101 protein-coding genes, 2 tRNA genes and 3 pseudogenes (2 of these 106 cut by a window edge) are annotated in these 111,950 nt (G+C 60.3%); 53 read left to right on the forward strand and 53 right to left on the reverse strand.

The features are described 5' to 3' along the window. From feaR to ACVI9W_RS21720, 4 genes are all read left to right on the forward strand, one after another. Positions 1–699: the 3' portion of a transcriptional regulator FeaR gene (gene feaR, locus ACVI9W_RS21705; protein WP_157192009.1), read on the forward strand. 219 nt of this gene lie to the left of the window's left edge; only the last 699 of its 918 coding nucleotides appear in the window; the start codon falls outside the window, past its left edge; it ends in the stop codon at positions 697–699. Between the two features lie 258 nt (positions 700–957). Beyond that, positions 958–1,356, forward strand: coding sequence for a c-type cytochrome (locus ACVI9W_RS21710; protein WP_461531148.1), 399 nt, complete (start codon positions 958–960; stop codon positions 1,354–1,356). A 35-nt stretch (positions 1,357–1,391) separates the two neighbouring features. Beyond that, positions 1,392–2,879, forward strand: coding sequence for an aldehyde dehydrogenase family protein (locus tag ACVI9W_RS21715; protein ID WP_461531149.1), 1,488 nt, complete (start codon positions 1,392–1,394; stop codon positions 2,877–2,879). Between the two features lie 338 nt (positions 2,880–3,217). Continuing rightward, complete coding sequence (locus ACVI9W_RS21720) at positions 3,218–3,403, forward strand: hypothetical protein (protein WP_461531150.1); 186 nt, start codon at positions 3,218–3,220, stop codon at positions 3,401–3,403. A 242-nt stretch (positions 3,404–3,645) separates the two neighbouring features. Here ACVI9W_RS21720 and ACVI9W_RS21725 read toward each other — a convergent pair whose 3' ends face one another. The 7 genes from ACVI9W_RS21725 to ACVI9W_RS21755 form a co-directional block, all read right to left on the reverse strand. Further along, positions 3,646–4,167, reverse strand: coding sequence for a cytochrome C (locus ACVI9W_RS21725; RefSeq protein WP_461531151.1), 522 nt, complete (start codon positions 4,165–4,167; stop codon positions 3,646–3,648). Positions 4,168–4,180: 13 nt separating this feature from the next. Then, a complete protein-coding gene (locus ACVI9W_RS21730; RefSeq protein WP_157192014.1) occupies positions 4,181–4,702 on the reverse strand; it encodes a methylamine dehydrogenase light chain in 522 nt (173 codons plus the stop codon). Between the two features lie 21 nt (positions 4,703–4,723). Beyond that, on the reverse strand, positions 4,724–5,359 hold the full coding sequence (mauD, locus tag ACVI9W_RS21735; protein WP_461531152.1) for a methylamine dehydrogenase accessory protein MauD: 636 nt from the start codon (positions 5,357–5,359) through the stop codon (positions 4,724–4,726). A 3-nt stretch (positions 5,360–5,362) separates the two neighbouring features. Beyond that, on the reverse strand, positions 5,363–5,902 hold the full coding sequence (locus ACVI9W_RS21740) for a MauE/DoxX family redox-associated membrane protein (protein ID WP_157192016.1): 540 nt from the start codon (positions 5,900–5,902) through the stop codon (positions 5,363–5,365). 13 nt (positions 5,903–5,915) lie between these two features. Further along, the gene (locus ACVI9W_RS21745) at positions 5,916–7,070 is read right to left on the reverse strand and encodes an amine dehydrogenase large subunit (protein WP_461531153.1); all 1,155 of its coding nucleotides are present in this window, start codon (positions 7,068–7,070) and stop codon (positions 5,916–5,918) included. A gap of 150 nt (positions 7,071–7,220) precedes the next feature. Then, positions 7,221–9,365, reverse strand: a complete 2,145-nt coding sequence (locus ACVI9W_RS21750; RefSeq protein WP_461531154.1) for a methyl-accepting chemotaxis protein — start codon at positions 9,363–9,365, stop codon at positions 7,221–7,223. Positions 9,366–9,428: 63 nt separating this feature from the next. Then, positions 9,429–10,754, reverse strand: coding sequence for an alginate export family protein (locus ACVI9W_RS21755; protein ID WP_461531155.1), 1,326 nt, complete (start codon positions 10,752–10,754; stop codon positions 9,429–9,431). A 262-nt stretch (positions 10,755–11,016) separates the two neighbouring features. Here ACVI9W_RS21755 and ACVI9W_RS21760 point away from each other — a divergent pair. Continuing rightward, positions 11,017–11,093, forward strand: a tRNA-Val gene (locus tag ACVI9W_RS21760). Between the two features lie 60 nt (positions 11,094–11,153). Here ACVI9W_RS21760 and ACVI9W_RS21765 read toward each other — a convergent pair. Next, positions 11,154–11,615, reverse strand: a complete 462-nt coding sequence (locus tag ACVI9W_RS21765) for a cysteine hydrolase family protein (protein WP_157192020.1) — start codon at positions 11,613–11,615, stop codon at positions 11,154–11,156. Between the two features lie 158 nt (positions 11,616–11,773). On the opposite strand from ACVI9W_RS21765, the gene ACVI9W_RS21770 reads away from it, so the two are divergent. The 3 genes and pseudogenes from ACVI9W_RS21770 (at position 11,774) to ACVI9W_RS21780 (ending at position 13,054) form a co-directional block, all read left to right on the forward strand. Further along, the gene (locus ACVI9W_RS21770; protein WP_038609573.1) at positions 11,774–12,343 is read left to right on the forward strand and encodes an SPOR domain-containing protein; all 570 of its coding nucleotides are present in this window, start codon (positions 11,774–11,776) and stop codon (positions 12,341–12,343) included. A 155-nt stretch (positions 12,344–12,498) separates the two neighbouring features. Beyond that, a pseudogene (locus tag ACVI9W_RS21775) lies at positions 12,499–12,615 on the forward strand (GNAT family N-acetyltransferase); the annotation flags it as partial. Positions 12,616–12,628: 13 nt separating this feature from the next. After that, positions 12,629–13,054 (forward strand): GTP pyrophosphokinase, encoded by a 426-nt coding sequence (locus ACVI9W_RS21780; RefSeq protein ID WP_461531156.1) that lies wholly within the window; start codon positions 12,629–12,631, stop codon positions 13,052–13,054. 3 nt (positions 13,055–13,057) lie between these two features. Here the strand turns inward: ACVI9W_RS21780 and ACVI9W_RS21785 are convergent, their stop codons facing one another. From ACVI9W_RS21785 to ACVI9W_RS21795, 3 genes are all read right to left on the reverse strand, one after another. Continuing rightward, positions 13,058–13,750, reverse strand: coding sequence for an endonuclease (locus ACVI9W_RS21785; protein ID WP_461531157.1), 693 nt, complete (start codon positions 13,748–13,750; stop codon positions 13,058–13,060). 6 nt (positions 13,751–13,756) lie between these two features. Then, positions 13,757–14,026 carry a DUF1654 domain-containing protein gene (locus ACVI9W_RS21790; RefSeq protein WP_461531158.1) on the reverse strand — a complete coding sequence of 90 codons (270 nt, stop codon included), beginning with the start codon at positions 14,024–14,026 and terminating at the stop codon, positions 13,757–13,759. 166 nt (positions 14,027–14,192) lie between these two features. Beyond that, positions 14,193–15,281 (reverse strand): asparaginase, encoded by a 1,089-nt coding sequence (locus tag ACVI9W_RS21795; RefSeq protein ID WP_461531159.1) that lies wholly within the window; start codon positions 15,279–15,281, stop codon positions 14,193–14,195. Positions 15,282–15,615: 334 nt separating this feature from the next. Here ACVI9W_RS21795 and ACVI9W_RS21800 point away from each other — a divergent pair, with 334 nt between their 5' ends. From ACVI9W_RS21800 to ACVI9W_RS21830, 7 genes are all read left to right on the forward strand, one after another. Then, positions 15,616–16,572, forward strand: coding sequence for a substrate-binding domain-containing protein (locus tag ACVI9W_RS21800; protein WP_461531160.1), 957 nt, complete (start codon positions 15,616–15,618; stop codon positions 16,570–16,572). 47 nt (positions 16,573–16,619) lie between these two features. Continuing rightward, positions 16,620–18,170 (forward strand): sugar ABC transporter ATP-binding protein, encoded by a 1,551-nt coding sequence (locus ACVI9W_RS21805; RefSeq protein WP_461531161.1) that lies wholly within the window; start codon positions 16,620–16,622, stop codon positions 18,168–18,170. Next, positions 18,167–19,159 (forward strand): ABC transporter permease, encoded by a 993-nt coding sequence (locus tag ACVI9W_RS21810; protein ID WP_342624995.1) that lies wholly within the window; start codon positions 18,167–18,169, stop codon positions 19,157–19,159. Before ACVI9W_RS21805 ends, ACVI9W_RS21810 begins: the two co-directional genes overlap by 4 nt. 3 nt (positions 19,160–19,162) lie before the next feature. Further along, a complete protein-coding gene (locus tag ACVI9W_RS21815; protein ID WP_038609599.1) occupies positions 19,163–20,185 on the forward strand; it encodes a LacI family DNA-binding transcriptional regulator in 1,023 nt (340 codons plus the stop codon). 13 nt (positions 20,186–20,198) lie between these two features. Then, complete coding sequence (gene rbsK / locus ACVI9W_RS21820) at positions 20,199–21,107, forward strand: ribokinase (protein WP_461531162.1); 909 nt, start codon at positions 20,199–20,201, stop codon at positions 21,105–21,107. Further along, a complete protein-coding gene (rbsD, locus tag ACVI9W_RS21825) occupies positions 21,104–21,508 on the forward strand; it encodes a D-ribose pyranase (RefSeq protein WP_038609605.1) in 405 nt (134 codons plus the stop codon). Before rbsK ends, rbsD begins: the two co-directional genes overlap by 4 nt. A gap of 77 nt (positions 21,509–21,585) precedes the next feature. Further along, positions 21,586–22,560 (forward strand): nucleoside hydrolase, encoded by a 975-nt coding sequence (locus ACVI9W_RS21830; RefSeq protein ID WP_461531163.1) that lies wholly within the window; start codon positions 21,586–21,588, stop codon positions 22,558–22,560. Here ACVI9W_RS21830 and ACVI9W_RS21835 read toward each other — a convergent pair. Beyond that, positions 22,532–22,738 carry a hypothetical protein gene (locus ACVI9W_RS21835; RefSeq protein ID WP_157192032.1) on the reverse strand — a complete coding sequence of 69 codons (207 nt, stop codon included), beginning with the start codon at positions 22,736–22,738 and terminating at the stop codon, positions 22,532–22,534. The genes ACVI9W_RS21830 and ACVI9W_RS21835 overlap by 29 nt on opposite strands. 190 nt (positions 22,739–22,928) lie before the next feature. On the opposite strand from ACVI9W_RS21835, the gene ACVI9W_RS21840 reads away from it, so the two are divergent. Then, entirely contained in the window at positions 22,929–23,231 is a 303-nt protein-coding gene (locus ACVI9W_RS21840; RefSeq protein WP_461531164.1) for a hypothetical protein, read from the forward strand. A 145-nt stretch (positions 23,232–23,376) separates the two neighbouring features. Next, complete coding sequence (locus ACVI9W_RS21845; RefSeq protein ID WP_461531165.1) at positions 23,377–23,688, forward strand: I78 family peptidase inhibitor; 312 nt, start codon at positions 23,377–23,379, stop codon at positions 23,686–23,688. Between the two features lie 184 nt (positions 23,689–23,872). On the opposite strand, the gene ACVI9W_RS21850 is transcribed toward ACVI9W_RS21845, so the two are convergent. Continuing rightward, a complete protein-coding gene (locus ACVI9W_RS21850) occupies positions 23,873–24,085 on the reverse strand; it encodes a cold-shock protein (protein WP_003179963.1) in 213 nt (70 codons plus the stop codon). 159 nt (positions 24,086–24,244) lie between these two features. Then, positions 24,245–24,541, reverse strand: a complete 297-nt coding sequence (locus ACVI9W_RS21855) for a hypothetical protein (protein WP_461531166.1) — start codon at positions 24,539–24,541, stop codon at positions 24,245–24,247. Positions 24,542–24,859: 318 nt separating this feature from the next. On the opposite strand from ACVI9W_RS21855, the gene thrS reads away from it, so the two are divergent. The 9 genes from thrS (at position 24,860) to ACVI9W_RS21900 (ending at position 32,331) form a co-directional block, all read left to right on the forward strand. Beyond that, complete coding sequence (gene thrS, locus ACVI9W_RS21860; protein ID WP_461531167.1) at positions 24,860–26,782, forward strand: threonine--tRNA ligase; 1,923 nt, start codon at positions 24,860–24,862, stop codon at positions 26,780–26,782. Beyond that, positions 26,782–27,333, forward strand: a complete 552-nt coding sequence (infC, locus tag ACVI9W_RS21865) for a translation initiation factor IF-3 (protein ID WP_274293471.1) — start codon at positions 26,782–26,784, stop codon at positions 27,331–27,333. The genes thrS and infC overlap by 1 nt, the downstream gene beginning before the upstream one ends. 60 nt (positions 27,334–27,393) lie before the next feature. Continuing rightward, a complete protein-coding gene (gene rpmI, locus ACVI9W_RS21870) occupies positions 27,394–27,588 on the forward strand; it encodes a 50S ribosomal protein L35 (protein WP_027620572.1) in 195 nt (64 codons plus the stop codon). 29 nt (positions 27,589–27,617) lie between these two features. Then, positions 27,618–27,974, forward strand: a complete 357-nt coding sequence (gene rplT, locus ACVI9W_RS21875) for a 50S ribosomal protein L20 (RefSeq protein WP_010222414.1) — start codon at positions 27,618–27,620, stop codon at positions 27,972–27,974. Between the two features lie 102 nt (positions 27,975–28,076). Then, a complete protein-coding gene (gene pheS / locus ACVI9W_RS21880; RefSeq protein ID WP_038609632.1) occupies positions 28,077–29,093 on the forward strand; it encodes a phenylalanine--tRNA ligase subunit alpha in 1,017 nt (338 codons plus the stop codon). A gap of 36 nt (positions 29,094–29,129) precedes the next feature. Further along, entirely contained in the window at positions 29,130–31,505 is a 2,376-nt protein-coding gene (gene pheT / locus ACVI9W_RS21885; RefSeq protein ID WP_461531168.1) for a phenylalanine--tRNA ligase subunit beta, read from the forward strand. A gap of 3 nt (positions 31,506–31,508) precedes the next feature. Further along, positions 31,509–31,811, forward strand: a complete 303-nt coding sequence (gene ihfA, locus ACVI9W_RS21890; protein ID WP_002553164.1) for an integration host factor subunit alpha — start codon at positions 31,509–31,511, stop codon at positions 31,809–31,811. Then, entirely contained in the window at positions 31,792–32,148 is a 357-nt protein-coding gene (locus ACVI9W_RS21895; RefSeq protein WP_010222411.1) for a MerR family transcriptional regulator, read from the forward strand. Before ihfA ends, ACVI9W_RS21895 begins: the two co-directional genes overlap by 20 nt. Before the next feature lie 106 nt (positions 32,149–32,254). Continuing rightward, positions 32,255–32,331 (forward strand) — tRNA-Pro (locus ACVI9W_RS21900). Between the two features lie 90 nt (positions 32,332–32,421). Here the strand turns inward: ACVI9W_RS21900 and ACVI9W_RS21905 are convergent. The 3 genes from ACVI9W_RS21905 to ACVI9W_RS21915 are packed head-to-tail and all read right to left on the reverse strand — an operon-like array spanning position 32,422 to position 34,106. Next, positions 32,422–33,528, reverse strand: a complete 1,107-nt coding sequence (locus tag ACVI9W_RS21905; RefSeq protein WP_461531169.1) for a phage integrase Arm DNA-binding domain-containing protein — start codon at positions 33,526–33,528, stop codon at positions 32,422–32,424. Next, positions 33,528–33,740, reverse strand: a complete 213-nt coding sequence (locus ACVI9W_RS21910; protein ID WP_330079499.1) for a hypothetical protein — start codon at positions 33,738–33,740, stop codon at positions 33,528–33,530. Before ACVI9W_RS21910 ends, ACVI9W_RS21905 begins: the two co-directional genes overlap by 1 nt. 42 nt (positions 33,741–33,782) lie before the next feature. After that, positions 33,783–34,106: a hypothetical protein gene (locus ACVI9W_RS21915; protein WP_461531170.1), complete on the reverse strand. Its 324-nt coding sequence runs from the start codon at positions 34,104–34,106 to the stop codon at positions 33,783–33,785. A gap of 116 nt (positions 34,107–34,222) precedes the next feature. Here ACVI9W_RS21915 and ACVI9W_RS21920 point away from each other — a divergent pair, with 116 nt between their 5' ends. Continuing rightward, a complete protein-coding gene (locus ACVI9W_RS21920; RefSeq protein WP_461531171.1) occupies positions 34,223–34,504 on the forward strand; it encodes a hypothetical protein in 282 nt (93 codons plus the stop codon). On the opposite strand, the gene ACVI9W_RS21925 is transcribed toward ACVI9W_RS21920, so the two are convergent. After that, the gene (locus ACVI9W_RS21925) at positions 34,501–34,713 is read right to left on the reverse strand and encodes a hypothetical protein (RefSeq protein ID WP_461531172.1); all 213 of its coding nucleotides are present in this window, start codon (positions 34,711–34,713) and stop codon (positions 34,501–34,503) included. The genes ACVI9W_RS21920 and ACVI9W_RS21925 overlap by 4 nt on opposite strands. 279 nt (positions 34,714–34,992) lie before the next feature. On the opposite strand from ACVI9W_RS21925, the gene ACVI9W_RS21930 reads away from it, so the two are divergent. After that, positions 34,993–35,265 (forward strand): hypothetical protein, encoded by a 273-nt coding sequence (locus ACVI9W_RS21930; protein WP_461531173.1) that lies wholly within the window; start codon positions 34,993–34,995, stop codon positions 35,263–35,265. An 18-nt stretch (positions 35,266–35,283) separates the two neighbouring features. Here the strand turns inward: ACVI9W_RS21930 and yejK are convergent, their stop codons facing one another. From yejK to ACVI9W_RS21955, 5 genes are all read right to left on the reverse strand, one after another. Continuing rightward, the gene (gene yejK, locus ACVI9W_RS21935; RefSeq protein WP_461531174.1) at positions 35,284–36,291 is read right to left on the reverse strand and encodes a nucleoid-associated protein YejK; all 1,008 of its coding nucleotides are present in this window, start codon (positions 36,289–36,291) and stop codon (positions 35,284–35,286) included. 367 nt (positions 36,292–36,658) lie between these two features. Beyond that, positions 36,659–37,015: a hypothetical protein gene (locus tag ACVI9W_RS21940; RefSeq protein ID WP_461531175.1), complete on the reverse strand. Its 357-nt coding sequence runs from the start codon at positions 37,013–37,015 to the stop codon at positions 36,659–36,661. A gap of 81 nt (positions 37,016–37,096) precedes the next feature. Beyond that, complete coding sequence (locus ACVI9W_RS21945) at positions 37,097–37,621, reverse strand: hypothetical protein (protein ID WP_461531176.1); 525 nt, start codon at positions 37,619–37,621, stop codon at positions 37,097–37,099. Further along, complete coding sequence (locus ACVI9W_RS21950) at positions 37,618–37,887, reverse strand: hypothetical protein (RefSeq protein WP_461531177.1); 270 nt, start codon at positions 37,885–37,887, stop codon at positions 37,618–37,620. The genes ACVI9W_RS21945 and ACVI9W_RS21950 overlap by 4 nt, the downstream gene beginning before the upstream one ends. 20 nt (positions 37,888–37,907) lie before the next feature. Beyond that, positions 37,908–38,291, reverse strand: a complete 384-nt coding sequence (locus tag ACVI9W_RS21955; RefSeq protein ID WP_342622662.1) for a response regulator transcription factor — start codon at positions 38,289–38,291, stop codon at positions 37,908–37,910. A gap of 398 nt (positions 38,292–38,689) precedes the next feature. Here ACVI9W_RS21955 and ACVI9W_RS21960 point away from each other — a divergent pair. The 3 genes and pseudogenes from ACVI9W_RS21960 to ACVI9W_RS21970 form a co-directional block, all read left to right on the forward strand. Further along, positions 38,690–39,052: pseudogene (locus tag ACVI9W_RS21960) on the forward strand (DUF2514 family protein); the annotation flags it as partial. Between the two features lie 175 nt (positions 39,053–39,227). Beyond that, entirely contained in the window at positions 39,228–40,391 is a 1,164-nt protein-coding gene (locus tag ACVI9W_RS21965) for an AAA family ATPase (RefSeq protein ID WP_461531178.1), read from the forward strand. 632 nt (positions 40,392–41,023) lie between these two features. After that, complete coding sequence (locus tag ACVI9W_RS21970) at positions 41,024–41,233, forward strand: hypothetical protein (RefSeq protein ID WP_461531179.1); 210 nt, start codon at positions 41,024–41,026, stop codon at positions 41,231–41,233. Positions 41,234–41,482: 249 nt separating this feature from the next. On the opposite strand, the gene ACVI9W_RS21975 is transcribed toward ACVI9W_RS21970, so the two are convergent. The 3 genes from ACVI9W_RS21975 to ACVI9W_RS21985 all read right to left on the reverse strand — a co-directional run bounded on the left by ACVI9W_RS21975 (position 41,483) and on the right by ACVI9W_RS21985 (position 44,928). Continuing rightward, complete coding sequence (locus tag ACVI9W_RS21975) at positions 41,483–41,782, reverse strand: hypothetical protein (protein WP_461531180.1); 300 nt, start codon at positions 41,780–41,782, stop codon at positions 41,483–41,485. Positions 41,783–42,928: 1,146 nt separating this feature from the next. After that, on the reverse strand, positions 42,929–43,921 hold the full coding sequence (locus ACVI9W_RS21980) for a restriction endonuclease (protein WP_461531181.1): 993 nt from the start codon (positions 43,919–43,921) through the stop codon (positions 42,929–42,931). Between the two features lie 104 nt (positions 43,922–44,025). Continuing rightward, on the reverse strand, positions 44,026–44,928 hold the full coding sequence (locus ACVI9W_RS21985; RefSeq protein ID WP_461531182.1) for an HNH endonuclease: 903 nt from the start codon (positions 44,926–44,928) through the stop codon (positions 44,026–44,028). Between the two features lie 1,725 nt (positions 44,929–46,653). Here ACVI9W_RS21985 and ACVI9W_RS21990 point away from each other — a divergent pair. Further along, positions 46,654–46,881: a hypothetical protein gene (locus ACVI9W_RS21990; RefSeq protein WP_461531183.1), complete on the forward strand. Its 228-nt coding sequence runs from the start codon at positions 46,654–46,656 to the stop codon at positions 46,879–46,881. Positions 46,882–47,034: 153 nt separating this feature from the next. Then, positions 47,035–47,337 carry a DUF3077 domain-containing protein gene (locus tag ACVI9W_RS21995; protein ID WP_461531184.1) on the forward strand — a complete coding sequence of 101 codons (303 nt, stop codon included), beginning with the start codon at positions 47,035–47,037 and terminating at the stop codon, positions 47,335–47,337. Positions 47,338–47,451: 114 nt separating this feature from the next. Here the strand turns inward: ACVI9W_RS21995 and ACVI9W_RS22000 are convergent, their stop codons facing one another. Beyond that, the gene (locus ACVI9W_RS22000) at positions 47,452–48,414 is read right to left on the reverse strand and encodes a bifunctional GNAT family N-acetyltransferase/nucleoside diphosphate kinase regulator (protein ID WP_461531185.1); all 963 of its coding nucleotides are present in this window, start codon (positions 48,412–48,414) and stop codon (positions 47,452–47,454) included. Between the two features lie 59 nt (positions 48,415–48,473). After that, a complete protein-coding gene (locus ACVI9W_RS22005; RefSeq protein WP_191833586.1) occupies positions 48,474–48,677 on the reverse strand; it encodes a hypothetical protein in 204 nt (67 codons plus the stop codon). A gap of 277 nt (positions 48,678–48,954) precedes the next feature. Here ACVI9W_RS22005 and ACVI9W_RS22010 point away from each other — a divergent pair, with 277 nt between their 5' ends. Both ACVI9W_RS22010 and ACVI9W_RS22015 read left to right on the forward strand, forming a co-directional pair. Next, on the forward strand, positions 48,955–49,518 hold the full coding sequence (locus ACVI9W_RS22010) for an antibiotic biosynthesis monooxygenase (protein WP_051939259.1): 564 nt from the start codon (positions 48,955–48,957) through the stop codon (positions 49,516–49,518). Positions 49,519–49,561: 43 nt separating this feature from the next. Further along, positions 49,562–51,400 carry an amidohydrolase gene (locus ACVI9W_RS22015; RefSeq protein WP_461531186.1) on the forward strand — a complete coding sequence of 613 codons (1,839 nt, stop codon included), beginning with the start codon at positions 49,562–49,564 and terminating at the stop codon, positions 51,398–51,400. A 120-nt stretch (positions 51,401–51,520) separates the two neighbouring features. Here the strand turns inward: ACVI9W_RS22015 and ACVI9W_RS22020 are convergent, their stop codons facing one another. The 11 genes from ACVI9W_RS22020 to ACVI9W_RS22070 form a co-directional block, all read right to left on the reverse strand. Further along, positions 51,521–53,728, reverse strand: a complete 2,208-nt coding sequence (locus tag ACVI9W_RS22020) for a TonB-dependent receptor domain-containing protein (RefSeq protein WP_461531187.1) — start codon at positions 53,726–53,728, stop codon at positions 51,521–51,523. An 85-nt stretch (positions 53,729–53,813) separates the two neighbouring features. After that, entirely contained in the window at positions 53,814–54,752 is a 939-nt protein-coding gene (locus tag ACVI9W_RS22025) for a FecR family protein (RefSeq protein WP_461531188.1), read from the reverse strand. Then, the gene (locus tag ACVI9W_RS22030) at positions 54,749–55,264 is read right to left on the reverse strand and encodes a sigma-70 family RNA polymerase sigma factor (RefSeq protein ID WP_461531189.1); all 516 of its coding nucleotides are present in this window, start codon (positions 55,262–55,264) and stop codon (positions 54,749–54,751) included. Before ACVI9W_RS22030 ends, ACVI9W_RS22025 begins: the two co-directional genes overlap by 4 nt. Before the next feature lie 111 nt (positions 55,265–55,375). Beyond that, the gene (locus tag ACVI9W_RS22035) at positions 55,376–56,056 is read right to left on the reverse strand and encodes a tetratricopeptide repeat protein (RefSeq protein WP_461531190.1); all 681 of its coding nucleotides are present in this window, start codon (positions 56,054–56,056) and stop codon (positions 55,376–55,378) included. Between the two features lie 217 nt (positions 56,057–56,273). After that, a complete protein-coding gene (gene hpaI, locus ACVI9W_RS22040) occupies positions 56,274–57,077 on the reverse strand; it encodes a 4-hydroxy-2-oxoheptanedioate aldolase (protein ID WP_461531191.1) in 804 nt (267 codons plus the stop codon). 23 nt (positions 57,078–57,100) lie between these two features. Beyond that, entirely contained in the window at positions 57,101–57,904 is an 804-nt protein-coding gene (hpaH, locus tag ACVI9W_RS22045; protein ID WP_461531192.1) for a 2-oxo-hept-4-ene-1,7-dioate hydratase, read from the reverse strand. An 8-nt stretch (positions 57,905–57,912) separates the two neighbouring features. Next, on the reverse strand, positions 57,913–58,323 hold the full coding sequence (locus ACVI9W_RS22050; protein ID WP_461531193.1) for a 5-carboxymethyl-2-hydroxymuconate isomerase: 411 nt from the start codon (positions 58,321–58,323) through the stop codon (positions 57,913–57,915). Between the two features lie 72 nt (positions 58,324–58,395). Beyond that, the gene (gene hpaD / locus ACVI9W_RS22055; RefSeq protein WP_461531194.1) at positions 58,396–59,319 is read right to left on the reverse strand and encodes a 3,4-dihydroxyphenylacetate 2,3-dioxygenase; all 924 of its coding nucleotides are present in this window, start codon (positions 59,317–59,319) and stop codon (positions 58,396–58,398) included. A 117-nt stretch (positions 59,320–59,436) separates the two neighbouring features. Then, entirely contained in the window at positions 59,437–60,897 is a 1,461-nt protein-coding gene (gene hpaE / locus ACVI9W_RS22060) for a 5-carboxymethyl-2-hydroxymuconate semialdehyde dehydrogenase (protein WP_422420518.1), read from the reverse strand. Between the two features lie 24 nt (positions 60,898–60,921). Then, complete coding sequence (locus ACVI9W_RS22065) at positions 60,922–61,686, reverse strand: fumarylacetoacetate hydrolase family protein (protein ID WP_461531195.1); 765 nt, start codon at positions 61,684–61,686, stop codon at positions 60,922–60,924. Between the two features lie 10 nt (positions 61,687–61,696). Continuing rightward, positions 61,697–62,353, reverse strand: a complete 657-nt coding sequence (locus ACVI9W_RS22070) for a fumarylacetoacetate hydrolase family protein (protein ID WP_461531196.1) — start codon at positions 62,351–62,353, stop codon at positions 61,697–61,699. A gap of 232 nt (positions 62,354–62,585) precedes the next feature. Between ACVI9W_RS22070 and hpaR the strand changes: the two genes are divergently transcribed. Then, entirely contained in the window at positions 62,586–63,008 is a 423-nt protein-coding gene (hpaR, locus tag ACVI9W_RS22075; RefSeq protein WP_157192057.1) for a homoprotocatechuate degradation operon regulator HpaR, read from the forward strand. 26 nt (positions 63,009–63,034) lie between these two features. Continuing rightward, positions 63,035–63,934, forward strand: a complete 900-nt coding sequence (gene hpaA, locus ACVI9W_RS22080; RefSeq protein ID WP_422420534.1) for a 4-hydroxyphenylacetate catabolism regulatory protein HpaA — start codon at positions 63,035–63,037, stop codon at positions 63,932–63,934. Between the two features lie 411 nt (positions 63,935–64,345). Here the strand turns inward: hpaA and ACVI9W_RS22085 are convergent, their stop codons facing one another. Further along, positions 64,346–65,611, reverse strand: coding sequence for an OprD family porin (locus ACVI9W_RS22085; protein WP_461531197.1), 1,266 nt, complete (start codon positions 65,609–65,611; stop codon positions 64,346–64,348). Positions 65,612–65,945: 334 nt separating this feature from the next. On the opposite strand from ACVI9W_RS22085, the gene ACVI9W_RS22090 reads away from it, so the two are divergent. From ACVI9W_RS22090 to ACVI9W_RS22100, 3 genes are read left to right on the forward strand one after another with little or no spacing between them, the layout of a single operon-like run. Further along, complete coding sequence (locus ACVI9W_RS22090) at positions 65,946–66,968, forward strand: TRAP transporter substrate-binding protein (protein ID WP_461531198.1); 1,023 nt, start codon at positions 65,946–65,948, stop codon at positions 66,966–66,968. 5 nt (positions 66,969–66,973) lie between these two features. Further along, positions 66,974–67,507 carry a TRAP transporter small permease gene (locus ACVI9W_RS22095; RefSeq protein WP_461531199.1) on the forward strand — a complete coding sequence of 178 codons (534 nt, stop codon included), beginning with the start codon at positions 66,974–66,976 and terminating at the stop codon, positions 67,505–67,507. Then, positions 67,504–68,826, forward strand: coding sequence for a TRAP transporter large permease (locus ACVI9W_RS22100; protein ID WP_157192062.1), 1,323 nt, complete (start codon positions 67,504–67,506; stop codon positions 68,824–68,826). Before ACVI9W_RS22095 ends, ACVI9W_RS22100 begins: the two co-directional genes overlap by 4 nt. Positions 68,827–69,594: 768 nt before the next feature. Here the strand turns inward: ACVI9W_RS22100 and ACVI9W_RS22105 are convergent. Beyond that, the gene (locus tag ACVI9W_RS22105) at positions 69,595–70,803 is read right to left on the reverse strand and encodes an MFS transporter (RefSeq protein ID WP_461531200.1); all 1,209 of its coding nucleotides are present in this window, start codon (positions 70,801–70,803) and stop codon (positions 69,595–69,597) included. A gap of 240 nt (positions 70,804–71,043) precedes the next feature. Between ACVI9W_RS22105 and ACVI9W_RS22110 the strand changes: the two genes are divergently transcribed. From ACVI9W_RS22110 to ACVI9W_RS22120, 3 genes are all read left to right on the forward strand, one after another. After that, positions 71,044–72,213 (forward strand): p-hydroxyphenylacetate 3-hydroxylase oxygenase component, encoded by a 1,170-nt coding sequence (locus ACVI9W_RS22110; RefSeq protein ID WP_461531201.1) that lies wholly within the window; start codon positions 71,044–71,046, stop codon positions 72,211–72,213. A 57-nt stretch (positions 72,214–72,270) separates the two neighbouring features. After that, entirely contained in the window at positions 72,271–73,209 is a 939-nt protein-coding gene (locus tag ACVI9W_RS22115; protein ID WP_461531202.1) for a p-hydroxyphenylacetate 3-hydroxylase reductase component, read from the forward strand. Between the two features lie 209 nt (positions 73,210–73,418). Further along, entirely contained in the window at positions 73,419–79,238 is a 5,820-nt protein-coding gene (locus ACVI9W_RS22120) for a CHAT domain-containing protein (protein WP_461531203.1), read from the forward strand. Positions 79,239–79,258: 20 nt separating this feature from the next. Here ACVI9W_RS22120 and ACVI9W_RS22125 read toward each other — a convergent pair whose 3' ends face one another. The 3 genes and pseudogenes from ACVI9W_RS22125 to ACVI9W_RS22135 all read right to left on the reverse strand — a co-directional run bounded on the left by ACVI9W_RS22125 (position 79,259) and on the right by ACVI9W_RS22135 (position 82,816). Beyond that, positions 79,259–80,014 (reverse strand): methyl-accepting chemotaxis protein, encoded by a 756-nt coding sequence (locus ACVI9W_RS22125; RefSeq protein WP_371261999.1) that lies wholly within the window; start codon positions 80,012–80,014, stop codon positions 79,259–79,261. Between the two features lie 102 nt (positions 80,015–80,116). After that, positions 80,117–81,385, reverse strand: a pseudogene (locus ACVI9W_RS22130) (cache domain-containing protein); the annotation flags it as partial. Positions 81,386–81,463: 78 nt separating this feature from the next. Then, positions 81,464–82,816: an APC family permease gene (locus ACVI9W_RS22135; protein ID WP_461531204.1), complete on the reverse strand. Its 1,353-nt coding sequence runs from the start codon at positions 82,814–82,816 to the stop codon at positions 81,464–81,466. Between the two features lie 770 nt (positions 82,817–83,586). On the opposite strand from ACVI9W_RS22135, the gene ACVI9W_RS22140 reads away from it, so the two are divergent. From ACVI9W_RS22140 to ACVI9W_RS22150, 3 genes are all read left to right on the forward strand, one after another. Next, positions 83,587–84,375 (forward strand): toll/interleukin-1 receptor domain-containing protein, encoded by a 789-nt coding sequence (locus tag ACVI9W_RS22140; RefSeq protein WP_461531205.1) that lies wholly within the window; start codon positions 83,587–83,589, stop codon positions 84,373–84,375. A gap of 83 nt (positions 84,376–84,458) precedes the next feature. Continuing rightward, positions 84,459–90,059, forward strand: coding sequence for a DUF7379 domain-containing protein (locus tag ACVI9W_RS22145; RefSeq protein WP_461531206.1), 5,601 nt, complete (start codon positions 84,459–84,461; stop codon positions 90,057–90,059). A gap of 30 nt (positions 90,060–90,089) precedes the next feature. Continuing rightward, positions 90,090–91,151, forward strand: coding sequence for a TIR domain-containing protein (locus tag ACVI9W_RS22150; RefSeq protein ID WP_461531207.1), 1,062 nt, complete (start codon positions 90,090–90,092; stop codon positions 91,149–91,151). Positions 91,152–91,153: 2 nt separating this feature from the next. On the opposite strand, the gene ACVI9W_RS22155 is transcribed toward ACVI9W_RS22150, so the two are convergent. Beyond that, positions 91,154–92,068, reverse strand: a complete 915-nt coding sequence (locus ACVI9W_RS22155; protein WP_461531208.1) for a LysR family transcriptional regulator — start codon at positions 92,066–92,068, stop codon at positions 91,154–91,156. 169 nt (positions 92,069–92,237) lie between these two features. On the opposite strand from ACVI9W_RS22155, the gene ACVI9W_RS22160 reads away from it, so the two are divergent. The 3 genes from ACVI9W_RS22160 to ACVI9W_RS22170 are packed head-to-tail and all read left to right on the forward strand — an operon-like array spanning position 92,238 to position 95,839. Continuing rightward, positions 92,238–93,542, forward strand: a complete 1,305-nt coding sequence (locus ACVI9W_RS22160; protein WP_461531209.1) for an MFS transporter — start codon at positions 92,238–92,240, stop codon at positions 93,540–93,542. A 28-nt stretch (positions 93,543–93,570) separates the two neighbouring features. After that, positions 93,571–94,800 carry a Zn-dependent hydrolase gene (locus ACVI9W_RS22165; protein ID WP_461531210.1) on the forward strand — a complete coding sequence of 410 codons (1,230 nt, stop codon included), beginning with the start codon at positions 93,571–93,573 and terminating at the stop codon, positions 94,798–94,800. Positions 94,801–94,810: 10 nt separating this feature from the next. Next, the gene (locus ACVI9W_RS22170) at positions 94,811–95,839 is read left to right on the forward strand and encodes a histone deacetylase family protein (protein ID WP_461531211.1); all 1,029 of its coding nucleotides are present in this window, start codon (positions 94,811–94,813) and stop codon (positions 95,837–95,839) included. On the opposite strand, the gene ACVI9W_RS22175 is transcribed toward ACVI9W_RS22170, so the two are convergent. Continuing rightward, positions 95,815–96,834: an AraC family transcriptional regulator gene (locus ACVI9W_RS22175; protein ID WP_461531212.1), complete on the reverse strand. Its 1,020-nt coding sequence runs from the start codon at positions 96,832–96,834 to the stop codon at positions 95,815–95,817. The genes ACVI9W_RS22170 and ACVI9W_RS22175 overlap by 25 nt on opposite strands. After that, positions 96,831–97,751: a LysR family transcriptional regulator gene (locus ACVI9W_RS22180; protein WP_461531857.1), complete on the reverse strand. Its 921-nt coding sequence runs from the start codon at positions 97,749–97,751 to the stop codon at positions 96,831–96,833. The genes ACVI9W_RS22175 and ACVI9W_RS22180 overlap by 4 nt, the downstream gene beginning before the upstream one ends. Before the next feature lie 97 nt (positions 97,752–97,848). On the opposite strand from ACVI9W_RS22180, the gene ACVI9W_RS22185 reads away from it, so the two are divergent. The 3 genes from ACVI9W_RS22185 to ACVI9W_RS22195 all read left to right on the forward strand — a co-directional run bounded on the left by ACVI9W_RS22185 (position 97,849) and on the right by ACVI9W_RS22195 (position 101,959). Further along, a complete protein-coding gene (locus ACVI9W_RS22185) occupies positions 97,849–98,697 on the forward strand; it encodes an AraC family transcriptional regulator (RefSeq protein WP_461531213.1) in 849 nt (282 codons plus the stop codon). 110 nt (positions 98,698–98,807) lie between these two features. Then, the gene (locus ACVI9W_RS22190) at positions 98,808–100,607 is read left to right on the forward strand and encodes a DUF1302 domain-containing protein (protein ID WP_461531214.1); all 1,800 of its coding nucleotides are present in this window, start codon (positions 98,808–98,810) and stop codon (positions 100,605–100,607) included. A 14-nt stretch (positions 100,608–100,621) separates the two neighbouring features. Next, a complete protein-coding gene (locus ACVI9W_RS22195; RefSeq protein ID WP_461531215.1) occupies positions 100,622–101,959 on the forward strand; it encodes a DUF1329 domain-containing protein in 1,338 nt (445 codons plus the stop codon). A 53-nt stretch (positions 101,960–102,012) separates the two neighbouring features. Here ACVI9W_RS22195 and ACVI9W_RS22200 read toward each other — a convergent pair whose 3' ends face one another. The 5 genes from ACVI9W_RS22200 to ACVI9W_RS22220 form a co-directional block, all read right to left on the reverse strand. Continuing rightward, positions 102,013–103,977, reverse strand: coding sequence for an alkyl/aryl-sulfatase (locus ACVI9W_RS22200; protein ID WP_461531216.1), 1,965 nt, complete (start codon positions 103,975–103,977; stop codon positions 102,013–102,015). 104 nt (positions 103,978–104,081) lie between these two features. Beyond that, positions 104,082–105,794 carry a diguanylate cyclase gene (locus ACVI9W_RS22205; protein ID WP_461531217.1) on the reverse strand — a complete coding sequence of 571 codons (1,713 nt, stop codon included), beginning with the start codon at positions 105,792–105,794 and terminating at the stop codon, positions 104,082–104,084. A gap of 85 nt (positions 105,795–105,879) precedes the next feature. Further along, complete coding sequence (locus ACVI9W_RS22210) at positions 105,880–107,316, reverse strand: coniferyl aldehyde dehydrogenase (RefSeq protein ID WP_461531218.1); 1,437 nt, start codon at positions 107,314–107,316, stop codon at positions 105,880–105,882. Positions 107,317–107,319: 3 nt separating this feature from the next. Further along, positions 107,320–108,939, reverse strand: coding sequence for a GMC family oxidoreductase (locus tag ACVI9W_RS22215; RefSeq protein ID WP_461531219.1), 1,620 nt, complete (start codon positions 108,937–108,939; stop codon positions 107,320–107,322). A gap of 43 nt (positions 108,940–108,982) precedes the next feature. Further along, positions 108,983–109,636 carry an OmpW/AlkL family protein gene (locus ACVI9W_RS22220; RefSeq protein WP_461531220.1) on the reverse strand — a complete coding sequence of 218 codons (654 nt, stop codon included), beginning with the start codon at positions 109,634–109,636 and terminating at the stop codon, positions 108,983–108,985. 170 nt (positions 109,637–109,806) lie between these two features. On the opposite strand from ACVI9W_RS22220, the gene ACVI9W_RS22225 reads away from it, so the two are divergent. After that, positions 109,807–110,856 (forward strand): AraC family transcriptional regulator, encoded by a 1,050-nt coding sequence (locus tag ACVI9W_RS22225; protein WP_461531221.1) that lies wholly within the window; start codon positions 109,807–109,809, stop codon positions 110,854–110,856. A 50-nt stretch (positions 110,857–110,906) separates the two neighbouring features. On the opposite strand, the gene ACVI9W_RS22230 is transcribed toward ACVI9W_RS22225, so the two are convergent. Continuing rightward, on the reverse strand, positions 110,907–111,950 hold the 3' portion of the coding sequence (locus ACVI9W_RS22230) for an FAD-binding oxidoreductase (RefSeq protein WP_461531222.1). The gene runs 525 nt beyond the window's last position; only the last 1,044 of its 1,569 coding nucleotides appear in the window; its start codon lies beyond the right edge, outside the window; it ends in the stop codon at positions 110,907–110,909.

Genomic DNA, 111,950 nt, shown 5'->3' on the forward strand with positions numbered 1-111,950 from the left:
TTCTTCGCCGCGTTCCAGCTGCAGGGCCATGCGGCAATGGAGCAGGATGGCCAGCGCGTGACGTTGCGTCCTGGCGATATCACGCTGATCGATGCGACCTTGCCAAGCGATTTCACCTACAGCGACAACTCGCGCCAGCTGTCGTTGATTCTGCCCCGGCATCTGGTCGAGCACAGCCAGCGTTTCAGTAACATTCGCTGTGCTCAACGGATCGATGCCAGCTCGCCGATTGCGCTGCTGGCCAATCGACTGGTGTTGGAGGCGAGCCGTCTGGACACGCTCAGCCTGCACGAGAGCGAAGCCACGCTGGATGCCATCGTCAGCTTGTTGCGCCCGGTCATTGGCAGTACCGAGGCTGACCCGGATGTGCACGAGCGGATGTTCCGCAAGACCCTGGCGTTCATCGATGAAAACATTCGCAGCGAAGAATTGTGCCCCGAGCTTCTGGCGCGCGAAGTAGGGGTGTCGGTGCGCGGTTTGTACCGCATGTTCTCGAAGAAAGGCCTGGTGGTTGCCCAGTACATCAAGAACCGTCGCCTGGATTTCTGCGCCGAGTCCTTGCGCCACAGTGGGGCGGAGCAGAAGCTTTCCGCCTTGGGTTATTCCTGGGGGTTCTCCGACGCCAGCTATTTCTCCACCGCCTTCAAAGCCCGTTTTGGTGTAGCGCCCGGCGAGTACCGCAAGCGTTACCAGCACTGATTTCCCGCCCACCGCAACCCTGATCAGACGTGAAGGGTTGTGTCCCCTGAGCCGCCAATAGCGCGCTTCGCTCATCAATGCCCGGTCATGTTGGCAGTGCAGCCAATACGACTGGCATGCAGAAAAAAACCTTGTTTGGCCACTGCGGTTTAAATCGACAGGTCAAAGACCATCGTCCGTCCTGCGCAGCCGATGGTTTCTCCCATGGCAGGAGTTGTAGTGGGCAAAGCGGATGCTCAGGTCAGAGGTTTCAGTTCCATGCATAACAACAAGATTCGCCAGTGCCTGGCCGGCCTCACCGTGCTGGCGCTGTTCCAGGTTTCTCAGGTGCAGGCAGCCGCCTGCGCGCCAGCATCGGTGGACAAGGGCAGCAAGCTGTTCGCTCAGGAGTGCTCGGTGTGTCATGCCGTCCAGAAAGGCGTGACGGGCATGATGGGGGTCAACCTCAATGGGGTGGCGGGCCGCACCTCGGGCACCTTCCCGGGCTTCAGCTATTCCCAGGCGATGAAGGACAAGGCCGTGGACTGGAAAGCCGAAAGCCTGCAGGCCTTCATCACTCAGCCGCAGGCTTACGTGCCTGGAACCTACATGCTCTACGCGGGAATGGCCGCTGGAGAAGATAGTGCAGCGGTTGCCTGTTTCCTGACCCGGCAGTGAGCCTGGGTCGACCCAATGAATGATGAGGAATGACAATGAGCAAGGTTGATGTACTGCCACAGGTCGCCGCTTTTTTGCAGCGTCGGCACGGTTGCTTCATCGATGGCCAGTGGGTTGTGCCTGAAGGCGCCACCTCGCCGGTATTGAACCCGGCGACCGGTGAAACCATCGCCCAGGTGGCCGACGCCAGCGTCGAGCTGGTCGAGCGCGCTGTGCTGTCGGCGCGCAAGGCGCACGAAGCACGGGTCTGGTCTGGCCTGCGCCCGGCTGATCGCGAGCGCATCCTGCTGCGTTTCACTGCCCTGGTGGAAGCGCATGGTGAGGAGTTGGCGCAGCTGGAAACCCTGTGCCAGGGCAAATCGATCAACATGGCGCGAATGCTTGATGTCGGGGCCACCGTTGAATTCATGCGCTACATGTCCGGTTGGGCGACCAAGATTGAAGGGCAGGCCCTCGATGTCTCCATCCCGTTGCCGGAGGGCGCGCGCTACACGGCGTTTGCCCGCCGCGAGCCGGTGGGGGTAGTGGCCGGTATCGTGCCATGGAACTTCCCGCTGATGATCACCACCTGGAAGTTGATGCCAGCATTGGCCACCGGCTGCACGGTGGTGATCAAACCGTCGCCGGAAACCCCGCTGACCGCTCTGCGCCTGGCCGAGCTGGCCATCGAAGCGGGCATTCCTGCTGGTGTGTTCAACCTGGTGACCGGGGCAGGCAACGTCGGGCAGGCGCTTGCCTCGCACCAGAAGATCGACAAGGTGTCGTTCACCGGTTCCACCGCCGTGGGCAAGATCGTCGGCGGCGTCGCGGTGCAGAACATGACCCGCTTCGCGCTCGAGCTGGGTGGCAAGAATCCGATGATCATTCTTGCTGACGCCGATATCGACAAAGCCGTGCAGGGCGCGCTTTTGGGTGGCCTGCTCAACAACGGCCAGGTGTGTGCTGCCGCTTCGCGTTTCTATGTGCACCGCTCGCGCTACGATGATTTCGTCGCCGGTCTGGCTGCAGCGGTTTCGACCATGTCGATCGGAGCGGGCATGGATACCGCCGCGGCGGTCAACCCGCTGGTGTCGCGCAAGCAGCAGCAGAGTGTGCTCAAGCATATCGAGACGGCCAAGCAGGAAGGCGCCCGTGTGGTTACCGGTGGCGAGCTGGTGGAGAGTGCCGGTTTCTACGTGCAGCCGACGGTGCTCGCTGACGTCAACCATGACATGGCGGTGGCTCGTGCTGAAGTGTTCGGCCCGGTGCTGTCGGTCATTCCGTTCGATGACGAGGATCAGGCCATCGCCATGGCCAACGACAGCGTATACGGCCTGGCTGCCAGTCTGTGGACCAATGACCTGACCAAGGCGATGAACCTGGTGCCGCGTATCGAGGCGGGGACTGTTTGGGTCAATGCCCATGTGTTGCTTGATCCGAACATGCCGTTCGGTGGGGTCAAGCAATCAGGCATGGGGCGTGAGTTTGGTCGGTCGGTGGTTGAGGCTTATACCGAGGTCAAATCGGTGTGTATTGCGCACTGATCGCTTTTTGCTCTTTAGGGCAGGCCGTGGGTCTGCCATTTTTTTGCTGCGAGCTTATCCATTTTGTGTGGCGAAGCTGGCGGCCCCTTCCGCCTTTACGGCGGGTCCCTTTTGTCTTGGCAAAAGGAACCAAAACCGCTGGCTCCTGCATCCGGCCCTACGCTGCGCTCCGGGTTCCTTCGCTACGGCACCTTCCGGGGCCACGCGGCCTACGACTTGCTTCGCCAAGTCTACGGCTCGCGCTCTTCGGCTACGCCGAAGGTGCTACGCACTGGCCCCTACAGGCACCTCCACTCAGCCTCCTGAAGTCGCAGTCCGCGGCGCCTGAACTTGCGTGCATGAAGATCAAGATCAAGATCAAGATCAAGATCAAGATCAGCTTGGCTGCGCCAATATTTGATTTCGAAGATACGCCAGTGCAGGCGCCACCCGTAACTTTGCGACTTCAGGAGGCTGAGCGTAGGTGTCTGGAGGGGGCTGGTGCGCAGCACCCTTCGGCCAGAGCCGAAGTTCGCGAGCCGTAGACTTGGCGAAGCAAGTCGTAGGCCGCGATGCCCCTGGAAGACACCGTAGCGAAGGGACCCGAAGCGCAGCGTAGGGCCGGATGCAGGAGCCAGCGGTTTTGGTTCCTTTTGCCAAGACAAAAGGGACCCGCCGTAAAGGCGGAAGGGGCCGGCAGCTTCGCCACAAAAAATGGATAAGCCCGCAGCCGCAACACCCCCCAACAAAAAGCCCGCCAATAGGCGGGCTCAATCTCAGCACACCCTCAATAACTCATACCATCTTCTATCGCGATCCCCTTGGCACGCATCTGGCTGATCAGCCCGGCACGGGCATTCGGCACATTGAGCACCGACCTGTGCCTCACCGCCGCCACTTCCTCGCCGGTGTACGGCTGGTAGCGCTCAGGCAGACTCGTACCGGCAATACCGTCTTTACGCATCAGCCAGTTGATCAGCACCGCCAGTTGCTCATCGTTGAGTGCCGACTGGGCCATACCCGGCACCCGCACAAGGAACTCGCGTCCACCGTCGACCTTGAGGAAATTCCCGACGAAGTCTTTCATGCGCGGCACATCATTGGCCCTGGAGCCGCTGCCGTCGCCGAGATGACAACCCGCGCACTGCAACTGATAGTTCACCGCCGCGCTGTAGCCCGCCTGGGCGATAGGGGTTTGCACCGCTTCGTTGCCGGGCGCGTGTTTCTGGTTCGGGTCGGGAATAGCCCGCGCCATGGCCTGCGGAGCTGCCAGGGCGCAGGTCAGACCGATGATCAGCAAAGAGCGCATGATCGTCGCCACCTCAGACCGCGATGCCGCGGATGATCGACACGGTGCAATGGTAGATGTGCGACTTGGCGGCCAGGCACCAGTTCACATCGTTGTTGTTGAACGGCCGATAGGCCGGTTCCTCGCTGTCGTTGCGGGTACAGGCGCACTGGTTGCAGCTGTGCTTACCGCAGCAGTCGTTGTAGGAAATGATGTAGTCCTTGCCGTCCGCAGGGTTGCGGCAGGTGCCAATCCAGGTCACCTGGGAGGCCTCTGTGCCGGGTGGGCACGAATTCACGCTACCGCCGCAGCAGGAGCACAGAAAGCCGTCGATCGAGCAGTAACGCCAGTAGTCGCAGCTGTTCGGGTCACCCGGATCGCCAGCCATTGGCTTGTCGGCGGCCAGCGCCTTGCTGGTGCGGTCGATCGGCAACAGTACAGGCAGGGCCGCGCCGGCAATCATCAGCGAACCGATGCGGCCGAGGAGTTTGCGCCGCGAGGTGGTGTCGGCGACGTGGCGGGCAGAGCGCTCGAACAGGAGGTCGAGGAGTTTCATGGGCCTGTCCTTTCGTTATCGTTATGCGTGGGAGTGTGGAGTGCTGTGGGCATGGGCATGACCATGCGTGTCGCTGTTACCGTGCAGGTACTGCTGCAGGGTGGCGCTGCCCAGGTGCTCGGCTTCGAACAGGCTGTCGAGGTGTTCGCGCGAGTTGACCAGGCCCTTGGCGCGCAACACGCCGCTCTGGTCGATCAGCGCCGCGTAGGGCAGCTTGCCGATCTGGTAGGTCATGCCGACTTGCGGGCCGACCACGTAGGTGGCGTCTTCGAGCTTGTGTTCCTGGATCAGCTTCTGCTGGGCGTCCATGTCGCCGTCGCTGACGAACACCACGTCGAGGCGGTTGGCCTGCTCCTTGGCGATCGACTTGATCGCCGGCAGCAGTGATTTGCAGATCGGGCAGGTCGGCGAGAGGAAGAACAGCAACTGGGCTTTTTCACCGGCGTAGCCGAAGTTGACCGGGCGGCCGTTGCGATCGGCGGCAGTGACTTGTGGCGCCGGCTCGTTGACCGCAACGCCCTTGTCGACCATCAGTGCACCGGCCGGGGCCAGGCGTGAGTGCAGTACGCCGATCTGGCGGACCAGACCCATCACGGCGAAGGCGAGGGCGATCAGCAGTGCCCAGAGCAGGATGTTGGAGACGATCAAGCCTTCCATAATTTACCTTCCAATAAGTTTGAACAGACGAGGACCGTTGGCCAGCAGGCCTTCGGCGGCGGCGTAGATGAGCAGCGCAACGGCGCTCGCGGCGATTACCACGAAGCCGTCGAACAAGCCGAGGTCGCGCGCCTGCGGGGCGATGCCGGCGGCCAGCGCCAACATCACCAGTACGCTATTGCGCACCAGCAGCACAGGGCGCAGCGGTTGCGCCTGGTCGGGGCCCGAGCAGCCGCAGTCGATGTCGGCGCGACCGCGCCACAGGTTGATGCCGATGGCGGCTGCGTACAGCGCCAGTAGCGCTGCGGCCAGCAGGGCGGCGGTCGGCCGGCTGGCCGGAACCAGCAGGGCGAAGGCCACGCCGATTTCCACCAGCGGCAGGCCACGGGCGACCAGCTTGAGCAGCGCTTGCGGCAGCAGCTGATAATCCTCCAGTTGTTTGCGAAAGCGTGCCGGCGCCCGGAGCTTGTGGGTTGCGGCGCTGGCCAGGATCACCGCAACGGTGATCGCGCTGGCGATGATCAGGATCGGATCGATGTGCATGAATTCACCTCGCTCAGTGGCTGAGAATCTGCGTGGCGGTTTTATGCAGCTTTTCCATCGTGCCGGTGTGCTTGCCGCTCTTGAGGTCGAAGATGTCCATGCCGCCACCGACGTTGATGCCGAGCAGCAGCGGGTTGTCGTCGCTGGTGGCCTGCAGGCTCCAGATCGGCGCACCTTCGGTGCTCAGGGTGGCGATCTTCTTCTGGCTCTTGAGGTCGAAGGCCCAGATGGTGTTGCTCGGGTCTTCCCACTTCATCGCCTCGTGGGCGTCGTGCATCAGCACGTACAGGCGGTTGAGCTTTGGTGCGACAGCTATCAGCTGCCAGCCGCCCGGCGCCCAGCCAGCTTTCTTCTCTTCGTCGTTGACCAGCGACCAGGTCGGCAGGATTTTCGCTTCCTTCCCAGACAGGTCCAGGGTGTACACGGTGCCGGTGGTGGTGGTGAAGTAGAAGGTGTCGCCGACGTTCACGCCGCGCTCCACCAGCTTCTCCGCATTCGGGTCGAAGAACTTGGTCTGGGTACGCGCGGTTTCCTTGCCGCTGTCGTCGAGGGTCAGCAGCTGGATGCTGCCGTCGCCGCACAGCGAGGCGATGCGGCGCTTGCCCACCGGATAGCTGAGCACGCAGCCGGGAATGGCGATTTCGCCGGCCACGGCCCTGGACTGGGTGTCGACCACGGTGATCGAAGTCGACGGAGTGAAGTTGTAGACGTAGACGAAGTGGTCGTCGGCGCTGGTGGAAAGGCCGAAACGCTGGGTCAGCGACTCGGCGCGCTTGGCCGGAATGACCACTTCCCACTCCGGTGCCAGCTTGGAGGTATCCCAGGCGGTCAACACGTCGGTGCGGGTGCCGCGGGTGCCGCGCGAATAGAACAGGTCGGCGCTGTACAGCAGCTTGCCGTCCCGGCTCAGGGTCGAAGGGGCGGCGAAGCCGGTGCTGATCATGCCGAGGAAACGCTTCTGGTCCGGGTCGACCACGACCACACGGCCGGTGACAAAATTGTCGAACTCGACATCGACCATATAGGCGCGGTGCGGCGATGGCGGGAACGGCAACACGGTCTGGCCGATGCCGCTGTCAGCGGGCAGCTCGGCGAGGGCGGGGTACGCGCCGGCTAGCGACACGCCAAGAGCCAGGGTGGTTTGAGCAAGGATCCTGGTTATTCGCATCAGGGGGGCTCCCTTAATTATTGGATTTAGCGGATCGCGAAGGCATTGGCAGGGTTGTGCAGGCCTAGTCTGCCCTGAGGGCGTACAGGCGACATTGCTGTGCCTGCCAACCCGTTGTTTGCCTGTGCCAGTCCGTGTTTGCGGTGCAAATCAGATACGGAAACTGTCCACCAGGTGCTTCAGGCGGGCAGCCTGCTGTTCCAGATCGCCACAGGCGCGCAGGGTGGCGTTGAGGTTTTCCACGCCTTGCTGGTTGAGGGTGTTGATCTCGCTGATGTCCATGTTCAGGGCTTCGATCACCGAGGTTTGCTCTTCGGTTGCGGTGGCCACTGACTGGTTCATGCCGTCGATCTCACCGATACGCAGAGTCATGCTGCCCAGGCGTTCGCCGGCCTGATTGGCGATGGTCACGCTTTCTGCACTGTGGCTTTGGCTTTCGGTCATGGTGGTGACCGAGTCGCGGGCGTCCACCTGCAGGCCCTCGATCATGCTCTGGATTTGCTGCGCCGAGGCCTGGGTGCGGTGGGCCAGGTTGCGCACCTCGTCGGCGACCACGGCAAAGCCGCGCCCGGCTTCCCCGGCGCGCGCCGCTTCGATGGCGGCGTTAAGGGCCAGCAGATTGGTCTGCTCGGAGATGCTTTTGATCACTTCGAGGATCTGGCCGATATCCACGGTTTTGCTGTTGAGCATTTCGATATTGCTGCTGGAGGCGCTGATTTTGCTCGACAGCTGGTGCATCGCCGAGATGGTCTTTTTCAGTACCTGGCTGCCTTCTTCGGCCAGTTGCCGGACGTCCGAGGCCTGATGGGAAGCGTGCGCGGCGTTGCGTGCAATTTCCTGGGCGGCGGCGCCCAACTGGTTGATCGCGGCAGCTACGCTGTTGGTGCGGCTGGCCTGTTCGTCGGAGTTGCTCATGGACGAGTTGGAGGCGTTGACCACCCGGGTGGCGACCTCGTTGAGTTGGCGAGTGGTCGACGACACTTCACCGATCGAGGTGTGGATACGTTCGACGAAGCGGTTGAAGGCTTTGGCCAACTGGCCGATCTCGTCGCGCGACTGCACGGCCAGGCGGCGGGTCAGGTCGCCTTCACCCTCGGCGATGTCTTCGAGCATGTGGGTCAGGCTCTGCAGCGGGCGGGTGATGCGCAGGGCCGCCAGCCAGATCAGCAGCACGCCGAGCAAGGCCGCGCCGCCACCGAGCAGCAGTTCCAGAGTAGTGGCCTGCTCGCGCTGGCGGTCGAGCTCTTGTTGCAGACGCTCAGCTGGCGCCAGCAGGATGTTCTGCGGCACGCCTACGAGGATGCCCCAGGGCGCGGCGTCGGTGATGGGTGCAAGCGGCTCGAGTACGTTGATCTGTTGCTGGTCGACGAACACCTTGGCCTGGTTTTTTTGCAGTGCGCCCGGCACCCTGTCGGCCTCGCTGCCCAGGACCTGGCTCAGGCGCTGGCCGAGTCGCCTGGCATCCTGGCTGTACGCTGCTATCACACCGCTCGGGCTGATGATGCTGATCCTGCCGTTGCCGTCGAACAAGCCACGACTGCTGGCCTCGCTGCTCTGTTGCAGGGCGGCGAGGTTGATGTCGAGGCCGATGACAGCGATGACTTTGCCGTTTTCCATAAGCGGGAAGGCGATGCTGGTGACCAGCTTGCGCGTACCGGAAGCCTCGTCGAAGTAGGGTTCGAGTACACAGGCCGCCTGACGGTCGCGGGCGCAGGTATAAAACGCGTTGTACGGGCTGCCGCTGGGGCCGGGCTGGGTATTAGCCAGCAGGCCCTCGTCGCCGATGACCGGTTGCAGTTCGCCTGGTGTGCTTTGCACCCAGTACAGGGCGTAACGTCCGGCCTCGTTGCTGCCCAGCTCGGTCTGACCGGCGAAACGGCTATCGGCGCCGTCCAGGGCGTTGGCTTCGAAAATCACGTAAAGGCCGAGCAGATCGGGCTTGTCGATCAAGGCCTGACGCAGTTGCCGGGTCAGCTCCTGGCGTAATTGCTGCGGCGCCAGCTCGCCGTGTTGTGCGCGTTGACGCAGATAGAGCAGGTAGCGTGACAGCCCTTGGCCGTACTCATGGGTTTGCATGAAGGTGCGTTGCACCTGCAAGGCCTGCACCTTGGCCAGTGCCTGCATATGGCTTTCGGCGGCGCTGGCGAGCATGGCGCTGCTGGAATGCTTGACCTGTTCGCTGCTGTTCCCGGCCTGATACAGCGACAGCCCTACCAACAGGGCGACGATCAGCAACAGGCAGAGGCTGGCGAGCAGGGTGATCTTGCTTTGGATAGTCAGGAGACTGGAGCGCATGGGAGGGACCCGGATCGAGGCGAATGCTCAGCGGGTGACGGCGCTGCCGCCACCCGCGAGGCTTCAGAAGGAGGTAGCAAATATCAGCTGGCTGTACAGGTTGTTGCTGTTGCTGCCCAGTTGGGTGCCGCCTTGTTCTGCGCTCTTGTCCGGTTGGTACAGGCCAACGAGCGGCATCACCATCAGGTGCTCGTTGACGGCCCATTCGGCATACAGGTTGAATTCCTGGCCGTCGGTATTGCCAAGGTTACGGTCGATGGTGTCGAAGTTGAACGCCAGCAGGCCGATGTTCAGGTTTTCCAGCGGCGATACCTTGAGCTCGACTTTCTGGACGCGCGTGTTGCTGTTGAACGGGCCGGCATAGTTGCCGGCGACCTCACCCTGGAACCAGGTGCCGTAGCCACGGCTAAAACCATTGAACAGTGGGTCGTAGCCTTGCGAGTAGCGGCTGTAGCGATAGCTGACGTTCGGCGACCAGGCGACGTCGGCGAAGGTCCAGCCGGCCTCCAGATACCAGGCGTCTTCAGTGCTGGTGTGGGGTTTGTCCTGCTTGGCGTATTCGCCGGAGAGGAACAGGTTTTCCACTCCGGCGTTGCCGGCGGCGCGCAGGCTGTAAGTCTTCATGCCGTCGCGTTCAAGTTGTGCCGGCGACGCGAACTCTTCATCCACGTCGGTGGTGTCGATGTAGGTCAAGCCTACGGTGCCGGCATCGGCCACGTGCTCCAGGGTCGCTACGTACATTTCGGTCTTGGCCTGGGCGCGGTTGTCCGACTTCAGCCACATCAGGTCGCTGCGCCAGCCTTGTTTGCCACCCAGGCGCAGCACGGCGGTCTGGTCAAAGGCTTTGCGCGCGGCCAGGTAGTAGGCGCCACCGCGATTGAATTCGCCATCGGCCAGGCCTTTACCGAGGTTGAGCGCATCGCCCTGGATCAGGAAACCGTCACCGACGCTGATGTTCTGGCGACCGAAGGACAGGTCAATCCCGTCTTCGCCAAGGCTTTGCAGCAAATTGCCGGAGCGCCAGCCGAGGTAGGCGTCTTCGATTTTGGTGGTGCGCTCGGAGCCATCGCTGAAGCCTGCGGCATCGCCATCCCCCCAGGTTCCTGAGCTGAGCAGCGAGAATGCGCCATAGGCGCTGCCGGCACCGCCCAGACCCTGGTCGCCACTGAGTCCATATTTGATGTACCCCTCGCGCCAGGAGGACGAGCCTTGTTGCAGGCGTCCGCTGATGGCGTAGTTCTCCTCGCTGTGGAACATCCCGAACACCGCTTCGAGATTGGCGTTCAGGTGGCTGTTGTCATCGGCATACAGCTCATAAGCGCTGGCTTGAGTGGCAGCTGCGAGCAGCAGGGCGAGCGTGGAGAGGCGAAGCAAGGGCGACTTGTGCATGGACGGGGTTCCGTTCTTATTAGTGTCGGCGAGCAACTCGGTTGAGTTGCTGCGGATACTAAGTCGTCGCTTCGGGCTGTCCTTTTGCCTGCTTGCCATCCGTTTGCGTGTGTCTGCCAGATTGTCTGTGCAGCTCAAGCGCTTGTTCCCAAGCGGCAGGCGCCGCGTTTTCAGCGCAGACTAAAGCTGCTGATTTTTTTGGTTTTTTTATAAGATTTCGCTTTACGACAGGTACAGACCTGCGTATTATGCGCCCCACAGCAGGCACATAGCTCAGTTGGTTAGAGCACCACCTTGACATGGTGGGGGTCGTTGGTTCGAGTCCAATTGTGCCTACCAAATCTCGACAGAAAGGGCGATCCGAAAGGATCGCCCTTTTTGCATTCTGCTGCGCCTGGATTACAGCTCGGCGCTGGTTGTGGTGTGGCCAAAGTGGTGGGTCCACAATTGGGCGCCCAGTTGCCCGCTGCGGTCCAGGGATGAGCCGACGGTCAGGTCGGTAATCAGCGTTGGGGTCAGCCCGGCGTCGAACAGGGCAAAGCCTGCAGCCAGCACGCAGGTATCGGTCTGGATACCGCACACCAGCACGCGCTCGGGGTTGAGCTGCCTGAGGTGGGCGATGGTTTCTGGCGACGGGCTGTAGCCGTACTTGATGAACACCTGGTCGGCGGCGATCAGGCTGTCGTCATCCTTGGCCGGTTGCCAGCCGAGCTGGCGCTGGAACGGCGTGCGGCTTTCATCATGACGCTCGACCGTGGCCACCGAGGGCATGCGCCCAAGCAGGCTGTTGATGCCGTCGATCAACCATTGCGGCGGGTTGAACGAGGGTTGTACGTCGATGATCAGCAGTGCCTGGCGCATAGGGATCCTTTGGTGGCGTTGGCCTTATCGCGGGGCAAGCCCGCTCCCACAGAGCTCACCTGTGGGAGCGGGCTTGCCCCGCGATAAGGCTACCGATTGTAACCTTTGCCCTGCGCACAAATGCTAAAATCCGCCGCTTGTATCCAGGAGATAGACGCGTGCGCAAAGTGGCGATGGTAATGGCAGTACTGGCTCTGGCCGGCTGCGAAAATGCAGTCGAAGGCGTGCACAAGCAGATTGCCGAGCAGTTGCCCAATCCGAAGACGGCCAAGTTCGGCAACGTGCGCATCGACAAGCAGGGCACGATCTGTGGTCAGGTGCGCAGTAAAGATGACGCCGGTACCTTTTTGCCTTACCGCAGCTATGTGGCTTTCAAACAGGCCGACGGCTACGAAATCGTCCTCGCCGACAAGGGCAGCAACCTGCGCATTCGCGAAGCCTGTGGCGGTGCCGAGCTGCAACGCAGCGCCGAAGCCATGGCCGATAAACCCGCCCCTGAAGGTTGGGATGTCGAAATCGTGCAAGGCCCGAACATGGGCGCCCTGAGCGACATGACTGCACGTCTGATCGAAAAACAGATCCCTTCGTCAGTGGTGTACCGCGACGGCAAACCGGTGGTATTGCTTGGTCCGTTCCCAAGTAAAGCCGAAGCTGAAGCGAAGCAGGCTGATGTGATGGCGCGACTGGGTACTGACTCGATCGTCATCCAGCACGACGCGCCGCGCTAGCCAGCAGCTTTCCCGGCCCCGTACACTCACGGTTCAACGCAAGGAGAGCCGTGACGATGAAGGAAGCATCCCCCGCCATTACCCTGCAGCGCGCTACTGAACAGCACATCGAAGGGCTGGTCGCGCTGTACAGTCATCCGCAGGTAACCCGCCAGGCCCTGTATAAGCGCCATGGCTTTGAAGTCGAAGGACATTTGCGTGACTATGCTATGCGTGACGGCAGGTTGACCGATGTCTACAGCAAGGCGCGTCTGCAAAGACGCGAACGTTGAGCGGGAGGGCCTTATGTCTACGCTGGAGCGAGCCATTGCGGTGGCAGCCAGGGCACACGAAGGGCAGCAGGACGAGGGCGGCGCCGCCTATATCCTGCACCCGTTGCGGGTGATGATGCGGGTCTCGACCGTCGAACAGCGCATCGTTGCGGTGTTGCACGATGTGCTTGAGGATTCCCCCATGACTTTGTCGGACCTGGCGCGCGAGGGCTTTGCCCTGAAAATCCTCGCGGCGGTGCAGGCATTGAGTCGCCGCGATCAGGAAAGCTATGAGGCGTTCGTCATTCGCCTGGGCGGCGATCCGTTGGCGCGGGTAGTGAAACTGGCTGACCTTGCCGACAACAGCGACCTCTCGCGCATCGCCATCCCCGGCCCTGAAGACATGGCGCGCCTGGCCCGTTACCAGCAAGCCAGCGCCTACCTGCAGACGCTGGCCTGATGATTAGCCGCAGGCGCTGAGGTTGACCGGGCCGACAAACGCGTTGCCGTGCCCCATCACACAGGCCACCCGCTGGTTGCGCTGGCGCTCCCAGGGCTGCGGCGGGTAGGTCTTGTTCCAGGCTTCATAGAGCTGGCGGTCCTGTTTCGACAGTTTGAGGTTGTACTGCTTGCTCATATAGAAGTAGGTGCGCGCGATCATGCCGCGAATCGACGGCCGCGGCATGACCTTCTTGGCCTTGAAGTCGATCTGGGTCAGGCATGAGCCGTACTGCCCGCGCTGCTCGGGCAGCCAGCCGAAACTGAAGTTGCTGCGGTCACCGTTGACCTCGCCAATGCTCGGCACCAGGTTGTGCAGGTCGGCTTCGGCGCGTTGGTAAACCTTGTCGTTGCGCGTGCAGTTCTTGCGCCCGCCGTCTTGCCAGCACTGGCGCTGATGGCCGATCTGCCAGGCCGGAACGATATGCTCCCATTCGATGCGCGAAGCGCGGTTGGCATTCTTGCGCGGGACATAGCCGCACGCAGCGAGGTCGACCTTGTTGCCGTTGTATTTGCAGCCACAGTAGAACTCGGTGGACTGCGGTGCATACAAGCGCCAGGCGACCTTCTTGGCTTCGTTGAAGGTGCGCGGTGCATCGGCGTAGGCGGTGGTGACACTGAACAGCAGGCAAGCGACTGCAAAAAACGAAACTCTCATGCCGGTTCAGTCTTCCTTTGGCACAACCCAGAAAATCTGCACGCCACCGTCATCGCGATAGGCGAGGGTGACGTTGTCGTTCTCGCCGATTTCCTCGAGCAGGGTGGCCCAGTCATCAGGTGACTCGTGCTCCAGGCGGAAGATCAGCGCGGCGCGGGACTTTTGCGCCGTCGGTGAATTGATGATTTTCTGGATGCGGATGCCCAGTTGCTCGTAACTGCTGGCAGGGGCGGAAGTGGTGGCCACGAAACGTTCCTTATTTAGCTGTATGCGCATACAGTATTTTACTGTAAGCAATTTCGCAACAGCTCGTCAGTGAAAGAGCGCATGTGACCGCAAACCGCGCAGTTTGCTGCGGTCTGTTTAAAGTTTTTTTGCGGAGAGTGGAGGAGGTACGCTTGCCCGTCCTACAGGGCGGGCAAGCGTCGGCGGGGTACTGGACTCAGTATTCCCAGAAGATCCGCTGCAGCTCTTTGCTGTCCTGGGTCTTGGTCAGGGCGACCATGGCCAGGATCCGCGCTTTTTGCGGGTTCAGGTCGTGGGCTACGACCCAGTCGTTCTTGTCGTCAGGCTGCTCGGCGTTGCGCAGTACGAAGCCGCCGGCGTTGACGTGGGAGGAACGAATGATCTGCACGCCTTCCTTGCGCAGTTCCTGCAGGGCAGGCACCACGCGCGACGACACCGAACCGTTGCCGGTGCCGGCGTGGATGATCGCCTTGGCGCCACCTTGAGCCAGCGCCTTGTAGGCGGTGTCGGTCACGTTGCCGTAGCCGTAGGCGATGTCCACCTGGGGCAGGCTGCTGATCTTCTTGATGTCGAATTCCGAATCCATGGTGTGGCGCTTGGCTGGCAGGCGGAACCAGTAGGATTTGCCTTCGACCACCATGCCCAGCGGGCCCCATGCGCTCTTGAAGGCTTCGGTCTTGATGTTGACGGTCTTGCTGACGTCGCGACCCGACTGGATCTCGTCGTTCATGGTCACCAGTACGCCTTTACCGCGCGAGTCTTTGTTGCTGGCAACGGCCACGGCGTTGTACAGGTTGAGCATGCCGTCGGCGGACATCGCGGTGCCCGGGCGCATCGAGCCGACGACCACGATCGGCTTGTCGGTCTTCTCGACCAGGTTGAGGAAGTAGGCGGTCTCTTCCAGGGTGTCGGTGCCGTGGGTGATGACGATGCCGTCGACGTCCTTGCTGTCGGCCAGCTCAGCCACGCGCTTGCCCAGTTGCAGCAGGTTGTCGTTGCTGATGCTTTCAGAGGCGATCTGCATCACCTGTTCGCCGCGCACATTGGCAAGGTTTGCCAGTTCCGGAACACCGGCGATCAGCTTGTCCACCCCCAGCTTGGCGGCCTGGTAGGTCGCGCTGTTGGCGGCGCTGGCGCCGGCGCCTGCGATGGTGCCACCGGTGGCGAGGATCACCACGTTGGCCAGTTTCTGTTGGTTCTCGACTTCCTTGGCGTTGACGCCTGCGGGCAGTAACAGCAGCAGGGCCAAAGCGCCCGGAACGAAGGAATTAAGCGCAGCTTTCATCGTTGATCTCTCTTATGACTGGAGTTCGCTGTGTAACCCGCAGGAAAGAGCAGAAATCGAGCCAGCTCTGCCGTTCGTCGTATTTCATGTTCAATCTATTGATTTATATGAGCTTTCATTTGACGTGACAAAGGCGTACGAGGGGCTTGGCGTTCGAAAACCCGAGTAACCCTATCTGGGGGGTTCGGTTTTCCGAGTAATTTGACGATAATTCCCACAGGCAACTTCCAGCAAGTTTGCGCCGTCGAATTTGACAAAGTCTGGTTGCGTTCCCATAGTGAGTTAACGCAAACGTTTGCGACCCGATAAAAATCATAAGATTCGGAGTAAATACATGAAGCTGCCGTTCGCAGGACGCCTTTTGGCGGTCGCCGTACTGTCCTCGCTCTCCCTCGCAATGCCCTTGTCCCAGGCCCAGGCCGACGACGCCAAGCCGAAAGTGGCGCTGGTGATGAAGTCCCTCGCCAACGAGTTCTTCCTGACCATGGAAGACGGCGCCAAGGCGTATCAGAAAGAACACGCGGGCGAATTCGAGCTGGTTTCCAACGGCATCAAGGACGAGACCGATTCCGGCAATCAGATTCGCATTGTCGAGCAGATGATCGTTTCCGGGGTCAACGCCCTGGTCATTGCCCCAGCGGACTCCAAAGCTCTGGTGCCGGTGGTGAAAAAGGCCATGGACGCCGGCATCACCGTGGTCAACATCGACAACCGTCTGGACCCTGACGTCCTCAAGAGCAAAAACCTCAGCGTACCGTTCGTAGGCCCGGATAACCGCAAAGGCGCGCGTCTGGTGGGTGAGTACCTGGCCAAGGAGAAACTCAAGGCCGGTGACGAGGTCGGCATCATCGAAGGTGTTTCGACCACCACCAACGCCCAGCAGCGCACCGCCGGCTTCAAAGACGCGATGGAAGCCGCACAAATCAAGATCGTCTCGGTGCAATCGGGTGACTGGGAAATTGCCAAAGGCAATGCGGTTGCCGCCTCCATGCTCAATGCCCACCCCGAGCTCAAGGCGCTGCTGGCCGGTAACGACAGCATGGCCCTGGGCGCCGTTTCGGCGGTGCGCGCGGCGGGCAAGGCTGGCCAGGTTCAGGTGGTCGGCTACGACAACATCAATGCGATCAAACCGATGCTCAAGGACGGCCGTGTGCTTGCCACCGCCGACCAGTACGCCGCCAAACAGGCGGTGTTCGGCATCGAGGCGGCGCTGAAGATGCTCAAAGGCGAAAAGCCTGAAGTGGACGCCGACAACGTCATCCAGACCCCGGTCGAATTGGTCACCCAGTAGCGGCATGGCGTGCGCCTGCCCGACGGCGGGCGCCAGGAGATCAAGCAATGTCAGCGACTGCGGATGTCGTGCTTTCAGTCAGCGCAATCGGCAAAACCTACGCCCAGCCGGTGCTCGGTGATATCGAGCTGAGTCTGTATCGCGGCGAGGTATTGGCCCTCACCGGCGAGAACGGTGCGGGCAAGAGTACCCTGTCGAAAATCATCGGCGGCCTCGAGCTGCCGACCACCGGGCAGATGCACTATCAAGGGCAGACTTACCAGCCCGGCAGCCGTGCCGCTGCTGAGCGTCTTGGCGTGCGCATGGTCATGCAGGAACTCAACCTGCTGCCGACCCTGACGGTGGCCGAGAACCTGTTTCTCGACAACCTGCCCAGCCGTGGCGGCTGGATCAGTCGCAAGCGCTTGCGCGAGCAGGCCCGTGCCGCCATGGCTCAGGTCGGTCTCGACGCTATCGACCCGGACACCCCGGTCGGCGAACTGGGCATCGGCCATCAACAGATGGTGGAAATTGCCCGCAACCTGATCGGCGACTGCCATGTGCTGATTTTCGATGAACCCACGGCCATGCTCACCGCGCGTGAGGTCGAGTTGCTGTTCACCCAGATCGAACGCCTGCAGCAGCGTGGGGTGGCCATCGTCTACATCTCTCACCGCCTGGAAGAGCTCAAGCGCATCGCCCAGCGCATCGCCGTGCTGCGCGATGGCAAGCTGGTGTGCGTCGAGCCCATGGCGCGCTACAGCAGCGCAGAGCTGGTCAACCTGATGGTCGGCCGCGAACTGGCCGAGCACATTGACCTGGGCCAGCGCCAGATCGGCGCGCCGATTCTCAAGGTCAATGGCCTGAGCCGCGCCGACAAGGTGCGTGACGTTTCTTTCGAGGTGCGCAGCGGCGAAATTTTCGGCATCTCCGGGCTGATCGGTGCCGGTCGCACCGAACTGCTGCGTTTGATCTACGGTGCCGACCGCGCCGACAGCGGCGCTATCGAGCTGGGCCAGCCATTGCGCCCGGTGCAGATCGATTCACCGGTAGCCGCAGTGCGCGAAGGCATCGCCCTGATCACCGAAGACCGCAAGGGCGAAGGCCTGCTGCTGTCGCAATCGATCAGCGCCAACATCGCCCTGGGTAACCTTCCGGCGATTTCCCGCGCTGGCGTACTCGACGGTAATGCCGAACGTGAGTTGGCCCAACGCCAGATCAGCGCCATGCGCATTCGCAGTTCCAGTCCCGATCAGGTGGTTGGCGAGCTGTCCGGTGGCAACCAGCAGAAAGTGGTCATCGGCCGCTGGCTGGAGCGCGATTGCACGGTGCTGCTGTTCGACGAACCGACCCGTGGCATCGACGTCGGCGCCAAGTTCGACATCTACGGCCTGCTCGCCGAACTGGCGCGCCAGGGCAAGGCGCTGGTGGTGGTCTCCAGCGACCTGCGCGAGCTGATGCTGATCTGCGACCGCATCGCTGTGCTCAGTGCCGGACACCTGATCGACACCTTCGAGCGCGAACATTGGACCCAGGATCAACTACTGGCCGCAGCCTTTGCCGGCTATCAGAAACGTGATGCGTTGCTGCACGAAGCGGCACCCAGGACAACCTCATGAAAACCACTCCAGTGGACACCGCTGCCCCCGGCGCCAAGCGCAACAGCAGCTATTACGGCCTGGGTACCTACCTGGGCCTGGCGGGCGCCTTGCTGGCAATGATTGTGCTGTTTTCCTTCCTCAGCAGTCATTTCCTCTCTTACGGCACCTTCAGCACCCTGGCCAACCAGATCCCCGACCTGATGGTCCTGGCGGTCGGCATGACCTTCGTCTTGATCATTGGCGGCATCGACCTCTCGGTCGGTTCGGTGCTGGCTCTGGCGGCCTCGGCGGTCAGCGTGGCGATCCTCGGCTGGGGCTGGAGCGTGCTGCCGGCCGCGTTGCTCGGCATGGGCGTGGCGGCGCTGGCCGGGAGTATTACCGGATCGATCACCGTGGCCTGGCGGATTCCATCGTTCATCGTCTCCCTCGGCGTGTTGGAAATGGCCCGCGGCCTGGCTTACCAGCTGACCGACTCGCGCACTGCCTACATCGGCGACGCCTTTGCCTGGCTCTCCAATCCGCTGGCGTTTGGCGTATCGCCGTCGTTCATCATCGCCTTGCTGGTGATCATCCTTGCCCAACTGGTGCTGACCCGCACGGTGTTCGGCCGCTACCTGATCGGCATAGGCACCAATGAAGAAGCGGTGCGCCTGGCCGGTATCGACCCGCGTCCGTACAAGATTCTGGTGTTCTCGCTGATGGGGCTGCTGGCCGGCCTTGCCGCACTGTTCCAGATTTCCCGCCTGGAAGCCGCCGACCCCAATGCCGGCTCCGGCCTTGAACTGCAAGTCATCGCCGCCGTGGTTATCGGCGGCACCAGCCTGATGGGCGGGCGCGGTTCGGTGATCAGCACCTTCTTCGGTGTACTGATCATCTCCGTGCTGGCCGCCGGCCTGGCCCAGATCGGCGCATCAGAGCCGACCAAACGCATTATCACCGGGGCGGTCATTGTGATCGCCGTGGTCCTCGACACCTACCGTAGCCGACGTTCAAATCGGCGGAACTGACCCATGGCAACTATCAAAGATGTCGCGGCACTGGCGGGGATTTCCTATACCACCGTGTCCCATGTACTGAACAAGACCCGACCGGTCAGCGAGCCGGTGCGCCTGAAAGTCGAGGCGGCCATCGCCGAGCTCGACTACGTGCCCAGCGCCGTCGCCCGTTCGCTCAAGGCGCGCAGCACCGCCACCATTGGCCTGCTGGTGCCCAACAGCGTCAACCCGTACTTCGCTGAGCTGGCCCGTGGCATCGAGGATGCCTGCGAGCGCAACGGCTACTGCGTGATCCTGTGCAACTCCGACGACAACCCGCAAAAGCAGCGCAGCTACCTGCGCGTGCTGCTGGAGAAACGCATCGACGGCTTGATCGTCGCCTCGGTGGGTGAAGACAGCGACCTGCAGGGCAGCCTGGCCAATGTGCGTACACCGATGGTGATCGTAGACCGTGCCCTGGAAGGGGTTGAAGCCGATCTGGTCAGCATCGACCACGAGCAGGGCGCTTACCTGGCGACCCGGCATTTGCTCGAACTGGGCCATCGTGAAATCGCCTGCATCGGCGGCCCGGCCAGCACCAGCACCGCACAATTGCGTCTGGCCGGCTTCCGGCGTGCCTTGGCTGAAGCCGGGGTTGCGGTTGCCGACGAGCACATCGTCAACAGCGATTTCACCAGCCTGGGCGGTTATGCCGCCGCCGCGCAGTTGCTCGACGGCCAGCGGCCGACGGCGATCTTCGCCGGTAACGACATGATCGGCATCGGCGTGCTGCGCGCCGCCGCCGAGCGCAACATCTGCGTACCCGGCGAGTTGTCGGTGATCGGCTTCGACGACATCCAGCTCAGCCGCTACGTATTCCCGGCGCTGACCACGGTCGGCCAGTCGATCCGTGAGCTGGGCGAGAGCGCTGCCGCCCTGTTGCTGTCGCGTATTGCCCAACCGCTGCGCGGCGCGCCGGAGCAGCGCATCGTCGCGCCGAAGATCGTGCTGCGCGAGTCCACCGCACCACGCCCAGACCTATTCAATGAATACCGCTGAGAACAGAACAGTCATGCACGCCAAGGTAGTAGTGGTAGGTAGCCTCAACATGGACCTGGTAGCCCGCGCCCAGCGGCTGCCGCGTGCCGGCGAGACCCTGGCAGGCGAGTCGTTTGCCACCGTGCCGGGCGGCAAGGGCGCCAACCAGGCGGTGGCCGCGGCGCGCCTGGGGGCGGCGGTGGCGATGATCGGCAACGTCGGCGACGATGCCTACGGTCAACAGCTGCGCCAGGCCTTGCTCGACGAGCAGATCGACTGCCAGGGCGTAGCAGTGTGTGCAGGCGTATCGAGCGGCCTGGCGCTAATCGTGGTCGACGCCAGCAGCCAGAATTCCATCGTCATCATCCCTGGTGGCAACGGCCAGCTGATGCCTGAATCGGTGCAGGCCTTCGATGCCTTGCTGCAAAGCGCCGAAGTGATCATCTGCCAGCTGGAAGTACCTGCGCAGACCGTGGCCTACACCCTGGAGCGTGGTCGTGCCCTGGGCAAAACGGTGATCCTCAACCCGGCGCCCTGCACGGGGCCTTTGCCGTTGAACTGGTACGGCGCAATCGACTACCTGATCCCCAACGAAAGCGAAGCACAGGCGCTGACCGGGCTGCCGGTGACTGATCTTGCCAGCGCCGAAGCAGCCGCCAGTCACTTGCGCAGCCTCGGGGTGAAAAACGTCATCGTCACCCTTGGCGCCCAGGGGGCTTTGTTCGCCAATGCCCAGGGCTTCAAACACTTCCCGGCGCCGGTGGTGCAGCCAGTGGACACCACGGCGGCGGGCGACACCTTTGTCGGTGGCTTTGCCGCTGCGCTGGCACGCGGGGCGGAGGAGGGCGAGGCGATTGCTTTCGGGCAGCGCGCTGCGGCCCTGTCGGTCACGCGCGCCGGTGCGCAGCCTTCGATCCCTTACCTGGCCGAGTTGCAGCCATGAAAAAAACGCCCTTGCTCAATATTGCCCTGTCACGGGTCATCGCCTCGCTGGGGCATGGGGACATTCTGGTGATCGGCGACGCCGGTTTGCCGGTGCCGCCCGGTGTCGAGCTGATCGACCTGGCGCTGACCCCCGGGATACCGGACTTTGCCAGTGTGCTGCGCACTGTGCTGAGCGAGATGCAGGTAGAAAGCCATGTGCTCGCCGAAGAAATCTTCAAGGCCAATCCCCCCGGCCTGACCGCCATCGAGCAGTGCCACGCGCATGGCCAGCTCGGTGTCCGCAACCTGCTTAGCCACGCCGAGTTCAAACAGCTCAGCCGTGGTGCCCGCGCCGTGGTGCGCACGGGTGAATGCCAGCCTTACAGCAACATCGTCTTGATCGCTGGCGTTACTTTCTAGAAGCTTGCCTCACAAGGACCTGTCCGATGATTGAATGGATTCAACCTGCCAAACGTTTGCTCCAAGGAGTACTGCTGATGTCCCTGCTGTCGGCAGGTGCCGCCCAGGCCGCACCGATCGATCTGATTATCGACACCGACCCCGGTGCCGACGACGTGGTGGCCTTGCTGCTGGCCATGGCTTCGCCCGATGAACTGAAGATTCGCGCCATCACCACCGTGGCCGGCAACGTGCGCCTGGACAAGACCTCGCGCAATGCACGGCTGGCCAGGGAGTGGGGTGGGCGCGAGGACATTCCGGTGTATGCCGGTGCGCCCAAGCCGTTGCTGCGCACGCCCATCTATGCGGCGGATATTCATGGCGAGGAGGGCTTGCCCGGTGTTCCGGTGCATGAGCCCAAGGCAGGACTGGCCAAAGGCAACGCCGTTCAGTACCTGATCGACAGCCTGGGCAAGGCCGAGCCGCACAGCATCACGGTAGCCATGCTAGGCCCGCAGACTAACCTGGCCCTGGCGCTGATCCAGGCGCCGGAAATCACCAAGGGCATCAAGGAAGTGGTGGTGATGGGCGGCGCTCACTTCAACGGTGGCAACATCACCCCGGTGGCCGAGTTCAACCTGTTCGCCGACCCGGAGGCCGCTGAAGTGGTGCTCAGCAGCGGAGTCAAACTGACCTACCTGCCGCTGGACGTCACTCACAAAGTGCTGACCAGCGACGCGCGCCTCACCCAGCTGGCGGCAGTGAACAACCAGGCCAGCAAGCTGGTGGTGGACATTCTCAATGCCTACATCAAGGCCGACATGGACCATTACGGCATGCCCGGCGGTCCGGTGCATGATGCCAGCGTGATCGCCTACCTGCTCAAGCCTGAGCTGTTCAAGGGGCGGCAGATTCATATGCAGGTAGACAGCCGCGCAGGCCCGACCTACGGCCAGACCATTGCCGATTGGTACAACACCCTGGAGCAGCCGAGCAACGTGATGTGGATCGACAGTGGTGATGCCCAGGGCTTTTTTGACCTGCTCAGTACGCGGCTTGCGCGTCTGAAGTAGCGTGCGTATAGCGCTCAAAGACCTGATCGACGAAGCTGCGCGCAGCCTCGTTGCCCAGGTCTTTGACCAGCAGGTCAACAGCAATCAGCATCAATTCTTCGGCGCTGGCCGGGCTGTAGGCGCTCTGGCCCTCGGGCCATTTGACCTTGATGTCGGCATCGATGATGTGGCTTGTCATAAGCGGTTCCGGAAAAACTGCGCGCACTGTGGGTTCAAATGCCGGGCCCTGGCGTTTGAAAGGGGAGGCTTGATTGCGCTCCGCCGTAGGCTGCAGTAAATCATGCCGATGCCTGCCAAGGCACTGCGACTTAGGCATAAGCGCGGGGGTCGTGGCAAACTAACGGTTTCCAGCTAGTCGGAACAGCGCTGTGCAGATCGATTTGAACAACCCCGAACAGTTCACCCTTGAGGCCGTGCGCAGCATGCTTGGCGCTGGCAGCAATGCGGTGCACAACCAGCTGCGGGTCAACCGTGGCGGTATCGCCTGGCTGTCGCAGGTGGTTGGTGGTCGCGAACTGGAGGGCCTGGCCTTTCGTCTGGAAACCTGGGCGGCTGGCTCCGGCTGCGTCGGTGAACAGGCCGCGGCGGACGAGCGCTGGGTGTTGCAGGTGTTCAACGTGTTACAGGCCAACTGGCCGAAACCCTCGAGCGATTACATCGACCTGTACTGAGTTGCGACGGCATTTGTGCAAAATCCCGTGACGATTGCGCTTTTACCTGAGTGCGCTGGCTCAGGCAGACTTGATGGGTTTTGAAACAAAAAACCAGCGAGACTGTCAGATAGGCAGCAGTATTTCCGTATTTAAAGGAGGATTCATGTTCCGTGCATCATTGATGAGCCTGTTGGCGGTTGCCGTTCTGTCCGGTTGCAGCAGTACCGGCGGTTCGTCGTCGAAGGCGCCAGAGGCCGCGGCGAACAACGATGGTCGTTGCGAGGCGCGTGGCGCTGAGTTCGCCATCGGCAAGCAGGCGACCCCGGCGTTGGTCGAGCAGGCGCGCAAGGCCAGCGGCTCGCAAATGGCGCATGCACTTGGGCCGCGTGATGTCATGACAATGGATTACCGCTCCGAGCGCTTGAACCTGCACACCGATGCCCAGGGCGTGGTCACCAGCGTCAACTGCGGCTGAAACCCTGGTGGGAGAGGGCTTACTGTGGGAGCGGGCTTGCCCCGCGATACGATTCGCCTGAAAAAATGCAATCGCGGGGCAAGCCCGCTCCCACCGCTCCTGGCCTGGCTCGATGCTCCTGTGGGGCAAAAAGCAGGCACAAAAAAACCCGCCACAAGGACGGGTTTTTTTATTCGGTCAGAGCTTACTCTGGACGAACTTGTGCAGCCTGCATGCCCTTCTGGCCTTTTTCGGCAACGAAGGAGACAGTCTGGCCTTCCTTCAGGCTTTTGAAACCGTCGGATTCGATAGCCTTGAAGTGAACGAACAGGTCGTCGCCGCCACCTTGTGGAGTGATGAAGCCGAAGCCTTTCTCATCGTTGAACCATTTTACGGTGCCGGTTTGGCGATTAGACATGGGTGTATCTCCAAGAAACATGATTTTCAGTAGTGCGGTGTTGCCGAGGCCAACAGGGTGCACCAAGACATCATAGTCTAATTATGGGCTTGTAGCCCCTTTTACCTTCGCAGATTGCTGATCTGGAGCAAAATAGCGATGGATTACCTGGCCAAAGGCCTATTTTTTCTGGGCGCAGGCGGCCGCAACCTTTTCTTGCGCGCTCTTCATTACCGCAGCATCCACGCCATCTTCCAGGGTATTGAGGTCCTTGATCTGCGCGTCGGTAAGGTTTTTTTCCAGCACCTTGCCGGCGCAGCTGCAGTACCCTTCAGCTTTATCCTTGGTCAGGCCTTGCTTTTGCGCTTGTGTCACGCAGGACATCTGATAGTCGGCGGGCAGCTTGCTGGCACCGGCGCTTAGCGGTAGCAGCAGGGCAGAGACAGCCGCCAGGGCCAGAAGTGACTGAACTCGCATAACCAAACACTCCTTGAGTTGGGTCTTTCAAGAGTAGGACGCTTCACAAGCTCTGAGCGGAAAATTTCCGTTCAAGTTCCCCGCAATCGCCGCAAAGCTTTGTGCTAGCATGCTCAGCTCGGAAACGCGCCAGCACCTGCTGTAGCGCCGCTCCCAACTTTTTTATTCCAGTCACTCTGGTTCGTTCCCTGGCAGGCTTTCGGGCTTCTGCCACTGTGAGGCAGGCTTTGCTTGTGCAAAGACAGGGGCGGATCGCGTACTGGCTCATCCCAACCCACGTGACCTTTGGTAGGGGTCACCACTAGGAGAGGAGGCGCCATGCCCATTATTACTCTTCCCGATGGCAGTCAACGTTCTTTCGACAAGGCCGTATCCGTAGCCGAAGTCGCCGCATCCATTGGTGCCGGCCTGGCCAAAGCCACCGTCGCCGGTAAAGTCGACGGCAAGCTGGTCGACGCTTGCGACCTGATCGAACACGACGCCAAACTGCAAATCATCACGCCCAAGGACGAAGAGGGACTGGAGATCATCCGTCACTCGTGCGCCCACCTGGTCGGCCACGCGGTCAAGCAGCTGTACCCGACCGCAAAAATGGTCATCGGTCCGGTCATCGACGAAGGCTTCTATTACGACATCGCCTACGAGCGTCCTTTCACGCCTGACGACATGGCTGCCATCGAGCAGCGCATGCAGCAGCTGATCGACACCGATTACGACGTCATCAAAAAAGTCACTCCGCGCGCCGAAGTGATCGAAGTGTTCAAGGCCCGCGGCGAAGACTACAAGCTGCGTCTGGTCGAAGACATGCCGGATGAACAGGCCATGGGCCTGTACTACCACGAAGAATACGTCGACATGTGCCGCGGTCCGCACGTGCCGAACACCCGTTTCCTGAAATCGTTCAAGCTGACCAAGCTGTCCGGCGCCTACTGGCGCGGCGATGCCAAGAACGAGCAGCTGCAGCGCGTCTACGGCACCGCCTGGGCCGACAAGAAGCAGCTGGCTGCCTACATTCAGCGCATCGAAGAAGCGGAAAAACGCGATCACCGTAAAATCGGCAAGCGCCTGGGCCTGTTCCACCTCCAGGAAGAAGCGCCGGGCATGGTGTTCTGGCACCCGAACGGCTGGACCCTGTACCAGGTACTGGAACAGTACATGCGCAAGGTTCAGCGCGAGAACGGCTACCTGGAGATCAAGACTCCGCAGGTTGTTGACCGTTCGCTGTGGGAAAAGTCTGGCCACTGGGCCAACTACGCCGACAACATGTTCACCACCCAGTCGGAAAACCGCGACTACGCCATCAAGCCAATGAACTGCCCTTGCCACGTGCAGGTGTTCAACCAGGGCCTGAAGAGCTACCGCGAGTTGCCGCTGCGTCTGGCCGAGTTCGGTGCCTGCCACCGTAACGAGCCGTCCGGTGCCCTGCACGGGATCATGCGCGTGCGTGGCTTCACTCAGGACGACGCACACATCTTCTGCACCGAAGAGCAGATGCAGTCCGAATCCGCTGCGTTCATCAAGCTGACCATGGATGTCTATGCCGACTTCGGCTTTACCGACGTCGTGATGAAGCTGTCCACTCGCCCTGAAAAGCGCGTCGGTTCCGATGAACTGTGGGATCGCGCCGAAGCTGCCCTGGCGGCCGCACTCGACAGCGCAGGCCTGCCGTACGACCTGCAGCCGGGCGAGGGCGCCTTCTACGGTCCGAAGATCGAGTTCTCGCTCAAGGATTGCCTGGGTCGTGTCTGGCAATGTGGTACCCTGCAGCTCGACTTCAACCTGCCGATCCGTCTCGGTGCCGAATTCGTCTCCGAAGACAACGGCCGCAAGCACCCTGTGATGCTGCACCGCGCGATCCTCGGATCGTTCGAGCGCTTCGTCGGAATTCTCATCGAGCACTACGAAGGTGCGTTCCCGGCTTGGCTTGCGCCAACCCAGGCGGTGATCATGAATATCACCGACAAACAGGCTGAATTTGCTCAGCAAGTGGAAAAAACTCTGGCCGAAAGCGGTTTCCGTGCCAAGTCCGACTTGAGAAATGAGAAAATTGGCTTTAAGATCCGCGAGCATACCTTGCTCAAGGTTCCTTATCTCCTGGTTATCGGGGATCGGGAAGTCGAAACGCAAACTGTCGCTGTGCGTACCCGTGAAGGTGCAGACCTGGGCTCGATGCCCGTCGCCCAGTTCACGGAATTGCTCGCGCAAGCGGTTTCCCGGCGTGGTCGCCAAGATTCGGAGTAATTACTATTAAGCGTGATATGAGACAAGACAAACGAGCTGCACCGAAGGCCCCGATCAACGAGAATATCTCGGCACGTGAGGTTCGGTTAATTGGCGCTGACGGTGAGCAGTTGGGCATCGTCTCGATTGAAGAAGCGCTTCGTATCGCTGAAGAAGCGAAACTGGATCTGGTAGAAATTTCTGCTGACGCTGTACCCCCTGTCTGCAAAGTCCTCGACTACGGCAAGAGCCTGTTCGAGAAGAAAAAGCAGCAGGCTGCGGCGAAGAAGAACCAGAAGATCATCCAGATCAAAGAAATCAAGTTTCGTCCAGGGACGGAGGAAGGGGATTACCAGGTAAAACTACGCAACCTGGTACGTTTCCTTAGTGATGGGGACAAGACCAAGATCTCTCTGAGATTCCGTGGTCGTGAGATGGCCCACCAGGAGCTGGGTATGGAACTGTTGAAGCGGATCGAAGCTGATCTCGCCGAATACGGGACCGTCGAACAGCATCCGAAGATGGAAGGACGCCAGCTTTTGATGGTCATCGCCCCCAAGAAAAAGAAATAACCACCAGGGCACGGCAGGCCTTGCGGTTATGTTTATCAACTGAATGCGGAGTATCCGAACATGCCAAAAATGAAAACCAAAAGCGGTGCAGCCAAGCGTTTCTTGAAAACTGCTAACGGCATCAAGCACAAGCACGCTTTCAAGAGCCACATCCTGACCAAAATGTCGACCAAGCGTAAGCGTCAACTTCGCGGTAGCAGCCTGCTGCACGCGTCGGACGTTGCAAAAGTCGAGCGCATGCTGCGCCTTCGTTAATTTTTGGTTCTAGATAGAGGAAGTTACTCATGGCTCGTGTAAAGCGTGGCGTCATCGCTCGTAAGCGTCACAAGAAAATTCTGAAACTGGCTAAAGGTTACTACGGCGCTCGCTCGCGCGTTTTCCGTGTTGCCAAGCAAGCGGTCATCAAGGCAGGCCAATACGCCTACCGCGACCGTCGTCAGAAAAAACGTCAGTTCCGCGCTCTGTGGATCGCTCGTATCAACGCTGGTGCGCGTATCAACGGTCTGTCCTACAGCCGCCTGATCGCTGGCCTGAAAAAAGCGTCGATCGAAATCGACCGTAAGGTTCTGGCTGATCTGGCAGTGAACGAAAAAGCGGCGTTTGCTGCGATTGTCGAGAAAGCTAAAGCCTCGCTGGCTTAAGTACCCCGACAATCACCCGGCGTCATTTCCGGCGCCAGGTGTTAACGTCTTAATAGGGGAAGAGCCTGCGCTCTTCCCCTATTTTGTATCTGGAGTCTGTACATGGAAAACCTGGACGCGCTGGTCTCCCAAGCCCTGGAGGCCGTGGAACGCGCTGAAGACATCAATGCCCTGGAACAGATCCGGGTTCAATTCCTTGGCAAGAAAGGCGAACTGACCCAGGTGATGAAGACCCTGGGCAATATGCCTGCCGAAGAGCGGCCAAAAGTTGGCGCGCTGATCAACGACGCCAAGGAACGCGTCACCGAGGTGCTCAACGCGCGCAAAGCGGCCTTCGAAGAAGCCGAACTCAGCGCCCGTCTGGCTGCCGAGTGCATTGATGTGACCCTGCCGGGCCGTGGCCAGACCTCCGGTGGTCTGCATCCGATCACCCGTACCCTGGAGCGCATCGAGCAGTTCTTCACCCACATCGGCTACGGCATCGCCGAAGGCCCTGAGGTCGAAGACGACTACCACAACTTCGAAGCCCTCAACATTCCCGGCCACCACCCGGCCCGGGCAATGCATGACACCTTCTACTTCAATGCCAACATGCTGCTGCGTACCCACACCTCGCCGGTGCAGGTGCGGACCATGGAGTCCAGTCAGCCGCCAATCCGCATTGTCTGCCCGGGCCGCGTATACCGCTGCGACTCGGACCTGACCCACTCGCCGATGTTTCACCAGGTCGAAGGCCTGCTGATCGATCGCGATATCAATTTTGCCGACCTCAAAGGCACCATCGAAGAATTCCTGCGGGTGTTCTTCGAAAAGGAACTGGCGGTTCGCTTCCGTCCGTCCTTCTTCCCCTTCACCGAGCCATCGGCTGAAGTCGACATCCAGTGCGTGATCTGCTCCGGCAAAGGCTGCCGCGTGTGCAAGCAGACCGGCTGGCTGGAAGTCATGGGTTGCGGCATGGTTCACCCGAACGTGCTGCGCATGTCTGGCATCGACCCTGAAGAGTTCCAGGGCTTTGCCTTCGGCATGGGCGCCGAGCGCCTGGCCATGCTGCGTTACGGCGTCAACGATTTGCGCCTGTTCTTCGACAACGACTTGCGGTTCCTTGCGCAATTTCGCTAGGTCGCGCACCCGTAACGAATCTTTCAGGAGAGCAGGATGAAATTCAGTGAAAAATGGCTGCGCGGTTGGGTCAACCCGCAGGTATCCCGAGACGATCTGGTTGCCCGTCTTTCGATGGCCGGCCTTGAAGTCGACAGCGTCACCCCGGCTGCCGGTCAGTTCAGCGGCATCGTCGTCGGTGAGGTGCTGAGCACCGAACAACACCCCGACGCCGACAAACTGCGCGTGTGCCAGGTCAGCAGCGGCAGCGAGACCTTCCAGGTAGTGTGCGGCGCGCCAAACGTGCGCCCTGGCCTGAAGATCCCGTTCGCCATGATCGGTGCCGAACTGCCAGGCGACTTCAAGATCAAGAAAGCCAAGCTGCGTGGCGTTGAGTCCAACGGCATGCTGTGCTCGGCTGCAGAGCTGCAGATCAGCGAAGAGAACGACGGCCTGCTGGAACTGGCTGGCGACGCCCCGGTAGGCGAAGACATTCGCGTGTACCTGGACCTGGACGACGCCAGCATCGAAATCGGCCTGACCCCGAACCGTGGCGACTGCCTGTCGGTTGCAGGTCTGGCGCGTGACGTCGGTGCCTTGTACGACGTACCGGTGACCCGTCTGGCGGTGCCAGCCGTTGCTGCCGCTCACGACGAAGTGCGCCCAGTTGAAGTACTGGCTCCAGCAGCCTGCCCGCGCTACCTGGGCCGCGTTATCCGTAACGTCGACCTGTCGCGCCCGACCCCGCTGTGGATGGTCGAGCGTCTGCGTCGTTCCGATGTGCGCAGCATCGACGCTGCCGTCGACATCACCAACTACGTGATGCTCGAACTGGGCCAGCCGATGCACGCCTTCGATCTCGCCGAGATCAACGGCGGCATCCGCGTGCGCATGGCCGAGGAGGGCGAGAAGCTCGTTCTGCTCGACGGTCAGGAAGTGGCGCTGCGTAGCGACACCCTGGTCATCGCCGACCACTCCCGCGCCCTGGCCATTGCCGGCGTCATGGGTGGCGAGCACAGCGGCGTTTCCGCCACCACTCGCGACATCTTCCTCGAAAGCGCCTTCTTCGAGCCGATTTCGGTTGCTGGCAAGGCCCGTTCCTACGGCCTGCACACCGATGCCTCGCACCGCTACGAGCGTGGCGTCGACTCAGAGCTGGCCCGCGAAGCCATCGAGCGTGCCACTGGCCTGCTGCTAGACATCGTCGGCGGCGAAGCCGGCCCTGTGGTTGACGTCACCAGCGAAGCGCACCTGCCGAAGGTTGCACCGGTCACCCTGCGTGCCGAGCGCCTGACCCAGATGCTGGGCATGGAAATGGCCAGCGCCGAAGTCGAGCAACTGCTCAACGGCCTGGGCCTGAAAACCACCGCTGGCGAAGGCCAGTGGCAGGTCGAAGTACCAAGCCATCGCTTCGACATCAGCCTGGAAGTCGACCTGATCGAAGAACTGGCCCGCCTGTACGGCTACAACCGCCTGCCAGTGCGTTACCCGCAAGCGCGCCTGGCCCCGCAGGCCAAGGCCGAAGCCCGTGGCGAACTGCCGGCCCTGCGCCGTCTGCTGGTTGCCCGTGGCTATCAGGAAGCGATCACCTACAGCTTCATCGACCCGAAACTGTTCGAACTGTTCAGCCCTGGCGTCGAGCCGCTGCTGCTGGCCAACCCGATCTCCAGCGACATGGCGGCCATGCGTGCCTCCCTGTGGCCGGGCCTGGTCAAGTCGCTGCAGCACAACCTGAATCGTCAGCAAGACCGCGTACGCATGTTCGAAAGCGGCCTGCGCTTTGTCGGCCAGCTGGGCGATCTCAAGCAAGAGCCGATGCTCGCCGGCGTAGTCTGCGGTAGCCGCCTGCCGGAAGGTTGGGCCAACGGCCGTGACACCATCGACTTCTTCGACGTGAAAGCCGACGTAGAAGCGGTGCTGGGCTTCTCCGGCTCGCTCGCCGAGTTCAGCTTCGTACCGGGCAAACACCCGGCGCTGCACCCGGGCCAGACTGCACGCATCGAGCGTAACGGTCGCGAAGTCGGCTACCTGGGTGCCATCCACCCGGAACTGGCCAAGACCCTCGGCCTCGATCGTCCGGTGTTCGTCTTTGAGCTGGTCCTGGGTGAAGTGGCCGATGGCCGCCTGCCGAAGTTCAGCGAACTGTCGAAATTCCCGGAAGTGCGTCGTGACCTGGCCTTGGTGGCAGGACGTGATGTTGCTTCGAGCTCGGTGCTTGAAGTAATTCGTGACAATGCAGGCGAATGGCTCACGGACCTCAGGCTGTTTGATGTTTATCAGGGTAAAGGCATTGATCCTGATAGAAAAAGCCTCGCCGTAGGCTTGACCTGGCAGCATCCGTCGCGCACTCTTAATGATGAAGAGGTGAATACCGCGACACAAAACATCCTCACCTCGCTCGAACAAAGGTTGAACACCACGTTAAGGAAATAGCGTATGGGTGCTCTGACGAAAGCTGAGATGGCCGAACGGCTGTACGAGGAGCTGGGCCTGAACAAACGTGAAGCCAAGGAATTGGTTGAACTGTTCTTTGAGGAAATCAGGCACGCTCTGGAAGACAACGAGCAGGTCAAATTGTCCGGATTCGGCAATTTTGACCTGCGTGACAAACGCCAGCGGCCGGGCCGCAACCCCAAGACAGGGGAAGAGATCCCGATCACGGCGCGTCGAGTCGTCACCTTTCGTCCAGGGCAGAAGTTGAAAGCCCGAGTTGAGGCCTATGCTGGAACCAAGTCATAACGACGAGCTTCCGCCGATTCCAGGCAAACGCTACTTCACCATTGGTGAAGTGAGCGAGCTTTGTGCGGTAAAACCGCACGTGCTCCGCTACTGGGAGCAGGAGTTCCCGCAACTCAACCCGGTGAAGCGCCGCGGTAACCGGCGGTACTATCAGCGCCAGGATGTGCTGATGATCCGCCAGATCCGCGCGCTGCTGTACGACCAGGGCTTCACCATCGGCGGGGCGCGTTTGCGCCTCTCTGGCGATGAAGCCAAGGACGACACCACCCAGTACAAACAGCTGATCCGGCAGATGATTGTCGAGTTGGAAGACGTGTTGGTGGTGCTGAAGAAGTAGCCCGTATCGGGCCGGGAATTTTGGAAAAAATGCTTCCAAAATTCAAAAGGTTAGGGTACATTCTTCAACGTTCTCAGTAACTAGGGGGACATGCTTCAAGCCCAGTCGGGGCGTAGCGCAGCCCGGTAGCGCACTTGCATGGGGTGCAAGGGGTCGAGTGTTCGAATCACTCCGTCCCGACCATTATTTACTGAGTAAAATCAGGCAGTTAAGCCGGTTATCTAAACCGGCTTTTTTGTGCCCGCGCAAAACATGCGCAAAACTCGCGCAAAACTACCCGGCGAAATCGCCGATATCCAAGTCAGCTTCGACTTCGGACCACACCACATCTTCGTGCCCTTTCTGGTAGTTCCTGGTCATGCCTTCGGTAGCATGCCCGGCGATCTTCTGCCCGTCTTTGCCTGCTCGTTTGTACAGGTGAAGGGAGAGGGCGCGCACTTCATGAAACCCCGGCATCTCTTCCTCTTTGAGGTCGCTGTAACAGCCGGCGGCATCTCTCGCATCTTTGAAGGCCCGAGTGAGAAACCTCTCGTCGACTTTCGTCCAGTGATCTTTCCCTTCGCGTTTTTTCTTCCGTTCCGGCCGGCGATGCACCAGGTATGGCGACAGGATGTCGTCCCGGCACCTGGTAAGCACTTCGCCCAGCTGGTCGGTGACCTTAATTTTCAGCCAACCGGCGTCAGATGCTTTCTCGGTCTTGCTCTGAACCACGTACAGAAATCCGTCTCGCGCATCTTCGAACTTCATATTGAGGATGTCGCCGCGGCGCTGCGCGGTTATCAGTGCCAGGTCAATCGCGTTCTGCAGCCAGCGGGGCGACTTCTCGCGGATGGCCTTTAGGCCTTCGACGGTGTGCCGCTTGCGCTGTTTCTTCTCGATCTTGGGGATGGTGCTGGCCGCCGGGTTGTCCGGGCACAGGCCCTTAGCCGCGGCGTGATTGAACACATCGATGAGGATTGCACGGGCCTGGTTGCTGGCGCGGGCGGTCAGTGGCTCCAAGAACTCGGCAACCATCCGGATCGTGATCTGATCCACGGGCCGCTCGCCGAGCACAGCTCTGACCTGTTTAAATCTGACTGCATACAGATCCAGCGTGGCCTTTGCCAGTTCCCGGGGAGGGAGTACGTCCCGCTCGTATGTGTCCAGGAACTCGGCGATGGTGATCGATGTTTCGCCCAGGACCGCAGCCACCAGGTCACCGCCTCGGAGGAAAGCGGTGTTCAGTTGGGACGCGGCGTCGATAGCTTTGCCGCGATCGTTGCCGAACTGAAACCACTTACCATCCGTAGGGCGCCGGTAGCGATAAGTGCCCCGGCGCGCATCAAAGTAGAGGTTCTGGGGCAGGCCTTTGTTGGCCTTGTTCCTTGGTCGAGGAACCATTACGCAGCTCCTTTCAGCACCATGTCGACCAGTGCATTGCCGGTGGTCCGCTGGTAGGCGGCCCAGTCAACGTACCAGATATTGCCAATGCGCTCGCCGGGCAGCTTGCGATCGCGCAGGTAATTGCGAATTGCCTGAGCGCACAGCGGGGTGCCGTTCTCGCCCCATTTTCGGCGCTGAAACACGCTGATCTTGATCAGTTCTTTCTTCATGATTGTCTCCACGCCGCGCATGGCGGCAGAGGTGGGGAGGGGTTACTGAATCTTGCCGGTGAGGCGTTCACGCCAGGTCAGGCGCCGGGGAAGGTGCTCACGGCCGTCGATTTCGACCACCACATAAGCGCAGCGGTCGAAGGGGGCGTCCCGCTGGTCGTTGAGCCAGCAGGCTTCCTTCTGGGCTTCGTCGTAATTTGTTGCTAATAGCTGGTGTACGTTGAAGCCGTTGCTGTGAACGTGCCAGCCGTGGATCTCCATATTCCATTGGCCGTTCTGGCGCCAGGTCCTCTCGATTGAATCAGCCAGCTTACGCGGCACGCTGACCATCTGTTCGGTGTTGCTGGATCGGTTTTCTGTTGGCATGGGGATACCGTCTGTCTAAAAGTTGAAGTGGTGGCACCACAATTGCTAGTAAAACTTATTGATGGCTGGCGGAAGTAGGAGCAGGATGAAAGCTCACTTCTTCAGGAGTCGGCGCTATGGGTCAGCAAAAGCACGAAATGATGAAGGCGGAAGAGCAGCATGGCGTCGCGCTTGGTATCGCCGCGAGGGCAGGTGTTACTGAGCATTGTCCCCGGCACGGAAACCACTCCTACAGCGGTGGCGAACTTGAGCCTGCCTACAAGCTTGGGAATAAGCTCTTCACTGACGGGGTGCTCGGTGGTGTTTTCGAAGATCGCCGCGAGCTAACTGATGCGATAAAGTCGGCAGTAGAGTCATGCGCGCCTAAGTGCTACCCATGCGCCGAAGACGACGACTAAGCAGCTGATGTCTGCTGGTGTGGCTGGTAGTCGCTCCAGCCCACCACGGGCGCTTTGGTCTTGGGGTTGATTACTGGTTTGCCTTCTTCACCACGCAGCAGCGCCTTGGCGCGGATTCGAAGGTCGCGGCACTTTCCGGTGCGCTTGGCCAGTTCGATGAATTGCTGGGCGTACTGCGGGGCGTCGAAGAGCTGACTCAGTTGCTTCACCTTCTCACCAGCCATGATCTTGGCGGCGCACTCCGCTACGGCTTCATTCCACTCGGCAAGCGTTAGCTCAAGGGCTACCCCCCCCCCTCTTTGCCACTGGCTTTGGTGGTCTTGGTGATTTTCCTGGCCTCAGCCAGCGCTACGTCGGCGGTCATGCCGAAGACTGCGAATGTGCTCATGGGTATCTCCAGGCAGCCACTAGCCTCGCCGGGGTGGCGTGATTCGTTGAAGTGGGGTATTGGTTTACAGCCCATTAGAGGGCGGACTAAGGAGCTGGGGATGGCCGTTTCAACTGACACAATCTTCAAACTTACCGATGCCGTAGAGAGGCTGGCGACCAATGACGGATCCTCTCTTCATCGGGCGCAGCAGGCTTTAGCAGCCCTCGCGGGTGTCAACTCTGCAGAGTTTGCAGATGATGTGGCCGGCATACCCTGGAGTTATGTGGCTTCAAAATCTAAGGCAATCCGTGAAGAAACCGCCGAGTCGAGCGAGGTAAGCAAATTCAACAGCTCGATCTGGCAGCTCTTCAATGCCTATCGACCCAAGTAAGGCTTCTGGTTCAGGTGACTAGGCTGCGGTGCGCTTGAGCTGGTCGATCAACTGCGTCGGCAGATTCTTGATGGTCAGGCTGGCGCTGTCCTGGTCGAACTCGACGCGCTTGCCGAGCAAATGCGCCTCGAAGCTGATCGACATGCCTTCGGCGCGGCCGGTGTAGCGGCGGTACTGGTTGATGGTGCGCTTGTCCGGGGCGAAGCGATCGGCCAAGTCATAGCCGCCAACCTTGATAAAGTCGGCGAAGGTCTGCGGGCGGTCCTCGTTGACCAGCTCCGAGAGCTCGGCAATGGTCACTGGCTGGCCGGTCTTGGCCTGGGCCTGCGCATAAGCAATCAGTTCCTGGCTCTTCTCCCGGGCCGAATCGGCATGCAGGTCTTCAGCCTGAACAAAGTCGTTGAAGGCCTTGAGCAACACCCGGGTCTCGCCCGGCGAGTCGACACCCTCGGTCGCGCCGATGAAGTCGCGAAAGTAGGCGGTGGAGCGTCGGCCGCCCTTTGGCTTGAGAAACGAGATGTACTGCCGCGAGCTGGTGTTGTGCTTCCACTCGCTCAGGTTGATCCGTGCTGCGAAGTGCAGAGTTCCGATGTCCAGGTTTCGCGATACCGCCACACTTAGGTCGTCAGCCACCGCCACCGTTTCGATCTGCTGCAGAATGGCAATCGTCAGGTAGTCGGTCATACCCTGGGTGTAGAGGGCGAACAGCACATGGCCGCCGACAGCCAGGTTCGACTCCTCCATCAGTTTCGTCAGGTGCTCAGCCGCGGTGCGGGTGAAGTCGATGAACTCCATGTCGCCGCCGGTGAACTTGCCCAGCCAGCCGCTCAGTGGGTAGGCACCCGGCTCCGGCTGGAAGTAGCCCCACGCCTTCCCGGTCTTGGCGTTGTACGTGTCGTTCACGTCGTACAGCAGGCTTTCGATGGCCTGCGTCTCTGGCAGGTTGTCGGATGCTAGGTGCAGAACGGCTGGGCTGCCGTCTGGCTTCTTGTCGATCTGGTGAATAACTGCGTGACGAATGGGCATGGGTGTTCCTCCGTGGCCGACTGGCGGCATGGTGGCAATTTGGTTTTGGATGGGGTATTACGGGTGGTCAGTAAAAGTTAGAGGGTTCGTTATGAGCGCAGATTGGCAACCGTTTGAAGAAAAGTACAACAACCGATACACCTTGGCTCTTCGCCTACGCGGGCCCAAAAAGTCACCAGCAAAGCCAGCCACTTCCGAGAGTTCTGAAGTACCTGAGTACACGTTCTTTGAGGTTGTTAGCTCGGTTTACGAAAGGGAAACCGGGAAGCAGATAAAGGCCAGTGTCCGTACAGAATCATTTTTGACCGACGATGTCGAAGTCGCGAAATCGAAAGGCTTTGCTACTGCCAGATACTGGGCAAGCACATCATTCTGATTCGGGGCTTACAACTTCGTCGCCGGGGCAGCGTCTGATCTCAGCCCTGCTGGCTTTCTCGAACTGGCGCGTTAGTTTTCGTGATATCTCAAAAGCTGGCGCGTCAGGTTGTTTCAGTCGGCGGGCCTGCTCATCAGGTGAGGCAGCCAGGAACGACCGGTGCAGGTTCTGCAACAGCTCCTGCAGTTGGGTGTAGCCGTGCGCCTTCATCGACGCAGCCATTCCAGCTCGCGTTCCGGCCGCCATTTCCACTGGCAACGTCTCGATGCCAAACCGCTCCGCTTCGGCCTTCTTCCTCTCGCGGTAGTCCGCCGAGTGCTTGGCTGCTCCCGTCTTCTTCTCGGCCATTGCCGATACCTCTCAAGCCGCTGGGCGGCAGTTTGATCCATTGCTGGCGCCGGCCATGCCGGGCGCGGTTGTTGATTCGCTTCACTTCAGCTTTCCCCGGATAGGGAAATCGATGTCGTGATCTGCGAGCAGCCGAACCAGGTGGCCGTAACTGATGCCCAGCTGCTGCGCCACCTGGTTACGGGTTACCCCGGTACCGGCTAATGCCCGGATCTGCTCGCAATGGGCCGCCTTTTGCTTTTCGCGCTGCTGCTTTGCGGCAACTCGCTTTCTGCGCTCGGTGCTACTGACCTGGAACGTGATCAGGTGCGCCTTCGAAAGCTGAAGTAGTCGGGTACGTTCGATGCCGCTGGCCTCAACGGCCTCGGTGAAGGTGTGCGTTTTGGCCAGGTTGCGCGCCAGGGTGATCTCGGCGCGGCTGCCTGGCTTCGGCGGGCCGTCGTCCTCGTCCAGGGCGTCAGCAGCAATCAGCCGGGTAGGGCGTGGCTCGAACGAAGGGCCGGGCAACTCTTTTGGCTTGCCGCCACTGGCAAAGAACTGGTCGATGCTCGCATTGAGCTGTGCCAGCACCTGCTGGCGTGGATCTGGGATAGGCTCGCCGATCATTGCCGTCCGACCAGCTTGCGCGTTGCAGCTGCCTCCATTGCGTCGACGAACAGCATCGCTGTGGCGTACTTGAAGGCAAAGCCCTGTTTCAGGCCAGTGGAGACCTCGACCACATCCCAAGCGCCGTCTTTGTTCGCCGCCTGGAAGAGAGGGGTGGAGCGCCCGATCTTGGCACGCGCCTCGGCTCTTGCCGCCTTGGTGCGCTCAAGCAAGTCGGCTACTTCGGCAATCCGCTGCTGAAAAGCAGGATGCATTGCTGTCTGCATGGTGTCTTCCTCAGTTGGGATCAAGCGTGCAGGTCGAATGATTCGGCCTTGCGGATAATTCGGACCTGGGCAATACGCCGCTCAGGTACACGGCGGTCGCGGCGCATAGGGTCCGCATCGCCCATGACGGCGTGCATAGCCATTAACCCGGCCAGGGCGATGCACAGCGGGCTGATGATCTGTTGGCGCATGGCCTTGGTGACGGCCTCAATGCGGCGGCCGGCTTCCAGCTTGAAAAGCGCTGCCTCGATGCGATTGGCCACGGTGCCTGGGGTGACCGCCATCTGGCGGGCGATTTCTTTGGTGGTGAGCCCTTGAGCCACCCACAACAGTGCTTCAAGTTCACGGGGTGCCAGCGCCTTTCCGAGCTGACCAATCCATGAGCCACAGGTGATCGTTTCCATGAAGTGTCCTCGGTGGGCTGCATTGGTCGTAACGCTCACTGTGCCGTTTACCTCCCGGACCAGGGGAGGGCGAGTGTCACGACCGATGCAGCCTGGTGATGGGGAGTACCAGGTGATCGGGCTGGAGTCCTATGGCAAATCCAGCAATGCCCCAACTTCGTCTCAAGTTGGCAGAAGTGATGCAGGGGGCCGCTTGCGCGGTGTGTGCTCGTCCGCATCCCAAAGCGCCCGGGTATGCCAGGCGCTTCAGTGATGCTTTCCGTTATCGGCCCGCTACTGGCGTCGACCGAAAACTCATGTGCGCCTTGATTACAACCTGGCCCTAGTCCAGTTCGCACTCGTGTTGTTCCTCCGGCCGCGATCCTAGTCCGCCGGATAACTGTTCTTGGCGCTTTACGCTGGCCGAAGTCCTGGGTGAGCGGGGCGCACGACAGGAAGAACAACGACGCGCCGAGGCGCAGGAGGAGGCGAGAACCCATGCACAAAAGGAACACCAGGTTGCGGATGCTGGTGCTGCTGGCGCCGATGCTGCTGGTCGGCGGATGCGGGACGACGCAGCCAAGCTCGCCGCCACCGTCAGTTGCCCCGCCACGGATACCGACGCTATTGCCCGAGGCCAGGCAGCCACCCGCGCCGCCATGGTGCTCTCCGACCTGCTCGCACGGGCTGATGCTCGAGCGGGAGAGCTGGCGAAAGCATATGACCGAGCACGAATAGCCGGGCTAGCGTGCGAGGCGTCCTACACAGCTCTGATCAAATAAACACCACATGCTGCGCTGACATGTCGACAATGACGCAATTCCGGCGGCTGCCGCCCCCATTCTGGACACATGGCTCATTCCGGCGTGATCATGGACCTAGCCAACCTCGCAACGGTGCCTTATTATGCTCAGGCGTCATTTTTGACGGAATATTAGATTAAGGCTGAGGCGGATAATGATCTACTCCTTCGGGGCGACTAACTATTTCTCATTCAAGGAAGGAATGGAAATATCTTTCGAGCTTTCCGCAAAGACCCCTGTGAATATTTCACAAGGGAAAAGAGTCGCTACGGTCCTCGGGGTAAAGGGGGCTAACGCCTCTGGGAAGACTAACGTGTTGAAGGCGATTGAGTTCATCGCGCACTTTATAACTGAGTCATTTGGGTTCATGGAAGACCAAAGTCTTGGATTCAGAAATTACTTTGATAATGATAAAGTTAGTGATTTTTACGTTGATTTCGAGATTGACTCGGTACGGTACTTTTATGAGTTAACTGCTACACCTAAAAAAGTTGTGAGGGAAGCTCTCTATAAAAGGCTTCAGCGTAAGACGCTTTTGGTTGAGAGGAAAGCTAATAAGATTGTAAGAAGAGTGGCCGAATTTTCTGCGATCGATATGGTTGAATTGAAATCTAATGCTTCTTTGATTTCTACAACGCTAATGTACAAGTTGAAGGGGGTGGCAAGCGATTTCGCTCAAATATCGAAATTGTTCTCAAATATCTCTGGAAATATGACAAGTGTTGGGGTTGTTTCGGATGAGCTTCTCTTTACAAGGGAGAGCGTCTCGCAATTCTACTTTAATAATGAATTGGCTTTTGAGTTTGCAAAAAATATCATTATAAATAGCGATCTGGGTATTCATGATATTGAGTTGCATCATAGAGAAAACGCCTCCGGTGAAATTGAGTATTTTCCGCTTTTTGCCCATGTTGTAGGCGATGGTTCGCAGAAGGCTTACCTTACGTCCTATAATCAATCCAGCGGCACTATGGCTTTATATAGAAGGCTAGGTATATACTTCGTCATGCTGGAGCGCGGTGGAGTGCTTGTGATGGATGAATTCGATCAGAATTGTCATCCTATGCTTCTTCCACAGTTGATAAATCTGTTTCAAGATCCATTAATAAATAAAAATGGGGCTCAGTTTATATTTACTGCCCACAACTCGGATATAATAGATTGCCTGGGTAAGTATAGGACCGTTCTTGTGGCTAAGGAACAAGGGGAAAGTTACTGCTATAGGCTTGATCAGATTCCAGGGGATCTGGTAAGGAATGATAGATCGATCGCTGCGCTTTATCGGGAGGGAAAAATTGGTGGGGTCCCCCGAGTATGAGTTCAAGGAGAAAGTTCAAGAATGCAAAAGCTGTAGGGTTCTTGGAGAACTTGCCAGTTAACGGGGTTGAAAACTCCGGGCTTATTAATAGATGTAAATTTAATTTCTCGTATTTGGATTTGCATCAGCCAGTTGAAAATCCGGCCACGGCTTTATCCTTGGAATTTCTCAATGATTTGGTGGGGAAGCTCAAGAATTACAGTGCTCACCCTCTAAGCTATTGGTTGCATCAGCGAGTGGGAGGGGGCGGAAGAACAATCCTGGAAATATATAAGAGTTTTCCAAAGCCCTCCGGTTTTACTCATCCGGTGTCTGTGCCTCACGATGTTGAGTGGGCCAGATTTCGTATGGAGGGAGCTGTAAGGCTTGCCGGATTTATTGTGCCTTCTAGCTTTAATAACAGACTATCAGAAGATAGAAAGTATTCGTTTTGTGTAAACACTTTTTATGTTGTATTTATCGATTTAGAACATCAATTTTATGGAGGGGCAGCCAGGTAACACCAGGGGGCGGCTAAACGTCCAACCGTTCCCGGCCCGAGATCTGACCAAAGCAGATTCCCGTACCTGAGTAGAGCAGGCCTTGGCGGCGATTCGCCCTATACTGCTCTGATCAAGGAATGGGAGTTGGTCATGAAGGACTTGGAGGAGGTAATGGCCGCAGGCGAGCCGCTGATGCAGCAGGCAATGGATGCGCTACGTCTTTACCACGAGGCTAGGGATTCCCTTACGCCAGTGGAGGAGGAGGTGGATCGCTTGCGGCTTGAGGCCGAGTCTCTGTTTGAGGCGGTTCACGAGTACCAGCGCCGCGCCCTCGGTTGGCCTGTACATCCACTCCACTGAAAACTTCGCAATTCCGCGGAAGCGAAGGGAGCCATCAGAGGCCGGGGAAATGAAGGGTTCGATCAGCGAGACAGCGACGGCGGAACTCTTGATGGGGCAAGCTATGAATGCGCTTCGCCGATACAATGAGGCCAAAGGTCACGCTTCACCGGAGGAGGTGGAGCGCCTTGGGCTTCGGGCGGTTTCCCTCATGACTGAGGCTCAGGAGTATCAGCTACGGATGTTTGGCGGGCCTATACATCCCCATGGCTAGGGCGGTTTCCCGCCCCATGTCGGTGAGCAGCCGCCCAGCTGCTTGTTCATCAGCGCAGTGTTTTCTACGTGAAGCCTGGACACATCCGAGCTCAGCCGCTTGTTCCTGTCATTCAGCTGAGTGATCTGCTCGGCCTGACCCTTGTTGATCGCCACCAGCTTCTCGATGTTCTTCCGCGCCCGGGAAAGGTCGTGCTGCAGCTGCTCGTTCTCTCCCTGAAGCAGGAGCGCGTGTTGCTCGAGCATCTCCATGGGAGTGGGCATGCCCAGCGAAAAGCTGTCGTCGTCAATGATCACGGTGCCACCCATCAATACTGTTCGCATATACAGTAATCGAGGCAGGCCAATGCTGACCAGCTCGGGGTGACGAGCTGTAGGAGGGGGCGGTCGGCAGGACGCCGGGGCGCTGAATGCTCGTGCTTGGCATTGTCTTTGAACTCGCAGGTGCGCCTGCAATTCCCAGTCATATTACTCCTCGGTGCCCGCTAACCGGGAAGTTTGAATTTACGAATACCGGAGCACCGAGGGTAGGTCGAGCAGCCCAGGAATGGCCGGCCAGCATATCGACCGGCTCCCGCGGTTCGGCGGCGCATTACGCTCCCGCATTTAGGGCAAAGACCAAGATTCTCCCATTCGATGGCCGGTGGCTTTGCGGGGAGTTCGCGGCCAGTGGCAGCTACAGTTTCCTGGGTAGGCTCTGGCGAGCGCTTGAACAACTTGCCGTAAAGCCAGCAACAGCCGAAGCCTCCGGCGATAAAAAGCAGCACAAACAGACCCCCAGCACCTCCGCCTCTCCGACCGCCGCGGCCACCTCGACCTCCACGGCCGCCGCCACGCGCGAGCGCGACTTCAGCTATCGCGCAGCTCGCAAGTAAAAGAAGTGCTCGACGAGGTATGTCCTTCTTGTTCATATGGCGTCCTGCTGATCGTCAGCGGTAGCGTAGCAATGCCACAAGTTGCTGGCTATGCAGGGTAGCAATAAACGGCAGTGACACATTCAGTTCCCCAGGAAAAAGCGCGCAAAACCACCCGTCCAGGCCGCGTGTTTCCGTTTGCAAAACCGCGAAAAACCCGATACTGTGGCGGTCCGGTTTAGGTAGGATTGTGAGCGAATTCAGCGACTTACTGACCTTTCGCCCGCTGCATGGGGTGCAAGGGGTCGAGTGTTCGAATCACTCCGTCCCGACCATTATTTAGAACAACTAAGCCACCTTCGGGTGGCTTTGTTGTTTCTGGGGGAAGGGGCTTTTCGAGTGACTTGGCCTTTTTCTTCTTCCAGACTTCCTCTTCAGATGTCAGTACTGATCTTTATCCTTCCAGAGTTTCGCTCTGACGAGCTTTGATGAAGGGCTCAAGCGCCGATGTGCCGGGGGGATTTGAACCCCCGTCTCGCCTTTGTTCAACATTTTCGGTGTCTACAAAACAACTCTTTTCGCACAGAGCTTAAGCAGGCCAATAAAGTCTCTTCAAAGGAACAATCCTCTTGGTCTCCGCATCTGTAGCATCGTAGTGCTCAATCAACGCTCTAACTACATGATCCAGCGTCCACAGCGATAACGGAATAGAGGCACGATCCGCTTCGTAGAGTGCATCCTTACTGAAACCACCCGTACTGACGTACAAGCCACGATCGTCTTTATGACGGCCGCCGAGGAAGCTACGAATATCCTGGCTACCCATCTGCCCCTTACGGTGTTTCACCTCGACAACAATACGAGGATTCTCAAACCCAAATCCGTCCGGTGAAGCGACGATGTCCTTCCCACGGTCTGAACCTGGTGGTGAAACCTGAGTTTTGTAACCCATCGCACGTAGAATCCCCGCGACCAGATGCTGCATTTCGTCCCAGTCAATCTCACTCACCCGGTCTTTGATGCGCTCGACGGCTTGAGATTCGATATCAGCTAGAGGGTCGGCAATAGCTTCATCGGTGACGTCATCGGGCTCTGGGGCTGGGCCACCTTTTAATGCAGCCAAGACTTCTGCTGCAGCTCGGGCTGGCACTTCGAAAACGGTCAGGGTAGACCCCAAGCTGTTTTTAGTGGTTACACCCAGTTTCTCGCGTGACAGCTCTAGCGGTTGCCATTGTACTTTTCGAGCCAGCGCCATGCCTTGTTCTGCCCACTCTGGGTGGTGCTCTGCCATCCCGGTGATTGTGCCGACCAGGTAGAGGCGGTTAGCCGGAGAGTAGGTTATGACCCAATCACCATTCTGGATTTCGTTCACGAAACGCCAAACCTGAGACGCGCCTGAAACAATGGTGCCTTGTTTCATTTGAGGTTCGATCGACTGATACAAGGACATCAATTGTTTGCGTCCGATGCCTGGCTTGGCATGGGGTGCTAACTGGACCCATCCGATGGCCGCAATTTCTCTCTCGCGAAAAGCGTCGTACAAGCTTCCCCCTTCGCCGCGAACCATCCACATCCGTGCCATATCGTTTGCCTTGTCAGTTGATTCAGATTTCGGGCCAATGGGGCCACGTAAGTCAAAAAGGTGAAAGCTAAAAGCGAGAGTTTACCCGAACTGAAAAATGCCCCCTATGAAAAGCTAAATCGCTCCCGGTGCTTCTCAAGGTAGCGTCGATTGCCTTCACTCAAGGTCGGAATCGATGTGTATTGGTCCAGCCCTAAGATTTTGTGTTCCTCCGCTGCCAAGTCGTCGCTGATGAGCAGTTGTCCATTCTCACCAAAAGAAATCAACCCACAGTCGAAGAGTCGGTCAATGTGGGTGGCCAGCAGCAATCCGTTGTCTGTATCCAGACGGGCGTGGTTGTCGGCTAAGGCCCAAGCCTGAATGTGCGAGGCTACTAACAGATTGGGATTTTTTAGCCCGGTCAACGCGCACTTTTTCTCCCAACGTTTGAGCAATCCTGTTCGAAATGCGCCTTGGCCAATTCGAGCCTTTACGAGCGCTTCTCGTGTCGTAACGGAAGGGGCTTTTCCTGGCGATCCAGCATCAATGAACTGGTCTTCGTAGTCAGCAATAACTTCGGCTTGCTCTAACAAGTACAGCGCTGCATCCGCAGGCACGTGCGCCATGTAAATCTGAGTAATGCGGCCTTTGATGTTGAACAAAGACGGCTCTGTACGGACGTTGAATTGCGCTTGGTATGTGGGTGCGATGTCGCCGCTGCGTACGTGGTGCTTGAGGTCGGTGAGTGCAATATCGACTCGGAACCCTTCGTTACTCCACTCGTTAAACGAGCGGGTAGGGGGCCGCTCTGCTGGATAGGCATCTCGTTCGGCAGTGGCAATGGCGCGCAGGTAGTTGTCGTGGTAGCAGAAAATCAAGTCCCCGGCTTTTACCTTACCAACGTTGTCCCAGTGGCGACATGTTTGCTCCCGGCCAGTCTTTGATCGCGAGCTCAGCGGGGCCCAGAGAAATTTGCCTTCTCTCGCTTCCTTGTGAGTCGTGCCTAGGTTTACCCAGAAAAATTGCATCTCGCGTCCTTAAAAGCGTGGCATATCGCCAGCGAAGATAGCGCGAGATCCTACAAAACAGAAGGACTAGTCCTACATCGAGTTGTTCGTTTTCCTGTGGCGCAGGAATTCATACCGACTCTCGTGTACCGCAATACGCCGTCGGTCCCAGTTGCCGACGGATTTGCAATCCGTGACATGCAGATTTTCAGAGATTCCCGATTCCCTGTAGTCCCGCCTCCTTTAGTCATTGCGGTGCTTCCGATCGAGCTCTAGTCTCGCCCAGTCGTTGCCAATTCAACGACCGGTTTTGACAGACTGATTAGCAAGTATCCTTTCGGCACGCTGACATCCTCGTCCAAATCTCCGAATACCTGATCTGCGCCATGACCGTGGCACAGCAGACTGTCCTGCTTCATTCCAGCTCTCCAAGCCAAATCCTGACTTTGTCCACCATGCATGAGATCGACAATGCCCGTGCTTTGGTTATGCCTCAAGGATCACCAAAGATTTTTTGAATTGCATTGTTAACTTTGTCGATACTGCCCAACGGTTGGGCTGGCGATGCTGCACCTTGATTTTTATTTTCGCAACTGTTCCTACAAGCACGAAATGAGTTGGCACACTCATGAAAGCAATCTGTCTTCGCCGAACCATCCAATTTTGCGCACTGCTGCTCGTGACACTTTTTCCTAAGATCGAAACAGTAAGTGCATGGTGCTGCAAGTGCAGAGGTTGCAGAAAATGCTAACAGCAGCAGGCATACCCTGAAAGCCAGCATAGAAACCTCCAGCTGCATCCACGCACCGAACAATACGGCCAATTTAACTAAGTTAATTAAAGCAGCGCCATCAAGAATCAATATATCATTTTGTAATCGAGATGATTTCCAATTGAGATTTGCTTTTTTCTATGTTTGTTTTTATAAGTTAATATCGGCGGGTGATGCAGGCTTATAGTTTGAGTTGCAAAGGTCAATGGATCGTAACAAGCAATGAGTGCTGAGCGATGACAAGGTGCTCGTTATGAGAATGTTATTATGTTTTTTGTTGTTTTTTGCGAGTGCTCAAGCATCCGCAGGATCTGCTTTTGAAACTTGCCAGAATGGGTGTTCTAGCATGTTGGTGAACTGCCAGCATAACTGTCAGGTTCAACAGAAAAACACGCTGCAAAAGTGCCTTGAGATATGCCAGTCTGGACATGAAGTATGCTCGAATAGCTGCGCGAAACAAGCCTCAACAAATCCTACAAGTCTTCCTACGAACAAGTCGGACTCTCAGCAGAAAGTGCTTGAGGGGATTGATAGTATAAATAACACCATTCAGCAGATTTTTGGTAAGCCTTAGACCTTGCACTGCACACAGACGCTTCATTTGAAGCCGATGGGCTATCGCGCGAGCTTTCGTGAAATCATCTCGTAATCTTGGAGATTTTGGTCGTTGGACGTACAAATCTTCAGAATTTCCCGATTCCCTGTAGTCCATTTCCGAATCATACTTCCGCCGCCTTTAGGCCATTGCGGTGCTTCCGATCGAGCTCTAGTCTCGCCCAGTCGTTGCCAATTCAACGACCGGTTTTGACAGACCGATTAGCAAGTACCCTTTCGGCATGCTTTATGGCGGCTGTACGTGGGGCACATTCGTGTGCGCCGGGTTCCCTTGCTCTCGGTCTGTCAACCCGCGTATAGCTGCCACCTTTCTGTTTGACAGCAGGTCTGTGGCGGCTCCACCAGCAAGGAGTTTCGCTATGTTAAAAATCGTCCCAGACCCACCCCTCAACCCCAACCAATCCCTCGAAGACATCCTCGTCCAAATCTCCGAATACCTGGTCTGCGCCATGACCGTGGCACAGCAGACTGTCCTGCTTCATTCCAGCTCTCCAGGCCAGGTGCTGACCTTGGCGACCATGCGTGAAATCGACCATGCCCGCGCTTTGGTTGAAGTGGCGTTGAGTAAGGTTCAGTTGCGGCATTGATTCAGTAGCAGTAACGGCGGGTTTTTCGTGGTCGGGCGTGGGTGGCTGGTCTGGGATAGGCGAGCGCTTTGCGCTCGATCGCGGATGAATCCGCTCCTACAGAGTTTGTTTGGAGTCGGCCTTGTAGTTGCAATTGGGGCTGGGGAGGTTGGGATGGATGAGGATTCGCGGTCAGGCCTCAAGACGGTAGGCATCGGCACCTTCGCTGAAGGCGAGGGCGGGGTAGGGGCTGAGCGGTTGTTTCGGGTCGAACCAGGGCACGGTGCGGCGTTTGTGCTGGAGCAGGTTTCGGTCATGATGGGCTGTGCGCACCACCTGACGCTGCAAGCCGGCCTTGAGCAGGACGGTACGTCGGCGTGGGCAGCGCATTATCTGGTGGGGATGGCCAAGGCGCTGGTTGAGGATTTGGCCCATGCCATGGTCGTTGAACCGGGGGCCGGACGGGGCGCAGGGTGATCTCGCGAGTAGCACGCTGCGCAGTCCTGCGGTCAGTACCAGGGTCCGCATCAGGCACGGAAAGCCTTGGGGGACTTTCGCGCCTGATGGTCGAACACTGAGCTAAAGGCACAATTACAGGTGGAAATCCCCCGCGGCCTCCGGCTGGTAAAGCACTTTCCTGATCCCGATCCGGCGGGTCCGGTCAGAAACTCGCCAGTCGATGGCGTCCCCCTCCTGATAGCCCAGGATGGCGGCGCCGATGTCGGAGCACACGGAATACTTCCCGGCGCTGCTGTCCGCGTCTTCAGGGTAAACCAGGGCCACTTCGATCTCTTCGTCGTCCAGCTGCAGCAAGGCCCTGGAGTTCATCGTGACGACATTGCGCGCCACCTGCTGCGGCTTGACGACAATGGCTCGCTCAAGCTCATGTTCGAGTTCAACAACGGCCGGGCCTTGCTCGAGCGCGATCAGGCTCTCGAGCCTGGCCTTGTCGATTTCAGTGATGTAGATCTCAGTGGAGTCGACAATGGCACCTTCGCGCAAGAACTGGAGATAGCGCCCCGCAGTCATGGAATATGACTTCAAGGTCGGCGTTTCGCTCTCAAGCAGAAAGCCGCTGCGCAGAAAGACTTTCAGCGAGCGCGCGTTGTCCGGGTGGATCTTGGCGATGAGCTTCTCGGCCCGCATGTCGAGGAAGGCCAGTTTCATGCCTTCGCGGATGGTGCGGGCGCCAAGGTTTCGGCCCCATTTGTCGCTGTCTCCGATGACCAGGACGATCTCGCAATTCGGGCCGGTCTTGATCAGACGGACAAAGCCCACCGGGGCGTCATGCCGGTCATAGGCCATGAAGAATCGGCCGCCCCGGTTGAATAGGTGGGTCAGGATCGGCAATTGAGTCCGATCGATGACTTGCTCGATGGAGCGGGAGACATGACGCGAATCGCTCAGGTAGCAGGTAACGCGCTCATCTTCCAACCAATCCATCAGTGTCAGTGCGTGTGCCCGAGTAATTTCCGGGCACAGCGAAATGAAAGGCTTGTTCATCTTCACCACAATTATTTGGAAAGAATGAAAGCCCTTCATGGCTATGGCCATGACGGTTCTTTCGGCAACCGGCTATTTTACGACATAACGCGAGTAATGCCGACTGGCGATCAGACCGCTACAGCAACCAGCTCGATGCTTCTGTCTTGAGCATCAATGATGAAGGGCAGCGGCATGGGGTCTGGCGTGTCAATGGAGGAAACCTCGAAACCGCCGACGACGATGGGCTGTCGCTGTTCCAGTACGATCGATTCCTCCGCCAGCCGTTTGACCATTCTCGCGTGGTTCATTGCGATTTCATTGAGCGTTGACACGTTACATCTCCGATAACTGAGCAGGCGTCTCTTAGGCGCCCGTAAACGATAATTTTGGCCGCTGCCGCGTCAGAATTACGTCTTTTCGGGGCCGCTGGGGCGGGCTTGTGCAATTGGCACGCCAGCGGGTGTCAAAAAATGAGTGCCATCATGTCAAAGGCGACGAGTGGCGGTGAGGCGTGTTCGTCGACGAGGCCGGCGAGCATTTTTCGCTGATTGGGCCATGCTGTTTCTTCTGCGGTTGTGTTCATTCGCGCTGAACCCAGAGGAGCCCATGATGACGACCGAGCGTTCAGACGATGTCGTGACCCTGTTGATCCGCCATCAGGTTCGCGACGCGCAGCAGGCGCCATATGAGGCCTGGCTGCGCCGCACCATCGGTATCGCCAAGGGCTATCCCGGGCATATCGGCATCGATGTGGTGCGCGAGCGGCAAGGTGGTTTGCATCTGTTCACCTGCATTTTGCGCTTTGCTTCCAGCGCCCAGCTGCAGGCGTGGCTGGACTCTGCTGAACGCAAGCAACTGGTCGAGGAGGTCAGCCCGTTGCTCGCCGATGGCGACCGTCTGGAGATCAATCCCGAACGCGAGTTCTGGTTCAACCCGGCCACGGCCGATGCGCCACCACCACGCTGGAAGCAAGTCTGTGTGACCTTCCTGGTGATCCTGCCGCTGTCGCTGCTGGTGCCCTGGCTGTGGCAACCGGCGTTCGGTATCTGGCCATGGCTCGGCGGCTATGTGCCGAGCAACGTGGTGATCACCTTGAGCATTGTGTTGTTGGTGGTCTATTGCTTCATGCCGCTTGCAACCCGGGCGTTCGCTGCCTGGCTGAATGCGCGTTGATTGCAAACACTTCGGTTTCCACGCCACTTTTTCAGGGGGTTCCATGTCTGCAGATCTGATCCTGTTCAACGGCCGTATCCACACCGTCGACCGCGATAAGCGCAGTGCTACGGCGGTGGCGATCAAGGACGGGCGCTTCACCGCGGTCGGCAGCGATGCCGAGGCCATGGCCCAGCGCGGTGGTGCCACCCAGCTCATCGACCTTGACCAGCGCACGGTGATTCCCGGTCTCAACGACTCGCACCTGCACCTGATCCGTGGCGGCCTCAATTACAATCTGGAGTTGCGCTGGGAAGGCGTGCCGTCGCTGGCCGATGCCTTGCGCATGCTCAAGGAGCAGGCCGAGCGCACGCCGGCGCCGCAGTGGGTGCGGGTGGTCGGCGGCTGGAACGAGTTCCAGTTCGCGGAAAAGCGCATGCCGACCCTTGAGGAAATCAACCGCGCGGCGCCGGACACGCCGGTGTTCGTTCTTCATCTTTACGACCGCGCGCTGCTCAACCGCGCCGCGCTCAAGGCCGTGGGCTACACCAAGGACACGCCCAACCCGCCTGGCGGCGAAATTCAGCGTGACAGTAAAGGCGAGCCGACCGGCATGCTGATTGCCCGCCCCAACGCCACCATTCTTTACGCCACCCTGGCCAAGGGGCCGAAGCTGCCGCTGGAGTATCAGGTCAACTCCACCCGGCAGTTCATGCGCGAACTCAATCGGCTGGGCCTGACCAGCGCCATCGATGCTGGTGGCGGCTACCAGAACTACCCGGACGATTACGCGGTGATCCAGGAGCTGGCCAAGCAGGGGCAGCTGAGTATTCGCATTGCCTACAACCTGTTTACCCAAAAGCCCAAGGAAGAACTGAGCGACTTCAAGAACTGGAGCCAGATCGTCAAACCTGGCGACGGTGACGATTTCTTCCGCCACAACGGCGCGGGCGAGATGCTGGTGTTCTCGGCGGCGGACTTCGAAGACTTCCTCGAGCCGCGCCCGGACCTGCCTCAGACCATGGAGCAGGAGCTGGAACCGGTGGTGCGTCACCTGGTCGAGCAGCGCTGGCCGTTCCGTCTGCATGCCACTTACAACGAATCGATCTCGCGCATGCTGGATGTGTTCGAGAAGGTTGATCGCGATATCCCGTTCAACGGATTGCCATGGTTCTTCGACCATGCCGAAACCATCACCCCGCAAAACATCGAGCGGGTGCGGGCGCTGGGCGGCGGTATCGCCATTCAGGACCGCATGGCGTTTCAGGGTGAGTACTTTGTTGACCGCTATGGCGCCCAGGCTGCAGAGAAAACGCCGCCGATCCAGCGCATGCTCAGCGAGGGCGTGCCGGTGGGGGCAGGCACCGACGCTACCCGGGTGTCCAGCTACAACCCGTGGACTTCGCTGTACTGGCTGGTCAGTGGCCGGACCGTGGGGGGTATGGCGCTGTCTCCGCAAGGCTTGTCGCGTGATGTCGCGCTGGAGTTGTTTACCCATGGCAGCGCCTGGTTCTCCAGCGAGCAGGGCAAGAAGGGGCAGATCAAGGTGGGGCAGCTGGCTGACCTGGTGGCGTTATCGGCGGACTATTTCAGTGTCGAGGAGGAGTCGATCAAGTGGATCGAGTCGGTGCTGACCGTGGTGGGTGGCAAGGTGGTGTATGGCGCCGGCGAGTTCGACAAGCTTGGCCCGCCAGCGTTGCCGGTGCTGCCGGAGTGGTCACCGGTGGCCAAGGTGCCCGGCCACTGGCGACCTGCGGCGCCGCTGACGGGGCAGGTGCATCAGTGTCTCGGGGCCTGCGGCGTACACGCCCACAGCCATGAGCGTGCGCGCCAGTCTACGGTGCCGGTGAGTGACTTTCAGGGTTTCTGGGGGGCGTTGGGCTGTTCCTGTTTCGCCTTCTGATCCGGCAGGTCTACTGCTGGAATTGCAGCTACTGTGGGAGCGGGCTTGCCCCGCGATTGCGGTCTGTCAGTCAAATCGCATCGCGGGGCAAGCCCGCTCCTACCGGGGGAGGCTTTCGTCTTAGAACGCCAAAGTGAATCCGGCGTAGAACGTCCGGCTCAGCTCGATGTAGTCACTGTCACGCGCGGCCGCGTCGCGGTCGCTGTCGCCAAGGTTTTTCACGCCGCCATTGAGGCTCAACTGCGGGGTCAGTTGATACTGGCTGCCCAGGTTGACCAGGTGATAGGCAGCGCTGTCCACGTCCTTGTTGCTGATAGTGTTGCGCAGTACCTGGCTGCCGATGTACTGGTAACCCAGCTGCGCCTGCCAGCGTTGACTCACTTGCCAGTTCAGGTCGGCGTTGCCGGTATGTTTCGGCACCTGGCGCAGTTCTTCGCCGGTGTCTCGGTCTTCGGCTTCGGTCAGGGTGTAGTTGGCGGTCAGTTTCAGGCTGTCGCTCAGCTGGGCGCTGGAGAACAGTTCAACGCCGCGAGTACGCGCGCTGCTGACGTTGTAGTAGGTCAATACCGACGGCATGTGACCGCGACGCCATCCGTCGGCGAGGATCATGTCTTTGATGTCGTTGTAGAACAGGTTGGCGCCAAGTTCGAGCCTTTCTCCCTGGTACAGCGTACCGATCTCATAGGACGTCGCCGTTTCCGGTTTCAGGTCCGGGTTGCCGGCGACTACGCAGCGGCCGCGGCAGGCGGCAATCGCGTAGCTGGAGTCGGACTGGCTGATGCTCGGTGCCTTGAACGCTTTGCCCACGCCACCCTTGACCACCCATTCATCGGTCAGTGAATACACCGCATAGGCCCGAGGGCTGAATTCAGAGCCGAACGACTTGTGGTCGTCCAGACGTCCGCCCAAAGTCAGGCGCAGGTCGCCCAGGCCGATTTCGTCCTGCAGGTAGAGGGCGCGCTGGAAGTCTGTAGTGTCGCCATTGAGGTTCTGGTTGTGTTCGAGCACGGTGTGGCGATACTCGGCACCGGCGGTCAGCAAGTGATTGTCCAGCTCGCCGCTGACCTGTCCGTCAATCGTTTGGTTACGCTGGCGGACATCCCCGACCATGCCGCGCAAGCTGGTGGTCAGTTGCGAGTCGTCGTTGAGGTTGACCTGTTCGTGGTAGTAGCGCAGCCGGGTGTTGGCGCGTTCCATCTGGGCGTTGTGGGTCAGGCCGAAGGTGTAGCGGTCCATTTCCTGCTGGTTGCGCGGAAAGTTGACGTTGGAGTTGTTCCACACGCCGTCGCGCTGGTCGTTGCGGGCGCTGAAGTCCAGCTCCAGGTCCTGGCTGTCGTCGATCAACCAGATCAGGTTGGACATCAACGCCCAGTTCTGCCGCTGCTCGCGGGCATGGGCGCGGTCGTCGGTGGTCATGCTGGATTTCCACGCAGCCTGGTCACTGCCGTCGAGTATCAGGTTGCCGAGCAGGCGATCCTTGATCAGCGGCCCGGCGGTATAGATCGAGCTGTTGTGAACGTCGCCGCCCTCGCCGGAGGGCGTGTGCTGGTAGCTGTAGCTCAGCGAGCCTTCGGCCTCGTTGCCGGGACGGCGCAGGATCACGTTGATCACCCCGCCCATGGCGTCGGCGCCATACAACGACGACATCGGCCCACGGATCACTTCGATGCGTTCCACCGCGCTCAAGGGGATGGCCGACAGGTCGAAGTCGTTGGCGTAGTTGCTGGTCAGGGCGTCGCGCGAGTTGATCCGGCGGCCGTTGACCAGCAGCAGGGTGTAGTCGGAGTCCAGGCCACGCATCTTGATCTTGTGGCGGCCGTAGGTGGAAGACGCGGCGATGCTGACACCGGGCACTTTGGCAACCGCTTCGGCAAGGTCCAGCGCCTGCATCTGTTGCAGTTGCTCGCGATTGATCACACTGACGCTGGCGGGGGCGGTGAGTTCGCTGTGTTCGGTCTGGCTGGCGGTAATCACCATGTTGTCGAGGTTGAGCGCGCTGCTGTTACTTGGCCCGAGGGCCCAGATCCGCGCATCGACCTGACGGGCCTTCAGCCCGCTGTTTTGCAACAGGCGATCCAGGGCCTGTTGGACTTCGTATTCACCGTTGAGCGCAGGCGCTTGCTTGCCCGCCAGCAGTGTCGGGTCCAGGGGCAGGGTGATGCCGGCCTGTTGAGCAAATTGGTTGAGGGCATCTTCCAGGGAGGTGGCCGGCAGGTTGTAGCTGTGATCGCGGACTTCGGCCAGCGCGTTCGTGGCTGGCAGGGCCAGTGCGCCCCCGGCCAGGACAGCGTGGAGCACGAGCGCGAGACGGTGTTTACGGTGTTGCATGGACGTGAAGCTCCTTCGACAAATGCGTGTTTTTCTCTTATGTCGAAGGGCGCGCGAAAACCCGTAACAGCCGAGGTAAAAATCTTCAGGCAGGCACGACACGCGCCCACAGCCGAGACACGCGCAGGGTTTTCACCGGCAGCGAGGCACTGAGCACATCCAGCGTGCGTTCGATATCGTCGAGCTGGAAAACCCCGGAGACGGGCAGCTTGGCAACCTCGCTGGAGCACTGCAGCCAGCCACTGCGATAGCGCGCCAGCTCGTCGATCAACTGCGCCAGGGCAATACGCCGGACTACCAACTGCCCCTGGACCCAGGTGCCCGGGGTTATGCCGGTGTCTGGCACAGGTTGCAGGCTGTCGGCGCCGATCAGCCATTGTTGCCCGGCAGCAACGCGGGCCACGGGATGCTGGGCGATTTGTACCTCAGCGCTGCCTTCGAGCATGGCCAGACGATGGTGTTGCCCTTGGCGCTGCAGGTCGAAGCGGGCGTCGCGGGTGCGTAGCAGCAGATTGGCACTGTGCACCTGCAGCGGAGCAAGACCAGGGGCATGATGAGCCACCTGGATCTGGCCACGTTGCAGCACAATTCGCGGTGCCTGCGAAGTGCTTGGCCGGTCGACCGCGCTGTCGGTGTTCAGCCACAGCTGGGTGTGCTCCGCCAGGACAAAACGGCTGCGCTGGCCGACGGCGGTGCTGAAGTCGGTTTTTCTCGTCGGCGGCGAATCCAGCACCAGCCAGCCCGCACCGAGCAGGCCCAGCAGTTTAAGGGCATGACGCCGGGATAGCGCGGGACGCCCGGAGCTCTCCAGGGCCTGGCGAACAATGCGCGCCTGTGAAGGGGGCAGTGCGAACAGCCCTTCGCTCACCTGTAGCGCTTGCCAGGCTGTCTCGTGACGGGGATTCGCCGCGCGCCAGTGGCTGCAGGCCTGCCAGAGTTCTTCGGGTGCTTCACCGGAGCCCAGACGCACCATCCAGCTGATGGCCTGTTCCAGTTCATCCGCGTTGACGTTGCTGGCGCTCATGACCACCGGGCCTGAAAGCAGTGACGCATGGCGGTTGCCATGTACTTTTCCACCGAGCTCAGACACACCCCAAGGTGCGCGGCGATGTCGCGGTAGGGCATGCCCTCAAGGCGTGACAGCAGATAGGCCGTGCGCACGTTGGTTGGCAGACCGTCGAGCAGGGCATCGATACGGATCAGGGTTTCGAGCAGCAGCAGACGCTCTTCGGGTGAGACTTCAAACGCTTCGGGCTGGCTGGCAAGTACCTGTAGATACGCCTGTTCAAGGCGTTGCCGGCGCAGGCGATCGACCATCAAACCCTTGGCCACCGTGGTCAACCAGGCCCTGGGTTGCTGCAGCTCACCGCTGGCGGCAGGGCGGCCAATCAATTGGAGGAAGGTGTCTTGCATCAGGTCGGCAGCGGTTTCGCGATGCTGCAGACGCTTGCGCAGCCAGTTCAGCAGCCAGGCATGATGATCGGTGTAGAGGTCGTGCAGTTCCTGGCGACGTACAGAGGATAGGGCTAGGGGCACCGAAACTCCTTGGTGCGAGCATGCTAATGAAAACAAGTCTCATTATGAATGTTATTGGCATGCTTTGTCCAAGGCTTGATTCAGGGGGCTCCCACCAGTGTTCTCAGAAACTCAACCACCCACCAGATAGGCTCCAAACGGAACCTGATGTTTGAGCTTCTTGCAGCTACCGGGAGCGGGTTGATGCCCGGGCGGGCGATCAGCAAACCAGATTCGGCATTTGCCCGGTGGTGGCCAATGGCCGCGAGGGATATCCATCGCGTCGAACGCGGGTTGTGGCGCGGCGGAAGTCATTTGGAATTCTCCGTCAGGTTGCGGCCTTTCAACCCTCTGCGGTTCTGATTCCCGCTCTGCCTGTGCTTGCTCTTTCAGCCCCTGCTGTACCGCAACCCGATCCTGTTCGGCATTGGGTGGGGTACCCGTAATCTGCGCTTGCTGCGCGGCCTGGATCAGTTGCAGGTTGCGGTTGCGTAACTGCACGTTGCGACCAACCCGCAGGTTGGAGCGCGCCGCCAGGGTTTCAGCCTGCTGATACTCCCCCTGTTGAAGCCGCAGCACACCGAGGTAGTGCAGCGTCGCGGGATTGTTCGGCTGGATATGCAACGCACGCTCCAGCGTGGCCGCGGCCTGGTCCAGCTGGCCCTCTGCATATTGCTGCGAGGCGGTTTCGATCAGGGTGGTTGATGCGTTGTTGCTGTGTGCGGAAGCTCTGCGCTCGGCAGCAACCGAGCCTAGCGATGCGACAGCGCAGAACGCCAGGACCAGACCTGGCAGAAAACTCTTGGTGGGCATCGGGGGCGGACTCGGCTGAAGCGCTGTTCGGCTGGGGTTGGTTCAGGCGCTTTATAGACTTGGCCGGTAACCTGAAGTTCCCACAGGTTGATGAGCCTTGTAGGAGCGGATTCATCCGCGAAGGACTGCATAGCAGTCCCATCTTGGGGCCGCTACGCACCCCTTCGCGGCGGTCCGGCGTCCCGGTGAATCCGCTCCTACAACATCCGCAATGCGATCAGTACACGCCACCACCACTGGTAGGCGGTGGCGGTGCGTCCTTGAAGTCGGCTGCCAGGGTCTGCAAGCCACGCATCAGCACCGTTGTGTCAACGCCAACAGCGACAAAACGCGCACCCAGCTCAATGTAACGACGTGCCAGTTTCTGATCAGCACTGAGGATACCTGCCGCTTTGCCCGCCTTCTGAATTCGCACAATGGCATCTTCAATGGCGGCCTGTACCTGCGGGTGGCCGGGGTTGCCGCGATGGCCCATGGCGGCACTGAGATCGGCCGGCCCGATGAACACGCCATCAACCCCCTCGACCGCGGCAATTTCATCCAGCCTGGCCAGGCCTTCGAGATTCTCAATCTGCACCAGCAGGCACATCTGCGCGTCAGCCTGATCCAGGTACCCGGGAATGCTGTTCCAGCGCGAAGCGCGGGCCAGGGCGCTGCCGACCCCACGCACGCCGCTCGGTGGGTAGTGAATGGCACGCACCAGCTCGCGGGCCTGCTCGGCGCTTTCCACCATCGGTACCAACAAGGTCTGGGCGCCGATGTCGAGGATCTGTTTGATCAGTGCGGTATCACCGATCACCGGGCGGATGATCGCTTGCGAAGCGTAAGGCGCCACCGCCTGCAACTGACCAAGCAGGCCGCGCAGGTCGTTGGGCGCGTGTTCGCCGTCGATCAGCAGCCAGTCGAAACCGGCATTGGCCGCCAGCTCTGCGCAATACGGGTCGGCCAGGCCCAGCCATAAGCCGATCTGCGCTTCGCCGGACTTCAGCCGTTGTTTGAAGGTGTTGATGGGCATATCCATAGCAGTGCTTCTCGCAAGTGGGCTCAGACGAAGCGGCAGGCGATGCTGCCGAGCATGTCGTAGTCGACGTGGAAGGTGTCACCGGAATTGGCAGCGACCGGGCGGGTGAAGGAGCCACCTAGGATGATCTGGCCCGGCTCAAGAGTGACGTCGTAAGGCGCCAGTTTGTTCGCCAGCCACGCCACACCCTTGGCCGGGTGGTTGAGGACCGCGGCGGAAACCCCGGACTCTTCGATCACGCCATTGCGATAGAGCACCGCCGGCACCTTGCGCAGGTCGATTTCGGTCGGACGTACAGCACGGCCACCCATGACCACACCGGCATTGGCGGCGTTGTCGGAGATGGTGTCGAACACCTTGCGGGTGGCTTTGGTTTGCGGGTCAACTTGCTGGATGCGCGCGTCGATGATTTCCAGCGCCGGGATCACCCATTCGGTGGCATCGAGCACGTCGAAGACCGTCACGTTCGGCCCTTTCAGCGGTTTGCCGAGGATGAACGCCAGCTCGACTTCTACGCGGGGGACGATGAAACGCTCAAAGGGAATGTCGCTGCCTTCGTCGAACAGCATGTCATCGAGCAGGGCGCCGTAGTCGGGCTCGGTGATGTTCGACGACACCTGCATGGCACGCGAGGTCAGGCCGATCTTGTGGCCGACCAGTTTGCGTCCACTGTTGATCTTCGCGGCAACCCAGGCGCGCTGGATGGCGTAGGCGTCGTCGATGGTGATGGCGGGGTAGTCGAGGGAGAACTGGCGCACCTGTTCACGCGAACGCTCGGCGGCGTCGAGACGGGCAGCGGCCTGTTGAATGAGAGTGGCGTCAAGCATGTGAAACCTCAGGAAGTCTTGTTGAACAGGGGATGCAGGCTGCTGTGTTTGCCGTCGTAGACCTGGCCTGGGCTTTCATCGATCTGCAGGGTGATGCCCAGCGGGCGCTGCTGCAGGATGTCGTCGAGGAAGGTGCGCAGCACCGCAAGCAAGCTGTCGCCGACGGTTTTGTGCACGGCCGCGCTGCGCCCCGCGCCCATGCGCAGGTTGGCGTAGAGAAAACCGTAGTCACCCTTGCCATCGGCCACCGCGCAGTGCGCTGCGGGATAGGCCAGAACACGGGTTCCGCCGGTGGGAAATACGGCTTTGCCGCTTTCGTCACGCTGCTGCAGCATGCTGTCGGCCAGGGCCCGGCACAGGCCGGGCATATCCGCTTGCTGTTCAAGGTCGGGGGTGTAGAGCAGTACCAGGTGAGGCATGGTGGTTATCCTGCATAAAGACCGGCACAGGGCCGCTCCGGTGTGGGCAGCGGCCGCTGTGCGGGGCGATGATCAGAGCCGGCTGGTAGACACCACGTCGGCCGGGTTGGACGCCTGGGCTGGCGGCAGGCTCGAGCCATCCTGTGGCGTTACCGGGAACACGGCGTTGATTTGCCCGGTACCGGAAGCGGCGAAGTAGGGGGTCAGCACTTCGACCTTGGCGTCGTACTTCGACCAGCCCAGAGCGCCCAGCAACATGGCGGTGTCATGCATGAAACCTTCGCCATGCCCTTTGGCCGCGTACTCCGGCAGCATCGCGCAGAAGTCCTCCCACTCAGCGTTTTCCCACATCTGGATGACGCGTTCGTCGAGGTTCTGCAGGAACGGGCTCCAGATCTTGGTGGCGAATTCCGGTGCCTGGCCGTTCTGGGCAAAGCGGTGCGACAGCGAGCCGCTGGCCAGGAACGCCACGGTGCCGTCGTACTGTTCCTCGACCGCCTTGCGCATGGCCCAACCGAGGCGGGCGCTGTCGTTCAGGTAGTGCGAAGTGCACAGCGACGACACCGAGATCACCTTGAAATGCTGGTCGGCGTTCATGTAGCGCATCGGTACCAGGGTGCCGTACTCCGGCGCCAGGGTGGTGGCATCGTGGGCCATGGTTTCCACCCCGAAGGCATTGCACGCCTCGGCGAGGATCTTGCCCAGCGCCGGGTTGCCGGGGAACTCGTATTCCATGTTGCTGATGAAGTGCGGCAGCTCGTTGCTGGTGTACAGCCCCTTGAAGTGCGGGCCGCAGTTGATGTGGTAGTTGGCGTTCACCAGCCAGTGGGTGTCGAACACGACAATGGTGTCCACGCCCAGCTCGCGGCAGCGCCGGCTGATCTCGATATGGCCGTCGATGGCCGCCTTGCGAAAGCCCTGGCGCGGGCCAGGCAGTTCGGACAGGTACATCGACGGTACGTGGGTGACTTTGGCAGCCAGAGCAACTTTGCCCATGGTACTTCTCCTCGCGTGGCCCGCAGGGGCCTGATTCTTGTGATTGGTCTGCACGCAGGAAACTGGCGACCCTTACCGGGTTATAAACCCGGTCGGGTCACTCTTGCGAGCCGTACGTCACACGCCCCAGCGCGGGATGTGGTGGCTGCCCATGGAAATGCACACGTTCTTGATTTCGGCGAACACCTCAAAGCTGTATTCGCCGCCTTCACGACCGGTGCCCGAGCCTTTCACACCGCCGAACGGCTGACGCAGGTCGCGTACGTTCTGGCTGTTGATGAACACCATGCCGGCTTCGATGCCGCGGGCCAGGCGATGTGCCTTGCCGATGTCCTGGGTCCAGATGTACGAGGCCAGGCCGTATTCGGTGTCGTTGGCCAGGCGCAGGGCTTCGGCTTCGTCCTTGAATTTGATCAGGCACACCACCGGGCCGAAGATTTCTTCCTGGGCGATGCGCATCTTGTTGTCGACGTTGGCGAACACTGTCGGCTGGATGAACTGGCCTTTGGCCAAATGCGCCGGCAGGTTGGCCGGGCGCTCCAGGCCACCGGCGAGCAGGCTGGCGCCTTCTTCGATGCCGATCTTGATGTAGCCGGTGACCTTGTCGTAGTGCGCCTGGGTGATCATCGAACCGACTTGCGTTTTCGGATCGGTCGGATCGCCGACAATCAGGCGTTTGGCGCGGGCGGCGAATTCGGCGACGAACTGGTCGTAGACGGTTTCCTGGATGAAGATGCGGCTGCCGGCGGTGCAGCGTTCGCCGTTCAGCGAGAAGATGGTGAACAGCGCGGCATCGAGGGCGCGATCGAGGTCGGCGTCATCGAAGATCAGCACCGGCGACTTGCCGCCCAGTTCCATCGAGTATTTTTTCAGGCCGGCGGTCTGCATGATCTTGCGCCCGGTGGCGGTGCCGCCGGTGAACGAGATGGCGCGCACATCCGGGTGGCGCACCAGGGCGTCACCAGCGGTGGCGCCGTAACCTTGCACCACGTTGAGTACGCCCGGTGGAATCCCGGCTTCCAGTGCCAGGCGCCCCAGCTCGTTGGCGGTCAGCGGCGACAGTTCGCTCATCTTCAGTACTGCGGTGTTGCCCAGCGCCAGGCACGGCGCGGTCTTCCAGGTGGCGGTCATGAACGGCACGTTCCATGGCGATACCAGGCCACACACGCCAACCGGTTGGTACAGGGTGTAGTTGAGCATCTGGTCGTCGACCGGATAGCTGTGGCCGTCCATGCGTGTGCAGACCTCGGCGAAAAAGTCGAAGTTGTGCGAGGCGCGCGGGATCAGCACGTTGCGGGTCTGGTGGATCGGCAGGCCGGTGTCGAGGGTTTCCAGCTCGGCCAGTTGCGGTACGTTCTGCTCGATCAGCTCGCCCAGTTTGCGCATCAGCTTGGCGCGTTCCTTGGCCGGGGTGTTGGCCCACTTCGGGAAGGCTTCCTTGGCGGCTGCCACGGCCAGGTTGATTTCCTCGGCGCCGCCGCTGGCCACTTCACCGATGGCTTCGCCGGTGGCCGGGTTGTAGTTGGTGAAGACGTCCTGGCTTTCGACTTCCTGACCGTTGATCCAATGCTTGATCATCTTGCTTGCCTCTGTTGTTCCGGGTTAGCCGCGGGCGGCAAAGAATTCGCTTTCGCTGACGATGCGGTTGACCAAGCGGCCAACGCCTTCCACTTCCACCACCACTTCATCGCCCGGGACGACGTCGGCCAGGCCCTCGGGCGTACCGGTGGCGATCATGTCGCCCGGCTGCAGGGTCATGAAGCTGGAGAAGTATTCGATCAGGTAGGGGATGTCGAAAATCATGTCGGCGGTGCTGCCTTCCTGTTTCAGCTCGCCGTTGATCCAGGTGCGCAGCTTGAGTTGCGACGGATCGGGTACATCGGCGGCATCGACGATCCACGGGCCGACTGGCGTGGTGCAGTCGCGGTTCTTCACCCGCAGGTTGGGGCGGTAGTAGTTTTCCAGGTAGTCGCGGATGGCGTAGTCGTTGCACACCGTGTAGCCGGCCAGGTAGCTCAGGGCATCCTCGCGCTTGACGTTACGCGCCGGCTTGCCGATCACCGCCACCAGTTCGCACTCGTAGTGCATGTACTTGACGTTGTCCGGGCGCCAGGTGACCTGGTTGTGGCCGGTGTAGGTGCCGGGCGACTTGATGAATGCCAGCGGCTCGGTCGGCGCCTTGAAGGCCAGCTCGGCGGCATGGTCGGCGTAGTTCAGGCCGAGGGCGAACATGCTGCCCTCGGCAGGCGGCAGCCATTGCACGGCGTTTTCAGCGAGCAAGCGGCCGTCTGCCAGGCGCACGGCGTTGTCGGCTTCAACGGTGACGGCATGAACCTGATTCTCGTAGCGGATGCGGGCGTGTTTCATGGCTGTCTCCTTATTCCGCCACAACGGTGTTGGTCAGGCGGCCCAGGCCGCTGATTTCGACGACTACCTGGTCGCCTGGCTGCACATCGACACGGCCTTCCGGCGTGCCGGTGATCAGCACGTCACCGGCGTGCAGGGTCATGAACTCGCTGAGTTCGGCGATCAGCTGGGGGATGCTGCGCACGAAGTTGGCGGTGGTGTTTTCCTGGCGAAGCTGGCCGTTGACCAGCAAGGTCAGGGTCAGGTTGTACGGGTCGGCCACTTCGCTCACGGCAACCACTTCGCTGCTCAATGCGCAGAAACCGTCACGGCATTTGGCTTTCACCGCAGGGCGGTAGTAGCTGTCTTCCGGCAGGCTGAACTCGTTGACGATCGCATAACCGGCTACGTACTCGAAGGCCTGCTCGGCACTGACGCGGCTGGCGTCTTTGCCAATCACCACACCCAGCGCCGGGCCTGGCTGCAAGCGCTCGCCGGTTGGCATGACTACCGGTTGGCCATCACTGTTACGGGTGTTGGGGGTCTTGATGAACAGCACCGGCTTGAGCGGTGGTTGCTGATAGGGCGGCTGATTGAACTCGGCCAGACGGCTTTGCAGCAGGCCTTGGTAGTTCAAGGCAATGCCGAACAGGCTGCCTGTGGCGATTTCGCTGGTGGCGCGACGCATGCTTCACTCCTGGATCAGGCTGGGCAGTCCCCAGTTGATAGCGGTGACGATGCTCTGTGGGGAGGGCAATCGCCGGGAAATTGTTAACATGCTAATGTTATAATTAATATGTTAACGATGGTCAAGTCATGGATCCCCTCACATGACTTGAGAACGCCGGTTTGCGTCGGCTCAACGTTGTTGCTTAAATCGTTCAGTGTTTTCTTTATTTGGCCGGAGCGCCGTTTCCCCTATGCCTGTACCTCGTCCCTCACTGACATTGACCCTGCTGCAGGCCCGTGAAGCGGCCATGGGTTTTTTTCGTCCATCGCTCAATCAGCACGGCCTGACCGAGCAGCAATGGCGGATCATTCGCATCCTGCGCCAGAACGGTGAGCTGGAGAGCTATCAGCTGGCCGAGCAGGCCTGCATCCTCAAGCCGAGCATGACCGGCGTGTTGACGCGCATGGAGCGTGATGGCCTGGTGCGCCGCTGGCGTTCGCCGCAAGACCAGCGCCGCGTGCATGTGGGGCTGACGGAGAAGGGCCAGCAGTGCTTCGTGTCGATGAGCGAGGATATGGAACGCAATTACCAGCGTATTCTTGAGCAGTTCGGCGAAGACAAGCTGCAGCTGCTGCTTGGCTTGCTCAATGAGTTGAAGCAGCTCAAGTACTGACCGCCAACCTAGAGTGAGTAGTGCTGATGGCAGTGCGGCCGCCCATCCCCAACATCCATATCGGCCAGGCCTACGATCAGCGTTATGCCGATGCCCAGGTGCATTACGAGGCGTTGGGCAAGCTGGCGGATTTCTTCGGCCGTAACATGCCGGTGCACCGCCATGACCGCTTTTTCCAGGTGCATTACGTCAAGAGCGGCACGGTGCGGGTGTACCTCGATGACCAGCGCTACCTGCAGGAAGGGCCGATGTTCTTCCTCACGCCGCCGACCATTCCTCACGCCTTTGTCACCGATGCGCACAGTGACGGCCATGTGCTGACGGTCAGTCAGCAGTTGGTCTGGCCGCTGCTGGAAGACAGTGTCGGGCTGGCCGCTGGCGCGCGTATTGCGCCGATCTGCGTGGCGGTGGGAGATCTGGATGAGGCGTATGCCGATGAGGTGGCACGCCTGAATCTGCTGTTCGATCAATTGCGCAGTGAATTCGCGGGCAGCCAGCCCGGGCGCGCCTTGAGCCTGGAAGCGCTGACGCGGCTGATTTTTATCAGCTTGCTGCGCTTGTCGGCGCGGTCGTTGACGGCGCAGTCGTCACGCAGCGAAGACCTGCACATTTTCCAGCGCTTCAATCTGCACATCGAGGCGCATTACCTCGAGCATTTGCCGCTGAGCCGTTATGCGCAATTGCTGGGGGTTACCGAGGCGCGCCTGAATGATGTTTGCCGGCGTATTGCCGATATGCCGTCCAAACGCCTGGTGTTCGAGCGGCTGATGCAGGAGGCCAAGCGGCTTTTGCTGTTCACCGGGAGTACGGTGAACGAGATCTGCTACCAGCTCGGGTTCAAGGACCCGGCTTATTTCAGCCGGTTTTTTACGCGGCATGCAGGGGTGACGCCCGGTGAGTATCGGCTGCGTAGTCGGGCCATCTGACGTCCGGTGTGAGCAGGCCCACGGTGGGAGCGGGCTTGCCCCGCGATTGGGCCCCCGAATTTGCAGACATATCCATTTGCCAAGGCGGCGCTGAGTCACCTTTCCGCCCTTACGGCGGCTTACTTTTTTTCAGTCGAAAAAAAAAGTAAGCAAAAAATTCTCGCCCCACCAGGGGCCCTACGCTGCGCTTCGGGTCCCTTCGCTCCGGTGCCGCTACGGGGCATTGCGAGCTACGAGTTGCACGCAACTCTACGCTTCGCAACTTCGGCTAACGCCGAAGGCGCTGCGCGCTAGCCCCTCCACGACACCTCCACTCAGCCCTACTGGTTAACGGGGCGGGTGGATCAAGATCAAGAGCAGATCAAGATCAAGAGCACAATTCGCTGCGCTCTTGCTTTTCGGTGGTGTGTATCACAACAGTGGCAAGGTGTAGCCGATGATGATGCGGTTTTCGTCAATATCCGAGGTCAGGCCGGCGCTGGAGCGGAAGGTGGCGTTGCGCAGGCGGATGTTGAGGTTTTTGAAGGTGCCGGACTGGAAGGTGTAAACCAGGTCGGTGTCACGTTCCCATTCTTTGCCACCGCTGACTTTTGCCGTTTCGATGTTGCGGCCGTTGACGTAACGGGTCATGAAGGTCAGCCCCGGCACGCCGAGGGCGACGAAGTCGTAGTCGTAGCGGGCTTGCCAGGCGTCGGTGCCGGCTTTGGTGAAGGTGTTGACGGTCACCAGGTTGACCGAATACGGGTCCAGACCAGGGAAGGCAAAGTCGCCGTCGCCAGACAGGCTCTGGTAGCCAGCCCCGAATTTGTGGGCGCCGACGCCCAGGGTCAGCATGCCGTTGAAGAAGCGGTTGTCGATACGGCCTGCATCGACCCGGGCGGCGCTACGGAAGTTGTGGTCGCCGCTTTCGCCGGTGTCGAAGTAGCGCAGGTCGGTCTTGAGGGTGATGCCTTCGGCCAGGGTAGCGCTGTGCACCAGCCCGGCGTAGTGCTGCTGGTAGATGTTGTCCATCTGCGCGTAGTAGTAGCTGGCTATCAGCCCCGGGGTGAGGGCGTAGCTGCCGCCTGCCAGGTCGAGGTGGGCGCTTTCGACACCGTTGTAGTTCATCTCGTCGTTGCTCGACGAGTCGCGCAGGTTGATCTTTTCCAGGCGCCCGGCGTTGAGGGTCAAGCCGCCGATTTCCTGGGAGTTGAGCAGGGTCCCGGCATAGGTGGAGGAGAGCAGGCGCGTGTCGTTGTAGGCGGCTACCGGCAGTTGAGGCTGCAAGGTGCCGATTTTCAGCACGCTTTTCGACAGCCGTACTTTGGCGGCCAGCCCCAGTTCGCTATAGGTGTCTTCCGGTTCCTGGCTTTCGGCACCGAAGGCCAGCAGGCCAGTGCCGCGACGATCACGGCTGGAGTCGAGCTTGATCGCGGTCTCGGCGATCGCATCCAGACCAAAGCCAAGGGTGCCTTCGGTGAACCCCGATTCAACCCGCGCGGTGAAGCCCTGCGCCCATTCTTCGGCCTTGGCCTGGGGTGCGTTGCTTTGCCGGAAGTCGCGGTTCATGTACATGTTGCGGGCTTCAAGGCTGGCCTTGGTGTCGTTGAAAAAATCGGCGTTGGCGACCTGGCTGAGGCCACAGGCGGTACCGAACAGGCAGACGAGTGCCGGGGTAGTGCGTGGAATCCTGATCATTGTTCTTGTCTCTAGGATTGGTGTTGGCTGTCGACACGACGTTGAGTCTTGGGTCGTGCCTAATTTATGTAGCCATATTGTTAAGTTATTAACAATAGTCCTTTTCATGCTGAGAAAAGATCTTTGATCGGGTTTTCAGCTGTTTTTAGTCGATAAATAATTGAATCTAAACGGTAAAAACGCTTTTTTCAGCTCGTTGGAATGAGTCGCGCACGGCTGAGTCAGCACGCTTAGTGGTTGACAATCTCAGCGAAAAAATTAACTTATTAACGTATTGCGCTTCCTCACAGCTATCGCGCCAGCGTGGCCACAACAACAACACGGAGCTAACACCATGAAAACAATCACAATTGCTGCCCTGTGCCTGGGTATAGCGGGCGCGGTGTCGGCTCAGGCCGCCGAGACGGTCACGCTCAAAGTCGCTCACTTTTTGCCATCCACCTCAAACGCCCAGGCCAACATCATTGAACCGTGGTGCGAGCAGCTGCGTCAGGAGTCCAACGATCGCATCAAGTGCCAGCTCTATCCTTCGATGCAATTGGGCGGGACGCCGGCCAAGCTGGCCGACATGGCGCGTAATGGCGTAGCCGACATCGTCTGGACGGCGCCAGCCTATTCGGCAGGCAAGTTCCCGCGTGTCGAGGCGCTGGAGTTGCCTTTCGTGCTGCCCTACGGCGGCAAGGCGGGTAACGCGATCATCTGGGATTTCTACCAGCAGTACGCCAAGGACGACTTCAAGGGCTACAAGGTGCTGGTCGTGCACGGTGATGGCGGCATGAGCCTGCATACCCGCGGCAAGGCTGTGCAGACGCTGGCCGACCTCAAGGGCCTGAAGCTGCGGGCTTCGAGCCGTACTGCAGCAAAAACCGTCGAGAGTCTCGACGCCACGCCGGTGAGCATGCCGCCGGCGCAGATGACCGAAGCGATTTCCAAGGGTGTGGTCGACGGTGCCCTGGCTGCCTGGGAAGTGGTACCGGCAACCAAGCTGGACGAAGTGACCCAGTACCACAGCGTGACCCCGGCCGGGCAGCCGGCATTTGGCTACACCGTGCTGGCGATGCTGATGAACCAGCGCAAGTTCGACAGCCTGCCGGCTGACCTGCAGGCGATTATCGAGCGCAACAGCGGCAAGGCGCTGTCCGAGCGCTTCGCCACGGCCTGGGACAAGGCCTCGGATGCTGCCTATGCGGCAACGCCAGCCGCTGGCTTGATCAATATCGATGCCAAAGCCTATAGCGAAATGCAGGCGTCATCGGTTGATGCGGTGCAGCAGTGGATCAAGGAAGCCAATGACAAAGGCCTGGATGGCCAGGCGCTGGTACAGGACGTACGCAGCCTCTCCGGCCTGGCGCAGTAATCGCCATGCAGGAATCTCTGACCATTGAATTTGATGCCGAGCAGCATCGCGGGTGGGTGCGCCGCACCTTGTTGTGGGTGACCCAGGGCTTTGCCATGGCGGGCGGAGTGTTGTTGGTCGGCCTGATCGCCATGTCGATCGTCTCGATTATCGGGCGCAAGCTGTTCTCCATGCCGGTGCGGGGCGATATGGAGTTGGTGGAGGTGGGCGCGGCGATTGCCATTGCTGCGTTTCTACCGCTGTGCGAATTGCGCGGTACGCACATCAAGGTCGATGCGCTGACCTCCTGGCTGCCCGCGTGGGTGCGCAACAGCCTCGATTGCATCGGTCATCTGTTGTGCTGCGCCGCAGCCTGGATTCTGGCCTGGCGCACCTGGCTGCAGATGCTCGAAAGCCACGAGTTCGGCGATTCGACCACACTGCTGTCGTTCCCGTTGTGGATTCCGTTGTTGCTCATCGTCCCCAGCCTGGCGCTGTTGGGTTTGTGCGCCCTGGCGCGTGTGCAGGACATCTGTGGTAAAGCCGGGAGGCAGGCATGAGCGGTCTGGTATTGGGGCTGATTGCCCTTGGCATCACCACTTCGCTGTTGCTACTGCGGGTGCATATCGGCGTGACCATGCTGATTGGCGGCGCGGCGTGCTTCTGGGCAATCAACGACGGTGACCTGTCGAGCCTGTTGTTCACCCTCAACTCCCTGGCCTATTCGCGGCTGTCCAACTACGACCTGGCGGTGATCCCGCTGTTCGTGATGATGGGGCAGTTCGCCACCCATGGTGGATTGTCTCGGGCGATTTTCCGTTGTGCGGCGGCGTTCATCGGTCACTGGAAGGGCGGCATGGGCCTGTCGGCGATTGGTGCTTGCGCCGGTTTTGGCGCGATCTGCGGCTCGTCGCTGGCCACCGCCGCGACCATGAGCCACGTGGCACTGCCGGAGCTGCGCCGGCACAACTACTCCGGACGCCTGGCCACGGCAACCGTGGCGGCCGGTGGCACCCTGGGCATTCTGATTCCGCCCTCGGTGCCGCTGATCATCTATGCCGTGCTGACCCAGGAGTCGATCGCCAAGCTGTTCGTTGCGGCCATCGTGCCAGGCGTGGTGGCCATCGTCGGTTACATGATCGTGCTGCGCATCATGGTTTCCCGGGATGAGAGCCAGGCGACCGTGTCGCCCAAGGCCTCGCCGGTCGAGCGGGTCAAGGCGCTGGTCAGCGTTTCGCCGGTCATCGGTGTGTTCCTGGTGGTGATCGTCGGTATCTACGGCGGCTGGGCCAACCCCACCGAGGCGGCCTCCATCGGTGCGGCGGCCTGTGGTGTGCTTGCGGTGTGCCAGGGGGGCATGCGCTGGAGCGGTTTTCGCGCAAGTATGCTCGGTACCGCCGAAACCACAGCGATGATCTTTCTCGTCCTGCTCGGCGCCGACCTGCTCAATTCGGGCCTGGCACTGACGCAGATGCCTGGCGAACTGGCAGCCTGGGTGATCGGCAGTGGTCTGGCGCCGATGCTGGTGCTGATCATCATCCTTGGCCTGTACCTGCTGCTGGGCTGCGTGATGGACTCGCTGGCGATGATCCTGCTGACCATCCCGATTTTCTACCCGATGATCATGGGCCTGGATTTCTTCGGCATGAGCGAGACGGACAAGTCGATCTGGTTCGGTATCCTCGCTCTGATGGTGGTGGAAATCGGGCTGATCCATCCGCCGCTGGGGATGAATCTGTTTATCGTCCAGCGCAGCGCTGGGGATGTGCCCTATGGCGAAACGGCCAAGGGGATCGTGCCGTTCCTGTGTTCCGATTTGCTGCGTATCGCCTTGCTGGTCGCCTTCCCGGGACTGAGCCTGTGGTTGCTGACGGTCTGAGTTTTTCTCTGCTTTACTGAGCCGCCTTCGGGCGGCTTTTTTATGGGTCTTCATGGAATTATGGGGGCGAGCTTATCCATTTTGTGTGGTGACGCTGCTGGCCCCTTCCGCCCTTACGGCGGGTCCCTTTTGTCTTGGCAAAAGGAACCAAAACCGCTGGCTCCTGCATCCGGCCCTTCGCTGCGCTCCGGGTCCCTTCGCTACGGCACCTTCCGGGGCCACGCGGCCTACGACTTGCTTCGCCAAGTCTACGGCTCGCGCTCTTCGGCTACGCCGAAGGTGCTACGCACTGGCCCCTACAGGCACCTCCGCTCAGCCTCCTGAAGTCGCAGTCCGTGGCGCCTGAACTTGCGTGTTTGAAGATCAAGATCAACATTTTGAAGCGGGATTTTCCCGCGGTGCGATGTAACTGGCAGGTCGATATCGCGGGGCAAGCCCGCTCCCACTGGAAGACCAATTAACCCGGTGGGAGCGGGCTTGCCCCGCGATGGCATCAGCCTGGCTCCGCCAGAATCTGATTTCGAAGATGCGTCAATGCAGGCGCCACCCGTAACTTTGCGACTTCAGGAGGCCGTGATGCCCCTGGAAGGCACCGTAGCGAAGGGACCCGGAGCGCAGCGTAGGGCCGGATGCAGGAGCAGGCGGCTTTGCCTACTTTCCCCAAGAGGAAAGTAGGCCGCCGTAAAGGCGGAAGGGGCCGGCAGCGTCACCACACCAAATGGATAAGCTCGTAGCTATTTTGTATCGCTGCCTACCTGGCCTTTCGCCTTACCCGTGCTTGACCCGCTGACGGCGTGCTGCCCAGCTGCAGTAAACGAGCAACAGCGCACCGGCCCCCAGCAGCACCGCAGGCGCTCCGAGGTGCGCGGCAAGCAGGCCGGCGAGCAGGCCGCCGATGGCATCGAAACCGAAGCGCGTCGAGGTATACAGGGCCACGACCCGGCCGCGCAGGGCCTCGGGTGCCTCGCTCTGCAGCAAGATGTTGGTGCCGACGTTGCACAGGGTGATCGCGAACCCGAGCACCGCCATGGCCAACAGTGACAGCCATAGCTGGGTGCTGGCGGCGAACACCAGCATCGCCAGCGCACTGCCCGCGGCACTGGCGAGAATGAATCGGCCCAGTGGCGCGGTGTTGCGATTGCCGGCCAGGACCACACTGGCAATCAGTGAACCCAACCCGGCGGCCCCCCACAGCCAGCCAAGGGTGCGGGCATCGCCGGCGAAGATGTCGCGGGCGAATACCGGCAGCAGTACCACGTAGCTGGAGGCGGTGAGGTTGATCACCATCACACTGAGCATCAGCTGTTTCACCTGCGTGTTGTCCAGCGCGTAGCGCATGCCTTCGCGGAACACATTGCGAAATGATCCGCTGGCTCGTTGCGAGGGGAGCTGGCGCACACAGGCCAGGCCGATCACCAGGGCCAGGTACGACGCCGCGTTGAGGCTGAAACAGACCGCCTCGCTGACCACCGCCAGCAACAGCCCGGCCAGTGGCGGGCCGATGAAACGCGACAGGGTGAACAGCAGCGCGTTGAGGGCCAGGGCGTTGGGCAGGTCCTGGCGGTCATCGACGAACTGGCTGAGCAACGACTGACGTAACGGTGTGTCCACGGCATTGAGAACGCCGAGCAGGGCGGCCATGGCCACGATCAGCCCTGGACCTATCAGCTCGCTGGCGGTCAGCCCGGCGAGGATCAGCGCCTGCAGGGCGAGCGCGGCTTCGACCATGATCAGTAGCCGACGTTTGTCATGGCGGTCGATCCAGGCGCCGGCAAACGGCCCCACCAGCAATTGCGGAATCAGCGCGGCAAAAGTGGTCAGGCCGAGCAGGGCGACCGAGTCGGTCAGCCGGTAGATCAGCCAGGACAACGCCACCTGCTGGATCCAGGTACCCAGGGTGGAAATCGCATGGCCAATGAAATACAGGCGGAAATTGCGGTGGCGCAGGGCGCGCAGGGAGCTGGGCCAGTGACGCATGACGGAGTACAGCTCCGGTGCTGGATGGGGGCGTTATGGTACTGGTTTCGTTGTCTTGTTAACAATTTTTTAAGCACACCAAAGCCATTTCTGCCTTGGGCGCAATCAAGACTATGAAAAGTGCAATGCAGAGTGCGGAATGTCCATTTTTGCCGTTGCCCGGGCTGCGCATAATCCATTTCAGCGTCTGCCTGCACACCGCTCCAGCCAGGCGAATTTCTAACAATAAGGTCGCTAACAATGAAAAAGCCAACCCCGCTCCTTGAAGCACTCAAGGAGATTCTCCCTGTCATCGCCGCCAACGCCGCCCAGGCCGAAAAGGACCGGATGGTCCCGGCCGAGAACATCGCGATGCTCAAGGGCATCGGCCTGCACCGCGCGTTCCTGCCCAAAGCCTATGGCGGCATGGAAATGTCCCTGCCGGATTTCTGCGATTGCATCGCCTTGCTCGCCGGTGCCTGCGCCAGTACCGCCTGGGCCATGAGCCTGCTGTGCACCCACAGTCATCAACTGGCGATGTTCTCCAGACAATTGCAGGATGAAATCTGGGGCGCCAACCCGGACGCCACGGCCAGCAGTTCGATTGCGCCGTTCGGCAAGGTCGAGGAGGTCGAGGGCGGCGTCATGTTCAGCGGCCAGATGGGTTGGAGCAGCGGCAGCGATCATGCCGAGTGGGCCATTGTCGGCTGCCGCCGCCTGAATGCCGAAGGCGCGCAGGATTACTGTTTCGCGGTGCTGCCGCGCAGCGACTACACAATCCTGGATGACTGGTATGCCATGGGCATGAAAGGTAGCGGCACCAAAACCCTGTCCATCGACAATGTCTTCGTCCCCGAGCACCGCATTCAGAAAGCCAAGGACATGATGGAGGGCAAGTCCGCCGGCTTCGGTCTGTACCCGGACAGCAAGATCTTCTACAGCCCGTATCGTCCGTACTTCGCCAGCGGCTTTGCGACCATCGGCCTGGGCATTGCCGAGCGCATGCTCGAGGCCTTCAAGGAAAAAACCCGCAACCGCGTGCGGGCCTACACCGGCGTCAATGTCGGTGCGGCGACGCCGGCCCTGATGCGCCTGGCCGAGTCGACGCACCAGGTGGCGGCTGCCCGTGCCTTCCTGGAGAAAACCTGGCGCGACCACGCCGAACATGGCGAGCGTCATGAATACCCCAGCCGTGAAACCCTGGCGTACTGGCGTACCAATCAGGGCTATGCGGTGAAGATGTGCGTCCAGGCGGTTGATCGTCTGTTCGAGGCCGCTGGCGGCACGGCCTGGATGGAGAGCAACGAGCTGCAGCGCTTGTGGCGCGACTCGCACATGACCGCTGCCCATGCCTACACCGACTATGACGTCTGCACCCAGATTCTCGGGCGTGAGCTGATGGGCCTTGAGCCTGATCCAAGCATGGTCTGAAGACCTCACTCTTTTTCCCGAATCGACCTGCCGGGTTCGCCCGGCACTGAGGACATCATGACCGACCAACAAGATGCGGGCTTCGATCCGCGCGCTTTTCGCCGTGCCTTGGGTAATTTCGCCACCGGTGTGACGATCATGACCGCCGCCGTGGGCGGCCGTAAAGTCGGCGTCACTGCCAACAGTTTCAACTCGGTTTCACTGGAGCCGGCGCTGATTCTCTGGAGCATCGACAAGCGCTCCACCAGCTATGAGGTGTTCAACGATGCCAGCCACTTTGCCGTGAACATTCTGGCGGCTGACCAGATCGATTTGTCCAACCAGTTCGCCCGGCCCAAGGACGACAAGTTTGCCGGGATCGAATGCGAGGAGGGTGCCGGTGGTGCGCCGCTGTTCAGCGACTGTGCAGCGCGCTTTCAATGTGCAATGCACCAGCAGGTCGACGGTGGCGATCACTGGATTCTGATCGGCAAGGTGGTTGCCTTCGACGACTTCGGTCGTTCACCGCTGCTCTATCACCAGGGTGCCTATTCTTCGGTGCTGCCTCATCCGCGTCTGGCATCGCGTCCTGAAGGTACAGGCAAGAGCGCCTTCCAGGGCCGCCTGAGCCATAACCTCTATTACCTGATGACCCAGGCTGTACGCAGTTACCAGGCCGACTATCAGCCACGTCAACTGGCCAGCGGCCTGCGTACCAGTGAAGCGCGCATGCTCATGGTCCTGGAGAATGATTGCGGCCTGGACATGAACGGTTTGCAGCGTGAGGTGGCGATGCCCATGCGCGAGATTGAACAATCGGTGGACATCCTGAAACGCAAGGGCCTGGTCGAGGATCGAGACACTGGCTGCTTTGGCCTGACCGCTGAAGGCATCGAGCAAACCGAAGCGTTGTGGACCATAGCCTCCGAGCAGCAGGGCAGGGTCTTTGCAGACTTTTCGCCGGAGCAGATCGAAATGTTCAAACGCATGCTTAAACAGGTTATTGGCAGTTGTTGAGCAGGCTCTTTTTAAACGGATTTAAAAAATACTCAAAAGTAAGCGCGATAATAGTCATGCCTGGATAATGGTTTTCGCTATTAACTAAGCGTGAGTTGTTATGTTTTTGAAACACTTGTTTTTTTGCGCAGTTGTTAAATATAAAAGGTGCTCTTGAAATGTAACTAAGCATGAACTGTAGTGAGGGGGTGGATGCCGAGGGAATAACCATGAAGCCGACTGACGCCCCGCCGCTGATCAAACTCCCCCTTGAGCATTCCGCCGATGCTGCGGCCATGCCACTTCAGACATTCGCCGCATCGACAAGTCGTAGCGCCGGCGGCGGGCCGGTCAGTACCCTGGATAACGTACGGGTGATAAAAGCCTGGGGGCTGACAGCGGCCGCACGTTCCAGCGACGCCCCTCACAGTGAAACCCTGCACGATCCCCATGCTCTGCTGGCGCTGGAAGCTAACGATGGTTCGACCATTTTCATTCGCGCCGATGCACTGGTCGAGCAGTTGCGCCGCACCCGCCCGGATGTGCTGGATAGGGATGGTGCGGTCGATTTTGCCCGTTTCACTGACATCCAGGGCAAGAGCCGGGGGGTGCCGGATTGGATCTGGCGGCAGGTCAGGCAGTTGGTACTTGAAGATGACGACATCACGGAATTGGCCAAGGAGGAGTTCAAGAAGCTGATAAAGGATAAAGCGACTGACCTGGCTGTCGACTGGGCTGCACAAAAGGGCGCCACTGCGCTAATGACTGCCATCGAACGCCAGCTTGCCGGCCCTCCTGGACTGTACCGCTGGAATGGTGGGGTATTGAATCCGCAGGATAAGCTTGCAGACGGCACCGCACTGCAGGCTGACAGGCCGATTTTGTTGTTCATCCACGGCACCGGTTCGCACACCATGGGCAGTTTTGGTGAGTTGCCCAGCACCGCCGCCTGGAAAGACCTGCAACTTAAATTCGGCACGCAGATTGTCGGCCTTGAACACTGCACCTTCTCGCAAAGCCCGATCGACAATGCACTGCAAGCGCTGCAGTACTTGCCAGACCATGCCCAGGTGCAGTTGGTCAGTCATTCACGTGGCGGGCTGGTTGCCGATTTGCTGTGCATGGACCCCAACGACCCGCATCTGGGGGAATGGATCGGGCGCTATCGGCGCACGCCCAGGCCCGATGAAATCGAGCGGGAAAAACAAGACCCGGCATTGACCGCAGAACGTCTGGAATTTGCAGAAACTGAACAGAAAAAACTGCGGGATCTGGTCGACCTGCTCAAAGTCAGGCAATTGAAAATTACTCATTATGTGCGGGTCGCAGCCCCGGCTCGCGGCACCGCGCTGCTTTCGGATAACCTTGATGTATTCCTTTCCTGCCTGTTGAGTCTGGTGCGCAAGTTTGCCTCCTGGGGAATTGGCACAGCGGTGGGCGCCGTCGCGACACCGGCTGCCGGCAGTGCTGCCGCTCAAGTGGCGGCCCGCAGCCTGAAGCTGCTTGAACGTGTGGTGCTGGAAATCGCCGACAAGCGTATGCAGCCGCAGGTGGTTCCCGGTATCGAGGCGATGCTGCCCGAAGCCCCCATGGGCATGTTGCTGGCACGCGCTGCGCCACTGCCGAACCTGAAAATGGTCATCGTAGCCGGTGATACCAGCGAATCGGCCAGCAGCATTCTTCAGCGTATCGGTTTTATGTTCGTCGACTGGGCGCTGTTCGACCGCGCCCGCAATGATCTGGTGGTCAACACCGACTCGATGTATGGCGGGTTGTTCGATCACGCCCAGCAACCCCATGCAATGGCGATCGAAGGGCCGCAGGTCAACCATTTCCATTATTTCCGCGATACGGTCAAGTACCTCAATCGACCACTGCCCAGCAGTTTGAGCGACTGGCTGTTGGACAAGATGGTGCTGCCCAAAGTCGCCGCAGCCGCCGTGGAACGAGACACGGGTGAAGTCCGGTTGGTGAGCAGTCAGCTGGAGACCGAACCGGTCGTGTTCCTGTTGCCCGGGATCATGGGCAGCAGCTTGAGTGTTGGCGACGAGACGTTCTGGCTCAATCCGCTGAAACTTGCCCTGGATGGCCTGGACGGTATTGCCATGAGCGCGCCGAAGGTCAGCAGCACTGGGCTGATCGAATTGGCTTATGAGGATTTGTATGCCTACCTCGATGAAACCCATGACGTAGTTAAGTATCCCTATGATTGGCGTCAGCCGTTGGAAAGTCTCGGTACAGACTTGGCCGCAACGTTGCGCATACAACTTGCGAAACAGCCAAACAGAAAAATCCGCTTGCTGGCTCACAGCATGGGGGGGCTGGTCGTTCGTGCGGCCTTCAAGCAGGACCCTACGCTCTGGGCGGCGCTGATAGCGCAAGCCGATGGCCTGGTGGTGATGCTGGGCACCCCTAACCATGGGTCCTATTCCATGGTCGAAACCCTGCTGGGACAGTCCGATACCATACGCATGCTGGCTCGCGTCGACCTGAGCAACGAACTGAAGGAAATCCTGAAAATTGTCGGCGAGTTCCCGGGAGCTTTGCACCTTCTACCCGCCCCGGATTTCGAGGACATCGGTGGGCGCAGCCCGGTAGATTTGTTTGGCGCTGCCAGCTGGAGTCAGTTGGCATTGAAGAACAATGACCGCTGGTTTGGCAACGAACTGGGGTCTCATCCGGATAAAGTGTTGCTGAACCGGGTGAAGGAGTACTGGCAGACACTTGAGGACAATAGCTGGGTCGACCTGGCGCCTGATCGGGTCAGTTATGTCTATGGCCAGGGGAAGAACACGCCCTGCGGCCTGGATATCAGTGGTCAGCAATTGATGTTGCGCGGCACTGCACAAGGCGACGGTACCGTGACCTGGCGCTCCGGCAAGCTCGGCAACCTGCCTGACAATCGTTACTGGTACATGCCAGTGGTCCACGGTGAGCTGGCATCCGCCAGGCACTATTTTTCCGATATCGAGAACTTGCTGCTCAAGCGTACGCCAACGTTGCTCAAGCGCCTGCCCAGCAGTCGTGCGGGTGAGCGTTCGGGTGCGCTGGTGAGCTTTCGCGGTGGGCCGCCGGCTTATCCTGCCGATACCCAGTTGCTCAACCAGGTGCTCGGCACCACCAGTAGCCTGGAGCCGAAACCGCAACTGACAACGCTGCAGATCAATGTCCTGGCAATGAACTTGAGTTGCGTCCAGGTGCCGCTTATTTGCGGGCACTATCGGGGCGATCCGATTTCCGGCGCCGAAGCCGCCATCGATCAGACCCTGGTCAACGGCGCACTATCCCAGCGCCAGCGCCTGGGCTTGTACTCGGGTGAGCTGGGCAATGCCACCGTGGTACTGGTGCCACGCACGGCTACCGAGGTAAGCCGTGGCACAGGGCGTGGCGCACTGGTTATCGGTCTTGGGGAAATGGGCGAGCTGACGCCTGAAGTCGTCACCCAGGCGGTCCGCAGCGGTGTATTGCGTTACCTGCTGAACGCGGTGGACCAGTACGCGCAGGTAACTCGCATGGACGACCCTGACAGGCTTGAACCGCTGTTGCCGCTGCACATCGCCAGTTTATTGCTGGGAACCAACTCCAGTGCGCAGTTGACTGTGGAAGAGTCGGTCCGCGCCGTGACACTCGGCGTCCTGCAGGCCAACCGCGAGTATGCTGCCGTTTGCGCAGGACCCAAGGGCCGCCCGGCGGCGGTGACCCGCCTGGACATAGTCGAGATGTATGTCGATGCGGCGATCTGTGCCGGTTACGCGGTAGCGACCCTGGACCGCGAACTGGCCGGCGAGCTCCAGCGCCTGAACAGTCGCCTGGAGGTGGCGCAGGCGGTGCAGTTCGGTGAAGGTGCAAGGCCGCGCCTGAGCGTCACCCCTCCGGGTGATTACTGGCCGCGCCTGCAAGTCAGCAGTGCCGACACTATTGGCCACAACAGGGCGTGTGCAAACCAGGGGGAGGTCAGGTTCGACCGGCCAGCGCAACGCTTCAACTACCTGTATATGGGGCAACGCGCCAGGGTCGAGGCGGTGATCGATCAACGTCAGCCAGGGCTGCTGGAACGTATGGTCGATAGCGCCTTGCGCGGGCAGAACAATACCCGCTACGACTCTACGGCGTTCTTCGGCAATAGCCTGTTCCAGTTGATGCTGCCACTCGGATTCAAAAGTGCCGTGCGCAAGTCCGACAATCTGATTCTGGTGCTAGATGACAGCAGTGCCAACTTGCCGTGGGAGATGCTTGAGACCGACGGCGTTCCCTTGATCAAGCGTACCCGGCTGGTTCGCCAGTTCATCACTCGGCAGTATCGGCGAGAGGTGGTACGCACTGACCTGATGAATGCTTGCGTCATTGGCGACCCGAGTACCGTGGGGTATTTCAAGCAATTCAAGCCCAAGGGCGAAGGACCCTGGCCGGAGCGGCTGGTGGAGTTGCCCGGCGCCTTGCGCGAAAGTCAGACGGTCAGCCGCGTGCTGGATGGTGCGGGGTATACCACTTGGAGTCTCGGTCGCGACGCCACTGCCGTGGAAGTGCTCGACCAGTTGTTCGCCCGGCCTTATCGGGTGTTGGTGATCTGTGCCCATGGTGTGTTTCGTAGCAAAGACAGCAACGGGCAATTGCGCAGCGGGGTGGTGTTGTCGGATGGCTTGCTGCTGACGGCCGCCGAGATCGACCGCATGGAAACCGTGCCGGACTTGGTGTTCCTCAGTTGTTGTCACCTGGGCAAAGTTTCGGTCGGTGAGCAGGGAGGCAACCGCTTGGCGGCGAGCCTGGCGCAGGAGCTGATCAATATGGGCGTGCGGTGTGTGGTTGCGGCAGGCTGGGAGGTCGATGACAGTGCGGCGTGCTGCTTCTCAGAAACCTTTTTCAACCGCTTGGCCATTCACGGCGATCATTTCGCCGAAGCCATTGCCTGTGCGCGTCTGGATACCCTCGAGCAGTTTCCCGGCTGCAACACCTGGGGTGCCTACCAAGCCTATGGTGACCCAATGTTCCAGCTCAGGTTGCTACCGTCAGGCGACGGCAGCAACAGCTGTTTGCGCGGTTCTCCAGAACTGCTCGACTGGCTGGAAGAACAGCGGATGTCAGCGGCCAACTCGAGCTCTGCAGCGGCGGTCAAAGGCTTTGAACAACTTCAGGATCAGGTGAACAAGCGTCTGGAGGGTCTGCCGGAAAGTTGGATCAACCAGGCCGAAGTCCAGTACGGTTTGGGGTTGCTGTATAGCGAATGGAGCGAAGTTCAGGCGTTGACTGCCTCTCGAGAGGCATTGTTGCAAGCGCTGTCGCGCTTTAATGGTCGCGGCTGCGTGCCCATGACGGCGGTGGAAAAACTGATCGATGTGGAAGTTCGCCAGGCCTACCTGACGGCGGACCCGAAGTCTGGTTCCGCCACTGCGGATTTCAAGGAAGCCGGCAGGTTGATCCAGGTGGCTATCGCGCGCGCTGATCACTTGAGTGATATGTGTGAGGGTACACAGGGCGTATTGCTTGCGCGGCGTCAGGTCATGCGTGGGCGGGGCCTCAAACGTCAGGCCCACATCGCGTTACTGCAGAGCCTCCGCCAGTCAAGATCCAAGGCACTGGATAAATTCATCGTACAGAGTCTTGACGCCGCCAGGCAGGCCTATGCCGTGGGCGAAGACGCAGCCGCTTGCGACTGGAATCCCTACGCCATGCTTAACCGGCTCCAGCTCGAAGTGATGTGCCGTCCCGGACCTCTGTCGTTTGCCGAGCTGGATCGCTGTCTGGCTGAGGCGCAGGTCCGCTATAAACGATACTTCGGAGTGTTTGATGCGGTGATGAAGGCCGATGTGCAGCTGACCCGCTGGTTGATTAGTGTCACCGGGAGGTCTTCAGTGAAGGAGAACTTGACTGAGCGCCAACTCATCGACGGCTACGATGATGCGCTGGCTGGCCAGCGCATATCGCAGCGGCAGTTCGAGTCGGTCGTGCGCCAGTTGCAGATGATTGCCAAGTGGCTGGAGTGGTCTGGCAAAACAGACGATGCACAAGTGCTGGATAAAATTGCCAGGGTCCTGGACGCACGCCGTGGATGATGGCGTCGAACCTGTAACGGCTACACCTTGAACGTCGCCATCAGCCCCTGCTGATGATTGGCCAGGCGGTTCAGCGCCTGGCTGATCTGTGCCGACTCCTCAGCCTGCCCGGACAGCGACTCAGTCACATCACGAATGCTGGCGACGTTGCGGTTCACTTCTTCGGCCACAGCGCTTTGTTCTTCGGCGGCAGAGGCGATCTGCAGGTTCATGTCGGTGATCACCGCCACCGCATCGCCGATCCGTTGCAGGGCCGGCACTGCCTGTTCGGCCTGGGCGACGCTGCCCTGAGCCTGACGATGGCTGCTGTGCATCGAACCGACCACTTCGCGCGTGCCTTGTTGCAGGCCTTCGATGACCACGCGGATCTCATCGACCGAGTCCTGGGTACGCCGGGCCAGGTTGCGCACTTCATCGGCGACCACGGCAAAACCGCGCCCGGCTTCCCCGGCACGCGCCGCTTCGATGGCGGCGTTCAGGGCCAGCAGGTTGGTCTGCTCGGCAATCGAGCGGATCACCTCAAGCACCGAGCCGATCTGTTCGCTACGGCTGGCGAGCTGTTGCACTTCTTCCATGCCGGCAGTCATTTCGCACGCCAGCTGTTCGATCGCGCGGGTAGTGGTGCGGATCAGCTCCAGACCTTCGCGGGTGGCAAGGTCGGCACCGCGTGCCGCTTCGGCGGCTTGCGCGGCGTTACGCGCTACATCCTGGGCGGTGGCGCTCATTTCCTGCGAGGCGGTGGCGACCTGGTCGACTTCGCGGTATTGCTGCTGCATGCCGGCGCTGGTCTGGCTGGCAATCGCCGCCGACTGGTCGGCGGTGCTGCGGGCATCCTGGACCGAGGCTTTGACGTTGGCGATCACTGGTTGCAGCTTGTCGAGAAAGCGGTTGAACCAGCCCACCAGCTCACCCAGTTCGTCTTTGCGGGCATAGTCCAGGCGACGGGTCAGGTCGCCTTCACCGCTGGCGATGTCTTTGAGCATTGCCGCGACCTTGAGGATCGGCCGGGTCACGCCGCGGGCGGTCATCCAGATCACCAGCAGGCCCAGCACGACGGCGCCAAGGGCCATCAGCAGGCTGGTCAGGTTGGCGCTGTTGTTGTGGGCGTCCAGGCGGGCATTGAGCTCGATGGCCGGCGCCTGCAGGACCTGCTCGGGTACCTCCAGCAACACGCTCCACGGCTGTGCGCCGGGCACCGGAGCGAACGACTGGCTGACCTGGAGCATGCCGTTGGTGGTGACGTCGGCCGCCTTGCCTGCACGCATCTGTGCCGCCAGGGCACTGGCCTGCTGGCCGAGCACGTCTTCGATTTTCTTGCTTAGCTGGCTGCCGTCGCGGCTGTGCCCGGCCAGCAGGCCGGAGGGGCTGACGATGCTGACCTGGCCGTTGCCGTCGAACAGTTCCTGACGGCCGTCGAGGCTCAGTTGCTGCAGGTTGTCGAGGCTGATGTCCAGGCCCATTACGCCAATCACCTTGCCGTCCTGCTTGAGCGGGATGGCGACGCTGGTCATCAGTGGCGTACGGTCGCCGACGGTGTCGAAGTAGGGGTCGATCACGCAGGTTTCACCGGTTTCCAGCGGGCAGGTCAACCAGCGGTTGTAGGCAAAGCCGTTGGCGCCGAGGCTGGTGTCGGCGAGCATCGATTCGGGCATCGCCTCGGACTCCAGCTGGCCGGGTTGCGGTTGTGACCAATAGAGGGAGTAGCGTCCGCTTTCATTGCTGCCCACCTCGGCTTGATCGATGAACGCGGCGTCCTTGCCATCGAGGGCGTCGGGCAGGAACACCAGGTACAGGCCAAGCAGCTCAGGGTTGTCGCCCAGTGCTGTCTTGGCTTGTTGAGTGAGCGCTTGACGCAGGTTGTCGAGGCCCTGGGCCTTGAGCACCATCACCAGGTGCGAGACGCCGTTGCCATACAGGTAGGCGTCCTTGAAATAGCGTTGAATGCGCACCGCCTGCAACTGGGCATAGGTCTGCAGGCGCAGGCGGGCGTTCTGGTCGAGCATCTGGGTGTTGGCAGTGTTGACCAGTGTCGCGCTGCGGCTCGATTGAAACAGCGCCGCGGTCATCAGTAGCACCACGATGACCAGCAGGCAGAGGCCGGCGAGCAGGGTGATCTTCCATTGGATGAGCAGGCGGCGCAGCAGCATGGTGACGTCCTTGTAGGTTCAGGGATGTGAACAGCAAAAGCCCGTCGATAACGACGGGCGATTTTTTTCTATAGATCTTTACTCGGCAATGAAACTGGGTGGTGCAACCTTGAAGGCCTTGGTCAGGTACGCCAGGTACAGCACACCCAGCGCAGCCCAGACACCGCCGAACAGCAGCGAGTGTTCATCAAGGTCCAGCCACAAAATGGCGATGATACAAAAGCCTATCGTCGGCACGACCAGATACTTGAGCTTGTCGGCCAGGGTCTTGCTGCGCCCTTCACGCAGGTAGCAGTGCACGATTACCGAGAGGTTGACGAAGCTGAAGGCGACCAGGGCGCCGAAGTTGATCACCGAGGTGGCCGTCACCAGGTCGAAGAAAATCGCCGACAACGAAATGAAACCGACGATGACGATGTTGATGGCCGGGGTTTTCCACTTGTCATGCAGGCGGCCGAAGTAGCGTTTCGGGATCACATTGTCGCGACCCATCACGTACAGCAGGCGCGACACGCTGGCTTGCGAAGCCAGGCCCGAGGCCAGGGTGTTGATGAAGGTGCAGCAGATGAAGATTGACTGGAACAGCTTGCCGCCGACATACAGGGCGATTTCCGGCAGGGCGGCTTCGTGATCCTGGAAGCGGTCCATGGTCGGGAAGAACGACTGGATGTAGAACGACACGACGATGAACACCAGGCCGCCGATCAGCGCAATCAGGAAGATCGCCCGCGGGATGACCTTTTCGGCGTTCTCGGTTTCTTCCGACAGGGTGGTGACCGCATCGAAGCCGAGGAACGAGAAACACAGAATGGTAGCGCCAGCGACCAGGGCGTTGAGGTGGGTGTCCTCACCGGCAAACGGCAGCAGGCTCCAGGTCGTGCCCAGGCCTTCGCCGCTGTGCAAGCCGCGGATGGTCAGGTAGATGAACACGCCGATGATGACCGCCTGAATGGCCACGAAAAGGGTGTTGAAGTTGGCCACCAGGTTGATGCTGCGGATGTTGATCAGGCTCATGATGGTGACAAAGCCGACCACCCAGGCCCAGGCCGGGACTTCCGGGAACATCACCGACAGGTAGAGCTTGGCCAGCAGGGCGTTGACCATCGGCAGCAGCAGGTAGTCGAGCAGCGACGACCAGCCGACCAGAAAGCCGACATGCGGGTTGATCGCCCGGCGCGTGTAGGTGTAGGCCGAGCCGGACTCGGGAAAGCGCCGTACCAGCGTGCCGTAGCTGACGGCGGTGAAGAGGATGCCGAGCAACGCCAGCACGTAGGCGCTGGGCACATGCCCGTCGGTAATGCCGGAGACGATGCCGAAGGTGTCGAAGACGGTCATCGGCGCGATGTAGGCCAGGCCGATGATGACCACCTGCCAGAGCTTCAGGGTTTTTTTGAATTGGCTACCGGCTACTGCGGCGTCATTACTGTGCATGCCGGGCGCGCTCCTGAGTCAGGGAGTGACGGCGGCGGGGTGAAGCAGTGAGAACGGGTCCTTTGTTCTGCTGGAAAGGTGCACGGGAAGAGACTGGCATGATGGATGGCGCTTGCCCATATTGGGTTGAAATTATTTTTATGAGCCGTTAGGCAGGAGGGAAAATAAGAAGGGTGACAGCTGTCTGTCAATTAAATTCTTACAAATCGTGTCGATTCGTGACAGGTAATTTTGTCTATTTTTTGTGATGTACGTGTAACTCATTGATTTTTTTGGAATAAAATTCTCATCTGCATGTCTATTAAAGTTGACGACCGTAGGCTTCTCGATCTATTTGATCGATTTTTATCGGTCTTTTTCAGTGGCAGGCGGAGGTAGGGGGAGGCGCCGACGCGGGCAACCATTGCCTAGGGGCTGTGGCGGGTCTCTTTGCTTGGCAGGGTCCGTTACTCGCGGGGTGCTGTTGTTTTGTCTTAATTGATATTGGAAGTTGTCCTGCGTGGTGTATTTAACACCTGATAGTGATAGCTCGACTTGAGCCGTGGTCTGCGTAACTAGAGTCGAAACAGTATCGGCGTTGAAACACTGTATTGTAAGTTTGTTGGGGTGTCGTAGAAACAATCGGTTTTGTGTTGCGCTCTGATAGTTCGAAATAATATAAATCACGACGCTTCCAATAGTTAATCAGAAGCTAGCGTTTAGTTTAAGCCGGAAAATTTGCGATGGTTGCAGATCCGTCGCGCTGAAAATGCAAGCTAAGGTGGTGCGGCATGTCGGATGTGTTCATCAGCTATGCGAGTGAAAACCGTAAGCACGCACAATGGCTGGCGACTGCCTTGGTAAATCAGCGGTATACGGTATGGTGGGATCGCGAGTTGCTAGCTGGCGGCGTGCCGTATGGTGATGTGATAGAGCACGAACTGACCTTGGCCAAACGAGTGATCGTGCTCTGGTCCGAGCACGCCAAAAGGTCCATTTGGGTCAGAAGCGAAGCGACCAAGGCCTTGGATAAAGTGGTCTCGGTGCGAATCGACGACGTGACGCCGCCACTGCCGTTTGACGCCCTGCAAATAATTGATCTCAGTGATTGGCGCGGAGAGGAGGGCGATGCGTCCTTTCAGCAGTTGTGCAGAGCGCTCGGTAGTAAGGTAGCTCCTCCGGAAGTCTCGTGGATTAGATCGCTACTCAAGTTCGTTCGTCGCTACCGTGTGCTTTTTTCGATGCTGGGCCTCGCCGTGGTGGTTTATCTGGGTGTACTGCTTTATCCATTCATTGTGGTCGCTGATTTATATACTCATCCCGGCGGTAGTTTCGAGCGTAAAGGTGGTGTTTGGGTTGAATACCCTGAATACGCGCCTGGCCATAATTTCACGTTTTCCTCTGCAGGATACGACCCTTCCTACCTGTATCTGTATGACTCAAGTCGCCACCAACCTGGAGATTCTACCCGGGTGTTTTACATGCGTTTACCCCTCAGAGGCGGGATGGCGCAGTGGTCTTATCCCAATCCGTTCAATTGGCAGGACTTGTACAGGATTACGCCTGGGTCCCCTCGATAAAGGGCCTGCCAGGCAAGGATGCCATCGTTATCGATTGCATAGCGCCGGGTGCTTCCGGCCAACTTGCGGGCGAGGAAACTGTCGTGATCTTGACGTTCATTATTCCCGGCCAGGAACAGGCCTTACGCTCTTCCGGGGCTGCTCAGGCGCTCCCGGCCGGGTTGGCTCAAGGCACCGTCAAACAATCAGTGCGGGTCAGTACCTCGCGTGGTGTTACCAGCGAGGTGCTGATTAATGCCAATTCTGAGACGGATGTTATCGCGCTGCATATCGTCGATGGCCCGGTGCTGGTGCTCAATCCGCAGACCGCGCGTGATTTGTTTCTGGCGCAGAATGGTCAGCCCAAGACAGAAACCAGCAGCACCTCGGCGGCGTATCTCAGTTGCGTGCGTGTTACTCCGCAGATGCAGTGGCGCGGCCTGGAACAGCGAGAGGTGGAAACGCGTGGCACCAAGCGAGGATTCCTGGGGGGCGTGTTCCTGGCATTGGTGCAGGTCATTTCCGGCGTGGCCAAGGCAAGGGTCGCCACCGCAGTGGCCAGAACACTTGTGGAGCAGATTGATGATCAGGTGATTCCCGGCGTCTACGCGCTCACGGCCGACACGCTGGCTGGGCTCAAATCCGCTACACGGCTGCCCTGTGTTGAACCGGCCTTGAATGGCAAGCCGTTGCTGGTGCTGTTGCACGGTACCTTCTCAAGTACCCAGGGTACCTTTGGCAAGTTGTGGAGCGAGCATCCTCTGAAAGTCGCCTCACTTTTCAAACACTATGAGAACCGTGTCTACGCTCTGGAACACCCAACGCTGGGAACGAGCCCGATCGCCAATGCACTGGCCCTGGCTCAGGCATTGCCCACCGGGGCCAGGATCCACCTGCTGTCCCACTCACGAGGCGGCTTGGTCGGGGAGGTCCTCGCACGTGTCTGTGGTGATCCGCATCTTGATGTCGACAAGATGAATGTGTTGTTTCACGGGACCGAATATCAGGTGCAACGTGAGGAGCTGCACAGGCTGATAGAGGTGCAGCGCATGAAGAGCCTGCAGATCGAACGATTTGTTCGAGTCGCCTGCCCAGCCCGCGGAACGCTGCTTGCATCCACTCGGCTGGATGCCTTTTTATCTGTATTCAAATGGACGCTCGAACTGGCCGGGGCTTCTGTATTGCCCGCGCTGATCGACTTTCTTGCCGAAGTCGCGCAACGGCGTACTCAACCCGAGGAAATCCCCGGCCTCGCTGCGCAGATGCCTGGCAGCCCTCTGGTGCGCTGGTTGCATGACATTGATGTTCCGATCCCTGGCGAACTTCGAGTGATCGCAGGCGATCTGCAAGGTAGTTCGGTGGGCACATGGTTGAAGACGCTGCTTGCTGATGCCTACTTCTGGACCGACAACGACCTGGTGGTGCAGACCAGTTCGATGTATGGCGGCACACAACGTCGGAAGGCGTTAGGCTTCATGCTTGAACGTGCGAGCAAGGCTTCGCACTTTCAGTACTTCAGTAATCCCCGGACGGCCGAAGCGATAGTTAACGGCTTGATCCAGGACTGCCCCCAAGGTTTCCGCTCCATCGGCCCCTTGTCCTGGCAAGGCGAGTCATCCACAGGCGATCGGGGAGGCGTTGGCGGACCAGTAAGTGACAAGCCCGCAGTGTTCATCTTGCCAGGCATTCTTGGCAGCAATCTCAAGATCGGTGAGCAGCGAATCTGGATTGCACCAGGGGTAGTCAATAGCCTGCGTCGCCTGACCTACGGTGCGGAGCCGGTCGAGCCGGACCATCCGGTCGGTTACGTCTATGACGAGCTGATGGAGTTTTTGGCTGCCACTCATGAGGTGATCGAATTCGCATTTGACTGGCGCCTTCCCCTGGAGACGGAGGCTGTGCGCTTGGCCAATGCGGTTGAGGCTGCGGTGAGCGCGCGTCAGCGCAGTGGCCAGCCGGTGCGGCTGCTCGCGCATTCCATGGGTGGGTTGCTTGCACGTACCTTGCAATTGGAGGCGCCGAGAACCTGGGAGCGGATGATGGCCAATCCCAAGGCATGCCTATTGATGCTCGGCACCCCTAATGGAGGGTCATGGGCGCCTATGCAGGTTTTGTCTGGTGACGACACTTTTGGAAATGGGCTTGCCTTTTTCGGGGAACCGCTCAACCCCAGGAAGTCGCGCGAAGTGATGGCGGGATTTCCCGGTTTCATTCAACTTCAGGCCGGTTTGCTTGCACCCGCGCTGCGTTTAGACACCGTTGAGGGGTGGGAGGCGTTGGCTGAACGAGATAACGCCTGGCTGAAGAGTCTGGGGTGGTGGCATGCACTGCCTATGCAGCTGGAATTCTTTGAATGGGCAATACCGCCCAAAGATGTTCTGCGAAAAGCCGTCGCGTTGCGTCGTCGGCTTGATCAACAGGATCTTGGTGCTTATCAGAAACAGATCATCCAGGTTGTTGGGCGTGCCGACTTCACCCCGGATGGCTTTGAAGTGAGCGAGCACGGGTTCAGCTACCTCAATGCCAAGGATGGAGGAGACGGCCGGGTTACGTTGACCAACGCCCTGTTACCGGGTGTACGGACGTGGGTGGTGGACGCTGAGCATGGATCCCTGCCGCGACAGCGTATGGCATACGCTGCCTATTTGTCGCTGCTGTGCACTCAACGTACCAGTGCACTGAAAGAACTGGACGACGGCACGAGTCGTGGTACGACTACAGCAATAGCGATAGGGGTGCCCAGGCATGTTCGCAATCGGCCGTTGCAGGCTGCGAACATGGACCCACCGGAAACGATTGGGCAATTGTTCGCCTCGGTATTCAATGCTGTCCCCCCTGAGCCACCGGCTACCTTGTCGCCATTGGCGATCACTGTGGTCAATGGCAATCTCAAATTCATACGCCACCCTTTAATGGTTGGGCATTACAGCAGCAGCGCCTTGGTAGGCGCCGAGCGTGTGGTGGATGAACTGGTGGGTGGGCTGCTTGGCGACGCCTTGCGTATGGGGCTTTATCCCAACCAGGTGTGCAATCAGCAGATCTTCGTCAACATTGCTGTCAACAGCGACAACCCTTTGCAACTGCCAAGGCCAGAGGCCACGATCATCGTCGGGCTCGGTGAGGAAGGTAAGTTGAACGCCTCCGAAATGGTCACTACGGTCCGTCGTGCGGTCATTGCCTGGGCACAGCGGCTGGCAGAGTCACAGCATGGCATCCCGATTCAGTTTGACCTGGCATCCACCTTGATGGGGAGTGGCGGCACCGGTATCACCGCTGGGCAGGTAGCGGGGTTAATTGCCCAAGGTGTTCGCGAGGCCAACAAGCAGTTGAAGGTAATGTGCTGGCCAACCGTAGGGCACCTCCATTTTATCGAGCTGTTCCTGGATCGCGCCATCGATGCGTGGCGGGCTCTGCAGGTCCTTTCTCAAGCCAGGTCGGGTGAGTACAGCGTTGCACCTATCGTCGAGACGGGCATCGGTTGGTTGCGCCGACCGCTTGAAGGAGGGTATCGCAGCGCCAGTTATGATTTCATTTCCGCGATCACCCAATACAACGAAGAGGGCCTGCCTTTTATTGCCTATACCCTGGATACCAAGCGTGCGCGTTCTGAGGTCCGTGCTCAGGCCATGCAGGTAGCCCTGTTACAGGAATTGGTGAGTACCTCGTCGAACACCAATGCGGTCAGGCCTCCGATCGGGCATACCTTGTTCCAGCTCCTGGTGCCGGTGGAGATGGAGCCGTTCCTGGGAGGGACAACAGAAATGCAGATTGAACTGGACAGTTCAACTGCTGGTATTCCTTGGGAGCTACTGGATACTTTGCGTGGCGCCAGCGCGGATGCGAACAGCACCGAGCTACCTTGGTCAATACGCGCCAAGTTGCTGCGCAAGCTGCGCACCACAGAGTTTCGCAGCAGTGTCGTCGATGCCACCCAAGGCTCCCACGTGCTGGTGATAGGTGAGCCGAACATCGACGATCCGCTCTATCCGCGTCTTCCCGGGGCGCGCGCCGAAGCAGAAGCGGTCAAAACAATGTTCGTGGAGTTCTTGGGGCCAGACAGAGTCAAGGCGCTGATCAGCGATGAGAAGAGTGCCGGCTTGGAAGTAGATGCCCTAACGGTGACGAGTGCATTGCTCGAGCGCGATTGGCGCGTCGTTCATATCGCAGGGCACGGCGAGCCCCCCAGGTTAGTCAACGGTGCCGCGCGCAACCATGTTCCGGAAAAAATGGGTGCCTCCCGAGGGGTGGTCCTGTCAAAAGGTATTTTTCTCGGGCCTACCGAGATCAAGAGCATGCGGGTGGTGCCGGAGCTTGTATTCATCAACTGCTGCCACCTGGCAGCCACCGATGGCAATGAAGTACTGGCGCCAATCCTCAAGTACGACCGCGCGCGTTTCGCCGCAAGCGTCGCGGAGGCGCTGATCAACATCGGGGTACGTTGTGTGGTTGCAGCGGGCTGGGCGGTTGAGGACGGACCGGCAGAACGCTTCGCTACGCGCTTTTACGAAGCGTTGCTCAGAGGAAACCGCTTCCTGGATGCGGTGGCGCTTGCCCGTGAGGCAGCCTGGATCGCCTCGCGTGGCACGGGGGGCAACACTTGGGCTGCCTATCAATGCTATGGCGACCCGGACTGGGTGCTTGATCACAGCGATGAAAACACCCCGAAACTGGGGCAACCAGCACCTGAGGCAGCTGAGGGGATTTCTTCTGCGCCGGCGCTGATCCTGGCTTTGGAAGCGCTGGTTGATGACAGCCGTTACAAAAAGATCGACCAAAAGCGAGTCAGGCAAAGTTTGGAGAATCTTGAGACCCGCTTTGCCCAGCAATGGCCCGAGTTGGGCGAGGTTGCACAAGCCTTTGGTCTGGCCTGGGCCGAGGCCGGTCACCTGGACAATGCCATCTACTGGTATCAGCGGGCGATCGCTACCAACGATGGCGGCGCTTCGTTCCGGGCATGTGAGCAGTTGGGCAACTTGCGCGCACGGCAAGCCTGGAGGTCTGTTGCCGAGCTGGATAAAACCATGCCGCCTGCGCAGGTACGCAGTGCAAATGATCAGCAGGTTTTTGATACAGCCGTTGCACGGGCACGCAAGGAGCTCAAGGATGCCTTGAAGCAATTGACGCGACTCTGTTCCATCCAGCCGACGCTTGAACGTCAGAGTCTATGTGGCTCTGTGTGCAAGCGACTGGCGTTGCTCGAAGCGGCTGCGGGACAGGGCGATGCAGAACGCAAAGCCATCGCCCAGATGAAAATCTACTATGGAAAAGCCGAGTCGCTGGCGCTACAGAGCGATGATCCGCAATGGTATTACCCAATGCTTAATCGGATTGCGGCCGAACTGATCGTTGGCTCTGGGGCGAATATCGCTCAACTTGAAAGCGAACTGAGCATCCTGCGTCAAAGGCTCGAACGATTGGTTAACGATGAGCCGAATTTCGAGACAGTATCTTCCCTGATTCAGGCCAAGCTCTATCTGGCACTGGTGAGTAACCGGCTCAACGATGAGTTGCCCTTCCTGGAAGGCGAGCTGGACGACCTTCATCGGCGGGTTCCGGCCATTCTCAAATGGGGATCAGTCTATGATCAGACCAGGTTCGTCCTTTGTCGGTTGAAGCACGCGCAAAATGCAGGGCCTGAAGCCTGCGCACACTTAGCCGCTGTCGATCAACTGCTTGGGCGACTCAAGCAGTGGGTGGAAAACTAGGTGAGCGCCTGTCGTCACGGAGGTGAGGACATGTTTTTGCTGGACCTGGACGAGCTCTTGCAGCAAGCCAACCAGGCGGGAGAAGACAACGATCGCAGGTTTGCCCGTGATGTGTTCATCAGTCACAGACAGTCTGATAAGCCGATCGAGTTCATACAACGCTTGAAAACCTGTGGTGTTCAAGTGGCTTGGGACCTTGATCTCGATCTACGGGATCGGCGCGTCATCAAGGCCATCTCGCGTCTCATGTCCACCTCGTACTCTCTCGTTCTGTACGTGTCATCCACTTTTGAAGACTCTCTCTGGTGCAAAGCGGAATACTTGAGCGCATTGCAGAGTGAACAGGATGGCGCGCCGACCAGAGTCATGGTCGTACTGCAAAACGAACAAGCCCGGGAACGCGTGCCTCCGGTTCTAAGCGCGGCTCCCTGCTACCTGGCAACGGATACAGATGCGCTGGTGGGCGTTCTACTGGAGGGTAATAGCAAGGTTGCTGACCCCTTGAAGGTCAGTGTCTCTGTCTTGCAACTAAACGAGGCTGTACTGAGCACAGAAGAAATCCTCAATCTCCTCGAGCAACGGCTGGAGTACTGGGTCGAGTCTGCTGGTGACCTGGTGAATGTGGGGGAAGACGAGAAACGACTGGCCTACGTACTGGAACATACAGGTCAACCCTATACCGAACTCGAAGATATCCTGCGTGACGTCAAGAACTGTGCGGTTGGCAGAGATGAGGTCTATACGCGCCCACTGTCCATCATTAGCTTGCAAAGATTGGTCTGTATAGGTCAGCGGGTTGCCCATTGCTTAGCTGACGATACCGCTTCGCACTCGGCAGCCGCTTCGCGAGTGTGGATCTATGGATTGATGCTCTGTCCGTTGCTTTGTGCTGTGCTGAATGACACGACCAGGCAATCGGCACTCCAGGTCTATGAGTCGATTTGCCAGCAACTGGAAAATTCACCCGAGGCTGTATTTGTACCTGTGTACCGTCACGTCGCTGAGCGTGTGGTGCTTGATCCGGAAAACATCGAAAACATCCTGCTGGAGGCCATGGTGGAGTACCTGCCTGCGTATGAGCGGCCGCAATAGCGTCACAGATACGCTTGCAGCGCCTCGAGAAAAACCGACTCTGCCCGGCTCATGCGCTGTTCCCGGTTCCACAGCAGATGAATATCGACATCGGCGATCCCCTCGAGCGGCGGCAACGGCCAGAGCAACCCCGCTTCGACATCCGCGGCCACCACATGCGCCGGCAGGCAGCCGACACCAAACCCGGCAATCACCAGGCGCCGCACTTCCTCCAGGCTCGGTGACGAGGCGACGATGCGCCCGCTGAAGCCTTGCTGATCGCGAAAGATGGTCAGCGGCGAGAGCATGCCGCCGATTTGGTCGCTGGCGAAGCTGACGAAGTTCTCACGTTGCAGGTCGCCCTCGGCGACGTCTTTTTTGCCGTAGAGCCCATGGTGCTTGCCACAGAAGAACCCATAACGCTGGCTCAGGAACAGGCGCTGCTCCAGGCGTGGCTGCGGCCGGCGGTTGAGGCTCAGGCCCAGGGTCGCGGTCTTTTCCTGCAGGGCGCTGACGATGTCGGAACTGCGCATCACGTCGATTTCCAGGTCGACCCGCGGGTGCTGGCGATGAAAGTCAGCGAGGAAGCTGTCGAAGCGTTCGCAGACGATGCGGCTGATCATCAGCAGGCGCACCTTGCCAATCACCTCGTCGGCCGGTTGCTCGAGCACGCTGCTGACCTGGGACATCTGCCCGTAGATTTCACCGGCCAGGTCGAAGATCTGTTCGCCCACCTCGGTGAGGGCAAAGCGCGGGCCGCGGCGGGCGATGAGCTGGCGCCCGAGCTGTTCTTCCAGACGCTTGAGGGCCTGGCTCACCGCTGGCTGGGTCAGGTGCAGGCGCGCGGCGGCGCGGCTGATGCTGAGCTCCTGGCCGATCACCCGGAAGGTGCGCAGCAGGTTCCAGTCCAGGCGGTCGTTGAGCAGGCGATCAGGCATGGCAGGGCCCTCTGGCAACAATATAAGGGTGGCTAATAATCCGAATAATAAATAGAAAATTGACTAATCATAGCCCCGAGACAAAAAATCGTTGTCACACAGGCGACACCAGAGCGCCGCGAACGCACCGTTCCCTCCTGCCAGAAAAATAATCAAAGGAGCCTGACCCATGAAGCCTTCCGCTTCGCCCCAGCCACGCCGGGCTGCGGCCGCCGCCTTTATCGGCACGATGATCGAGTGGTACGACTTTTACATCTACGCCACGGCTGCGGCGCTGGTGTTCGGGGCCTTGTTCTTTCCCTCGGACGACAAGCTGTTCAGCACCATGGCCGCCTTCGGCACCTTCGCCGTGGGCTTTTTCGCCCGGCCCCTGGGCGGCATTGTCTTTGGCCACATTGGCGACCGTATCGGGCGCAAGAAATCGCTGGTGATCACTCTGGTGATGATGGGTGTGGTGACGGTGTGCATCGGCTTGTTGCCCACTTATGCGCAGATCGGCGCCATGGCGCCGGTGTTGCTGATTCTGCTGCGCATCGTCCAGGGCATTGCTGTGGGCGGGGAGTGGGGTGGCGCGGTACTGATGGCTGGCGAGCATGCGCCCAAGGGGCGGCGCAACTTCTTTGCCTCGTTCGCCCAACTGGGCAGCCCGGCCGGTTTGATCCTGTCGCTGCTGGCCTTCAGCGCCGTCACCCGTTTGCCGGAAGAAGACCTGATGAGCTGGGGCTGGCGCCTGCCGTTCCTGGCCAGTGCCCTGTTGCTACTGGTCGGCCTGGCGATTCGCCTGGGGGTCAACGAGTCGCCGGAATTCCTCGCCAGCCGCGAGCAGGCCAGCAAGGCCAAGCGCAAGGAGCAGGCACCGGTAATGGAGGTGCTGCGCACGGCCTGGCGCCCGCTGCTGTTGTGCATTGGCGCCAATACCCTGGGCATCGCCGGGGTGTATTTCACCAACACCTTCATGATCGCCTACAGCACCCAGCAACTGGCGCTGCCGCGCTCGCTGATCCTCGAATGCCTGTTCGTGGTGGCGATCATCCAGTTTTGCATCCAGCCCATCGCCGCCTGGGCCGCCGAAAAGATCGGCGCCACGCGTTTCCTTTGCCTGGTGTCGCTGCTGGCCATGGCTTCGCCGTACCCGATGTTCGTGCTGGTCAGCTCCGGCCAGGCGCCGCTGATCATTGTCGGTATCGCCTTGGCAGTGGTGTGCATGGCGTCGTTCTACGCGGTGATCGCCGGTTACGTCAGCGGCATGTTCGAGACCCGCGTGCGCTACACGGCGATCTCCATGGCCTACCAGGTGTGCGGCGCAATCGCCGGTGGCCTGACGCCGCTGGTGGGCACCTGGCTTGCGCATGAATTTGTGGGTCAGTGGTGGCCGATGGCGCTGTTCTACAGCGTGATTGCAGCGATCTCGCTGCTCTGTGTACTGGCCCTGGCGCGTCGCCATGCCGCTGCCCATCGTCTGGAAATGGCCTGATTTGTTAACGAATACTGGAGTGGTTGCGATGTTGAAAAGCAACGGCGAACGCCTGTGGGCGAGCCTGATGGCCATGGCTGAAATCGGTGCGACGGCCCGTGGCGGCAGTTGCCGTCTGGCCCTGAGCGAAGAAGACAAGGCCGGCCGCGAACTGTTCGCCCATTGGTGCCGCGAAGCGGGCATGGCCCTGAGCGTCGACCCGATCGGCAACCTGTTTGCCCGCCGCCCCGGCACCGACCCCGAGGCGGCCCCGGTGATGATCGGCAGCCACCTCGATACTCAACCGGAAGGCGGGCGTTTCGATGGTGTGTACGGCGTGCTGGCCGGGCTTGAGGTGGTGCGCTGTCTCAACGACCTGAAAATCCAGACCCGCAAGCCGCTCGAAGTGGCAGTGTGGACCAACGAAGAGGGTGCACGTTTTACCCCAGCCATGTTCGGTTCGGCGGTGTTCACCGGCGGCATGCAGCTTGAGGATGCTCTGGCGGTACGCGATGCCGAGGGTGTCAGTGTCGCCGAGGCGCTGCAGCGTACCGGGTTTGCCGGTAAACGTCCGCTGGGCGGTGCGGTGGATGCCTATTTCGAAGCGCATATCGAGCAGGGCCCGATCCTTGAGGACAACGCCAAGAGCATCGGTGTGGTCAGTGGCGGTCAGGCCATTCGCTGGCTCGACGTGCAGGTCGAAGGCATGGCCGCACACGCCGGTACCACGCCGATGCCGCTGCGTAAGGACGCGCTTTACGCTGCTGCGCCGATGATCCAGGCGATTGAACAGCTGGCCTGCGACTTCGCCCCTCAGGGCCTGACCACGGTCGGCGAGCTGAGCATCAGCAAGTCCTCGCGCAACACCATTCCGGGATTGGTGCAGTTCACCGTCGACCTGCGTCATCACCTCGACAGCGCGATTGACGACATGGAGCAACAGGTCGGTAAACGCCTGCAAGCCATCGCCGCGCAACGTGGCCTGAAGGTCAGCATCAGCCGCCACTGGGTTAGCCCGGCAACGCCGTTTGACGCTGACTGTGTGGCCGCCGTGCAGGCTGCCGTGGACGGTCTGGGCTATGCCCAGCAATCGATTGTCAGCGGCGCCGGTCACGATGCGATCCTGCTGGCGCGCTATTGTCCGACCGCTATGGTATTCATTCCCTGTGTCGGCGGCCTGAGCCACAACGAGGCGGAAGATGTACTGCCCGAGGATGTGCGCCGGGGCGCCGATGTATTGCTCAATGCCGTGCTGGCCCGTGCTGGCCGGGCCGAATAAGGAGAAGCTCATGCGTTGCTACTTTCACCCCGAACAGCTCTTGCACCATCCGCGCAGTTACTTCTCCCGTGGGCAGCTGCGCACGCCGCAGGAAGTGCCCGAACGTGCCCGCAATCTGTTGCAGGCGGCGCAGAATCTCGGTTTCGACATCGTTCAGCCGGACGATGCCGGCTTGCAACCGTTGCTGGCGGTTCACGGTGAGGGCTACCTGAACTTTCTTCAGGATGCTCACCCGCGCTGGCAGGACATCCCCGAAGACTGGGGCGATGAGGTGATGTCGAACATCTTCGTGCGTGAGTCCAATGCCATGCGCGGCATTCTCGCCCAGGCGGCCTGTTACCTGGCGGACGGCAGTTGCCCGGTGGGTGAGCTGACCTGGCGTTCGGCCTACTGGTCGGCGCAAAGCGCAGTGGCCGGGGCCAGGGCGTTACTCGACGGCGAGCCTGCGGCTTACGCCTTGTGCCGTCCACCGGGGCACCATGCCCGCGCCGAAGCGGCCGGTGGCTTCTGCTACCTGAACAACGCCGCGATTGCCGCCCAGGTGTTGCGCGAGCGCTTCAGCCGCGTGGCGGTGCTCGACACCGACATGCACCACGGCCAGGGCATCCAGGAAATCTTCTACGAGCGTGACGATGTGTTGTACGTCTCGGTGCACGGTGACCCGACCAACTTCTACCCGGCGGTCGCCGGTTTTGCCGACGAGTGCGGCAGTGGTGCGGGGCTGGGCTACAACCTCAACCTGCCGATGGCCCATGGCGCCAGTGAGGCGGACTTCCTCGGCCAGCTGGAAGTCGCCCTGGCAGCGGTGAAGGACTTTGCTGCCGAGGTGTTGGTGTTGTCGTTGGGCTTCGATATTTACGAGCTCGACCCGCAAAGCAAAGTGGCCGTCACTCGCGAAGGTTTTGCTGCCTTGGGTGAACGTATCCGCAGCCTGGGTGTACCGTGCCTGATTGTGCAGGAAGGCGGTTATCACCTGGAAAGCCTGGAAGATAATGCACGGGCGTTCTTTGCCGATCAGCAGGACTGGCGCGTGCGGTAGGTGCCAGGTGCGCAGTCGAACCAGCGCAGACAAGCCCGGTGAAAGCTTTGCACGTCGCTGTAACCAAGCTGGTCGGCGATCTGCACCAGCTCCAGCGCACTGCCTTGCAGCAGGTCTTCGGCGCGGTAGCGGCGGTACTCGTCGAGTAACTCGGAAAAGCTCCAGCCCAACGCTTTCAAGCGCCGGGCTGCGGTGCGTTCGAGCAAGTGCTGGCGGCTGCAGAACATCGGCCAGCGCTCACTGTCGGCCAGGTGCACGGCCAGGTGATCACTGGCCAGCTCCAGCAAGGTCGGTTGGCTGTTGTGCCGGGTCTGTTGCAATAGGTCCACCAGCATTTGTTCCAGCGCCTGGTTGCCGGGGGTGAGCGTTTGTTTGAACAGTTGCGGGTCAAGGTGAATGCCATGTTCGCCATGGCCCCAGCTGACCGGCGCGCGCCAGGCCTGCCAGTGTGCGCCGCTATCGGCCGGTGCCGGGTGGGCCAGCTCGATGGCAATGATCGGGTCCTGCTCCAGGCCGCTGGCCAGCAACTTGCGCCGCAGCAGGCTGCAGATACTGGTAAGCATGTAGTCGGTGATCGGCGCGCTGGCCTTGAGGCTGCCGCAATCTTCCAGACGCAGGGTCACCTGCCGCTCGCTATGCTCAATGCGCGCGCGAAAATGGCCGTTGAAAAACGGAAAGTACTCGACGAAAAAAGCGCAGGCGCTGTCCAGTGAAGCCGCCACATCGAAGAGGTAGGTCAGGCCATTGGTGGCGGTGGAGACGAAACGCCGGCCGGCGGTCAGACCGATCAGCGGGTCACCGGTTTGCGCCAGGGCCAGGCTCCAGAAGCGTCGCGAGAGCACCAGCGGTACGCGCAGGAAGGGTGTGCGCAATTCGAACAGGCTGCGGCGAAACACGCCTTCAATCAGTGCCTGGTCGACACCGCGGGCCTGCAGTTCTTCGATGGCCGGCAGCAGGGTCGGGGCGTAGAAAGCATTGGCCGGTGCCGGGTTCATGGGCGCCCCGCCAGCAACTGTTGATCCACCTTGAGGATGGCGTCGATCATCGCCTGTGCGGCGGGCGTCAGGCTGCCGCCGACACGGCTGACAATGCCGTACTGCAGTTGCAGGTCGGGATCGTTGGCATCCAGGTCGACGAAACTGAGCAGACGCAGCTCACCAACATCGACACGCTCGCTCAGGGCTTCGGCAGTGGCCAGACCGATGGCATCCGAACGCATCACCACCCGGCAGATCGCATCGAACTGGGCGCACTCGACGCTGGTGACAAAGTCTTCCGTGCCCTGGGCGCGGGCGAGGATCTTGCGGATCATGGGCGGGATTCGCGTGCCGGCAATCGGATAGTCGAGCAGGGCGCTGAGCTTGAGCGCAGCGCAGTCGGCCAGCGGGTGCCCGGCGCGGCAGAAAAAGCGCCCGCGCCGAGGCCGCAGGACCTGTACCTGATAGCGCGGATCGTCCTTGAAATATCGCGAGTCGGCGACCAGAAACTCGATCTGCTGCTCCTTCAGCCAGTTCCCCAGCTGCTCCCAGTCACCCAGATGAAAGCGCGTGCGCACCAACGGGTGGTCGTGGATGAACTGCGCCAGCGCCTCGGGCACCAGCAATTGGGCCGGATAGGGGCCGCTGCCGAAGTTGAGTTCGCCACCTTCCAGGCCGTTGTACTGCAACAGCTCGTTGTGCAGGTTCTGGCTGCCGGCCAGCAGGCGCCGGGCATGCTGCAGCACGAGCTGGCCCTGGCCGGTCAGGCGGAAGTCGCGGCTGCCTCGCTCGACCAGAACGCAGTCCAGGTCGCGTTCCAGGGTCTGGATACTGCGGCTGAAGGCCGGCTGGCTGAGATTGACAGCGTCGGCGGCGCGGACAAATCCACGGAAATCGGCCAAGGCTACAAAGTGACGCAGTTGGCGTAGATCCACCATGCACCTCTTGCATGTTTCAGATACTTTTTATGCATTTGATCGATAGTGTAGCGGCTGGCATAAGTCTAGTCCTGTCCTTTTTCTGTGACTTGCCATGCTTGCCGCGCCCTTTGTGTCCAGTGCTTTCACCCGTACCTTGGTGGCTCATGCCCAGGGCTGTGGCCTGCCGGTCGAGCTGCTGTTGCAACGTGCCGGCATTGAACCGGCTTGGCTCGAAGGGCACGGCAGGGTCCCGGCACTGCTGGTCGAGCAGTTTCTCGCAGAATGTGAGGCAGCCGGTGCCGGGCGCGACTTTGGCTGTGAGCTGGTGCCGGGCATGGCTACTCACTCTTTGCAGGGGCTTAACATCCTCCTCGATTCCGCCGCCACGCTACGTGCCAGCCTTGAGTGTTTTATCCGTTACCTGCCGCTGGTGACCAACTGCATACGGGTCAGCCTGGAAGAGGAGGCAGGCCAGGCACAGCTGCAGGTGCGCCGTTATCAGCACCAGCCGCATTACTACATGCTCGATGCTGCGGCACTGAGCCTGGTGCGCAACATTGCCCGGCGTGCCGGCAAGCCGCCTGCCCGCCTGTTCAGCCACGTGAACCTGTTGGCCGGGCAAGCGGCGGGGCCGTGGTTGCACGGCTGGGGCGTGGCGACTTCCGAGGGCCAATGGCTGAACCTGCAACTGACGCCGCAGGCGTTGGACCTGGCGTTACCCGGGGCCAATGCCTTCCTGCACCAGAGCATGCTGCGCCAGTGGCAGGGGGCGACCGATGACGGTGGGCGCAAGGACAGCCTGCACCTGGCCCGGCACTGGTTGAGTGCGGGCGACCAGCCGATCGAACGCATTGCCGAGCGCCTCGGTTACCGCCAGCCGAGCAACTTCATCCGCGCCTTTCGCAAGCAGTTTGGCGTCACGCCCAAACAGTTTCGCCTGAACGCCCTGCAGGTGATGTAACGCCAGCACCGGTGTTTGCGCATGATCATTTTTTGTCGTGCGCCGCTTGTGTCAGGCGGCGGCGGCTTGGGCATTTTGATCGAGCTGCGTAATCCAACTGGAGCTCGATAATGACAACAATAAGCTCAACCCGAACAGGCAGCGGTGGCCGCTCACCGCTGATCCTGGCCGTCCTGGCGTCTGTCGTCGCGCCTGCCCAGGCGACCACGTTCGACCTCAATGAAGACTGGAGCTTTACCACCCGAAGCACCCTGAGCCTGGGCAGCAGTTGGTCGACCCAGAGCCCCGACCGGCATCTGATGACCCGCGCCAACGCCTTGCAGGCCCAGGGCGTCAGCGCTGATGGCAGCAGTGTCAGCGCCGACGACAACCGACTCAACTTCAAAAAGGGCGACCCGATCTCACAGACCTTCAAGGGCCTTACCGACTTCAGTGTCGATGGCCAGGGACAGGGTGCGTTCCTGCGCCTCAAATACTGGTACGACCACGCCTATGAAACCCGCAACGGGCGCTTCAAGGACTTCGATGACAGTGGCTGGGACGACCTGGCCAGGTTCCAGGGTTTCGAAGCGCTGGATGCCTACCTGTGGAAGGACCTGGAGCTGGCCGGTCATCCACTCAACGTCAAGCTTGGCAAGCAGGTGCTGTCATGGGGCGAAGCCTTGCTGATCCAGAACGGCATCAACGTCATCAACCCGCTGGATATCACCGCCTTCAACCGCCCTGGCGTCGAGATCAAGGAAGGCCAGCTACCGGTGGAGATGCTGTCGTTCAGTTTCGGCATATCCGACACCCTCAACCTTGAAGGCTTCTACCAGTACAACTGGCGGCCCAGTGTGCTCGACGGCTGTGGGATCTTCTTCGCCAGCAGCGATGTGATCCAGCCTGGCTGCGGTCCTTTGTACCTGAGCCAGGTGCTGACTGATCAGCAGATGCAGGCCAGCGGCCTGTTTGCCAGTTCACGGGGCAACGAATCGCCTGCGGACAGTGGTCAGTTCGGCTTCGCCCTGCGCCAGATGCTGCCGGCGCTCAACGATGCCGAGGCGGCGCTGTACTTCATCAACTACCACTCGCGCCTGCCGTACCTGACCCTGGACGCGCGCAACACCAGCTTGCCGGGCAACTTCCCCGGCGGCGGACAGGGGCCGAGCTATGCCGCTGCGTTCCCGGAAAACATCCGTCTGTACGGGCTGAGCCTGACCGCCGTGGAGCCCTACAGCGGTATCTCCCTGGCCACCGAGCTGAGTTACCGACCAAACCTGCCGCTGGCCTACAACGCGCCTGATATCACCACGGCGGTGGTCGCTGGCGCCGCAGGCAGCTCCTGGGTCGAGTTGCCCGCAGGTTTTAACAATCGTGCCGGTGATCGTCTCGATGGCTGGCAGCGCAAGGGCGTGTGGCAATGGACTGGTTCGGCCACCCAGGCCATCGACAACGTGCTCGGCGCGACGCGCCTGAGCCTGTTCGGCGAAGTCGGCGTGGTGCATATCGAGGGGCTGGGCGATGAGCGCCTGGGGCGCAACGCCGCCTTCGGCCGCAGTGCGCCGCGCAATGGCAGCCCCTGCAACACCGTGGCCTCTGGAGTGACCAATCGCTACTGCACCGACCAGGGATTTGCCACCGACTGGTCCTGGGGCTACCGCCTGCGGGCAAGCCTTGAGTACAGCGATGTGCTGCCAGGGATCAACCTGATTCCGGCGGTCAACTGGCGACATGACCTCGAGGGCTATTCCTATGACCCGCTCGGGCCGTTCCAGGAGGGGCAGCAGGCCCTGGGTTTGAGCCTGACCGCCAACTACCTCAACGACTACAGCGTGGAGCTGGCCTACAACGCCTTCTTCGGTTCCAACGACTACAGCACCCTCGATGACCGCGACTTCGCCTCGGTCAGTTTCAAGGTTGATTTCTAAGGAGAACAATAAAAATGCGTATTCATCCCCTGTTGCTGGCGCTGACTTGTGTCAGTACCTGCGTCCTGGCCAAGAGCGATGACCTCGGCGCCCTGGACAAGACCCTCACCCCCATGGGCTCGGAGCGCGCCGGCAATGCCGACGGCAGCATTCCGGCCTGGACCGGCGGCCTCGACAAACGCGCTGGCAGCGTCGATGGCAACGGCGGCTACAGCGATCCGTTCGCAAGCGAAAAGCCGCTGTTCACCATCACGGCGCAGAACCTTGCGCAGTACCAGGCCGCGCTCAGCCCTGGCCAGGTGGCGATGTTCAAGCGCTATCCGGGCAGTTTCCAGATGCCGGTATACCCAAGCCATCGTAGTGCGCGCCTGCCGGCGGCGGTGCTTGCCGACAGCCGCAGTAACGCCAGCAAGACTACCCTGGCCGATGGCGGCAACGGCCTCCATGACTACAGCCGTGGCATCCCGTTCCCGCTGCCGACCGAGGGCATGGAGGTGATGTGGAACCACATGAGTCGCTGGCGCGGTGGTAGTTATGAACGTTTGAGCAGCATTGCCCTGGTCCGCGAGAACGGTGCGGTCAGCTATATCCGCGCGCAGTCACTGGTCAGCTTCGCCGAAGCAATCACCGGCCTTGAGCCCAAGGCCAACGTGCTGTTCATGTTCAAGAGCCGGGTGCTGGAACCGGCGCGCCTGGCGGGCGAGACCGTGCTGGTACATGAGCCGGTCGACCAGGTGGTCGAGCCGCGTTCAGCCTGGCAGTACCTGCCTGCCCAGCGCCGGGTGCGCCGCGCGCCGATGTTGGCCTATGACAACAGTGCTCGTTACAGCAACGGCCTGATCACCGCCGATAACATCGACGGCTTCAATGGCGCGCCGGACCGCTTCGACTGGAAGCTGATCGGCAAGCAGGAACTGTACATTCCCTATAACAGTTACCGCCTCGGCAGCCGGGCGTTGAAACTCGACGAACTGGTCAAACCCAACCACATCAACCCGGCCTATACCCGCTATGAGAAACATCGGGTCTGGGTGGTTGAAGCCACGCTCAAACCCGGCGCCCGGCATATCTACAACAAGCGGTGTTTCTACGTGGATGAAGACAGCTGGCAAATTGCGCAGGTCGATCAGTACGACAGCCGTGGCGAGTTGTGGCGCAGTTCGGAGCTGCACGCGATCCAGCACTACGATCATGATTTCACCTACAACGTGCTGGAAACTTCCTACGACCTGATCTCGGGCCGCTATTACGCCGGGGGGTTGAGCAACGAAGAGAAAACCCCGATGCGGGTAGGCTTCACGGCGAAAACCGACGACTACACACCTTCGGAGCTGCGGCGCTGGGCCAAGTGACACAAGCCCTGCGGGCTTTGCTGGCGCTGAGGCCGGCAAAGCCCGCAGGCGGCTCAAGGCGTCACGATATTGAACTGCGGACTGAAGGTGTCGAGGGTCGCCAGCAACTCGGCGATTTTCTTGCCGTTGCCTTCGACCTTGATCAAGCCTTTTTGCATCGCCGTGGGGAAATCCAGCTGTTTCAGGCTGACCTGCTCGAGAGTCGCCTTGCTCATGCTCAGGCCCGCATCAGCCTTGGGGTTGAGGCCCTCGCGGTGGGTCAGCACGCCGTTGCGCAGGGTCAGGTTGAAGGTCTGCTCGGGGTCGGTGAAGCGCCAGTTGAGGTTCAGGTCATGGCCGAGCGCCTTGTCGACATCCACGCGCACCGCCATGAAGTCGAAGAACATCTGCGGGGTCAGGGCGCGCACCATGTCGACCGACACCGAACTGCCGACCTGGCTCGGCACGCCGTTGCGCAGTTCCATGGCGCCGGTCAGGTAGATGTTGCGCCAGTTGGCGTTCTCGCTCTGATAACCCAGCTGCTCCAGGGCCTCGGCCTGGATGGTGCGTGCCTTGGCATTGTCGGGCTCGGCGAACAGCAATTGGTTACCCAGTTGTGCGGCCCAGCGGTACTCACCTTTGTCCATGGCGGCGCGAACCTTGCCCAGTACCGCCTCGCTACCGCCCATGGCTTCAACGGTCAGCCGGGCACTCTCCACCGGCGGCAGCGGGTTGAGGTTGGCCGGGTTGCCGTCGTAAAAGCCCATGTAACGCTGGTACACCGCACGTGAGTTGTGGCTCAGCGAGCCGTAATAGCCCTGGGTGTACCACTTGTTCTGCAGCTCACCCGGCAGTTTCTGCATGTTCTGGGCGATTTCCATCGGCGTCAGGCCCTGGTTGAGCAGGTGCAGGGTGCGGTCATTGAGAAAGGCATACATGTCGCGTTGATCGGCGAGCAAGGTACGCACCGATTCGGCGCCCCAGGTCGGCCAGTTGTGCTGGCCGAACAGCACTTCGGTCTTGTCGCCGTAACGACTCAGGCTGGCATCGAGGTACTGCGACCAGGCCTTGGCATCGCGCACCTGGGCGCCGCGTGGGGTGAGAATGTTGTGCATGGTCTGCGAGGCGTTTTCGGCAATGCCCAGGGCCTTGAACTGCGGCAGGTAGAAGTTCATTTCCGAGGGTGCTTCGGTGCCAGGGGTGAGCTGGAACTCGACATCAATACCGGCGATGCGGCGGGTCTCGATCGGCTTGTCGATCAGGTCGGTGGGCGCAATCAGGGTGATGCTGCCACCGATGGCCACAGCCTTGCCGATGGCGGCGTCGACCTGACCCTGGTCACCGCGCGGCAGGTACAGGCCGAACTGGTATTGGGCGCGGCGGCTCATGGCATTGCCGGCGTAGACGTTCTCGCTCATCACGTGTTCCATGAACCCGCTGGGGGCGAACACCTTGACCTTGCCGGCTTTGACGTCGGCCTCGTCGATCACGCCGCGCACGCCGCCGAAGTGGTCGGTATGGGTATGGCTGTAGATCACCGCCACCACCGGTTTGCGCGCACGGTTCTGGTAGTACAGATCGAGCGCGGCACGGGCGGTTTCGGCGGTGGTCAGCGGGTCGATGATGATCAGCCCGTCGTCGCCTTCGATGATGGTCATGTTGGCCAGGTCCAGGCCGCGTACCTGGTACAGCCCGGGTACCACTTCGAACAGCCCGGCATGGTTGTTCAGTTGAGCCATGCGCCAGAGGCTGGGGTTGACCGTGGCGGGGCTGTCCTTCTGCTTGAGAAAGTCATAGCTGGCCAGGTTCCAGATCGGCTTGCCGTTGGCATCCACGACTTGCCCCTTGAACGGTGCGATCAGCCCGCGGCTGACGGCGGCGAAATCGGCATCATTGCTGAACGGCCGCTGCTCGAGCATGGCGGCGTTGTTGGCGCGGGTTTGTTCGCTGGCGGGTTCGGCGTACACAGCCTGGCTTAGACAGGCGAGGGCGATCAGGCTCGCCAGATGCTTGCGGCGCAACTGCATGGGAAGGGGCATGGTGTCTCCGTTTTCTTGTGGTTATGGCACACCCCCCCGAGCTTAAGGTCCGGCTTTTGCTGGCCGACAAGCCGTCAACGACAAAATCCATGCACCGGCGCTACTCAGTCGCTGCTGACCACCCGGTTGCGGCCGGCCTTTTTCGCCGCATACAAACGCCGATCAGCAGTGGCCACCAGGTCCTCCAGGCCCTGGCAGCCATCGACGCGCAGTTCCGCCACACCGACCGATACGGTCAGGCGGATTTCCAGCGACGGTGCGCCGGCCAGCAGGGTGCCGGCTTCGGGCACGCACACCGATTGCGCGGTGGCGGCGCGCAGCTGTTCGGCCATCTGGGTGGCCTGGGCCAGTGAAGTATCAGGCAGCAGCACGCAGAATTCTTCACCGCCATAACGCACCACCAGATCCTGCGGCCGCACCAGCGCCCGGCACAGGGTGGCCAGGTGCTTGATCACCTCGTCGCCGGCGCTATGGCCCCAGTTGTCGTTGATGTGTTTGAAGCGGTCGATGTCGAGCATCCACAAGGCCAGCGGTTGATCCTCGCGCAGGCGCTGGAGCAAGCCGCCAAAGTCCGATTGCAGGCGTCGGCGGTTGGCCAGTTGGGTCAGACCGTCGACCAGGCCCATCTCGCGCAGTTGCCGGTTCAGGCGCAACTGGCCTTTGAACAGGCGATCGACGATGTACAGGGTCAGGGCCATCAACAAGCCCAGCAATGCCCAGACGCCAAGGAACAGAATATCGATCTGCGCGTGGACCGCCGCCCGCAGGTCGGCGGCGCTGATGTAACTGGTCAGCATCAGGTCGATGCCTTGCAGCTCACGGAATTGCAGGTAGCCCTGGTCAAGTTTCAGCGTGCCGTGGTCACGCTGGAACAGCATCGGGATCGACAGGCGCATGCTCGAGGCCGGCAAGCTGCTCAGCCAGTTGCCCGACAGCGATTTGAACGTCTGCTCACTGGAGGCGACCAGGCTGCCCTCGTCATCGATCAGCGCATGCTGCTCATCGCTTGCGGTGGTCTGGTAGAGGTAGTTCTGCAGCTTGGTCTGCGGCACGTCGTAGATCAATGCGCCGCGCATCACCGCATTGAGGTACACCGGGGTGCTCAGCAGTACGTGCGGCATGCTGCCCAGATTGCTGCCGGGCGGCGGATAGAAGGCGATGTCGAGGTCTTCGGCATTGGCGCGGTTCAAGTGCATCAAAGGCGAGCGGGTGAATTTGCGCAGGATCGGCTCCAACTGCTCGTCCCTGACTGCCGGGTAGGCGATGACGATGCCGGAGGTGGTCAGGAACAGGATGCGTGACAGATTGCTCTCACCTTGAAATTGTGCGGGCAACACCTGGCTCATCGCGTGTGCCAGGTGCAGGTCTTCTATCAATTGCTGGGGCTCGCGACTCAGGCCCGGAATATTCGCTAGCTGGGCATCGCCTATGGCCCGAACCGGTGCATCGGATTTTGGCACCGGCAGCTCCCAGAGCGGCTGCTGGCTGTTGCGCATCGCTGCGGCAATGGCCTCGTTACGGCGCATGGCGGGTTGAATGTGGGCCTCGATCAGCAGTCGCTCGGCGATATTGCGCATGAACTGCAGCTGGCTCTTGCCGTTGCTCACCACGGCCTCGATGGCCAGCGCCTGCAGGTGCAGATTGTGCTCGCGTTCTTGCAGTTCGCGTTGCAGCAGCTGGTAATACTGACGACCGGCGAGTACCAGGCTGATGGCGAAAGCGGCGAGAAAACACAGGATCACCGTGCGTCGCGGGTGTGCGCAAGCCATGGGCAGGAGCAGGCGAGATCGCGACGCGGACGGTGATTTCTGCTGCATCGGGCATATCCACTGCTAAGGGCGTGGTAATTATAGATCGAAGTCATCACTCCGCCGCCCGGTCGCACGCTAAGTCTGTCTGGGGCTATCGGGATTTACCCAGGTAGAACCTCAAGGCCAGACGTTGCACCCAGCGCCCATAGGGCGGGTAGAACAGTTGTGTGGGAAACCACCATTGGCGCTTGAACACCGCCTTGCCGTGGGATAGTGCGCGAAAGCCTTCCTGGCCATGGTATGAGCCCATACCCGAATTGCCCACGCCGCCGAAGGGCAGGTCGTGCTGGAACACATGCCAGACCCAGTCGTTCAGGGTTACTCCACCGCTATGGGTTTCATTCAGCACGCGCTCGGTTTGCCTGGCATCAAGGCCGAACGGGTAGAGGGCCAGCGGCCGCGGTCGTGCCTGAATGTAGGCAATGGCCTGGTCGAAGGTGGCGTACTCGATGACGGGCAGCAGCGGGCCGAAGATCTCTTCCTGAGCCACCTGCATGTCGTCGGTGACGGCGGTGATCACCTGCAACGGCAAGCGACGGGAAGTGTTGCTTGAACCATGGCAACTGAGGATCACCGCGCCCTTGGCCAGGGCGTCGGCCAGCAATGCCTGCAGCCGCAAGGCATGACGCTCGCTGATGATGCTGGTGTACTCGGTGCTTTGGGCCGGGTCCGGGTACAGACGTTCGAAGGCGTGCTTGAGTGCTTCGGCAAACACTTGGGCCTTGCCCTTGGGCACCAGCACATAGTCGGGGGCTACGCAGACCTGGCCGGCGTTGAAGCCCTTGCCATGGGCAATGCGCAAGGCCGCATCCTCCAGGTCAGCATCGGCACCGAGAAGCGCCGGCGACTTGCCGCCCAACTCCAGGGTCACTGGCACCAGATGCTCGGCTGCGGCGCGCATCACTTGACGCCCGACCTGCGGCGCCCCGGTGAATATCAGGTGATCGAACGGCAAGCCAGTGAATGCCTGGGCGCTGGCCAGCTGGCCGCCGAACACGGCTACCTGGTCTTCGTCGAATACCTCGGCGAGCATCTCTTGCAGCACCTGACGGCTGTGTGGCGCATATTCCGACACTTTGATCATTGCCCGGTTGCCGGCAGCCAGGGCTGCCACCAGCGGGCCCAGGGTCAGGTACAAAGGGAAGTTCCAGGTGCCGACGATACCCACCACACCCTTGGGCTGGTACTGGACCCAGGCCTGGTTGCCGAAAAACAGCAGTTCGGTCTTGCGCCGCTCGGCTTTCATCCAGCGCCGCAAATGGGCGATGGCGTGGCGTGCCTGCAGTACGGGGCCGAGCACTTCGATCTGGCGGGTTTCGAATGCCGCGCGGCCGCCGAAATCGGCTTCAAGGGCGCTGACAATGCGCTGCTGATAACCGCGCAGCACGGCGATCAGGCGTTTGAGGTCGTTCAGTCGACTGTTCAGCGAGGCGTAAGGTCGAGTGTTGAAGGCCTGGCGCTGACGCTGCAGCAACAGGTGCATGCGCTCGACTTCCTGGGTGTCGAAAGCGTGTGACAGATCATTCATGGCCTAGCCCTCCTGACGACTGCGCAGCAGCATGTCGGCGGCTTTTTCGCCAATCATGATGCTCGGTGCGTTGGTGTTGCCGCCAATCAAGGTCGGCATGATTGAAGCGTCGGCCACCCGCAGGCCGGCAATCCCGTGCACACGCAGCTGGTCATCTACCACTGCCAGTGGGTCGTGGCCCATCTTGCAGCTGCCCACCGGATGGTATTGCGTGTCGGCCCGGTTGCGGATGTCCTGCTCCAGGGCCTGGCGGTCATGCTGGTTCAGCGGGTACAGCGGTTTGCCGCGATAGGGCGCCAGGGGCGAGGCCTCGAGGATGGCACGCTGGATGTCTGCGCCACGCATGAGCACTTCCAGGTCTTGTGGTTCGCTGAAGAAACGCGGGTCGATCAACGGCGCTGCGCTCGGGTCACTGCTGGCCAGCTTGACGGTGCCACGGCTCTTGGGGCGCAGCAGGGTCAGGTGGCAGCTGAATCCGTGCCACGGCCGCAGCTTGCGCGCGTGGTCATCGACAATCGCCGGGACGAAGATCAGTTGCAGGTCAGGCATCGACAACCCGGGTTGGCTCCTGAAGAACGCCCCGGATTCGGCGAAAGGCGAGGTGACCAGGCCCTTGCGCTCGCGTTTCCACTGGGCCATGGCCTTGAGCATCTTCCAGCTGAACGTCGGTGAGAAGCCGAAGGTCTGGGTGTTGTTACTGCTGCGGTAGGTAAACACGTAGTCGATGTGGTCCTGCAAGTTCTGACCGACGCCAGGCAGTTCATGCGTGATGCGTATACCGTGCTTGTGCAGTTCCTGATGCGGGCCGATGCCTGAGAGCAAGAGCACCTGCGGCGAGCCGAAGCTGCCGGCGCTGAGGACCACCTCATGGCGAGCCTTGAGCACCACGCGTTGGCCGCCATGGCGCAGCTGCACCCCGACCGCACGGGCGGACTCGATCAGCACCCGTTCGACGGTGGCGCCAGTCAATACCTTGAGGTTGCGGCGCTGCAGATTCGGGGTGAGGTAGGCCTTGGCCGCGCTGCAGCGCTCACCGTTGCGCTGGGTGACCTGATACATGAATGCGCCTTCCTGCTCGGCACCGTTGTAGTCCGCGGTGCGCTGGATGCCATTGAGCTGGGCGGCCTGGATAAAGGCAGCGTTCAAGGTGCTCGGGCAGGACACCTCGGTAACGCTCAGCGGACCGTGCTGGCCATGGTAGTCATCGTTCAGGCTGTGGTTTTGTTCGGACTTGATGAAGTAAGGCAGCACGTCGGCATACGACCAGCCCTGGTTACCTTGCGCTGCCCAGTGATCGTAGTCGTGGCGGTGACCACGCACATACAGCATGGCGTTGATCGAACTGGAACCGCCCAGGGTCTTGCCCCGTGGTTGATATCCACGACGGCCGTTGAGGCCCGGTTGCACCTCGGTCTGGAAGGCCCAGTTGTTGATCCGCGTGGGCAGCATGGCAACCATGCCCACCGGAGCGTGGATCAGCACGCTGCTGTCAGTGCCGCCGGCTTCGATCAGGCAGACGCTGATGCTCGGGTCTTCGCTGAGGCGGCTGGCGATCACACAGCCTGCCGAGCCTCCTCCGACGACGAGGTAATCGAAGGTGCTGTTGATGGGGTCAGTGGTCATGTTCGGTGCTCCGTGACGTGTGCGGGCAAAGGCATATGAGCGCTCAGAAGTGATAGCCGATGGTCAGCGAATAGACGTCCGGGTCAGCCTCGACGTCGATCTTGCGCTTGACCTGGCCAATACCCGGGGTCTGGGTCTTGATGGTGGCGGTGGTGTCGATCCAGTAACGGGCGTAAGAGAAGCCGGCACTCCAGTTGCCGATCAGGGGTACTTCCACGCCGACCTTGGCCACGGCGCCCAGCGAGTCATCCATTTTGGAGGTGCTGGAGGTGCCGCCGAACGCAGTGTTGTAGGCGGCGGTCATCTTCTCTTCGCTGAACCAGGTGTAATTGACACCCAGTGCTACGTAGGGCTGCATGCCGAACACGTCGAAGTTGTAGGCCAGCAGCACCGCCGGAAACCATGCCCGGGCGCTGCCGACCTTGCCCAGGGGAGCGGCCGAACCCGCGCCGTCGAAATCGATCACCGGTGGTGCGCCGGCCTGCATCAGCAATGACCAGGGGCCGCCAAGCTTGCGTTCGTAGACCAGCGCCAGGGTGCCGCTGTCGCGCACCTCGGCCTGGACGTTGGCAGGGGTGGTGCCGGGCATGCCGGTCATGTCTGCGGAGTCGGTGTTGAACTGGATATCGGCATAGCCGATGCGCAGGATGTTGCGCGGCGCGTCGCTGGCCAGCGACGGGATTGGGATCAACGGCATGCAGGCGGCAAGCGCGGGAGCAAGCATTCGTCTCATGGAAGCCTCAGCTTTTATTGTTCTTGTCGAGTGGTGCTGCGGTGCTGATGCTGCAACGCTGTGTTGCGCGGCGGGAGGTTGTAATGCGCCAGTACGGGGGTTAATTTCTGCCATCGGTGAATGGAGATCCCCTGATGACTCAGCTGATCGTGGGCCTGTATGGCACCTCACAGGATGTTGCGCAGCACAACATGCTCGGCTTGCCTGCCCTGGTGGCCGAACTGCAGGCCCAGGGCGTGAGTGAGGCGGGGCTGCTGGACGGTACCGAGCTTTCGCTGGCACAAATGCAGGACCCCAACACACGGATCTCTCACCGGCAGAAAGTGGTGATTTTCGCCAACATGCGGCGCCTGATGCTGCATGCCGACAGTGGCCTGCGCGCCGGAGGGCGGCAACGCATCAGTGATTTCGGGATCTTCGGCTACGCCATGCTGAGCAGTGAAACCTTTGGCCAGGCCGTCGATTTCGGGATTAAGCACATACGCCTGTTGGGGCCGGTGTTCGAGAAAACCTTTCGCCGGGAAGGGGACGAAGGCATCTTCGTCGGTCAGGGTTTTTTTGCTCTCGGGGAACTGATGCCCCTGGCCACGGAGTTCTGGTTTGCCTCGATCCAGGCGCTGGTCCAGTGCGTACTGGAAAAACCCTTTCCTTCGGTTCGGCTGCTGTTGCCCTACCCACCACCGACCTACTGGCAACGTTATGAAGAGGTCTTTCGCTGCCCGGTGGAGTTCAACAGCGAGGTGATGGAGTGGCGCTTCTGCGCCTCGGTTCTGCAGCAGCCCTGCCCGAATGCCAACCCCATTACCTCGGCGATGTCGACGGGGTTCTGCCAGCAACTGTTTGCCAGCCTGCCGGATGAGGCAGACCTGATTGAAGCGGTGCGCCTTGCGTGCCTGAGCCGAACCGGACGCTTCCCCGGTGCCGACGCGGTGGCGGCCACCCTGGGTATGTCGACCCGCACCCTGCACCGGCGCCTGACCGAACATCAGCGTACCTATCAGGGTGTGCTGGATGAAGTGCGCTGCGCCTTGGCCATCGAGTTCTTGCAGAAAAGTGATTTGCCCATGGACGAACTGGCGGCCCAGGTCGGCTTTTCCGAGGCGGCCAACTTTCGCAAGGCGTTCAAGAAGTGGACCGGGCGGGCGCCGGGAGACTATCGCGCGGCCTTTCGCAGCGGCGAGTGAATTTGACTCATGTGCTCCGCCAGCCTGGCGCTGGCGGAGCGGTGAGGGGATCAGAACGGATTGTTCAGGTCGATGCCGGACTTGCCCGGGGCGAGGATGTTGTTCGGGTCGAGGGCGCGTTTGAGCGCGTGCTCGAGTTTGCGTTTGACCGGCCCGTAGCTTTGCGCAACGCGTTCCTGGAACGCGGTATTGACCCGGTAAACGGCGTAACCGTGCTGCTCGAAGACATCCAGCAACTCGGCGAAACAGGCGTTGGCGCGCTGGGTTTCCTCGGGGTTGGTGCGGTCGTACAGCACGTCGATGACATGGTGCATGTCGCGCCAGCCGACGATGAACTCACCGACATAGTCCAGGCCGTGTTTGTTGAGGATCTTTTTCGCCAGTGCCTGCTGTTTGTCGCACTCGCTGCCGCGTGCCTGACTGACCGGCGCGAACCACATCGAGCCGCCACCGCCACGCCAGTTGTACAGGCCGAACTCCTGCAGGTTGGGCACCCCGGACATCAGCTGCGCGCGGTACTTGAACGGCTGTGTGTCACCTGCCTCGTCCTCGGTGACGATACGGCCCTTGCCCAGTTGCTTGAGGGCGCCGGTGACGATCTGCCAGTTCACATCGACCTGTTCCTGGGTACCGTAGAGGGCGGCGTAGACGTTCCAGGCGCCGAGGTTCTTGTCTTTCTGGATCTGCTTGAGAATGGCGTCGGAAGTGGCGCCGGGCTCGGTGGTGTAGTCGCTGCGCCGGGTGTTGCAGGTCGAGGCTTCCCATAGCACGCCAGCGATCACTACCGAGTTGGGGATGACCTGGGCGATGCGCAACGGGCGGATGAATTCGACGATCTCGGCGATGTCCGATTCATTCTCGAACTTGATTTCAAACGGCTTGAACACCGGCGGCTTGGGCATCAGCCAGAAACCCATCTTGGTGCAGATGCCGTAGTTGGCCTGGGTGAACATGCCGTCGAGGGTCGGGCCGTAACCCCACTTGAACACCTGCCAGGCGTTGTCGCCTTTGACCCCGCCCATGCCGGTGCGATAGACGTCGCCATTGGCCAGTACCACTTCCATGCCGCATTGCATCAGGAAGTGTTCGCCATA

This window comes from Pseudomonas sp. 210_17 TE3656, from assembly GCF_054821965.1.

Excerpts from the sequence above, each read along its gene's own strand:
- ACVI9W_RS21710 (WP_461531148.1), top strand. The coding sequence starts at position 958 with ATGCATAACAACAAGATTCGCCAGTGCCTGGCCGGCCTCACCGTGCTG.
- ACVI9W_RS21715 (WP_461531149.1), top strand. The coding sequence starts at position 1,392 with ATGAGCAAGGTTGATGTACTGCCACAGGTCGCCGCTTTTTTGCAGCGT.
- ACVI9W_RS21720 (WP_461531150.1), top strand. The coding sequence starts at position 3,218 with ATGAAGATCAAGATCAAGATCAAGATCAAGATCAAGATCAGCTTGGCT.
- ACVI9W_RS21725 (WP_461531151.1), bottom strand. The coding sequence starts at position 4,167 with ATGCGCTCTTTGCTGATCATCGGTCTGACCTGCGCCCTGGCAGCTCCG.
- ACVI9W_RS21730 (WP_157192014.1), bottom strand. The coding sequence starts at position 4,702 with ATGAAACTCCTCGACCTCCTGTTCGAGCGCTCTGCCCGCCACGTCGCC.
- mauD (WP_461531152.1), bottom strand. The coding sequence starts at position 5,359 with ATGGAAGGCTTGATCGTCTCCAACATCCTGCTCTGGGCACTGCTGATC.
- ACVI9W_RS21740 (WP_157192016.1), bottom strand. The coding sequence starts at position 5,902 with ATGCACATCGATCCGATCCTGATCATCGCCAGCGCGATCACCGTTGCG.
- ACVI9W_RS21745 (WP_461531153.1), bottom strand. The coding sequence starts at position 7,070 with ATGCGAATAACCAGGATCCTTGCTCAAACCACCCTGGCTCTTGGCGTG.
- ACVI9W_RS21750 (WP_461531154.1), bottom strand. The coding sequence starts at position 9,365 with ATGCGCTCCAGTCTCCTGACTATCCAAAGCAAGATCACCCTGCTCGCC.
- ACVI9W_RS21755 (WP_461531155.1), bottom strand. The coding sequence starts at position 10,754 with ATGCACAAGTCGCCCTTGCTTCGCCTCTCCACGCTCGCCCTGCTGCTC.
- ACVI9W_RS21765 (WP_157192020.1), bottom strand. The coding sequence starts at position 11,615 with ATGCGCCAGGCACTGCTGATCATCGACGTACAACCCTCGTTCAACCCG.
- ACVI9W_RS21780 (WP_461531156.1), top strand. The coding sequence starts at position 12,629 with ATGTCTACGCTGGAGCGAGCCATTGCGGTGGCAGCCAGGGCACACGAA.
- ACVI9W_RS21785 (WP_461531157.1), bottom strand. The coding sequence starts at position 13,750 with ATGAGAGTTTCGTTTTTTGCAGTCGCTTGCCTGCTGTTCAGTGTCACC.
- ACVI9W_RS21790 (WP_461531158.1), bottom strand. The coding sequence starts at position 14,026 with ATGCGCATACAGCTAAATAAGGAACGTTTCGTGGCCACCACTTCCGCC.
- ACVI9W_RS21795 (WP_461531159.1), bottom strand. The coding sequence starts at position 15,281 with ATGAAAGCTGCGCTTAATTCCTTCGTTCCGGGCGCTTTGGCCCTGCTG.
- ACVI9W_RS21800 (WP_461531160.1), top strand. The coding sequence starts at position 15,616 with ATGAAGCTGCCGTTCGCAGGACGCCTTTTGGCGGTCGCCGTACTGTCC.
- ACVI9W_RS21805 (WP_461531161.1), top strand. The coding sequence starts at position 16,620 with ATGTCAGCGACTGCGGATGTCGTGCTTTCAGTCAGCGCAATCGGCAAA.
- ACVI9W_RS21810 (WP_342624995.1), top strand. The coding sequence starts at position 18,167 with ATGAAAACCACTCCAGTGGACACCGCTGCCCCCGGCGCCAAGCGCAAC.
- ACVI9W_RS21815 (WP_038609599.1), top strand. The coding sequence starts at position 19,163 with ATGGCAACTATCAAAGATGTCGCGGCACTGGCGGGGATTTCCTATACC.
- rbsK (WP_461531162.1), top strand. The coding sequence starts at position 20,199 with ATGCACGCCAAGGTAGTAGTGGTAGGTAGCCTCAACATGGACCTGGTA.
- rbsD (WP_038609605.1), top strand. The coding sequence starts at position 21,104 with ATGAAAAAAACGCCCTTGCTCAATATTGCCCTGTCACGGGTCATCGCC.
- ACVI9W_RS21830 (WP_461531163.1), top strand. The coding sequence starts at position 21,586 with ATGTCCCTGCTGTCGGCAGGTGCCGCCCAGGCCGCACCGATCGATCTG.
- ACVI9W_RS21835 (WP_157192032.1), bottom strand. The coding sequence starts at position 22,738 with ATGACAAGCCACATCATCGATGCCGACATCAAGGTCAAATGGCCCGAG.
- ACVI9W_RS21845 (WP_461531165.1), top strand. The coding sequence starts at position 23,377 with ATGTTCCGTGCATCATTGATGAGCCTGTTGGCGGTTGCCGTTCTGTCC.
- ACVI9W_RS21850 (WP_003179963.1), bottom strand. The coding sequence starts at position 24,085 with ATGTCTAATCGCCAAACCGGCACCGTAAAATGGTTCAACGATGAGAAA.
- ACVI9W_RS21855 (WP_461531166.1), bottom strand. The coding sequence starts at position 24,541 with ATGCGAGTTCAGTCACTTCTGGCCCTGGCGGCTGTCTCTGCCCTGCTG.
- thrS (WP_461531167.1), top strand. The coding sequence starts at position 24,860 with ATGCCCATTATTACTCTTCCCGATGGCAGTCAACGTTCTTTCGACAAG.
- rpmI (WP_027620572.1), top strand. The coding sequence starts at position 27,394 with ATGCCAAAAATGAAAACCAAAAGCGGTGCAGCCAAGCGTTTCTTGAAA.
- rplT (WP_010222414.1), top strand. The coding sequence starts at position 27,618 with ATGGCTCGTGTAAAGCGTGGCGTCATCGCTCGTAAGCGTCACAAGAAA.
- pheS (WP_038609632.1), top strand. The coding sequence starts at position 28,077 with ATGGAAAACCTGGACGCGCTGGTCTCCCAAGCCCTGGAGGCCGTGGAA.
- pheT (WP_461531168.1), top strand. The coding sequence starts at position 29,130 with ATGAAATTCAGTGAAAAATGGCTGCGCGGTTGGGTCAACCCGCAGGTA.
- ihfA (WP_002553164.1), top strand. The coding sequence starts at position 31,509 with ATGGGTGCTCTGACGAAAGCTGAGATGGCCGAACGGCTGTACGAGGAG.
- ACVI9W_RS21895 (WP_010222411.1), top strand. The coding sequence starts at position 31,792 with ATGCTGGAACCAAGTCATAACGACGAGCTTCCGCCGATTCCAGGCAAA.
- ACVI9W_RS21905 (WP_461531169.1), bottom strand. The coding sequence starts at position 33,528 with ATGGTTCCTCGACCAAGGAACAAGGCCAACAAAGGCCTGCCCCAGAAC.
- ACVI9W_RS21910 (WP_330079499.1), bottom strand. The coding sequence starts at position 33,740 with ATGAAGAAAGAACTGATCAAGATCAGCGTGTTTCAGCGCCGAAAATGG.
- ACVI9W_RS21915 (WP_461531170.1), bottom strand. The coding sequence starts at position 34,106 with ATGCCAACAGAAAACCGATCCAGCAACACCGAACAGATGGTCAGCGTG.
- ACVI9W_RS21920 (WP_461531171.1), top strand. The coding sequence starts at position 34,223 with ATGGGTCAGCAAAAGCACGAAATGATGAAGGCGGAAGAGCAGCATGGC.
- ACVI9W_RS21930 (WP_461531173.1), top strand. The coding sequence starts at position 34,993 with ATGGCCGTTTCAACTGACACAATCTTCAAACTTACCGATGCCGTAGAG.
- yejK (WP_461531174.1), bottom strand. The coding sequence starts at position 36,291 with ATGCCCATTCGTCACGCAGTTATTCACCAGATCGACAAGAAGCCAGAC.
- ACVI9W_RS21940 (WP_461531175.1), bottom strand. The coding sequence starts at position 37,015 with ATGGCCGAGAAGAAGACGGGAGCAGCCAAGCACTCGGCGGACTACCGC.
- ACVI9W_RS21945 (WP_461531176.1), bottom strand. The coding sequence starts at position 37,621 with ATGATCGGCGAGCCTATCCCAGATCCACGCCAGCAGGTGCTGGCACAG.
- ACVI9W_RS21950 (WP_461531177.1), bottom strand. The coding sequence starts at position 37,887 with ATGCAGACAGCAATGCATCCTGCTTTTCAGCAGCGGATTGCCGAAGTA.
- ACVI9W_RS21955 (WP_342622662.1), bottom strand. The coding sequence starts at position 38,291 with ATGGAAACGATCACCTGTGGCTCATGGATTGGTCAGCTCGGAAAGGCG.
- ACVI9W_RS21965 (WP_461531178.1), top strand. The coding sequence starts at position 39,228 with ATGATCTACTCCTTCGGGGCGACTAACTATTTCTCATTCAAGGAAGGA.
- ACVI9W_RS21970 (WP_461531179.1), top strand. The coding sequence starts at position 41,024 with ATGAAGGACTTGGAGGAGGTAATGGCCGCAGGCGAGCCGCTGATGCAG.
- ACVI9W_RS21980 (WP_461531181.1), bottom strand. The coding sequence starts at position 43,921 with ATGGCACGGATGTGGATGGTTCGCGGCGAAGGGGGAAGCTTGTACGAC.
- ACVI9W_RS21985 (WP_461531182.1), bottom strand. The coding sequence starts at position 44,928 with ATGCAATTTTTCTGGGTAAACCTAGGCACGACTCACAAGGAAGCGAGA.
- ACVI9W_RS21990 (WP_461531183.1), top strand. The coding sequence starts at position 46,654 with ATGTTAAAAATCGTCCCAGACCCACCCCTCAACCCCAACCAATCCCTC.
- ACVI9W_RS21995 (WP_461531184.1), top strand. The coding sequence starts at position 47,035 with ATGGATGAGGATTCGCGGTCAGGCCTCAAGACGGTAGGCATCGGCACC.
- ACVI9W_RS22000 (WP_461531185.1), bottom strand. The coding sequence starts at position 48,414 with ATGGCCATAGCCATGAAGGGCTTTCATTCTTTCCAAATAATTGTGGTG.
- ACVI9W_RS22010 (WP_051939259.1), top strand. The coding sequence starts at position 48,955 with ATGACGACCGAGCGTTCAGACGATGTCGTGACCCTGTTGATCCGCCAT.
- ACVI9W_RS22015 (WP_461531186.1), top strand. The coding sequence starts at position 49,562 with ATGTCTGCAGATCTGATCCTGTTCAACGGCCGTATCCACACCGTCGAC.
- ACVI9W_RS22020 (WP_461531187.1), bottom strand. The coding sequence starts at position 53,728 with ATGCAACACCGTAAACACCGTCTCGCGCTCGTGCTCCACGCTGTCCTG.
- ACVI9W_RS22025 (WP_461531188.1), bottom strand. The coding sequence starts at position 54,752 with ATGAGCGCCAGCAACGTCAACGCGGATGAACTGGAACAGGCCATCAGC.
- ACVI9W_RS22035 (WP_461531190.1), bottom strand. The coding sequence starts at position 56,056 with ATGCCCACCAAGAGTTTTCTGCCAGGTCTGGTCCTGGCGTTCTGCGCT.
- hpaI (WP_461531191.1), bottom strand. The coding sequence starts at position 57,077 with ATGGATATGCCCATCAACACCTTCAAACAACGGCTGAAGTCCGGCGAA.
- hpaH (WP_461531192.1), bottom strand. The coding sequence starts at position 57,904 with ATGCTTGACGCCACTCTCATTCAACAGGCCGCTGCCCGTCTCGACGCC.
- ACVI9W_RS22050 (WP_461531193.1), bottom strand. The coding sequence starts at position 58,323 with ATGCCTCACCTGGTACTGCTCTACACCCCCGACCTTGAACAGCAAGCG.
- hpaD (WP_461531194.1), bottom strand. The coding sequence starts at position 59,319 with ATGGGCAAAGTTGCTCTGGCTGCCAAAGTCACCCACGTACCGTCGATG.
- hpaE (WP_422420518.1), bottom strand. The coding sequence starts at position 60,897 with ATGATCAAGCATTGGATCAACGGTCAGGAAGTCGAAAGCCAGGACGTC.
- ACVI9W_RS22065 (WP_461531195.1), bottom strand. The coding sequence starts at position 61,686 with ATGAAACACGCCCGCATCCGCTACGAGAATCAGGTTCATGCCGTCACC.
- ACVI9W_RS22070 (WP_461531196.1), bottom strand. The coding sequence starts at position 62,353 with ATGCGTCGCGCCACCAGCGAAATCGCCACAGGCAGCCTGTTCGGCATT.
- hpaR (WP_157192057.1), top strand. The coding sequence starts at position 62,586 with ATGCCTGTACCTCGTCCCTCACTGACATTGACCCTGCTGCAGGCCCGT.
- hpaA (WP_422420534.1), top strand. The coding sequence starts at position 63,035 with ATGGCAGTGCGGCCGCCCATCCCCAACATCCATATCGGCCAGGCCTAC.
- ACVI9W_RS22085 (WP_461531197.1), bottom strand. The coding sequence starts at position 65,611 with ATGATCAGGATTCCACGCACTACCCCGGCACTCGTCTGCCTGTTCGGT.
- ACVI9W_RS22090 (WP_461531198.1), top strand. The coding sequence starts at position 65,946 with ATGAAAACAATCACAATTGCTGCCCTGTGCCTGGGTATAGCGGGCGCG.
- ACVI9W_RS22095 (WP_461531199.1), top strand. The coding sequence starts at position 66,974 with ATGCAGGAATCTCTGACCATTGAATTTGATGCCGAGCAGCATCGCGGG.
- ACVI9W_RS22100 (WP_157192062.1), top strand. The coding sequence starts at position 67,504 with ATGAGCGGTCTGGTATTGGGGCTGATTGCCCTTGGCATCACCACTTCG.
- ACVI9W_RS22105 (WP_461531200.1), bottom strand. The coding sequence starts at position 70,803 with ATGCGTCACTGGCCCAGCTCCCTGCGCGCCCTGCGCCACCGCAATTTC.
- ACVI9W_RS22110 (WP_461531201.1), top strand. The coding sequence starts at position 71,044 with ATGAAAAAGCCAACCCCGCTCCTTGAAGCACTCAAGGAGATTCTCCCT.
- ACVI9W_RS22115 (WP_461531202.1), top strand. The coding sequence starts at position 72,271 with ATGACCGACCAACAAGATGCGGGCTTCGATCCGCGCGCTTTTCGCCGT.
- ACVI9W_RS22120 (WP_461531203.1), top strand. The coding sequence starts at position 73,419 with ATGAAGCCGACTGACGCCCCGCCGCTGATCAAACTCCCCCTTGAGCAT.
- ACVI9W_RS22125 (WP_371261999.1), bottom strand. The coding sequence starts at position 80,014 with ATGCAGCAGCAATACCGCGAAGTCGACCAGGTCGCCACCGCCTCGCAG.
- ACVI9W_RS22135 (WP_461531204.1), bottom strand. The coding sequence starts at position 82,816 with ATGCACAGTAATGACGCCGCAGTAGCCGGTAGCCAATTCAAAAAAACC.
- ACVI9W_RS22140 (WP_461531205.1), top strand. The coding sequence starts at position 83,587 with ATGTCGGATGTGTTCATCAGCTATGCGAGTGAAAACCGTAAGCACGCA.
- ACVI9W_RS22150 (WP_461531207.1), top strand. The coding sequence starts at position 90,090 with ATGTTTTTGCTGGACCTGGACGAGCTCTTGCAGCAAGCCAACCAGGCG.
- ACVI9W_RS22155 (WP_461531208.1), bottom strand. The coding sequence starts at position 92,068 with ATGCCTGATCGCCTGCTCAACGACCGCCTGGACTGGAACCTGCTGCGC.
- ACVI9W_RS22160 (WP_461531209.1), top strand. The coding sequence starts at position 92,238 with ATGAAGCCTTCCGCTTCGCCCCAGCCACGCCGGGCTGCGGCCGCCGCC.
- ACVI9W_RS22165 (WP_461531210.1), top strand. The coding sequence starts at position 93,571 with ATGTTGAAAAGCAACGGCGAACGCCTGTGGGCGAGCCTGATGGCCATG.
- ACVI9W_RS22170 (WP_461531211.1), top strand. The coding sequence starts at position 94,811 with ATGCGTTGCTACTTTCACCCCGAACAGCTCTTGCACCATCCGCGCAGT.
- ACVI9W_RS22175 (WP_461531212.1), bottom strand. The coding sequence starts at position 96,834 with ATGAACCCGGCACCGGCCAATGCTTTCTACGCCCCGACCCTGCTGCCG.
- ACVI9W_RS22185 (WP_461531213.1), top strand. The coding sequence starts at position 97,849 with ATGCTTGCCGCGCCCTTTGTGTCCAGTGCTTTCACCCGTACCTTGGTG.
- ACVI9W_RS22190 (WP_461531214.1), top strand. The coding sequence starts at position 98,808 with ATGACAACAATAAGCTCAACCCGAACAGGCAGCGGTGGCCGCTCACCG.
- ACVI9W_RS22195 (WP_461531215.1), top strand. The coding sequence starts at position 100,622 with ATGCGTATTCATCCCCTGTTGCTGGCGCTGACTTGTGTCAGTACCTGC.
- ACVI9W_RS22200 (WP_461531216.1), bottom strand. The coding sequence starts at position 103,977 with ATGCCCCTTCCCATGCAGTTGCGCCGCAAGCATCTGGCGAGCCTGATC.
- ACVI9W_RS22205 (WP_461531217.1), bottom strand. The coding sequence starts at position 105,794 with ATGCAGCAGAAATCACCGTCCGCGTCGCGATCTCGCCTGCTCCTGCCC.
- ACVI9W_RS22210 (WP_461531218.1), bottom strand. The coding sequence starts at position 107,316 with ATGAATGATCTGTCACACGCTTTCGACACCCAGGAAGTCGAGCGCATG.
- ACVI9W_RS22215 (WP_461531219.1), bottom strand. The coding sequence starts at position 108,939 with ATGACCACTGACCCCATCAACAGCACCTTCGATTACCTCGTCGTCGGA.
- ACVI9W_RS22220 (WP_461531220.1), bottom strand. The coding sequence starts at position 109,636 with ATGCCGTTGATCCCAATCCCGTCGCTGGCCAGCGACGCGCCGCGCAAC.
- ACVI9W_RS22225 (WP_461531221.1), top strand. The coding sequence starts at position 109,807 with ATGACTCAGCTGATCGTGGGCCTGTATGGCACCTCACAGGATGTTGCG.